This window comes from Alphaproteobacteria bacterium, assembly GCA_040218575.1.
In the GTDB taxonomy this organism is placed as follows: Bacteria; Pseudomonadota; Alphaproteobacteria; order JAVJRE01; family JAVJRE01; genus JAVJRE01.
Genome location: JAVJRE010000007.1, coordinates 171,734 through 286,794, shown reverse-complemented (window position 1 = coordinate 286,794; position 115,061 = coordinate 171,734). Strand labels below are relative to the sequence as shown.

The 115,061-nt window shown below is 64.5% G+C and carries 102 protein-coding genes and 1 tRNA gene (2 of these 103 running past the window's edge); 54 read left to right on the top strand and 49 right to left on the bottom strand.

Annotated features, from left to right (window positions below; genetic code table 11):
• The 15 genes from rpsB to lpxB all read left to right on the top strand — a co-directional run.
• On the top strand, positions 1-125 hold the end of the coding sequence (gene rpsB / locus RIE31_10765; protein ID MEQ8641067.1) for a 30S ribosomal protein S2. It extends 697 nt beyond the left edge of the window; 125 of the gene's 822 nt are visible here — the last part of the coding sequence; the start codon falls outside the window, past its left edge; the stop codon is at positions 123-125.
• Between the two features lie 55 nt (positions 126-180).
• Positions 181-1,101: a translation elongation factor Ts gene (gene tsf, locus RIE31_10760; protein ID MEQ8641066.1), complete on the top strand. Its 921-nt coding sequence runs from the start codon at positions 181-183 to the stop codon at positions 1,099-1,101.
• Between the two features lie 145 nt (positions 1,102-1,246).
• Complete coding sequence (gene pyrH, locus RIE31_10755) at positions 1,247-1,984, top strand: UMP kinase (GenBank protein MEQ8641065.1); 738 nt, start codon at positions 1,247-1,249, stop codon at positions 1,982-1,984.
• The gene (gene frr / locus RIE31_10750; GenBank protein MEQ8641064.1) at positions 1,977-2,549 is read left to right on the top strand and encodes a ribosome recycling factor; all 573 of its coding nucleotides are present in this window, start codon (positions 1,977-1,979) and stop codon (positions 2,547-2,549) included. Before pyrH ends, frr begins: the two co-directional genes overlap by 8 nt.
• Before the next feature lie 2 nt (positions 2,550-2,551).
• Positions 2,552-3,289 (top strand): isoprenyl transferase, encoded by a 738-nt coding sequence (locus RIE31_10745; protein ID MEQ8641063.1) that lies wholly within the window; start codon positions 2,552-2,554, stop codon positions 3,287-3,289.
• A 31-nt stretch (positions 3,290-3,320) separates the two neighbouring features.
• Positions 3,321-4,097, top strand: a complete 777-nt coding sequence (locus tag RIE31_10740) for a phosphatidate cytidylyltransferase (protein ID MEQ8641062.1) — start codon at positions 3,321-3,323, stop codon at positions 4,095-4,097.
• Complete coding sequence (gene dxr / locus RIE31_10735; protein ID MEQ8641061.1) at positions 4,094-5,326, top strand: 1-deoxy-D-xylulose-5-phosphate reductoisomerase; 1,233 nt, start codon at positions 4,094-4,096, stop codon at positions 5,324-5,326. The genes RIE31_10740 and dxr overlap by 4 nt, the downstream gene beginning before the upstream one ends.
• Before the next feature lie 13 nt (positions 5,327-5,339).
• Positions 5,340-6,458 carry an RIP metalloprotease RseP gene (gene rseP, locus RIE31_10730; GenBank protein ID MEQ8641060.1) on the top strand — a complete coding sequence of 373 codons (1,119 nt, stop codon included), beginning with the start codon at positions 5,340-5,342 and terminating at the stop codon, positions 6,456-6,458.
• 17 nt (positions 6,459-6,475) lie between these two features.
• Positions 6,476-8,785 carry an outer membrane protein assembly factor BamA gene (gene bamA / locus RIE31_10725; GenBank protein MEQ8641059.1) on the top strand — a complete coding sequence of 770 codons (2,310 nt, stop codon included), beginning with the start codon at positions 6,476-6,478 and terminating at the stop codon, positions 8,783-8,785.
• Positions 8,785-9,363, top strand: a complete 579-nt coding sequence (locus RIE31_10720; GenBank protein MEQ8641058.1) for an OmpH family outer membrane protein — start codon at positions 8,785-8,787, stop codon at positions 9,361-9,363. Before bamA ends, RIE31_10720 begins: the two co-directional genes overlap by 1 nt.
• A 46-nt stretch (positions 9,364-9,409) precedes the next feature.
• Positions 9,410-10,495 carry a UDP-3-O-(3-hydroxymyristoyl)glucosamine N-acyltransferase gene (lpxD, locus tag RIE31_10715; protein MEQ8641057.1) on the top strand — a complete coding sequence of 362 codons (1,086 nt, stop codon included), beginning with the start codon at positions 9,410-9,412 and terminating at the stop codon, positions 10,493-10,495.
• On the top strand, positions 10,488-10,961 hold the full coding sequence (fabZ, locus tag RIE31_10710; GenBank protein MEQ8641056.1) for a 3-hydroxyacyl-ACP dehydratase FabZ: 474 nt from the start codon (positions 10,488-10,490) through the stop codon (positions 10,959-10,961). Before lpxD ends, fabZ begins: the two co-directional genes overlap by 8 nt.
• A 2-nt stretch (positions 10,962-10,963) precedes the next feature.
• Complete coding sequence (gene lpxA / locus RIE31_10705) at positions 10,964-11,764, top strand: acyl-ACP--UDP-N-acetylglucosamine O-acyltransferase (protein MEQ8641055.1); 801 nt, start codon at positions 10,964-10,966, stop codon at positions 11,762-11,764.
• Positions 11,754-12,575, top strand: coding sequence for a UDP-2,3-diacylglucosamine diphosphatase LpxI (lpxI, locus tag RIE31_10700; protein ID MEQ8641054.1), 822 nt, complete (start codon positions 11,754-11,756; stop codon positions 12,573-12,575). Before lpxA ends, lpxI begins: the two co-directional genes overlap by 11 nt.
• Positions 12,572-13,789 (top strand): lipid-A-disaccharide synthase, encoded by a 1,218-nt coding sequence (gene lpxB / locus RIE31_10695; protein ID MEQ8641053.1) that lies wholly within the window; start codon positions 12,572-12,574, stop codon positions 13,787-13,789. The genes lpxI and lpxB overlap by 4 nt, the downstream gene beginning before the upstream one ends.
• Here the strand turns inward: lpxB and RIE31_10690 are convergent.
• Both RIE31_10690 and gltX read right to left on the bottom strand, forming a co-directional pair.
• Positions 13,786-15,123 (bottom strand): citrate synthase, encoded by a 1,338-nt coding sequence (locus tag RIE31_10690; protein MEQ8641052.1) that lies wholly within the window; start codon positions 15,121-15,123, stop codon positions 13,786-13,788. The genes lpxB and RIE31_10690 overlap by 4 nt on opposite strands.
• A 69-nt stretch (positions 15,124-15,192) precedes the next feature.
• Entirely contained in the window at positions 15,193-16,605 is a 1,413-nt protein-coding gene (gene gltX, locus RIE31_10685; protein ID MEQ8641051.1) for a glutamate--tRNA ligase, read from the bottom strand.
• Between the two features lie 119 nt (positions 16,606-16,724).
• Between gltX and RIE31_10680 the strand changes: the two genes are divergently transcribed.
• On the top strand, positions 16,725-18,908 hold the full coding sequence (locus RIE31_10680) for a ComEC/Rec2 family competence protein (protein MEQ8641050.1): 2,184 nt from the start codon (positions 16,725-16,727) through the stop codon (positions 18,906-18,908).
• Between the two features lie 9 nt (positions 18,909-18,917).
• On the opposite strand, the gene lexA is transcribed toward RIE31_10680, so the two are convergent.
• The 6 genes from lexA to RIE31_10650 all read right to left on the bottom strand — a co-directional run bounded on the left by lexA (position 18,918) and on the right by RIE31_10650 (position 24,108).
• Positions 18,918-19,658, bottom strand: coding sequence for a transcriptional repressor LexA (lexA, locus tag RIE31_10675; GenBank protein MEQ8641049.1), 741 nt, complete (start codon positions 19,656-19,658; stop codon positions 18,918-18,920).
• Between the two features lie 207 nt (positions 19,659-19,865).
• Complete coding sequence (locus RIE31_10670) at positions 19,866-21,095, bottom strand: molybdopterin molybdotransferase MoeA (protein MEQ8641048.1); 1,230 nt, start codon at positions 21,093-21,095, stop codon at positions 19,866-19,868.
• Positions 21,092-21,586, bottom strand: a complete 495-nt coding sequence (moaC, locus tag RIE31_10665) for a cyclic pyranopterin monophosphate synthase MoaC (GenBank protein MEQ8641047.1) — start codon at positions 21,584-21,586, stop codon at positions 21,092-21,094. The genes RIE31_10670 and moaC overlap by 4 nt, the downstream gene beginning before the upstream one ends.
• Positions 21,586-22,425 (bottom strand): indole-3-glycerol phosphate synthase TrpC, encoded by an 840-nt coding sequence (gene trpC, locus RIE31_10660; protein ID MEQ8641046.1) that lies wholly within the window; start codon positions 22,423-22,425, stop codon positions 21,586-21,588. The genes moaC and trpC overlap by 1 nt, the downstream gene beginning before the upstream one ends.
• Positions 22,426-22,444: 19 nt before the next feature.
• Positions 22,445-23,473, bottom strand: coding sequence for an anthranilate phosphoribosyltransferase (gene trpD / locus RIE31_10655; GenBank protein ID MEQ8641045.1), 1,029 nt, complete (start codon positions 23,471-23,473; stop codon positions 22,445-22,447).
• Positions 23,470-24,108, bottom strand: coding sequence for an aminodeoxychorismate/anthranilate synthase component II (locus RIE31_10650; protein ID MEQ8641044.1), 639 nt, complete (start codon positions 24,106-24,108; stop codon positions 23,470-23,472). Before RIE31_10650 ends, trpD begins: the two co-directional genes overlap by 4 nt.
• 209 nt (positions 24,109-24,317) lie before the next feature.
• Between RIE31_10650 and RIE31_10645 the strand changes: the two genes are divergently transcribed.
• The gene (locus tag RIE31_10645; protein MEQ8641043.1) at positions 24,318-25,343 is read left to right on the top strand and encodes a divergent polysaccharide deacetylase family protein; all 1,026 of its coding nucleotides are present in this window, start codon (positions 24,318-24,320) and stop codon (positions 25,341-25,343) included.
• On the opposite strand, the gene trpE is transcribed toward RIE31_10645, so the two are convergent.
• Together trpE and RIE31_10635 are read right to left on the bottom strand one after the other, a co-directional pair.
• Complete coding sequence (trpE, locus tag RIE31_10640; GenBank protein MEQ8641042.1) at positions 25,344-26,912, bottom strand: anthranilate synthase component I; 1,569 nt, start codon at positions 26,910-26,912, stop codon at positions 25,344-25,346. It lies immediately after the preceding gene.
• Positions 26,913-26,916: 4 nt separating this feature from the next.
• Positions 26,917-28,806, bottom strand: coding sequence for a peptidyl-prolyl cis-trans isomerase (locus RIE31_10635; protein ID MEQ8641041.1), 1,890 nt, complete (start codon positions 28,804-28,806; stop codon positions 26,917-26,919).
• Positions 28,807-29,068: 262 nt separating this feature from the next.
• On the opposite strand from RIE31_10635, the gene tpiA reads away from it, so the two are divergent.
• From tpiA to RIE31_10575, 12 genes are all read left to right on the top strand, one after another.
• Entirely contained in the window at positions 29,069-29,845 is a 777-nt protein-coding gene (gene tpiA, locus RIE31_10630; GenBank protein MEQ8641040.1) for a triose-phosphate isomerase, read from the top strand.
• A 148-nt stretch (positions 29,846-29,993) separates the two neighbouring features.
• The gene (secG, locus tag RIE31_10625) at positions 29,994-30,356 is read left to right on the top strand and encodes a preprotein translocase subunit SecG (GenBank protein MEQ8641039.1); all 363 of its coding nucleotides are present in this window, start codon (positions 29,994-29,996) and stop codon (positions 30,354-30,356) included.
• Between the two features lie 125 nt (positions 30,357-30,481).
• Positions 30,482-32,110 (top strand): CTP synthase, encoded by a 1,629-nt coding sequence (locus RIE31_10620; protein ID MEQ8641038.1) that lies wholly within the window; start codon positions 30,482-30,484, stop codon positions 32,108-32,110.
• On the top strand, positions 32,110-32,952 hold the full coding sequence (gene kdsA, locus RIE31_10615; protein ID MEQ8641037.1) for a 3-deoxy-8-phosphooctulonate synthase: 843 nt from the start codon (positions 32,110-32,112) through the stop codon (positions 32,950-32,952). The genes RIE31_10620 and kdsA overlap by 1 nt, the downstream gene beginning before the upstream one ends.
• A gap of 102 nt (positions 32,953-33,054) precedes the next feature.
• On the top strand, positions 33,055-34,335 hold the full coding sequence (gene eno, locus RIE31_10610) for a phosphopyruvate hydratase (GenBank protein ID MEQ8641036.1): 1,281 nt from the start codon (positions 33,055-33,057) through the stop codon (positions 34,333-34,335).
• Positions 34,336-34,492: 157 nt separating this feature from the next.
• Entirely contained in the window at positions 34,493-34,807 is a 315-nt protein-coding gene (locus RIE31_10605) for a septum formation initiator family protein (protein ID MEQ8641035.1), read from the top strand.
• Positions 34,808-35,043: 236 nt separating this feature from the next.
• Complete coding sequence (gene pdhA / locus RIE31_10600) at positions 35,044-36,126, top strand: pyruvate dehydrogenase (acetyl-transferring) E1 component subunit alpha (protein ID MEQ8641034.1); 1,083 nt, start codon at positions 35,044-35,046, stop codon at positions 36,124-36,126.
• A 3-nt stretch (positions 36,127-36,129) separates the two neighbouring features.
• The gene (locus RIE31_10595; protein ID MEQ8641033.1) at positions 36,130-37,614 is read left to right on the top strand and encodes a pyruvate dehydrogenase complex E1 component subunit beta; all 1,485 of its coding nucleotides are present in this window, start codon (positions 36,130-36,132) and stop codon (positions 37,612-37,614) included.
• Between the two features lie 3 nt (positions 37,615-37,617).
• The gene (locus tag RIE31_10590) at positions 37,618-39,012 is read left to right on the top strand and encodes a pyruvate dehydrogenase complex dihydrolipoamide acetyltransferase (GenBank protein MEQ8641032.1); all 1,395 of its coding nucleotides are present in this window, start codon (positions 37,618-37,620) and stop codon (positions 39,010-39,012) included.
• Positions 39,012-40,427: a dihydrolipoyl dehydrogenase gene (gene lpdA, locus RIE31_10585; GenBank protein MEQ8641031.1), complete on the top strand. Its 1,416-nt coding sequence runs from the start codon at positions 39,012-39,014 to the stop codon at positions 40,425-40,427. Before RIE31_10590 ends, lpdA begins: the two co-directional genes overlap by 1 nt.
• Positions 40,428-40,445: 18 nt before the next feature.
• Positions 40,446-41,360: a lipoyl synthase gene (lipA, locus tag RIE31_10580; GenBank protein MEQ8641030.1), complete on the top strand. Its 915-nt coding sequence runs from the start codon at positions 40,446-40,448 to the stop codon at positions 41,358-41,360.
• Between the two features lie 10 nt (positions 41,361-41,370).
• On the top strand, positions 41,371-41,880 hold the full coding sequence (locus RIE31_10575; protein ID MEQ8641029.1) for a type II toxin-antitoxin system RatA family toxin: 510 nt from the start codon (positions 41,371-41,373) through the stop codon (positions 41,878-41,880).
• Here the strand turns inward: RIE31_10575 and RIE31_10570 are convergent.
• The 3 genes from RIE31_10570 to ispD are packed head-to-tail and all read right to left on the bottom strand — an operon-like array spanning position 41,877 to position 44,152.
• Positions 41,877-42,371 (bottom strand): CinA family protein, encoded by a 495-nt coding sequence (locus RIE31_10570; protein MEQ8641028.1) that lies wholly within the window; start codon positions 42,369-42,371, stop codon positions 41,877-41,879. The genes RIE31_10575 and RIE31_10570 overlap by 4 nt on opposite strands.
• Positions 42,372-42,380: 9 nt before the next feature.
• Positions 42,381-42,920 (bottom strand): phosphatidylglycerophosphatase A, encoded by a 540-nt coding sequence (locus RIE31_10565; GenBank protein ID MEQ8641027.1) that lies wholly within the window; start codon positions 42,918-42,920, stop codon positions 42,381-42,383.
• Positions 42,917-44,152, bottom strand: a complete 1,236-nt coding sequence (gene ispD, locus RIE31_10560; protein ID MEQ8641026.1) for a 2-C-methyl-D-erythritol 4-phosphate cytidylyltransferase — start codon at positions 44,150-44,152, stop codon at positions 42,917-42,919. Before ispD ends, RIE31_10565 begins: the two co-directional genes overlap by 4 nt.
• A 168-nt stretch (positions 44,153-44,320) precedes the next feature.
• Here ispD and dusB point away from each other — a divergent pair, with 168 nt between their 5' ends.
• From dusB to RIE31_10485, 15 genes are all read left to right on the top strand, one after another.
• Positions 44,321-45,307 carry a tRNA dihydrouridine synthase DusB gene (dusB, locus tag RIE31_10555; protein MEQ8641025.1) on the top strand — a complete coding sequence of 329 codons (987 nt, stop codon included), beginning with the start codon at positions 44,321-44,323 and terminating at the stop codon, positions 45,305-45,307.
• Positions 45,276-46,457 carry an ATP-binding protein gene (locus RIE31_10550; protein ID MEQ8641024.1) on the top strand — a complete coding sequence of 394 codons (1,182 nt, stop codon included), beginning with the start codon at positions 45,276-45,278 and terminating at the stop codon, positions 46,455-46,457. Before dusB ends, RIE31_10550 begins: the two co-directional genes overlap by 32 nt.
• Entirely contained in the window at positions 46,454-47,908 is a 1,455-nt protein-coding gene (locus RIE31_10545) for a sigma-54 dependent transcriptional regulator (GenBank protein MEQ8641023.1), read from the top strand. The genes RIE31_10550 and RIE31_10545 overlap by 4 nt, the downstream gene beginning before the upstream one ends.
• Positions 47,909-47,978: 70 nt before the next feature.
• Positions 47,979-50,306 carry a PAS domain-containing sensor histidine kinase gene (locus RIE31_10540; protein MEQ8641022.1) on the top strand — a complete coding sequence of 776 codons (2,328 nt, stop codon included), beginning with the start codon at positions 47,979-47,981 and terminating at the stop codon, positions 50,304-50,306.
• Entirely contained in the window at positions 50,296-51,717 is a 1,422-nt protein-coding gene (locus tag RIE31_10535) for a sigma-54 dependent transcriptional regulator (GenBank protein ID MEQ8641021.1), read from the top strand. The genes RIE31_10540 and RIE31_10535 overlap by 11 nt, the downstream gene beginning before the upstream one ends.
• A 66-nt stretch (positions 51,718-51,783) precedes the next feature.
• Positions 51,784-53,160, top strand: a complete 1,377-nt coding sequence (gene trkA, locus RIE31_10530; protein ID MEQ8641020.1) for a Trk system potassium transporter TrkA — start codon at positions 51,784-51,786, stop codon at positions 53,158-53,160.
• 18 nt (positions 53,161-53,178) lie between these two features.
• A complete protein-coding gene (locus tag RIE31_10525) occupies positions 53,179-54,039 on the top strand; it encodes a D-amino-acid transaminase (GenBank protein MEQ8641019.1) in 861 nt (286 codons plus the stop codon).
• 4 nt (positions 54,040-54,043) lie between these two features.
• Positions 54,044-54,724 carry an HAD family hydrolase gene (locus RIE31_10520; protein MEQ8641018.1) on the top strand — a complete coding sequence of 227 codons (681 nt, stop codon included), beginning with the start codon at positions 54,044-54,046 and terminating at the stop codon, positions 54,722-54,724.
• A 103-nt stretch (positions 54,725-54,827) separates the two neighbouring features.
• The gene (hfq, locus tag RIE31_10515) at positions 54,828-55,088 is read left to right on the top strand and encodes an RNA chaperone Hfq (GenBank protein MEQ8641017.1); all 261 of its coding nucleotides are present in this window, start codon (positions 54,828-54,830) and stop codon (positions 55,086-55,088) included.
• Positions 55,089-55,209: 121 nt separating this feature from the next.
• A complete protein-coding gene (gene hflX / locus RIE31_10510) occupies positions 55,210-56,436 on the top strand; it encodes a GTPase HflX (protein MEQ8641016.1) in 1,227 nt (408 codons plus the stop codon).
• A 285-nt stretch (positions 56,437-56,721) separates the two neighbouring features.
• Entirely contained in the window at positions 56,722-57,009 is a 288-nt protein-coding gene (locus tag RIE31_10505) for a co-chaperone GroES (GenBank protein ID MEQ8641015.1), read from the top strand.
• A 12-nt stretch (positions 57,010-57,021) separates the two neighbouring features.
• A complete protein-coding gene (gene groL, locus RIE31_10500; GenBank protein ID MEQ8641014.1) occupies positions 57,022-58,686 on the top strand; it encodes a chaperonin GroEL in 1,665 nt (554 codons plus the stop codon).
• Positions 58,687-58,912: 226 nt separating this feature from the next.
• On the top strand, positions 58,913-59,710 hold the full coding sequence (locus tag RIE31_10495) for an inositol monophosphatase family protein (protein ID MEQ8641013.1): 798 nt from the start codon (positions 58,913-58,915) through the stop codon (positions 59,708-59,710).
• A 115-nt stretch (positions 59,711-59,825) separates the two neighbouring features.
• Positions 59,826-60,704 (top strand): NAD(P)-dependent oxidoreductase, encoded by an 879-nt coding sequence (locus RIE31_10490; protein ID MEQ8641012.1) that lies wholly within the window; start codon positions 59,826-59,828, stop codon positions 60,702-60,704.
• A gap of 36 nt (positions 60,705-60,740) precedes the next feature.
• Entirely contained in the window at positions 60,741-62,177 is a 1,437-nt protein-coding gene (locus RIE31_10485) for an amidohydrolase family protein (GenBank protein ID MEQ8641011.1), read from the top strand.
• 32 nt (positions 62,178-62,209) lie between these two features.
• Here the strand turns inward: RIE31_10485 and RIE31_10480 are convergent, their stop codons facing one another.
• The 12 genes from RIE31_10480 to RIE31_10425 form a co-directional block, all read right to left on the bottom strand.
• Positions 62,210-63,358, bottom strand: coding sequence for a mandelate racemase/muconate lactonizing enzyme family protein (locus RIE31_10480; GenBank protein MEQ8641010.1), 1,149 nt, complete (start codon positions 63,356-63,358; stop codon positions 62,210-62,212).
• Complete coding sequence (gene mazG / locus RIE31_10475) at positions 63,355-64,302, bottom strand: nucleoside triphosphate pyrophosphohydrolase (GenBank protein MEQ8641009.1); 948 nt, start codon at positions 64,300-64,302, stop codon at positions 63,355-63,357. The genes RIE31_10480 and mazG overlap by 4 nt, the downstream gene beginning before the upstream one ends.
• A 325-nt stretch (positions 64,303-64,627) precedes the next feature.
• The gene (locus RIE31_10470; GenBank protein MEQ8641008.1) at positions 64,628-65,422 is read right to left on the bottom strand and encodes an MBL fold metallo-hydrolase; all 795 of its coding nucleotides are present in this window, start codon (positions 65,420-65,422) and stop codon (positions 64,628-64,630) included.
• Complete coding sequence (locus RIE31_10465; GenBank protein MEQ8641007.1) at positions 65,419-66,210, bottom strand: TatD family hydrolase; 792 nt, start codon at positions 66,208-66,210, stop codon at positions 65,419-65,421. Before RIE31_10465 ends, RIE31_10470 begins: the two co-directional genes overlap by 4 nt.
• 1 nt (position 66,211) lies before the next feature.
• Entirely contained in the window at positions 66,212-67,768 is a 1,557-nt protein-coding gene (gene metG, locus RIE31_10460; GenBank protein MEQ8641006.1) for a methionine--tRNA ligase, read from the bottom strand.
• 49 nt (positions 67,769-67,817) lie between these two features.
• Complete coding sequence (locus tag RIE31_10455; protein ID MEQ8641005.1) at positions 67,818-68,888, bottom strand: DNA polymerase III subunit delta'; 1,071 nt, start codon at positions 68,886-68,888, stop codon at positions 67,818-67,820.
• Complete coding sequence (gene tmk, locus RIE31_10450; GenBank protein ID MEQ8641004.1) at positions 68,881-69,561, bottom strand: dTMP kinase; 681 nt, start codon at positions 69,559-69,561, stop codon at positions 68,881-68,883. Before tmk ends, RIE31_10455 begins: the two co-directional genes overlap by 8 nt.
• Before the next feature lie 16 nt (positions 69,562-69,577).
• Positions 69,578-70,723, bottom strand: coding sequence for a D-alanyl-D-alanine carboxypeptidase family protein (locus tag RIE31_10445; GenBank protein ID MEQ8641003.1), 1,146 nt, complete (start codon positions 70,721-70,723; stop codon positions 69,578-69,580).
• Positions 70,724-70,788: 65 nt separating this feature from the next.
• A complete protein-coding gene (locus tag RIE31_10440) occupies positions 70,789-71,778 on the bottom strand; it encodes a septal ring lytic transglycosylase RlpA family protein (GenBank protein ID MEQ8641002.1) in 990 nt (329 codons plus the stop codon).
• 51 nt (positions 71,779-71,829) lie between these two features.
• A complete protein-coding gene (locus RIE31_10435) occupies positions 71,830-72,855 on the bottom strand; it encodes a lytic murein transglycosylase (protein ID MEQ8641001.1) in 1,026 nt (341 codons plus the stop codon).
• Between the two features lie 221 nt (positions 72,856-73,076).
• Positions 73,077-73,823 (bottom strand): SDR family oxidoreductase, encoded by a 747-nt coding sequence (locus RIE31_10430; protein ID MEQ8641000.1) that lies wholly within the window; start codon positions 73,821-73,823, stop codon positions 73,077-73,079.
• On the bottom strand, positions 73,820-74,938 hold the full coding sequence (locus RIE31_10425) for a VCBS repeat-containing protein (GenBank protein MEQ8640999.1): 1,119 nt from the start codon (positions 74,936-74,938) through the stop codon (positions 73,820-73,822). The genes RIE31_10430 and RIE31_10425 overlap by 4 nt, the downstream gene beginning before the upstream one ends.
• 77 nt (positions 74,939-75,015) lie before the next feature.
• Here RIE31_10425 and RIE31_10420 point away from each other — a divergent pair, with 77 nt between their 5' ends.
• Complete coding sequence (locus tag RIE31_10420; GenBank protein ID MEQ8640998.1) at positions 75,016-75,435, top strand: VOC family protein; 420 nt, start codon at positions 75,016-75,018, stop codon at positions 75,433-75,435.
• Positions 75,436-75,450: 15 nt separating this feature from the next.
• On the opposite strand, the gene RIE31_10415 is transcribed toward RIE31_10420, so the two are convergent.
• Positions 75,451-76,179, bottom strand: a complete 729-nt coding sequence (locus RIE31_10415) for a hypothetical protein (protein ID MEQ8640997.1) — start codon at positions 76,177-76,179, stop codon at positions 75,451-75,453.
• Positions 76,180-76,195: 16 nt separating this feature from the next.
• Between RIE31_10415 and RIE31_10410 the strand changes: the two genes are divergently transcribed.
• Complete coding sequence (locus RIE31_10410) at positions 76,196-77,224, top strand: aromatic ring-hydroxylating dioxygenase subunit alpha (protein ID MEQ8640996.1); 1,029 nt, start codon at positions 76,196-76,198, stop codon at positions 77,222-77,224.
• Between the two features lie 54 nt (positions 77,225-77,278).
• Here RIE31_10410 and RIE31_10405 read toward each other — a convergent pair whose 3' ends face one another.
• Positions 77,279-78,427 carry an aromatic ring-hydroxylating dioxygenase subunit alpha gene (locus RIE31_10405; protein MEQ8640995.1) on the bottom strand — a complete coding sequence of 383 codons (1,149 nt, stop codon included), beginning with the start codon at positions 78,425-78,427 and terminating at the stop codon, positions 77,279-77,281.
• 158 nt (positions 78,428-78,585) lie between these two features.
• On the opposite strand from RIE31_10405, the gene RIE31_10400 reads away from it, so the two are divergent.
• Positions 78,586-78,675 (top strand) — tRNA-Ser (locus tag RIE31_10400).
• A 22-nt stretch (positions 78,676-78,697) separates the two neighbouring features.
• Complete coding sequence (locus RIE31_10395; protein MEQ8640994.1) at positions 78,698-79,318, top strand: hypothetical protein; 621 nt, start codon at positions 78,698-78,700, stop codon at positions 79,316-79,318.
• 472 nt (positions 79,319-79,790) lie between these two features.
• On the opposite strand, the gene RIE31_10390 is transcribed toward RIE31_10395, so the two are convergent.
• From RIE31_10390 to RIE31_10370, 5 genes are all read right to left on the bottom strand, one after another.
• Positions 79,791-80,348, bottom strand: a complete 558-nt coding sequence (locus RIE31_10390; GenBank protein MEQ8640993.1) for a glutathione peroxidase — start codon at positions 80,346-80,348, stop codon at positions 79,791-79,793.
• Positions 80,349-80,363: 15 nt separating this feature from the next.
• Positions 80,364-81,476 (bottom strand): aminomethyltransferase family protein, encoded by a 1,113-nt coding sequence (locus tag RIE31_10385; GenBank protein MEQ8640992.1) that lies wholly within the window; start codon positions 81,474-81,476, stop codon positions 80,364-80,366.
• Between the two features lie 57 nt (positions 81,477-81,533).
• Entirely contained in the window at positions 81,534-82,499 is a 966-nt protein-coding gene (locus RIE31_10380; protein MEQ8640991.1) for an electron transfer flavoprotein subunit alpha/FixB family protein, read from the bottom strand.
• 3 nt (positions 82,500-82,502) lie between these two features.
• A complete protein-coding gene (locus RIE31_10375; protein ID MEQ8640990.1) occupies positions 82,503-85,826 on the bottom strand; it encodes a heterodisulfide reductase-related iron-sulfur binding cluster in 3,324 nt (1,107 codons plus the stop codon).
• Between the two features lie 206 nt (positions 85,827-86,032).
• Complete coding sequence (locus RIE31_10370; GenBank protein ID MEQ8640989.1) at positions 86,033-88,213, bottom strand: FAD-dependent oxidoreductase; 2,181 nt, start codon at positions 88,211-88,213, stop codon at positions 86,033-86,035.
• Between the two features lie 583 nt (positions 88,214-88,796).
• Here RIE31_10370 and RIE31_10365 point away from each other — a divergent pair.
• From RIE31_10365 to RIE31_10355, 3 genes are all read left to right on the top strand, one after another.
• Complete coding sequence (locus tag RIE31_10365; protein ID MEQ8640988.1) at positions 88,797-90,083, top strand: ABC transporter substrate-binding protein; 1,287 nt, start codon at positions 88,797-88,799, stop codon at positions 90,081-90,083.
• Positions 90,084-90,342: 259 nt separating this feature from the next.
• Complete coding sequence (locus RIE31_10360; GenBank protein ID MEQ8640987.1) at positions 90,343-91,239, top strand: branched-chain amino acid ABC transporter permease; 897 nt, start codon at positions 90,343-90,345, stop codon at positions 91,237-91,239.
• Between the two features lie 4 nt (positions 91,240-91,243).
• Entirely contained in the window at positions 91,244-92,254 is a 1,011-nt protein-coding gene (locus tag RIE31_10355; protein ID MEQ8640986.1) for a branched-chain amino acid ABC transporter permease, read from the top strand.
• Between the two features lie 26 nt (positions 92,255-92,280).
• On the opposite strand, the gene RIE31_10350 is transcribed toward RIE31_10355, so the two are convergent.
• The 3 genes from RIE31_10350 to RIE31_10340 are packed head-to-tail and all read right to left on the bottom strand — an operon-like array spanning position 92,281 to position 94,496.
• Complete coding sequence (locus tag RIE31_10350) at positions 92,281-93,021, bottom strand: hypothetical protein (protein ID MEQ8640985.1); 741 nt, start codon at positions 93,019-93,021, stop codon at positions 92,281-92,283.
• 10 nt (positions 93,022-93,031) lie between these two features.
• Complete coding sequence (locus RIE31_10345) at positions 93,032-93,739, bottom strand: ABC transporter ATP-binding protein (protein ID MEQ8640984.1); 708 nt, start codon at positions 93,737-93,739, stop codon at positions 93,032-93,034.
• 1 nt (position 93,740) lies between these two features.
• Positions 93,741-94,496, bottom strand: a complete 756-nt coding sequence (locus RIE31_10340; protein ID MEQ8640983.1) for an ABC transporter ATP-binding protein — start codon at positions 94,494-94,496, stop codon at positions 93,741-93,743.
• Positions 94,497-94,780: 284 nt separating this feature from the next.
• On the opposite strand from RIE31_10340, the gene RIE31_10335 reads away from it, so the two are divergent.
• Positions 94,781-95,362 (top strand): hypothetical protein, encoded by a 582-nt coding sequence (locus RIE31_10335; protein MEQ8640982.1) that lies wholly within the window; start codon positions 94,781-94,783, stop codon positions 95,360-95,362.
• 111 nt (positions 95,363-95,473) lie between these two features.
• Here the strand turns inward: RIE31_10335 and RIE31_10330 are convergent, their stop codons facing one another.
• The 6 genes from RIE31_10330 to RIE31_10305 form a co-directional block, all read right to left on the bottom strand.
• A complete protein-coding gene (locus RIE31_10330; protein ID MEQ8640981.1) occupies positions 95,474-95,908 on the bottom strand; it encodes a hypothetical protein in 435 nt (144 codons plus the stop codon).
• 15 nt (positions 95,909-95,923) lie between these two features.
• Positions 95,924-97,303, bottom strand: a complete 1,380-nt coding sequence (locus RIE31_10325; GenBank protein MEQ8640980.1) for an FMN-binding glutamate synthase family protein — start codon at positions 97,301-97,303, stop codon at positions 95,924-95,926.
• A gap of 43 nt (positions 97,304-97,346) precedes the next feature.
• Positions 97,347-98,183, bottom strand: a complete 837-nt coding sequence (locus tag RIE31_10320; GenBank protein ID MEQ8640979.1) for a GXGXG motif-containing protein — start codon at positions 98,181-98,183, stop codon at positions 97,347-97,349.
• The gene (locus tag RIE31_10315) at positions 98,171-99,109 is read right to left on the bottom strand and encodes a glutamine amidotransferase (protein ID MEQ8640978.1); all 939 of its coding nucleotides are present in this window, start codon (positions 99,107-99,109) and stop codon (positions 98,171-98,173) included. Before RIE31_10315 ends, RIE31_10320 begins: the two co-directional genes overlap by 13 nt.
• A gap of 108 nt (positions 99,110-99,217) precedes the next feature.
• Positions 99,218-100,684, bottom strand: coding sequence for a glutamine synthetase family protein (locus tag RIE31_10310; protein MEQ8640977.1), 1,467 nt, complete (start codon positions 100,682-100,684; stop codon positions 99,218-99,220).
• A 228-nt stretch (positions 100,685-100,912) separates the two neighbouring features.
• Positions 100,913-102,259, bottom strand: a complete 1,347-nt coding sequence (locus RIE31_10305) for an FAD-binding oxidoreductase (protein MEQ8640976.1) — start codon at positions 102,257-102,259, stop codon at positions 100,913-100,915.
• A 211-nt stretch (positions 102,260-102,470) separates the two neighbouring features.
• On the opposite strand from RIE31_10305, the gene RIE31_10300 reads away from it, so the two are divergent.
• Both RIE31_10300 and folD read left to right on the top strand, forming a co-directional pair.
• Complete coding sequence (locus tag RIE31_10300) at positions 102,471-103,262, top strand: FadR/GntR family transcriptional regulator (GenBank protein ID MEQ8640975.1); 792 nt, start codon at positions 102,471-102,473, stop codon at positions 103,260-103,262.
• A 165-nt stretch (positions 103,263-103,427) separates the two neighbouring features.
• Positions 103,428-104,318 (top strand): bifunctional methylenetetrahydrofolate dehydrogenase/methenyltetrahydrofolate cyclohydrolase FolD, encoded by an 891-nt coding sequence (folD, locus tag RIE31_10295; GenBank protein MEQ8640974.1) that lies wholly within the window; start codon positions 103,428-103,430, stop codon positions 104,316-104,318.
• Between the two features lie 12 nt (positions 104,319-104,330).
• Here the strand turns inward: folD and RIE31_10290 are convergent, their stop codons facing one another.
• The 8 genes from RIE31_10290 to RIE31_10255 form a co-directional block, all read right to left on the bottom strand.
• Entirely contained in the window at positions 104,331-105,209 is an 879-nt protein-coding gene (locus tag RIE31_10290; protein ID MEQ8640973.1) for a pirin family protein, read from the bottom strand.
• A gap of 10 nt (positions 105,210-105,219) precedes the next feature.
• Positions 105,220-106,206, bottom strand: coding sequence for a homocysteine S-methyltransferase family protein (locus RIE31_10285; GenBank protein ID MEQ8640972.1), 987 nt, complete (start codon positions 106,204-106,206; stop codon positions 105,220-105,222).
• A 120-nt stretch (positions 106,207-106,326) separates the two neighbouring features.
• Entirely contained in the window at positions 106,327-109,146 is a 2,820-nt protein-coding gene (gene fdhF / locus RIE31_10280; GenBank protein MEQ8640971.1) for a formate dehydrogenase subunit alpha, read from the bottom strand.
• Positions 109,143-110,852 (bottom strand): NAD(P)H-dependent oxidoreductase subunit E, encoded by a 1,710-nt coding sequence (locus tag RIE31_10275; GenBank protein MEQ8640970.1) that lies wholly within the window; start codon positions 110,850-110,852, stop codon positions 109,143-109,145. Before RIE31_10275 ends, fdhF begins: the two co-directional genes overlap by 4 nt.
• A gap of 96 nt (positions 110,853-110,948) precedes the next feature.
• A complete protein-coding gene (gene folB, locus RIE31_10270) occupies positions 110,949-111,377 on the bottom strand; it encodes a dihydroneopterin aldolase (GenBank protein ID MEQ8640969.1) in 429 nt (142 codons plus the stop codon).
• Positions 111,378-111,451: 74 nt separating this feature from the next.
• On the bottom strand, positions 111,452-113,140 hold the full coding sequence (locus RIE31_10265) for a formate--tetrahydrofolate ligase (GenBank protein ID MEQ8640968.1): 1,689 nt from the start codon (positions 113,138-113,140) through the stop codon (positions 111,452-111,454).
• Positions 113,141-113,580: 440 nt separating this feature from the next.
• Positions 113,581-114,282, bottom strand: a complete 702-nt coding sequence (locus RIE31_10260) for a sarcosine oxidase (protein MEQ8640967.1) — start codon at positions 114,280-114,282, stop codon at positions 113,581-113,583.
• Between the two features lie 3 nt (positions 114,283-114,285).
• Positions 114,286-115,061, bottom strand: partial view of a 2Fe-2S iron-sulfur cluster-binding protein gene (locus RIE31_10255; protein ID MEQ8640966.1) — the 3' portion only. 2,140 nt of this gene lie beyond the right edge of the window; the window shows 776 of its 2,916 coding nt (coding positions 2,141-2,916); the start codon falls outside the window, past its right edge; it ends in the stop codon at positions 114,286-114,288.

Here is a 115,061-nt window from a genome sequence, read left to right as displayed (position 1 = left end):
GTGGCGTTGACACCGGTGCTGCTGCAACACCGCCGGCGGAAGTCGTGCCTGAGGCTGCGGAACCCGCCGCGGCCGCGGCGGACTCTGCGCCGGATGCCGCCACGACGAGTCCCGCCGCTACCTGATCCATACGCCCTGGCGTGTGCCATCTGCGATTGTGACAAGACAAGGATACCCGTCATGCCCGACATCACGGCTTCGATGGTAAAGGACCTGCGCGAAAAGACCGGCGCGGGGATGATGGACTGCAAGAAGGCGCTGATCGAAAGCGGCGGAGACATGGAAGTCTCAGTTGACTGGCTGCGCAAGAAGGGGCTTGCGGCCGCGGCGAAGAAGGCCGGCCGTGTGGCGGCCGAGGGGCTGGTCGCGGTGGCAACCGACGGCACGTCCGGGGCGGTTGTTGAACTCAACGCCGAGACTGACTTTGTCTCGCGCAATGGCGATTTTCAGGCCATGGCCGCGGCGCTCGCCGATATTGCCCTGAAGGAAAAGGGAGACCTGGACCGTGTGCGCGCAGCCACCATGGGCGGCAAGACCGTGGACGAGGCCCTGACGGATCTGATCGCCCGTATCGGCGAGAACATGGCCTTGCGGCGCACGGCGGCCCTGACCGTGGTCGATGGCATCGTGGCCAGCTATGTCCACAACAAGACAGCCGACGGTCTGGGCCGGATCGGTGTACTCATCGCCCTGGAGTCCACCGGCGACAAGGCGGCGCTGGGCGATCTCGGGCGGCAGTTTGCCATGCATGTGGCGGCTGCGCGGCCCGCGTCGGTGACTATCGACGGCGTTGATCCGGCGGCGGTCGCGCGGGAGCGTGATGTTCTGGCCGAACAGGCAAGGGCGTCGGGCCGGCCCGAAGAGGTCATCGAAAAGATGGTGGAGGGGCGTCTGCGCAAGTTCTATGAGGATACGGTCCTGATGGAGCAGGTCTTCGTGATCGATGGCAAAACCAGGGTGGCCGAAGTTCTGAAACAGGCCGAGGCGAGCGTCGGCGCGCCGGTCGCCATCAGCGGATTTGTCCGCTTTGAACTGGGCGAAGGCATTGAGCGGGAAGACAGCGATTTCGCCGCTGAAGTTGCTGCCGCCGCCGCTGGCTGAGCGCCTGGCCGTTTCTGCCGGGTGCCGGCGGCGGCTGGTCTGACGGCTGCGCCGACATAGCCCGCCCCGCCGCCATACGGTATAGTCCGCCCGCGTCGCCGGCCGGTGGCGCATAGGGATGGTTTTGTGCGGGGGGACCGGATCGATGGCGTCTAAACCGGTCTATGGGCGGGCCCTGCTGAAGCTGTCCGGCGAAGCCCTGATGGGTGATCGCGATTTCGGCCTCGATCCGGACGTCATCTCCGCCATTGCCCTGGAAATCAAGAGTGCGGTGGACAGCGGGGTTCAGCTCTGCCTGGTGGTTGGCGGGGGCAATATCGTCCGCGGCGGCGCGTTTGCGGCCATGGGCATGGACCGGGCCAATGCCGACTATATGGGTATGCTGGGAACGGTCATCAACGCCCTTGCCCTGCAGAACGCCCTTGAACAGATCGGCGTCGCCACCCGTGTCCAGTCGGCCATTCACATGGCAACAGTCTGTGAGCCCTATATCCGCCGCCGCGCCATCCGCCACATGGAGAAAGGGCGCGTCGTGATTTTCGCCGCCGGGCTGGGCAGTCCGTTCTTCACCACGGACACGCCGGCTGCGCTGCGTGCCTCGGAAATGGGCGCTGAAGTTCTGTTGAAGGGGACCCAGGTGGATGGCGTCTATTCGGCCGATCCCAAGACCAACCCGGAGGCCACGCGCTATGACCGTCTGTCCTACATGGACGTCCTGTCGCAGGAGCTCAAGGTTATGGATGCCTCGGCCATTTCGGTGGCCCGTGAAAGCGGCATTCCCATCATCGTCTTTTCCATTACCAAGGCCGGCGCCCTGCTGGACGTGCTGAGCGGGCGCGGGCGCTTTACCCTGATTGACGAAGTGGAGGCCAAGAATGGCTGAGGACACGACGGCGGCAGACCTGATCAAGGACGTAAAGCGCCGCATGGACAGCGCCGTGGAGGTGCTGCAGAAAGAGTTTGCGGGCCTGCGCACCGGCCGCGCCAGCGCCGCTCTGCTGGATCCGATTATGGTGGACGCCTATGGCGCGCGAATGCCGGTCGCCCAGGTCGCCACCGTCAACGTGCCGGAGCCGCGCATGATCTCCGTCCAGGTCTGGGACCGCGCCCTGGCAGGTGCGGTGGAGAAAGCCATCCGTGATTCCGGACTGGGCCTCAATCCACAGGCTGATGGTCAGTTGATCCGTGTGCCTCTGCCTGATTTGAGCGAGGAGCGGCGGGACGAAATCTCGCGGATTGCGCACAAATACGCTGAGCAGGCGCGGGTCGCCGTCCGCAATGTGCGCCGTGACGGGATGGACCGTCTCAAGCGAATGGAAAAAGACGGCGACCTGTCGGAAGACGCCCAACATGGCCATGCGGACGAGATCCAGAAACTGACTGATTCTCACGTCAAAAAAGTCGACGCATTGCTCGCCGCCAAGGACGAAGATATCCATCAGGTCTGATCATGCCGTCCATGCCGTCACCTCATGCGCGTATATCTGCTGTGCCGTCGCACGTAGCGATCATCATGGACGGCAACGGGCGCTGGGCCAGGGCTCGTGGATTGCCGCGCATTGAAGGGCACCGCCGCGGCGCGGACGCGGTGCGACGGATGTTGCGCGCGGCCGGTGAAGCGGGTGTTCGCTATGTGACGATTTTCAGCTTTTCGTCGGAGAACTGGCGCCGCTCCACGGCCGAAGTTGACGATCTCATGGGGCTTTTGCGGCTGTATCTGCGCAGCGAGATTGCCGAACTGCACCGCAGCGGTATCCGGGTCAGGGTGATCGGAGACCGCAAACCCTTGCCGCAGGACATTGTCGATCTGATCCATGGCGCAGAGGAGCGAACCCGGAACAATCAGGCTCTCGACCTCATAGTCGCTCTCAACTATGGCGCCCGTGGCGAAATCGTTGATGCGGCGCGACGACTGGCTGATGACGTTGTTGCCGGTCGCGTCGCTTTGAGTGAGATCGATGAAGATGCCTTTGCCGGCTATTTGTCGACCGCCGGAATCCCGGACCCGGACCTGCTGATCCGTACCAGCGGCGAACAGCGGTTGAGTAATTTTCTGCTGTGGCAGATGGCCTATGCGGAACTGGTCTTCATTGATGTTCTGTGGCCGGATTTTGACCGCGACCACTTCGACGCGGCAATGCTGGAATATGGCCGGCGTGAACGTCGCTACGGTGCGTCGGTTGGCTGACCGGCAAGCTTCGAGGCTGAGGGCGCGTGTTGTGTCCGGCGTTGTGCTGGTGCTCCTTGCCGCCGGTCTGACATGGCTGGGGTCCGGCTGGTTCGTCGCCCTGGTGGTCGCCGGCGCTGTGCTTATGTTTGTTGAGTGGGTGGCGCTCACCCGGTCTCTTGACGGCGATCATCGTGACTGGCGCACCCTGATATTTCTCTTTGCTCTTGCCACGGTTATCACGGTCGTCGCCTTCGACGCGCTGTGGCTTGGTCTGGCCTTGCTGGCGGGGTTGGTGGCCGTGGCCGTGGCCTGGCCGCCGGCACGGCGCAGGAGGGCCGGACTTTGGTGTGCCGCCGGCCTGGTCTATGTGGGGGTGCCAGCGTGTTTGTTGGTTTGGCTGCGTTTCAGGCCGGACGACGGACTGTGGGTTGCGCTGTGGCTGCTGGCGGTGGTGGTTGCGGTTGATACGGGCGGCTATGTCTTCGGGCGGCTGATCGGTGGTCCGCGGCTGGCTCCGAAAGTCAGTCCGGGAAAGACCTGGGCCGGGCTGGCTGGCGCCGTGCTGATGGCCGGACTTGCCAGCCTGTCCTTTCATCTGGCCTTGCCGGTGCCATCCCCCGCCGGCTTGCTTGTGGCCGGTGCCGGTCTGGCGATAGTGGCGCAAGCTGGTGATCTTCTTGAATCGGCCGTCAAACGACGGTTTGGCGTGAAGGACTCCGGAAACCTCATTCCCGGCCACGGCGGCGTACTGGATCGCTGCGATGGTCTGGTCGCTGTGGTCTTCGTGGTCGCTATGACCCTTGCCGGGCAGGAGGCCTGGTCATGAACGAGGCGGCGGTGTCCCGGGCTGCCCGTCCGGCCCATGAGCGCCGTCGCGTTTCGGTTCTTGGCGCCACCGGATCGGTTGGCCAGTCAACCCTCGACCTGCTGCGCCGCAACGGCGATCAGTTTGTGGTCGAGGCCCTGACGGCAGGGCGCAATGTCGCCGGGCTGATCGCCGCTTGCCATGAATTCCGGCCGGCGTTCGCCGCCATAGCCGATCCGGCCCTGCACACCGCCCTGCGTGACGGCGTGGCCGGGCTGGCCATGGCCACCGGGAGTGGCGATCCTGCCATCGCCGAGGCCGCTATGCGGCCGGTCGATTGCACGGTGGTGGCGATAACCGGCTTTGCCGCCCTGCAGCCAATAATGGCGGCTCTCGGACAGAGCCGGGTCCTGGCCCTGGCCAATAAGGAGAGCCTGGTCTGCGCCGGGCCGATGATTACCGCGCGGGCCACATCGCTAGGCACCAGCCTGGTGCCGGTCGACAGCGAGCACAGCGCCCTGTTCCAGCTCCTGGCGTGCCATGGACGCGACAGCGTGGAACGGCTGTATCTGACGGCCTCCGGCGGTCCGTTCCGCACCTGGTCGCTGGCTGACATGGCGCGTGCCACGCCGGCCCAGGCGGTGGCCCATCCGAACTGGGACATGGGCGCCAAGATATCCGTGGACTCGGCAACCATGATGAACAAGGGGCTGGAGCTGATCGAGGCCGACCGCTTGTTTGGCTTTCCGGTGGCGATGGTTGATGTTGTTGTCCATCCGGAATCGATCATTCACGGTATGGTGGCCTATGCGGACGGCGGCATATTCGCGCATCTGGCGCCGCCGGACATGCGGACCCTGATTGCCCATGCCCTGGCATGGCCGCGAACGCTGGCCACGCCGGTGGCGCGACTGGACTTCGCCCAGCTTGGCCAGTTGACCTTCGAAATCCCTGATTCCAGTCGTTTTCCCGCCCTTGGCCTGGCGCGCGACGCCTTGCGTGTGGGAGGGGCGGCCCCTACAGTCCTCAACGCCGCGAATGAGGCGGCGGTCGAGGCATTTTTGGCGGGCAGGGTCGGATTTCTGGACATTACACGTGTGGTTGAGGAATTGCTTTCCAGGGCGCCGAACGGGCGCCTGGCGGAGATCAACGACGTGCTCGCTATTGATCAGGACACTCGGCGTCAGGCTGCAGCCCTGATGGCAGCGGGACGACTGGTCTCCGCTCCGACGTCGCGCAGCCAGGGATAGTCGGGGTCAAGTCATGGACGTCTTTCTGTCATCCTGGTCCTTTGTGCTGCCGGCGCTGGCGATTTTCACAATCGTTGTCTTCATTCATGAGCTTGGTCACTACAGCGTGGCGCGCATGGTCGGCGTTCGTGTGGACGTCTTCTCGATCGGGTTTGGTCCGCAATTGGCCAGCGTGACTGATCGCGCCGGTACCCGCTGGAAATTCAGCCTCATACCGCTGGGTGGTTATGTTAAGTTTCACGGCGACGCCAACGCCGCCAGCACCGCGGCGGATCCGTCCGCGGCCGATGACGACGGCGCTTTCCACGGCAAGGCTTTGTGGCGCCGCGCGGCGATCGTTTCGGCCGGTCCGGCGGCGAACTTCATCCTGGCCATTGTTATTTTCGCCGGCTTGTTTATGACCGCCGGCGAAGTCGTGCGCCCGGCTGTCGTTGGTGCGGTGTCTCCGGACTCGCCGGCGGCGGCGGCGGGCTTCGCGCCCGGTGATCGCGTGGTGCAGGTCAATGACTGGCGGGTCAGTGATTTTCAGGATCTGGTGAGAATCGTCTCCCTTCGTCCTGAATCGCTGCTGGATATTGCGGTTATGCGAGACGGCCAGCGAATTGTCCTGGACGTGGTGCCGGAGCGGGTCTCGGTCACGGACGCCCTGGGCAATACATCCGACGTTGGTCGGCTTGGCATCAGCTCAAGCGATGTTGTGGAGGTTGTGCGGTTCGGTCCGGTGGACGCAACCGGCCGGGCGGTCGTGCGCACGTGGCAGCAGGTCAATACGATTCTTGTGTTTATCGGACAGATGATCACGGGCGACCGTTCGACCGAAGGCCTGGCCGGCCCGCTGGGTATCGCCAGAATGTCGGGGGAGGTGGCACAGTTCGGCCTGTTGGCATCGCTTGCCTTTACGGCGGCGCTGTCGATCAATCTTGGCCTGCTGAATCTGTTTCCGGTTCCTGTTCTCGATGGCGGGCATCTTCTGTACTACGCCATTGAATGGTTGCGTGGCCGCCCGCTGGGGCAGCGGGCGCAGGAAATAGGCGCCATGATCGGGTTGTCCATGGTTCTGCTGCTGCTGGTGCTTGGCACCTTCAATGATGTCATGCGCTTTTCCTTCGTCCGCAGTCTGGTCGGCCAGTGATGCGCCCGGCCCGGACCATGACCACCCGTCGCCACGGCCTTTCTGTTCGCTGGATCGGGGCGGCGTTTCTGGCCATGGGGCTGTGGTTTGCCGCGCCGGCCGGCGCTGTGGCCCAGGATGCCGGCAGCGGCGGCCTGGTGATCATCTCCGATATTCGCATTGAGGGGACACAGCGCGTCGACCCGGAGACCGTGCAGTCCTATCTGAGTCTGCAGGTCGGCGATGCGTTCGATCCGCAGAAGCTGGATGCGGCTTTCAAGGCGCTCTTCGACACGGGGTTGTTCGCTGATGTGACGTTCCGGCGGGATGGCGGCAGCCTGATCGTCACCGTCGTGGAGAACCCGGTCATTAACCGGATAGCCTTCGAAGGCAATCGAAAACTGGACGATGAGACCTTGACGGCGGAAGTCCAGCTACGACCGCGCACGGTCTATACCCGTACGCGCGTACAGACCGATGTGCGGCGCATTCTGGAGCTGTATCGGCAGTCCGGCAAGTTTGCGGCGCGTGTGGAGCCAAAGGTCATTCAACTGGATCAAAATCGCGTCGATCTGGTGTTTGAGATCGACGAGGGGGAAACCACCAAGATCCGCAAGATATCGTTCATCGGCAATGAGAACATCAGCGACGGATCTCTCCGCGAGGCGATTCGTACCAAGGAATCCCGGTTCTGGCGCCTGTTCTCCCAGGCCGACATCTATGATCCCGACCTTCTTACCGCCGATCGCGAACTGATCCGTCGCCACTATCTGGCCGAAGGTTATGCCGACATCCGGATTGTATCGGCCGTGGCGGAGCTGACGCCGGACGAGACCGGGTTCTTCGTCACCTTCACCGTTGAAGAAGGGCCGCGATATACAGTCGGTGCCCAGTCAATTGAGTCCTCCCTCAAGGATGTGCCGGTGGAGGAGCTTGGTGAACTGATCGAGCTCGAGACGGGCGACTGGTATGATGCTGACAAGGTGGAGGAAACGGTCCAAAGCATCGTCGACGCCGTGTCATCGCGTGGTTTTGCGTTTGTCGATGTCATTCCCGATATCACCAGAGACCGCCAGGCGCGGGTTATCGATATTGTCTTTCGTATTCAGGAAGGACCGCGTGTCTTTATCGAGCGGATTAATATTTCCAATAATTTCCGTACCCTCGACCACGTGATTCGCCGGGAATTCGATCTGTCCGAGGGCGATGCCTTCAATTCCGCAAAGTTGCGCGCCACGCGCCGGCGACTGCAGGCTCTTGGCTATTTCGAGTCCGTGACGGTTGCCAACGTGGCCGGCTCGGCGCCGGACCGAACCGTCGTCAATGTGGAGGTCGAAGAGCAATCCACGGGCTCGCTCAGCTTTGCCGCCGGTGTGTCCAGTGACGCCGGTGCATTGTTTGAAATTCGCCTGAAGGAAACCAATCTTCTGGGGCGTGGCCAGGAAGTGGAGGCGGTACTGCGTAACGCCGAGCGCAGCCAGGACATCCGGCTGTCGTTCACGGAGCCGTACTTCCGCGGACGGCCCCTTGCCATCGGCGGGGATGTGTTTGCCGACTCATCTGATTTCTCGGATTCCCGGTCTTTTTCCGAGCAGCGGATCGGTTTCAACTCCAGGGCGGGCTATCAACTGGCGCCGGATCTGCGTCATACGGTGACCTATACGCTGCGCGAGGTGGAGATCACCGACGTTGCCACCAGCGCTTCTATCTTCGTCAAAGCGGCGGCAGGTCGCTCTGTCGAATCGTCGGTCACCAATGGATTTGTTCTGACGCGTATAGAAGACCCCCTGAATCCTACCGAGGGCTATTCCTTCAACGTGCAGAACCAGATCGCCGGTCTGGGCGGCACCGTCAGCTATGTCAGCCAGACAGTGGCCGCTAACCGATATTTTCCCATCGGCGACGAATCGACAATTATGGTAGAAGGAACAATCGGAGCGTTGGTCGGTCTGGGTGAAGATGTGCGGATCAATGATCGCTTTTTCCGCGGAGGCAATTCGTTCCGTGGGTTCGATACGGCCGGCATTGGCGCTCGTGACCTTGCGACAGGCGATGCATTGGGTGGCCAACAGTTCGCCGTGGGTACGGTGCAGTTTATTGGCCCGATCGGCTTGCCGAACGAAGTTGGAATGAAAGGCAGCGTGTTCTCGGACTTCGGTACTCTGTTCAATGTGGACGATTCCGGCTCGACCATTGCCGATGATGCATCGCTGCGCATGTCGGTGGGTTTTGGCCTGCGTTGGACCTCTCCGTTCGGTCCGGTTAGCGTGGACTTCGGCTTTCCGGTCCTGAAAGAAAGTTATGATGTTACGCGTACGCTGACATTCAGCTTTGGGACGTCATTCTGATGGATGCAAAATTTCGCCGGGTCCTTGCCGCCTTCTTGCTGCTGGGGCTCTTGTGGTCCTTGCCGCATGGTTCGGCGCAGGCGCAGACCGAGCCTGCGGCGACCATAAAGGGCATCGCTGTTTTCCGGTTGCTTGATATTCTGAACGACTCGGTGGCCATGCAGGATTTCCGGGCCCGTCGGGACGCTGCGTGGGAGGCTTACCGGGCTTCAGTCAAGGCGGAAGAGGAGGCGCTGGTTGCCGCTGATGAGGACCTTGCCGCACAGCGTTCGCTGCTGACCCAGGAGGTCTTTGCACAGCGGCGACAGGAGTTGCTGGAGCGGGTTCGTGCTTTTCAGCAGAAGGAGCAGGAGGCCCGCAGCGCGCTGGACCGGGCACAGGGCCAGGCGCAGGAGGAAATCAGCCGCGCCATCCTTGAAGTGGTCTCGGCCTATGCCACGGAGAAAAAACTGGAGCTGGTTCTTGAACAGAGTCAGGTCTATCTGAACATCCGTGCCTTGGACATTACCAATGACATTCTGCAACGGCTTGATGGGGAGAAAGCACAGCTTGCCGTAACGATCCCGCCGATCAATTAGGTGGCGGCGGACCGCTTCGTCGCCCGCTGGTGCAGGACGATAAGCCATGCCTGACTCGCGGTTCTTTGATTTGCCTGGGCCAGTGACGGCAGGCGCGCTGGAACAAGTGACCGGTGCCACGCTGCACGAAGCCGGTCTCGCTGGCCGGATGATCACGGGCATTGCACCGTTGGAGTCGGCCGGGCCCGACCACCTCAGCTTTTTTGACAACCGGGCCTATCTGGCGGCGTTTGAGAACAGCGCGGCAGGCGCCTGTTTTGTTCGACCGGCCTTTGTTTCCCGGGCCCCTGCCGGAATGGCCTGCCTGATAACAGATGATCCGTACCGCGCTTATGCACTGGCCGCGTCGCATCTTTATCCCGAACCTGAGCCCGAGCCAGGGCGGCATGGGTCTGCGATTATCGACCCGTCTGCGAGACTGGGCGACGGGTGTCAGGTTGATGCGGGCGCGGTGATCGGAGCGCATGTGGAAATCGGCGCCCGGTCGTGGATCGGCGCCAATGCGGTCATCGGCGCTGGCGTTCAGTGTGGCGCGGCCCTTCGGCTTGGCGCCAATTGCACCATAAGCCACAGTGTTATCGGCGAGCGGGTCGCCATTCTTCCCGGTGCACGGATCGGTCAGCGGGGGTTTGGCTTTGCCATGAGCCCCCAGGGGCATCAGAGAGTGCCGCAGCTTGGCCGTGTGATCATCGAAGACGATGTGGAGATCGGCGCCAATGTGACGATTGATCGAGGGGCTGGACCGGATACCGTGATCGGCGCCGGCAGCGTCATCGATAATCTCGTGCAAATCGGGCACAATGTGCGTCTTGGGCGGGGCTGTGTCATCGTCGCCCAGGCGGGCATTTCCGGTTCAACCCGGCTGGGTAATTTCGTGGTCATGGCCGGGCAGGCCGGTCTGGCCGGTCACCTTTCGGTCGGCGACGGTGCGCAGGTCGGCGCCAAGGCGGGTGCCATGCGGGATATTGCGGCGGGCGAGCGCGTTCTGGGGTCGCCGGCGGTTCCGGCCCGGCAGTTTTTCCGGCAGATTTCTGCCTTGGAGCGATTGGCGGGTAGCCGGCCGGGCGTTGCTCGCACCGGTGCGGTGGGCACCTCCATGAAGCAGAAGGCACAGGACGAGGCGGATGACTGAGCAGACAGCGGACCCGCTAACCGGCGGTCGCAGGATCGATATCCCGCGGATCATGGCGATGATTCCGCATCGCTACCCGTTCCTGCTGGTGGACCGTGTTGTCGACCTGGTGGTCAATGAACGGGCTACTGGTCTCAAGAACGTCTCTATCAACGAGAATTTCTTTCAGGGCCACTTTCCGTCCAGTCCGGTGATGCCCGGTGTGCTGCTGATTGAGAGTATGGCCCAGACCGCGGCCATTCTGGTGGTGGAAACACTGGGCGGTGAGTCCGAAGGCCGCCTTGTCTATTTCATGAGCATTGAGAATGCACGCTTTCGTCGTCCGGTGGTTCCGGGTGATCAGTTGCACGTTCATGTGACGAAGCTGCGCAGTCGGGCCAATGTCTGGAAATTCAGTGGCGAAGCGCGGGTTGACGGCCAGGTGGTTGCGGAAGCCACCTATACAGCCATGATCATGGACCGGTAGGCGTGGTCTCCATTCACCCGACGGCCATTGTCGCAAGCGGGTCAACAATCGATGACGAGGCGAACATCGGGCCATACTGCGTCATCGGCGAGCATGTGACCATCGGTGCGCGGTGCCACCTTGTCAGCCATGTGGTGGTCGCCGGCCAGACCACGATCGGCGACGATACGGTTGTCTATCCCTTTGCATCCCTTGGCCAGCGCCCGCAGGATCTCAAGTATCATGGGGAAAACTCGCGCCTGATGATCGGCGCCCGCAACCAGATCCGCGAACAGGTCACGATGAATCCCGGAACCGAGGGCGGTGGCATGGCTACGGTCGTCGGGGATGACAATTTGTTCATGGTCGGCGCCCATGTTGCCCATGACTGCCATGTCGGCAGCCATGTTGTCATGGCCAACAACGCCACGCTCGCCGGCCATGTGACTGTAGAGGATTATGCTATCGTCGGCGGCCTTTCGGCGGTGCATCAGTTCGTGCGAATCGGCCGTCACGCCATTATCGGTGGCATGTCCGGCGTCGAGAATGATGTGATCCCCTATGGCTCGGTCAAGGGTGAGCGGGCGGCGCTCAACGGCCTCAACCTGGTCGGTTTGCGTCGGCGTGGCTTTGATCGCGACTCTATTGATCGTCTGCGGCAGGCTTACCGCACACTGTTCGGCAGTGAGGGAACATTGCAGGATCGGATAGACCGCATCGCTGTTGAGTTCGCGGGCGACGAGGCGGTGCAGCACATCATTGCTTTCCTGCGGTCGGATGCCAGCCGCGCGGTTCTGCAGCCCAAGTCGGGGGATGACGACTAGCCTCGGCATTATCGCCGGGGGCGGCCCGTTGCCGGCGCAGGTCGTCGCCGCGTGCCGGGCTCTGGACCGTCCGTGTTTCGTTCTGGCCCTGGAAGGCCAGTGTGACGCTGAAAGCATCGCGTCAGCTCCTCATGCCTGGGCCCGTCTGGGTGCCGTCGGTCGTATGCTCTCTGCTCTGCACGGCGCCGCTGTGGACGAGGTGGTCATGGTCGGCCCGGTTCGCCGTCCATCATTGGCCGAACTGAGGCCCGATGCACGGGCGCTGCGGGAACTGGCGCGGATCGGCGGTGCCCGTGGCGATGATCACCTGCTGTCGGCCATTACCACATTGTTGGAAAGAGAAGGATTTCGTGTCATTGGCGTGGACCAGGTGGTGCACGGGCTGACGGTGAAACCGGGCCTGCTGGGCCAGCGCCGGCCTGACCGTACGGCCAGACAGGATATCTCCCGAGGCATCATGGCGGCGCGTAGTCTGGGTGTCGCTGACATCGGCCAGGCCGTTGTTGTGCAGGACGGCATCGTACTGGCGGCTGAAGCGGCGGAAGGAACCACGGCCATGGTCAGGCGCGCCGGTGATCTGGCCCGCGCCGGTCGTGGCGGCGTACTGGTCAAGACGGTCAAACCGGGACAGAACCGGCGGGTCGATCTGCCGACCATCGGCCCCGAAACACTGGAGGCTGCCGCCACCGCCGGGCTGCGCGGGATCATGATCGAGGCCAATGGCGTCCTCGTTCTGGAGCGGGCGCGTTGTATCGCCATGGCCGATGATGCGGGTCTTTTTCTGCTCAGCGAGGCGGTGGGCCCGGCGTGAGCAGCCATGGCCCAGGCAACCATGGCCCGGGCAACCATGGCCCTGGGCAGGCTGATGGCCGGCCGCTGTTCTTTCTGATTGCCGGCGAACCGTCCGGCGACCGCCTTGGTGCGCGCCTTATGACCGCCCTACGGCAGGCTACGGGCGGTCGCGCGCGTTTTACGGGCGTTGGCGGCCCGCGCATGGCCGCCGCCGGGCTGCAATCCCTGTTTCCCTATGACCGGTTGTCGGTCATGGGCCTGGTTGAGGTTGTGCGTCATCTGCCAAGGCTGCTCGGCGATATCCATCGGGCGGCGCGAGCGGCGCGGGCGGCGCGGCCGGCGGCGGTCATTACCATAGATTCACCGGACTTTTCGTTTCGCGTGGCCCGCCGCTTGCAAGGGGCGGGCATTCCTCTGGTCCACTACGTGGCGCCCAGCGTCTGGGCCTGGCGTCCCGGCCGGGCGCGGAAAGTGGCAAAGCTGTATGACCTGCTGCTGTGCTTGCTGCCGTTTGAACCGCCGTGGTTTACGCCGCACGGCCTCGATGCCCGATTTGTCGGCCATTCCGTGGTTGAACCGGACGAGAACCAGGTCACTGGTGAGGCGGTGCCAAGGGCCCCGTGGCCGGCGGCGTCGGTCACAAGGCTGTGCCTGTTGCCCGGCAGCCGCACTGGCGAGGTGCGACGCCTGCTGCCGGTCTTCCGCCAGGCGGTTGACCTGCTGGCGCGCCGCCGGACGCTGGATGTGGTTGTGCCAACCGTGCCCACGGTCGCGGCTTTGGTCCGGCAAGGGACCGCCGACTGGTCGGTACCGGTCCGGGTCGTCGAAGACATAGCCGCGCACGGTCCGGCCATGGCCCAGTGTGACGTGGCCCTGGCCGCATCGGGGACGGTGACTCTGGAGCTGGCAAAACACGGCGTGCCCATGATCGTCGCCTACCGGACCCACCCGCTGACCGCTTTCATTGCCCGCCGCCTGCTGCGCGTATCCACCGTCACTCTGATCAACCTGGTGGAGGGCCGGCAGGTCATACCGGAATATATTCAGGCAGACTGTACGCCGGAGCGCCTGGCGGCGGCGGTTGGTGGGCTGCTCGACGATTCGCGGGCCGCCGCGGCGCAGACAAGCGCATCGCATCATGCGCTGGTCTCTCTTGGCATGCACGACGATGCCCCCTCCCGGCGCGGCGCGCTGGCTATCCTCGACTGTCTGGGGACGCCGCCGACAGGTTAGGTCCGGTCACCCAGCGGCTTGAATTCACGCGGGCCATATCCGGTATAAAGCTGGCGAGGCCGGCCGATCTTCTGGGTCGGATCATTGACCATTTCCAGCCAGTGGGCGACCCAGCCGACCGTGCGGGCGACGGCAAACAGCACGGTGAACATGCTGGTCGGGAAGCCCATGGCTTTGAGAATAATTCCGGAATAGAAATCCACATTGGGAAACAGCTTGCGCTTGACGAAATACTCGTCCTCCAGCGCGATCCGCTCCAGCTCCATGGCCAGGTCGAGCAGCGGCTCATCGCGGATGCCAAGATCTTCCAGCACCTCATAGCAAGAGTCGCGCAGAACCACGGCGCGCGGGTCGTAGTTCTTGTATACCCGGTGACCAAACCCCATGAGCCGGAAAGGGTCCTTGGGATCGCGCGCCTTCTCCAGATACTCCGGTATGCGGTCGCGATGGCCGATCTCTTCCAGCATGTTGAGCACCGCTTCGTTGGCGCCACCATGGGCCGGCCCCCACAGGCTGGCGATGCCCGACGAGATGCAGGCATAAGGATTGGCGCCGGAGGAACTGGCCAGTCGCACGGTGGAGGTGGAGGCGTTCTGCTCATGGTCCGCGTGCAGGATGAAGATCTTGTCCATGGCGCGGGCCAGGGACGGCTTCACCACATAGGTCTCCGCCGGAACGGCGAAGGTCATGTGCAGGAAATTCTCGGCATAGCCCAGATCGTTGCGCGGATAGACGAAAGGTTGACCCAGCACATACTTGTACGCCATGGCGGCGATCGTCGGCATCTTGGCGATCATGCGCATGGCCGCCTTGCTCTGATGCTCGGTGTCGGTCATGTCCATGTGATTGTGATAGAAAGCGGACAGGGCGCCGACGACGCCGATCATCAGCGCCATGGGGTGGGCGTCGCGGCGGAAACCGCGATAGACGTTGAGCAACTGCTCGTGGACCATGGTGTGATGGCGGATTTCCGACTCGAAGGCGGCTTTTTCCGCCGCATCGGGCAGTTCGCCGTTGGTCAGAAGGTAGGAAACCTCCATGAAATCGCAGTTGGCCGCCAGGTCTTCGATGGCGTGGCCGCGGTGCAGCAGCGTGCCCTTGTCCCCATCGATATAGGTGATCTGTGATTCGCAGGCAGCCGTGGAGGTGAAACCGGGGTCATAGGTGAACATCCCGGTCTCGCCGTAGAGCTTACGGATATCGATGACGCGCGGACCTTCGCTGCCGCCGAGGACGGGAAGCTCATAGGTCTTGCCGCTGGCATTGTCGGTCAGGGTAACTGTGCCATTGGCGGTTGCCGCCGGGATGGCCTTGGGGGTCGATGTCCTGCTCATGGATACCTCGCATGGGGCGACGTCTGGCCGCCTATCCTGCCTCCAGAATAGCTGCTGTCCTGTTAAAAGTCAGGTATGCGGGGCCAAAGCGTCATCAAGGCGGCCCAGGGTTTCGTCCGGCCCCAGAATCTCCATCACTTCGAAAATGGGCGGCGATGTGGTGCGACCGGTGACGGCGGCGCGCAACGGCTGGGCGAACAGGCCAAGCTTGTGGCCGCCGGACAGGGCCAGGTCGCGGACCAGCGCCTCGAGCTTATCCCGCTGCCAGAGGACGCCGTCCGCGGCCAGGGCCTGCCGCAGAACCCGCAGGTGTGCCCGGCCGTCGGCGGCCAGCAGAGGCCGCGCCTGGTCATCCACCGGCAGGGGCCTGTGCAGACAGTAGATTGCCGCTGCCTGGGCCAGGTCCACCAGAGTGCGGGCCCGCTGCTTCAGGCCGTCCATGCCTGCGGTCAGACGGCGCAGGTCGCTGTCATCCAACGGGCGGGACAGCGCCGCCTCCAGGCCGGGCCGGATCAGATCAACCAGCCGGGCGTCATCGCTTTGGCGGATATAGAGGCCGTTGAGATGGCCGAGCTTGGTGTAGTCGAAGCGGGCCGGTGAGCGGCCGATTCCGCTGCCGTCGAACCAGGCAATGGCGTCGGCCAGGCTGATCACTTCATCATCACCATGGCTCCAGCCCAGCCGCAGCAGATAGTTGCACAGCGCCTCCGGCAGATAGCCCATTTGGCGATACTCATCGACGCCGAGCGCTCCGTGGCGCTTGGATAGTTTGGCGCCATCCGCTCCGTGGATCAGCGGCACATGGCCGAAGACCGGCAGATCGTAGCCAAGGGCCTGGAAGATATGGATCTGGCGAAAGGCATTGGTCAGGTGATCGTCGCCACGCAGGACATGGGTAACGCCCATGTCATGGTCGTCCACCACGACGCTGAGCATATAGGTGGGCGAGCCGTCGCCGCGCAGCAGAACCAGATCGTCCATCTCGCTGTTGGCGACCCGGACTTCGCCCTGCACCATGTCGCTCAGGACAGTTTCACCCTCGCGCGGCGCCTTGAGTCGGATGGTCGGCGCAATGCCCGATGGTGCATCGGCCGGGTCCCGGTCACGCCATCGTCCGTCATAGCGTGGCGCCTGACCGGCGGCCCGGGCCGCCTGCCGCATCTGGTCCAGTTCCTCAGGCGTGCAATAACAGCGATAAGCCAGGCCCCGGGCCAGCAGGTCTTCTGCCGCCTGGCGATGGCGCTCCTGGCGGGTGGACTGGAAATTAACGTCGCCGTCCCAGGCGATACCCAGCCAACTCAGCCCTTCAACAATGGCCGTCTTCGCCTCTTCGGTTGACCTGGCCCGGTCTGTATCCTCAATGCGCAACACAAAACGGCCGCCAAAGTGGCGGGCATACAGCATGTTGAACAAGGCTGTACGGGCGCCGCCAATGTGCAGCATGCCGGTCGGGGAGGGGGCGAACCGGGTGACCACGGTCATAGGCAGGGATCCACACGTTTTGGGATTGGCCACGTCATGCGGCCGGCGGCCTGTCTAACACAGGGCGCCGCGCGGCCCAACTCCGGCCGCAGCCGTGGTCCGCTCCGCGGTCATTGGCTATGACCTACGTTCAGGGCAGCCGGCGACGCTCCGCCGTTCGGTTCTACTGGTGGCTGATGGCCGGCTTATGGCGCTCGGCTCGCTGGCTCGCTCAATCACTGGCGCACGACAGGCCGCGCTGGAGTCTGTGGCTGCCGGTGGCCCTCGGTGTGGGGATCATTGCTTATTTTTCGCTGCCGGTTGAGCCACCGCTTTGGCCCGGGCCGTTGCTGGCCGCCGGCGCTGGCAGTCTGGCCTGGGCGCTCCGGCGCCGGGCCGTGGTCTGGCTGCTGATCGCCATGGTGGCCTTCGCCATGGGCTTCTCTGCTGCGGCGTGGCGAACCCAGCAGGTGGCGGCGCCGGTTCTCGAGGCCCGGATTGGCCCGGTAATCGTTGAGGGCCGGGTTCTGGCGTCAGAGGCGCGCCCTGATGGCCGGCGTCTGCTCCTCGATCATCTGCGCATTGACCGGCTGGGCCCGGCGGGCACGCCGGAGCGGGTGCGCATCACCTTGCGCGGGCGTCTCGGCGACGGGCCCGTGGCCGGCGCATTGCCGGGGGCCCGTGTCAGTCTGCTCGCCACTCTGCTGCCGCCACCGCCGCCGGCGGCGCCTGATGCCTTCGATTTCCAGCGTATCGCCTGGTTTGATCGAATTGGCGGAGTCGGGTTTGCCCTGTCCGCGCCGACAGCCGCGGGTCCGGCCGATCCGGCCCGACCGGGACTGGTGAACCGCCTGCGGCTGGCTCTTGGTGGTCTGCGGCAGACCGTCCACGGCCGTGTTACTGCCGTCGTGCAGGGGTCGTCCGGCACCGTTGCCGCGGCCCTGATGATGGGTGAACGCGGCGCCATTCCGGAAACGGTGCTGGTCGATATGCGGCGCTCCGGCCTGGCTCACCTGCTGGCCATATCCGGGCTGCACATGGGCCTTGTCGCTGGTTTTGTTTTCCTCGTCGTGCGCGGCGGGCTGGCGCTGGCACCGTCCGTAGCGCTGCGCCGGCCGATCAAGAAATGGGCGGCTGTGATCGCTCTGCTGGCGTCTCTCGCCTATCTGGGCATTGCCGGCGCCCCGGTCCCGACCCAGCGCGCCTTCATCATGATCGCATTGGTGCTGCTGGCCGTCCTGGCCGACCGTCGGGCGCTGTCCATGCGGACAGTGGCGCTGGCGGCTGTGGTGGTCATGCTTGTGGCTCCTGAAAGCGTCCTTGGCCCCAGTTTTCAGATGTCTTTCGCGGCAGTTGTCGCGTTGATCGCTGGCTATGAGGCGCTGCGCGGGCGAGGGCTTCTGTTTCGGGCCCGCGGTGGCGTCGGCCGGAGCGTGGCGCTGTATATGGGTGGGGTGGCATTGACCAGCGTCATAGCGGTGATCGCCACAGCGCCCTTTGCGGTGGCTAATTTCAATCAGCTGGCGGTCTACGGCCTGCTGGCCAACATGATCGGCGTGCCGTTGACCGCATTGTGGATCATGCCGCTCGGGGTCATGGCCTTCCTGCTGATGCCGGTTGGCCTGGAGTCCTGGGCGTTGATCCCCATGGGCTGGGGTATCGAGGCCTTGCTGGCCACCGCGGCGATGATCGCCGATCTGCCAGGGGCCGTTGTGCCGTTGATGGCGCCGCCGCCCTGGGGTTTGGGCCTGCTGGTGCTGGGGGCGTTGTGGCTGTGCCTGTGGCGTCACTCATGGCGGTGGTTGGGACTGCCGGCGGTGGTTGTGGGCGCCGCCACGGTCTTCATGGTGACACCGCCCGACCTTCTGGTGACCGGCGATGGCCGGTTGTTGGGGGTCTACGGGTCCGACGGCCGACTGGCGGTATCCAGCCTGCGGCGCGAACGCTTCGCTGCCGGCATCTGGGCCGAACGATCCGCTGCCCGGGCCACGCTTGCCTTTCCGCCACCCGGTCACCCGTCGGCCGGTCCGGACGGGCTGCGGTGCGACGCTACGGCATGCCTGGTCCGGCCTCATGGCCGGCTGGTAGCGCTGGTCAGTCACCCGGCGGCCCTGGCCGAGGATTGCGCGACGGCGGATGTGGTGGTGAGCCTGGTACCGGTCCGCGGCCGGTGCAGCGGGCCGCACACGATCATCGACCGTTTCGATCTGTGGCGCGGCGGGGCCCATGCCCTATGGCTGAGCGACGAGCGGATACGGCTCCGCAGTGATCGGGATGCCCGCGGCTGGCGGCCCTGGGTATTGCTGCCGCCGGCCGCTCGCTAGCCGCCGCGGTCAGGACGGGTAGCGGCGATAGAGCCCGGCAAGCTGGCCCTGTACGCGCACCTGATCGGGTCCGAAGATCCGCGTTTCATAGGCCGCATTGGCCGGTTCCAGGGCAATGGACTGGCCCCTGCGCCGCAGGCGCTTCAGCGTCGCTTCGCTATCGTCCACCAGGGCCACCACAATGGAGCCGTTGTCGGCTGTGTCGCAACGGCGGATGATCACCAGATCGCCATCGCTGATTCCTGCATCGATCATGGAATCGCCGGCCACTTCGAGGATGTAATGTTCCCCCTTGCCCAGCAGGGCCGCCGGCATGTCCAGGTGGCCGGATACTTCACTGATGGCTTCGATGGGTGTGCCGGCAGCGATCCGGCCATAGACGGGCAGGCCGATCATCTGGCCGGCCGAGACCGGTGGCGGTGCGGCGTCAGGCGCCGGCCGCACCCGCGAATGGAAGCGCGGCCGGATGATCTTGTCGTCGGCCGCGGCGGTGTCATGGTCGGCGCCGATCAGACGATCCGGCGTTGCCGGGCTGCCATCGGCCAGACGCAGAACCTCCAGCGCCCGTGCCCGGTGCGGCAGCCGTCTGAGGAACCCTCGCTCCTCCAGCGCCGTGATCAGGCGGTGGATTCCGGACTTGGATTTAAGGCCGAGGGCGTCCTTCATCTCGTCAAAGGACGGTGAAACGCCGTCGGTGTGGATGCGCGCGGCGATCAGGTTCAGCAGTTCCGACTGTTTACGGGTCAGCATCGGCTGTCCTCCGGCAATGTGGTGTGGGTCAGCAACCGCGCCCAGCAACGGCGCAAAGAGGCGCTTGCCCGGCATGTGGCTCGTTTCCACGCTCCCGTTTCAAACCGCTACGGGAACAAACCAAAAACATTCTGCGAGTGTTCTACTTTAGTTCCGCCGCCGGGTCAATCGAAAGAGCTTGAAACCGCAGGGTCCGCGGCCGGCCGGTCAGAGCGGCAATGGTCCGCCGGCAAACCGGATGACCGGCGCCCTGTCGCCGGCCTGCAGGGCCGGCGCGCCTGGTGGCCGCACCAGCAATCCGTCTGCATCGGCCAGGCGGTTGAGCATGGCACTGTCCTGACGCTCGAACGGGGTGGCCAGCCAGTCGCCGCTGGCATCGCTCTCAAGCCGCGTACGGAGATAGTCCTGACGCTGGTCATTGGCGGCCAGATCACGGGCCACTCTGGCCATGACCGTGGCCGGTTCGCCGGCCGCCAAGCCGGCCAGCCGGTCAATGGCCGGGGCCAGAAACACCTGGGCGCAGACCAGGGTGGAAACCGGATTTCCCGGCAACCCCAGCACCGGCAGGTCGCCCAGCCGCCCGAACAGCAGCGGCTTGCCCGGTCGCATGGCTATCTGCCAGAAGTCGAGCGTCATGCCCTCCTGGCCCAGAGTGCTTCGGATCAGGTCATGCTTGCCGACCGAGGCGCCACCGCTCGTCACCAGCAGGTCGCAACCCCTGGCCGCCGCCGCCATGGCGGCAAGGGCATCGGCCTGGTCCGGGGCATTGCCCAACAGCACCGCCTCCGCACCATGGGCCGTGACAAACGCAGCCAGCGCCAGGCTGTTGGAGCTGACGATCTGGCCCGGCGCCAGAGGCTCACCGGGCATGACGATTTCGTTGCCGGTGGAGAGAATGGCGATCCGTGGCCGGCGATGAACCATCAGCCAAGGCACGTTCATCGCCGCCGCCAGCCCGACGTCACGCACCGTCATCCGGCGGCCGGCGGTGATCCCGGTCTTGCCGGCTCTGAAGTCGAGGCCGGCGGGGCGGACGTAGCGTCCGCTGTCGGCGCTCTCGGTGATCGTCACCTGGTCCGCGTCGCCGCCGGTTCCGTCGCGGCTGGTGTTCTCCTGAATAATGATCGTATCGGCCCCGGCCGGCAGGGCGGCGCCGGTGAAGATGCGGGCGGCTTCACCGGCTTCGATGGGCCGCTCCGGCAGGCGACCGGCGGCGATCTCCATAACCACGCGCAAGTTGGCCGGAACCGACGCCACATCGACGGCGCGTACGGCATAGCCGTCCATGGCCGAGACATCGTGGGACGGCTGGGTCAGACGCGCCACCACATCGCCTGCCAGAACCCGGCCGAGGCCGGCCGCCACGGAAACCTGCTCTGCCGGCAGCGCGGTCAGGCCAGCCAGAATACGCGCCCGCGCCTCTTCAACGCTGATCATGGATCCGCATCGTCCGGCGCCGTCCAGGCGCCGGAGCGCCCCCCTTCCTTGCGCAGTAGGCGGACATCGCCGAGGCGCATGCCGCGATCCATCGCCTTGCACATGTCATAGACCGTCAGGCCGGCGATGGTCACGGCGGTCAGCGCTTCCATCTCCACACCGGTCCGCCCGGTGGTCCGCACCGTGGCGGTGATCTCGACACTATGGCTCGCCTCCTGGCACACCAGGTCCAGATCCACTCCACTGATTGGCAAGGGGTGGCACAGCGGGATCAGATCGCCTGTGCGCTTGGTGGCCATGATGCCGGCCAGCCGCGCCACCGCCAGCACGTCGCCCTTGCTGACCTTGCCGGCCATGATGCGACGCAGGGTTTCCGGCGCCATGGTCACCCGACCGGCCGCGGTGGCCACCCGCAGGGTTTCCGCCTTGTCGGAGACATCCACCATGCGGGCGCGCCCGGCAGCGTCAAAGTGGCTCAGCGGATCAGACATCAGGTGGCTCCGCCGGCAATCTGTGTGGCTGGCGCCAGCAAGGCTTTGGTCGCCGACTCCACATCGCTCTGCCGCATCAGGCTTTCGCCTACCAGAAAGCAGTGGGCGCCAGCCGCCCGCAGACGGGCGATGTCGGCCGGCGTGGCGATGCCGCTCTCGGCGACCGCCAGGCGGTCGCCCGGTATGCGCGGCGCCAGGCCTTCCGCTGTCGCCAGATCCACTTGCAGAGTCTTGAGGTTGCGGTTGTTGATGCCGATCAGCCCGACATTGAGGGCGAGGGCGCGGTCCAGTTCAGCCGCGTCATGCACCTCGACCAGAACATCCATGCCCAGCGCCGCCGCGCTCGCCGCCAGATCGTGCGCCAGCGCGTCATCCACCGCCGCCATGATAATCAGGATGCAGTCGGCGCCGATGGCGCGAGCCTCCGCCACCTGCCAGATATCCACCATGAAGTCCTTACGCAGGACCGGCAGGGAGACCGCCGCGCTGGCCGCCATCAGATAGGAATCTTCCCCCTGAAACCACGGCTTGTCTGTGAGAACGGAGAGGCAGGTGGCACCACCGGCGGCATAGGATCGGGCCAGCGACGCCGGATCAAAGTCTGCGCGGATCAGGCCCCGTGAGGGCGATGCTTTCTTGATCTCGGCGATCAGGCCGACGGTGCCGGCCTCGACCTGACGGCGCAACGCAGCGGCAAAGCCGCGTGGCGGCGATGCGGCGCGGGCCCGCGTTTCCATCTGCGCCAATGACACGCGCGCCTTGCGCCGCGCCACTTCGGCTCGGGTATCGTCGCAGATGCGGGACAGCACATCGCCTGCCTGGCGAGTGTTTGCGGCCATGGCCTGTGGCGCCGCCATATCAGGCTTCGCCACTGGTGATGGCGCAGAGCCTGGTCAGCACGGTGCGGGCCTTGCGTTCATCAATGGCCACGGCGGCCAGCCCAACGCCGGATTTCAGATCATTGACCTTGCCGGCTACCACAAGGGCGGCGGCAGCGGCCAGCAGCACCGCGTCGCGGTAGGGACCGGTCGCCCCATCCAGCAGCGCCGACAAGGCGGCGGCGTTCTCATCCGGGGTGCCGCCCCGCAGGTCTTCCGGCTTGGCGGTGGTCAGGCCAGCGTCCGCCGGCCGCACGGAAAACTCACGCACCACCCCGTCGCGCCATTCCGCCACATAGGTGGGCCCGGTGGTGGTCAGTTCATCCAGCCCGTCGCTTCCATGGACAACCCATGCCCGCTCGGCCCCCAGATTGCCCAGTACCGTGGCCAGCGGGACAATCCACTGGCGTGCGAAAACGCCAACCACCTGCCGGCGCACACCGGCCGGATTGGCCAGCGGCCCCAGCAGGTTGAAGATGGTTCTGATTCCCATTTCCACCCGCACCGGCCCCACATGGCGCATGGCCGCATGGTGCAGCGGCGCCATCATGAAGGCGAGGCCAGTCTCGTTCAGCGCCCGCTCCATGGTGGCGGTATCGGCTTCGATATTGACACCCAGCGCCCGCAGCACATCGGCCGACCCGCTGCGCGACGACAGGGCGCGGTTGCCGTGCTTGGCCACAGGCACACCGGCGGCGGCGACGACGATGGCGGCGGCCGTGGAAATATTGAGGGTCGCGGCGCCGTCGCCACCGGTGCCACAGGTATCTATGGCATTGGCCGGCGCCTTCAGCGGCAGCGCCTTGGCCCGCATGATGCGCGCGGCGCCGGTGATTTCCTCAACCGTTTCGCCGCGCTGGCGCAGGCCCATCAGAAAGGCGCCGATCTGCGCCGGTGTGGCGCCGCCGCTCATGATCACCTCAAAGGCCGCCGCGGATTCGTCTTCGCCAAGCGTGGCGCCGTCGGCCAGGCGGGCAAGAAACGGCTGCAGGGCGTCCATTCCGTTCATGCTGTGGCGAACAGACTGGCCGGCAGACCGTCGCTGAGGTCGCGGGTCTCTGCGGCAGGCCGCCGGCCGGTGGCCAGGCCAATCATGTTGGCCAGCAGGGCATGACCCTGCTGGGTGGCGATGCTCTCCGGATGGAACTGCACCCCCCACACCGGATGTGCCTTGTGGGCCAGCCCCATGATCACGCCATCATCGGTCCATGCGGTCACTTCCAGGCAATCGGGCAGGCTGTCCGGCGCCACCGTCAAAGAGTGATAGCGGGTGACCCGCAGCGGGTTGGCCAGACCGTCAAACAAGCCGTTGCCGTTGTGGCGGACGGCGCTCAGTTTGCCGTGCATCGGCAGCGGCGCACGCACCACCTTGCCGCCGAACGCCTGGCCGATGGCCTGGTGGCCAAGACATACCCCCATCAGCGGCACCGTGCCGGCCGCCGCACCAATCAGGTCCAGGCAAATCCCTGCCCGGTCAGGGTCACACGGTCCCGGCGACAGGATGATGGCCTCTGGCTTCAGGTCCAGCGCATCGCGGACCGAAAGGGTGTCGTTGCGGCGCACGACGACCTTGACGCCCAGCTCACCCAGAAAATGAACCAGATTGAACGTAAAGCTGTCGTAATTGTCGATCAGAAGAAACATTTCAAGATGTTATCCGGCGAAGCTGATAGCGTGTATAGACCGGGACGCGGCCTTTTCGCGCGTGGTGCGGCAGCATATCAAGGGCAGGGGGCGGCGCAAGGCGACATTGCGTTGCGTGCTGCCAAAGAACTGGCCGGGGGACTGGCCGGGAACAATTGGCTGCCCGGAGATGGTCTCATTTCTCGCTGTTTCGGGCTGGAGATCGGCTTATGACGTCATTCGGCACACGTGGCGTGATCCTTTTCTGGACCGTCATCATCCTGTTTGCCGTAGCGGCGCTGGCCGCCTGGATCACAACGTTTTCCGGGTCCCGCCCACAGGCCGGGGCAGGAATCGGCGGCAATGGCGCCGTGGTCAGCCTGCCGCCGGCGGTGTCCGGGTCGGCGGATGCCACCAGCCAGGTGGCGGACGCGGCGGCACCGGCGTCAACCATACCGGCCGGCATACCGGCCGGCGATCCCGCTTCGTTGCTGCAACCGCCGGCGGCAGCGGTGCCCTTGTGGCAGCAACGCAGCGTTGCCGTGGCGGAACCGGCCGGCCGGCCGATGATTGCCGTGGTGATCGATGACCTGGGGCTGGACCGCGTCGGCACAGCTCGGGCCGTGGCTCTGCCGGGCCCGCTGACCATGGCCTGGCTGGCCTATGCCGATGATCTGCAAACACAGACCGCGGCGGCCATCGCCGCCGGGCATGAGATGCTGCTGCACCTGCCGATGGAGCCCGTCGACCCTGACAATGACCCCGGCCCGGACGCGCTGCGGGTTGGCATGGCCAGCAGTGAAATTCGTCGCATCGTGCGCCAGGGCCTGGAGCGCGTTCCCGGCGTCGTCGGCGTCAACAACCACATGGGCAGCCGTTTCACCGCAGACCGCGCTGGCATGGTGGTGGTTCTGGCGACCATCAGAGAGGCGGAGCTTGCCTTCGTGGACTCGCGGACCACCGGCCAGTCGGTCGCCGCACCATTGGCCGCTCAGTTTGGTGTTGCCTTTGCCAGTCGCGATGTCTTTATCGATGATGACCGTGACCCGGCGGTTGTCGCTGAGCGTCTGGCCGATGTCGAACGCATCGCGCGCGAACAGGGCCACGCCATCGCCATAGGCCACCCGGTGGAGGTGACTCTCGACGCCTTGGAATCCTGGCTGCCGGGCCTGACGGAGCGCGGCTTTGTTCTGGTCCCGGTATCGGCCGTGATCCGGGCCGGTCAGGCTCCGCCGGCGGTGGCCACGGCGCCCTGATTATCTGCCGTCGGCGAAGCGGGCGGCTGCCTCGGCGGCGCGGAACAGGGCTCGCGCCTTGCTCTGCGTCTCTTCATATTCCGTTGCCGGGTCGCTGTCATAGACGATGCCGCCGCCGGCCTGGACGTGCATGACGCCGTCCTTGATAACCGCCGTGCGCAGGGCGATGCAGTTGTCCATGTCGCCATTGGCGGCAAAATAGCCTAGGCAGCCGGCATAGACGCCGCGCCGGCTTGGCTCCAGTTCCTCAATGATCTCCATGGCCCGCACTTTTGGCGCGCCCGATACGGTGCCGGCGGGAAAGCCGGCGACCAGCGCGTCGATGGCGTCATGTCCGGCGGCCAGCTTGCCTTCCACGTTCGACACCATGTGCATGACGTGGGAGTAGTATTCCACCGACATCCTGGCGGTGACATTGACCGAACCGATTTCCGCAACCCGCCCCACGTCGTTGCGGCCCAGGTCCAGCAGCATCAAATGCTCGGCCAGCTCCTTGGGATCAGACAGCATGTCGGCGGCAAGCTCTTCGTCGGTCGCTGGCCCTTCGTTGGGCAAGGCGCCAGCCATGGCGGCGCGACCGCGCGGGCGTGTGCCGGCAATCGGCCGGATGGTCACTGTATTGTCACGCAGCCGGACCAGAAGCTCGGGGCTGGAGGTGACGATCGCAAAGTCGCCGGCATCCAGATAGACCAGAAAAGGCGAGGGGTTGATCCGCCTGAGAGCGCGGTATAGCGCGAAGGGTGGCAGAGTGAAGGGTCGTGAGAATCGCTGCGACAGCACCACCTGGAAGACATCACCGGCGGCCACATAGGCCCGGCCGGCCTCCACCATGCGAACATAGTCGTCATAGGACATGTTCGATGCAGGCTCGTTCGACGGGCCCTCATCCGATGCAGGCTGCATCTGGCCGGCATCACGGGCATCGGGGATTTCCCGCTTGGTCGGCAGGGCGCGATCAAAGTCGGCCACCACGTCGGCCAGGCGTTCACAAGCCTGGGCGTGGGCGGCCCGTGCCGACAGACCGCCATCCGGCCAGACCGGCGTGACGATGGTCAGGGAGTCTTCGATATTGTCAAACACCGCGACCACCGTCGGCCGCATGAATAACCCGTCCGGAACCCCCAGCTCATCCTTCGTCCCGTCCGGGATGCGCTCCATCTCGCGCACCATGTCGTAACCCATATAGCCGACCAGTCCGGCCGACATGGGCGGAATGCCTGGCGGCATGGCGATACGGCTTTCGGCCAGTATCTGACGAAGGCTGTCCAGGGGCGCGCTGTCCAGTGGCGTAAAGGCATCCGGTTCATAGCGGGCGCGGCGGTTGATCTCGGCCTGGCCACGGCGGCAGCGCCAGATCAGGTCCGGCTTGAAGCCAAGCAGGGAATAGCGCCCGCGCACCGCGCCGCCTTCGACCGACTCCAGAAGAAAGCTGTTGGGCTGGCCGCCCGCCAGCTTGAGCATGGCGGAGACCGGGGTATCCACATCCGCCACCAGCCGGGTCCAGACAACCTGTGGCCGCCCGGACTCGTAGGCGGCGGCAAACGTCGCCGGATCGGGCGCGTAATCCATGGCGTCAGAATCCGTGTCCCGTGGCCGGCGCAAGGGCCTCGCGGTCCAGGGCCTGGCGATTGACCTCCACCGCAAAGCGCTGGCGCAGGCCCTCCATGTACTGGCTGAGCAGATCATTGCCCATGGTCCGGTTTACCTGCTGGCGGAACTGGGCGAAGAGGTCCGGGCTGGCGGCCGACGATCCGGGCTGGCGGCCGTTGGCGACCACCACGGCGAATCCGCCGGCGACCGGCGCCAGAACCGCCTCGCCGACGGGGGCGTCAAATGCCGCGACCAGCAGCGGGCCGGGAATGTCGGAGTCGGTGGTGGCACGGGTCACACCATTGACCTGGGCCAGGGACAGGCCGTGTTCAAGCGCCAGGGTGCTGAGCGACCGTCCGCCCGCCGCCGCCGCGACGATGGTGTCGGCTAAATCGCTTGCTGCGGCCAGCCGTTGGCGCTGGCGCCAGGCATCGGCGACAGCGGTCCGCACATCGGCCAGGGGGCGGGTGGTGGCCGGCGTTTCGCTGCCCACTCTGAACACAAGAAAGCCGCCGTCCGCGGTGTCCAGTGCGGCGCTGGTTTCGCCGGGCTGCTCGGCGAATACCTCGGCGACAAACTCACGCACCGGCGGCACGTCCAGAGGGTTGCCGTCGCCGTCACGGCCATCGGGGTCTATGGCGGCGAGGCCGTCAGTGGCGAGGCCGATATCGGTGGCAACCTGTTCAAGTGAAGCGCCGCCGGCCAGCGCGTCCTCCACCTGCTCGATCATGGTGATGGCCTGCTCGACAGCGCGGTCGTGGGCCAGGATGCGGCCGATCTCCGCCTGGGCCTCTTCGAACGGCGTAATCCGGCCCGGCTCAACGTCGTTGACCTGAATGACATGCCAGCCGAATGCGCTTTCAACCGGTCCGGCAACGGACCCCGCATCGCCGGCGAATGCGGCATCAGACAGTTCCGTGGGCAAATCGCCGCGGCCAACCCAGCCAAGATCCGCCGGCGCCGCAGAATCCGGTGCCGCGTCGGCCAAGCTGACGCCCGCCGCCACGCGGGCGGCAACTTCACGGGCTGTGGCCTCGTCGCTCAGAACGATCTGACTGAGCCGCCGCTGCTCCGGCTGGATGTAGCGGCCGCTCGCGGCTTCATACGCCGCCCTGATCTCATCCGGCGGAATGATGATGCGATCCGCCAGGACATTGGGGTCAATATGCAGCCAGGTGACCTGGCGGGTCACGGGCCGGGCATAGCGGGCGCTGTTGTTCTGATAGAACGCTTCCAGATCGCCCGGTGATGGCGATCCCGGGTCCGGCATGGCGGCGGTGGCGACGGTCAGCCAGTCGAGGCTGCGCGCCTCGAAGCGGTGGGCGAAGAGCTTTTCGGCCAGGTCCGCCGGCGGTCGCCCGCCGGAAGCGATGGCGGACTCAACATAGCTGCGGGCCAGGTCGGCGCGCAGTTCCTCGACAAAGGCGTCCTCGCTCATTCCCAGGCTGAACTGCAGGAACTGCTGGAACAACACAGGGTCAAAGACCTCGCCGCGGGCAAAAGTGGGGTCGCTGCGGATGCGGCCGGCGACCACGCTGTCGCTAACCGCGATACCCAGGTCGGCAGTGGTCTGGTCGAGCAGCGCCCGGTTGATCAGCCGGTTCAGCGCAACATCCTGCAACCCGAAGTCCCGCGCCTCCTGGCGGCTGATGGCCTGGCCGGTCAATTGCTGGAACCGGCGCATGTCGAAACCCAGTTCGCGATCCAGCATCACCCGGGATATTTCCACCTCTCCCACGGTCGCTACCGCGCTATCGGCCGCCACCCGGCCGGCAAAGTCGTTCAGCCCGAAGGCGCCGAAGCTCAGGATCAGCAGAAGGAACAGGATCCGAAGAATCCAGCTCGACGATTTCTGTCGCAGTTTGAGGAGCATGGCTGGCTGGCGGGTCCGCGGGTCTCTATGCCGGCCGCTATGGCCGCATTGGCGGCGACTATTCTAAGGGCGCGGTGCTGCCGGTTGAACCGCTGTCGCCCTGCCAATCAGTGAGCGCGCCATCCGCCAGTATGGCCGATATGGCCTAGGGGCGGCGGGTCGTGCTGCCCGGGCGTGGCGGGTCGGGCGGCGGGCGCCGCTGTGGCCGGCGGCGGCGACGGGCTATGGTCGCGCCTATACGCCCGCAGCGGATGAGGGAGCCATGGCTCGATCACGTGTGCCTCTGGTGGTCGCCAACTGGAAGATGAACGGACTACAGGCCGATGGTGCTGACCTGGCGCGGCGCATCGTCGCTGGCCTGCCCGGTGGTGCGCCGGAGACGGTTCTCTGTCCGCCGGCCACGCTGCTCGCTGCTGTGGCCCGGGTGCTGAACGGGTCAGCCATCGCCCTAGGTGGCCAGGACTGTCACGCCGCTGCCAGCGGCCCCCATACCGGCGACATTGCGGCGGTGATGCTGGCTGACCTCGGTTGCCGCTATGTGATTGTCGGCCATTCGGAGCGTCGCTCCGGCGATGGCGGCCATGGAGAGAGCGACGGCAACGTCCTGGCCAAGGCGGCCGCGGCACAGGCGGCGGGTCTTACGGCGATTGTATGCATCGGCGAGAGCGCGGCGGAGAACACCCGGGGTGAGACGCTGGAGGTTCTGTCGCGCCAGGTGGCGCAGTCCGTGCCGCCGGACAGTGGCGCGTCCAGCCTGGTGGTTGCCTATGAGCCTGTATGGGCTATCGGCAGCGGCCGTACACCGGACAGGGTAGATGTTGAGCGGGCGCACGGCGCCATCCGCCGATCTCTGCACCAGCGGATCGGTGCGGCGGCGGCCGATGTGCGGCTGCTCTATGGCGGTTCGGTCAAACCGGGCAATACCACCTCCTTTGTGACCCTGCCGGAGGTGGACGGGGTTCTGGTCGGCGGCGCCAGCCTGGTGGCCGAGGATTTCATCGCCATCTGCCGTGCGGCGGGCGGTCAGTCGGCGGGCTGAATCACAGGGTAGAGGCGGGCGCCCCGCCGGGCGTCGGGCCGGATCGTCTCCGGCACCAGGATCGCCACTGGCCAAGCGGCGGGCAGGCGGCTAAAACTCGGCTCAGACCGCACACGGTTGCGCGCCGCAGACTGTTTTCGAAGGCTCCATGATCCAGATTCTCCTTGTCGTCCAGATTATTGTCGCTCTGGCTTTGATATCGGTCGTTCTGCTGCAGCGCAGCGAAGGCGGCGGTCTGGGCATCGGCGGTGGCAGCGGTGGTGGCATGGGCGGTTTCATGAGCGGTCGCGCTACGGCCAATCTGTTGACCCGGGTGACCGCCATCCTGGCCGCCATTTTCATGGCCATGAGCGTCTTGCTGGCAATTCTCGCCGGCAATGCCGGTACGCCGCGATCAATTCTCGACCAACCGGCCATAGCACCGGCGGTGTCGGGTCAGGATGAGACCGGCGGCGATGCGGCGACCGGTGCCACGGGCGACGTACAGCCCACCGTTCCCCTCGCTAACTGAATGCGGCGCATGGTGTCATCGCGGCGGTTGCGGGTCCGGACACCCCGCCCGCCGCTGGCGCTTCCGCCTGCTCGTGGCCATTACGCCCCGGCGAGCGCAGTGAACGCCGTCAGGGCAGCATGGCCATGACGCGCTTCATCTTCGTGACCGGCGGTGTCGCCTCGTCCCTGGGCAAGGGGTTGGCCACCGCATCGCTTGGCGCGTTGCTGCAGGCCCGCGGCTACCGGGTTCGCCTGCGCAAGCTCGATCCCTATCTCAATGTGGACCCGGGCACCATGAGCCCGGTGCAGCATGGAGAGGTCTATGTCACCGATGATGGGGCAGAGACGGATCTTGATCTCGGTCACTACGAGCGCTTCACCGGCGTCGCCTCGCGGCAGAGTGACAACATCACCTCCGGCCGGGTCTATCAGACGGTCATCGCCCGCGAGCGTCATGGCGACTATCTCGGCGCCACCATCCAGGTCATCCCGCACGTCACGGACGAGATCAAAGCCTTTATTCAGGCCGATCTGGACGACACCGACTTCGCCCTGATCGAAATCGGCGGCACGGTCGGCGATATCGAGAGCCTGCCGTTTCTCGAAGCCATCCGGCAGCTGCGTAATGAACTGGGGATCGAGCAAACCCTGTTCATCCATCTGACGCTGGTGCCATTCATTCCCTCGGCCGGTGAGCTTAAGACCAAGCCTACCCAGCACTCGGTCAAGGAACTGCTCAATGTGGGCATTCAGGCGGACATGCTGCTTTGCCGGTGCGACCGGCCGATCCCCGAAGGGGAACGCCGGAAAATCGCCTTGTTCTGCAACGTTCCGGCAAATCGCGTGATCCCGGCGCTGGACGTCTCGTGCATCTACGAGGTGCCCATCACCTACCATCGCGAGGGGTTTGACGAGCGCGTCCTCTCCTTCTTTGGCTTGCCGACCGAGCCGGCCCCGGATCTGGGTGTCTGGCACGGCATTGTTGATCGGGTGCAGAAGCCGGAAGGCAAGGTCAATATCGCCGTAGTCGGTAAATACACGAAAGTGCGCGATGCCTATAAATCGCTGACAGACGCTCTGATGCATGGCGGCATCGCCAATCGTCAGCAGGTCAATCTGACGTGGATCGACTCTGAGATATTCGAATCTGACGACGCGATGGACCATTTGTCCGGCGTTGACGGAATTCTTGTGCCCGGCGGCTTTGGCGAACGTGGCGCGGAGGGCAAGGTGGCCGCCGCGCGCTTTGCCCGTGAACATGGCATCCCTTTCTTCGGGATATGCTTTGGCATGCAGATGGCGGTGATCGAGGCGGCGCGCAACATGGCGGGCATTGCCGGAGCCGGCTCAACCGAGTTCGGCAAGACAGGCGAACCGGTGGTCGGTCTGATGACCGAATGGACGCGCGGCAATCAAAGGGAGATCCGCGGCGAGAACGACGATATGGGCGGCACTATGCGGCTCGGCGCTTATCCCTGCGATCTGGCGGCCGGTTCGCGTGTTCGCGATGTTTACGGGGTCGCCGCCATCAGCGAACGCCACCGCCATCGCTACGAGGTCAATATCAACTATCGCGCGCAACTGGAGGCGGTAGGCCTGCACTTTTCAGGAATGTCGCCGTCCGGCGACCTGCCGGAAATTGTCGAGCTGAGCGACCATCCCTGGTACGTCGGCGTCCAGTTTCATCCCGAGCTCAAATCAAAGCCGTTCGACCCCCATCCGTTGTTCACCTCCTTCATTGCGGCGGCGGTTCATCAGTCGAGGCTGGTCTGATCGTGACACCGCGTCATGTGGCAATCGGCGGTCTGACAGTGGGCAACGACCTGCCGCTGGTCTTTATCCTGGGACCGTGCCTCCTTGAATCACGCAATCATGCGCTGGACATGAGCGGTGCATTGGCGGCGATAGCCAAATCGCTTGGCGTCGGGGTCGTCTACAAGACCTCCTTCGACAAGGCCAATCGCACCGCGCTGGGCGGCGCACGTGGCCTTGGCCTGGACGAGAGTCTGGCCATCTTCGAAGAAGTCCGTGCCACCACCGGGATGCCGGTACTGACCGACGTGCATGAGCCGGAACAGTGCGGGCGGGTGGCCGCCGCCGTGGACGTTCTGCAGATCCCGGCGTTTCTCTGCCGCCAGACCAATCTGCTGGTGGCTGCGGCGCGCACAGGAAAGGTGGTCAATATCAAGAAGGGTCAGTTTCTGGCGCCGTGGGATATGGCCAATGTGGCGGCCAAGGTGGCCGACTCCGGCAATGATCGTATTTTGCTGACGGAACGCGGCGCCACCTTCGGCTACAACACCCTGGTGTCGGACATGCGGGCCCTGCCGATCATGGCGCGCACCGGCTATCCGGTGGTTTTCGATGCCACTCACTCGGTGCAGCAGCCTGGCGGTCTCGGCAGCGCCTCCGGCGGACAGCGGGAATTCGCCCCGCTGCTGGCGCGGTCCGCGGTCGCCGCCGGTGTGGCGGCGGTCTTTATGGAAACCCACCAGGATCCGGACAAGGCCCCCAGCGACGGGCCGAACATGATCCCGCTGGACCGCCTGGCCGAAGTCATGGAAACCCTGATGGCCTTTGACGCCGTGGCCAAAGCGCGGCCCTTCGCGCCCTGAACCAAAGCGCGGCCTTTCGCGCCCGGGCCTGCCTCGCGTATAACCCGCGGTCTGTCGTATTGCCCGATCCGCAGCGGTCGGGCCTGTCTGGAGAGCCTGTCCATGTCCGCCATTATCGATATTGCCGCCCGGGAAATCCTCGATAGCCGGGGCAATCCCACGGTTGAGGTGGAGGTAATGCTGGAAAGCGGCATCGCCGGTCGGGCGGCGGTGCCGTCCGGCGCGTCCACCGGTCGGCACGAAGCCCATGAACTGCGCGACGGGGATTCGGCGCGTTTTGGCGGCAAGGGTGTCGACCGTGCCGTGCAATCGGTGGAAGGCGAGATATTTGAAACCCTGTCCGGCCTCGACAGTGAGGAACAGGAAGCCATTGATGCCGCCATGGTGGCCCTGGACGGCACCGCCAACCTGTCGCGGCTGGGGGCTAACGCCATTCTCGGCGTCAGCCTGGCGCTCGCCCGCGCGACAGCGGCGGAAACGGAATTGCCACTTTATCGCTATATTGGCGGCACGGCGGCCCGTGTACTGCCAGTGCCACTGATGAACGTCATCAATGGCGGGGCCCACGCCGACAATGGTCTGGATGTCCAGGAGTTCATGATCCTACCGGTGGGGGCGGACAGCTTCGCCCAGGCGCTGCGCTGGGGAGCGGAGATCTTTCAGGCCCTCAAGAAGCGCCTGAGCGACGGCGGCCACGCCACCAATGTGGGTGACGAGGGCGGCTTTGCGCCGGCGTTCGGCCGCTCGGAAGAGGCGCTGGATGCCATCACCGCGGCCATTGAGGCGGCCGGCCGACGGCCCGGCGACGATGTGGTCATCGGCCTCGACGCAGCGGCGACGGAACTTCATGCCGACGGCCGCTACCACCTGGCCGGCATCGGCAAGGATCTCGACAGCGAGCAGATGATCGCCATGTATGAGGGGCTGGTCGGGCGCTATGCCATTGCCTCCATAGAGGATGGATTGGCCGAGGATGACTGGGCTGGCTGGCAGGCCATGACCGCCCGTCTCGGCGGTAAGGTGCAGATCGTCGGCGATGACATCTTCGTCACCAGCCAGGCCCGTGTGCAGGACGGCGTGGCGAAAAAGGCGGCGAACGCGGTCCTGATCAAGCTCAATCAGGTGGGCACCCTTAGCCATACCCTGGCGGCCATCGATGCGACTCATCGCGCCGGCTGGCGCGCCGTCATTTCCCATCGCTCCGGCGAAACCGAAGATACCACCATCGCCGATCTGGCGGTGGCGACCAACGCCGGCCAGATCAAGGCAGGCGCTCCGTCGCGCACGGACCGGGTGGCGAAATACAACCAGTTGCTGCGGATCGAGGGGCAGCTTGGGGCAAGCGCCCGTTATGCCGGCCGGCAGGCCCTGGCTGCCAGCTAGGCTGCAAGCCTTCGCTCAAGGCGGTAATCCCGCCTATCACCGACTCCGCAGACTGTTGCATGGCGACTCTGGACTCGGATTCGAGAAACGACGCCTAAGAGACAGAGACTCAAGGTTTTTCTTGACGGCAGGAATCCGGCTGTGATTCGCTGCCCCGATGCCGATTGTCCATGAACTGCGCCATCGGGCGCGCCATATTATTCCACAGGTCATTGGCGCCTGCGTCTTCGCCTATCTGGTTTTCCACACCTTCCAGGGCGACCGTGGCCTGGCCAACTGGCTGCGCCTGTCGCAGGAGGTGGAAAACACGCGGGCGACCGCCATAGCCCTGGCCAGCGAGCGCCAGATTCTGGCCCGCCGGGTCCGCCTGCTGCGGCCGGACAGCCTGGACCCGGACCTTCTGGAGGAGCGGGCCAAGATCATGGCCGGCCAGGTGCGGCCCGATGAAGTGGTCATTCTTCTGACTGAATAGGCTTCTGACCGAATAGGCACCTGACCGAACAGGCGGCCACTGGCTGTTCCGTGCCGTGCGCCGCGCTCCCTGCGGCTTCGTAGCTTGTTAATCGTCCATGTGTTAACCACATTCTGACAGGGAAACCGTGGCTGACAGGGGAGCCATGGCCGGCCGGGCAAAAGGGGGCGGATCGCGCCGCCGGCGGCCCGGTACCCCGTGGCGGTCGGATGTTGGTGTTAGGCAAAAGGCGGAACATGGCCAAATCATCCAGCGGATCGCGTAAAAAGGCTGCCGGCGCGCCTGCGCCGACTGAGGACCGCTCTTTGGAGTCTGCCTGGCCCGCGCCGCGACACCGTGCGGTCGCCGAACGGATCGATCCGGACGAGTTGCAGTCCCTCTACCGCCAGATGCTGCTGATCCGCCGCTTTGAGGAGCGCGCCGGCCAGCTTTATGGCATGGGCCTGATCGGTGGTTTCTGCCACCTCTATATCGGCCAGGAAGCTGTGGTAGTGGGCGTCCAGTCGGAGCTGGAGCCCGACGACACGGTGATTACCGCCTATCGCGACCATGGCCACATGCTGGCGTGCGGCATGGATCCGAAAGGCGTCATGGCGGAATTGACCGGACGTGCCGACGGCTACTCCCGTGGCAAGGGTGGCTCCATGCACATGTTCAGCAAGGACAAGAACTTCTATGGCGGTCACGGCATCGTCGGCGCCGATGTGCCGCTCGGCACCGGCATCGCTTTTGCCCACAAATACCGCGACAGCAAGGCCATTTCGGTGACCTATCTGGGGGATGGCGCGGTCAACCAGGGTCAGGTCTACGAATCCTTCAACATGGCGGCGTTGTGGAAGCTGCCGGTGCTCTACGTCATCGAGAACAACAAATACGCCATGGGAACGTCGGTCGAACGCTCCTCCGCTCGCACCGACCTGCATAACCGTGGTCAGGCCTATGGCATACCCGGCGAGCTGGTGGACGGCATGGACATCGGCGAGGTCAAGGACGCGGCGGCCCGCGCCATTGCCTATGTACGAAGCGGCAAGGGCCCGTTCATCCTGGAAATGCAGACCTATCGCTATCGTGGCCATTCCATGAGCGATCCGGCCAAATACCGGTCCAAGGAAGAGGTTGACGCGGTGCGCCAGGAGCGGGATCCGATTCTGCATGTGCGCGATGCCCTGTTATCGGCAAAGGCGGCCAGCGAGGACCAGCTCAAGGCCCTGGACAAGGAGATCAAGGACATCGTCCAGGCGGCGGCTGATTTTGCTCAGGACAGTCCGGAGCCGGACCCGGCGGAGTTGTATACCGACGTCGTGCGGGAGGTGGCCTGAGCCATGCCGGTCACCGTGACTATGCCCGCTTTGTCGCCGACCATGACCGAGGGTACGCTAGCCCGCTGGTTGAAGAAGGAAGGCGACAGCGTCACGTCCGGCGACGTTCTGGCCGAGATCGAGACCGACAAGGCGACCATGGAGCTTGAAGCTGCAGATGATGGCGTTCTGGGCCGGATTCTGGTGGGTGAAGGCACGGAGAATGTGGCGGTCAATGCACCGATTGCCATGATCCTGGAGGATGGTGAAGACCCTTCGGTTCTTGACGCAGCGGATGCGAAGAAGGCGCCTGCCGGATCGTCGGGCCAGGCCAGCCGCGCGAAGCCCAAGTCCCGGACGGCGGCGGAACAGGATTCTGGCGACAGGGATGCCGATGGCGAGTCCGCAAACGGAAAATCGCCGGCGTCCCACTCGCGCGGCGCAAAAAAGTCGTCAGATTCAGACAAGGACCAGCCACAGAGCCGGGAGGCTTCGACCGAAGACGCCTTTGACGGCGCGACCAGCGAAATCACCATGCGTGAGGCGTTGCGTGACGCTATGGCCGAGGAAATGCGTAGCGACGGGGATGTCTTCCTGATGGGCGAGGAAGTTGCCGAGTATCAGGGCGCCTACAAGGTGAGCCAGGGCCTGCTGGAAGAGTTTGGCGACAAGCGGGTTGTGGATACGCCGATTACCGAACATGGCTTCGCGGGCCTTGGTGTAGGCGCGGCCTTTGCCGGGCTCAAGCCCATTGTGGAGTTTATGACCTTCAACTTCGCCATGCAGGCGATTGATCAGATCATCAATTCGGCCGCCAAGACCCTGTACATGTCCGGCGGCCAGATGGGCGCGCCCATCGTCTTTCGCGGGCCCAACGGCGCGGCCTCGCGCGTCGGCGCCCAGCACTCGCAATGCTATGCCAGTTGGTACGCTCATTGCCCGGGGCTGAAGGTGGTGGCGCCGGCCACTCCCGCCGATGCCAAGGGGCTCCTCAAATCGGCGATCCGCGATCCGAACCCGGTCATTGTTCTGGAAAACGAGCTGCTCTACGGCATGAAGGGTGAGGTGCCTGACAGCGACGAATTTGTCGTCCCGATCGGCAAGGCGCGGCTTGCCCGTAAAGGCAGTGATGTCACCATCGTTGCCTTCTCGCGCATGGTGTCGGTGGCGCTGGAGGCGGCCGATACACTGGCGGCGGACGGTATAGAGGCCGATGTGATTGATCTGCGCTCCATTCGCCCCATGGATCACGGCGCGATCATGGCCTCTTTGCGTCGCACCAACCGCATTGTGACGGTGGAGGAAGGCTGGCCCACCGCCGGCATCGGTGCCGAGATCGCCGCGCTGGTCATGGAGCAGGCCTTCGACTGGCTGGATGCGCCGGTGGTCCGTGTCACGGGCGCCGATGTGCCTATGCCCTATGCCGCCAATCTGGAGGCACTGGCACTGCCGCAGGCCGGCTCCGTGGTGCAGGCGGTCCGTTCGGTTCTCTACCTGGATAAGGACTGAACCATGGCGGTCCGCATCCTGATGCCCGCTTTGTCGCCGACCATGACCGAAGGCACTCTTGCCCGCTGGCTGAAGAAAACCGGCGATTCCGTGGTCTCAGGCGATGTCATCGCCGAAATTGAGACTGACAAGGCGACCATGGAACTGGAAGTCGCAGATGACGGAACCCTGGCCCGCATACTGGTGGAGGAGGGCAGCGAGGGTATTCCGGTCAATCAGGTAATTGCCGTCCTTAGCGAGTCCGGCGACGACGATGCGGCCGTGGACGATGCGGCGGCCGAAAAAGCCGCCGTCGCGGCCGCCGGCTCTGGCAAGACATCGTCCGGGCGTGGTGAGGCGAAACCGCAGGGTGAAGACGCCGGAGAGGAGGGCAAAAAGGCCTCCGGTCCCGGCAAGACGCCGGCCGGCGCCGAGCGGGCGGGTAAAACGGACGACACGGGCAGGGCAGATGCCACGGGCGCGGCTGGCAACGGCCGCCAACGGGTCTTCGCCTCGCCACTGGCCCGTCGCATGGCGGAGCAGGAGAGTCTTGATCTGAACGCCCTGTCCGGCTCCGGTCCGCGCGGCCGCATCGTCAAGGCCGATATCGAGGCGGCGCTGCAGTCCGGCGCTGGCCGGTCTCCCGGCGCCGGCCGGTTGGCCGGCGGCCCGGCGAGTGCCATGGCGGTCACGCCCGACTTCGACCTGCTGCCGCCCCATGAGGCGCTGCGTCATACCGCCATGCGGCGCGTCATCGCCGAGCGGATGAGTCTGTCGAAACAGACTGCGCCCCATTTCGAGCTGACGGTGGATTGCCAGATTGACCGGCTGCTGGCCATCCGCAAGGAGCTCAATGACAAGGCGAAAGCCGACAAGGAAGCCGGCCGTGAGGCGACTCCCTTGTCGGTCAATGATTTCGTCATCCGCGCGGCGGGCCTGGCCCTGAAGCAGGTGCCGGAAGCGAATGCCATGTGGACCCCTGATGCTTTGCTCCGCTTCCAGCGTGCCGATATCAGCGTTGCGGTGGCGGTCGAGGGCGGGTTGGTGACGCCGGTAGTGCGCGGTGTCGAAAGTCGCGGCCTGGGCGAGATTTCCCGCGAAGTGCGGACCCTGGCAAAGAAGGCGCGCGACGGCAAACTGGCGCCGGAAGAGTATCAGGGCGGTACGTTCAGCGTGTCGAATCTGGGCATGTATGGCGTTCGCCAGTTCAATGCGGTCATCAACCCGCCACAGGGTGCGATCCTTGCGGTTGGCGCGGGCGAGCCGCGACCGGTGGTGCGCGATGGCGCGCTCGCCGTAGCCACCGTCATGACCTGCACCTTGTCGGTGGATCATCGCGCCATGGACGGCGTCATCGGCGCGCAGTTCCTCGCCGCCTTCCGGGCGTTGATCGAAAACCCTCTGACCATGCTGTTGTAATGGCCGGCGATCGCGATCAGGCCCGGACTTACGATGTCGTGGTGATCGGCGGCGGTCCCGGCGGTTATGTGGCGGCCGTGCGCGCCGCACAGCTTGGTCTCAGCACCGCTGTGGTGGAGGCCGAGGCGCTCGGTGGTATCTGCCTCAATTGGGGGTGCATCCCCACCAAGGCACTGTTGCGGGCGGCAGAGCTGCGCCACCAGGTGGGGGCACTGGATTCCTTCGGCATTTCGGTTGGCGAGGTGAAAATCGACCTGGCCAGGCTGGTCGCCCGCAGCCGTGAGGTGGCCGCCCGCCTCAGCAAGGGCGTCGCCTTCCTGATGAAAAAGAACAAGATTGAGGTGGTCTCCGGCCACGGCCGTCTCGACGGGCCGGGCCGGGTGCGCGTGACGCTGGCTGACGGCGGCGATATGACCCTGCAGGCCGGCCATATCATCCTCGCCACCGGCGCCCGGGCCCGCCAGTTGCCGGACCTGCAAACAGACGGCGACAAGGTCTGGTCCTATCGTGAGGCGATGGTGCCGGAGGCGCTGCCGCGCTCATTGCTGGTCATTGGCTCCGGGGCAATCGGCATGGAGTTTGCAAGTTTCTACAATGATTTAGGTGTCGACGTTCATGTTGTAGAAGTACTTGATCGGGTGCTGCCGGTAGAAGACCCGGAGGTCTCAGCCCTGGTCGCCAAGAGCTTTGCGCGGCGCGGCGTGGAGATCATCACCGGCGCCTCCGTCGCCCATCTGAACACCGCCGGCTCAGGCGTGACGGCGACAATCGAGCAGGATGGCGACTCCCGCGAACTGACGGTTGAGCGCGCGCTGTTGTCCATCGGCATTACCGGCAATGTGGAGGAGCTAGGCCTGGAGGGCACGGCCGTGCAGGTCGAAAGGGGCCATGTGGTGGTTGATGAGTGGCTGCGCACCGCTGAGCCTGACATATCCGCCATTGGCGATCTTGTGGGGCCGCCCTGGCTGGCCCACAAGGCCATGCATGAGGGCGTATTGTGCGTCGAGCGGATCGCCGGGGTGGAGGGGCTTCACCCGCTGAGTCCGGGCGACGTGCCGGGTTGCACCTATTGCCGGCCGCAGGTGGCCAGCGTCGGCCTGACCGAGGCGGCGGCGACGGAAGCGGGCCACGACGTGCGCGTCGGTCGCTTTCCGCTGCAGGCCAATGGCAAGGCCATTGCGCTGGGTGACGAGGAAGGCTTCGTAAAGACCGTCTTTGATGGCGCCACCGGCGCCCTGTTGGGCGCACACATGGTGGGGCCGGAAGTGACGGAGATGATCCAGGGCTATGCCATTGCCCGCACTCTGGAGACCACCGAAGCGGAGTTGATCCGCACCATTTTCCCCCATCCGACGGTCAGCGAGTCCATGCACGAGGCGGTGCTGGATGCGTTTGACCGGGCGCTCCATATCTAGGCCACATCCGGGGCGATGATGTCGGACAGCACCTTAACCTCGCGGCGGCCACCTAAGCCCGCCTGGATTCGGGCCAGGGCGCCGACCTCTGCCGGCTATCAGCAGACCCGCGCCCTGATGCGTCGGCTGTCTCTCAATACCGTGTGCGAAGAGGCGGCCTGTCCCAATATCGGCGAGTGCTGGTCGCTGGGCCACGCCACGGTGATGATCCTGGGCGATACCTGCACGCGGGCCTGTGCCTTCTGCAATATCAAGACCGGGCGGCCCAATCCGGTTGACCCCCTGGAGCCGGAGCACGTGGCCAGCGCGGTTGGCGAACTGGGCCTCAATCATGTGGTGATCACCAGCGTTGATCGCGACGATCTGGATGATGGCGGGGCCGGTCAGTTTGCCGCCGTGATCCGTCGCATTCGTCAGGCCGCACCAGCCACCACCATCGAAGTTCTGACGCCTGACTTTCTGCGTAAGGATGGCGCGCTTGAGGTGGTGGTTGAGGCCGGGCCCCACGTGTTCAACCACAATCTGGAGACCGTGCCGCGTCTCTATCCGACCATCCGGCCCGGTGCGCGCTATTATCACAGCCTCAATCTGCTGGACCGTGCCCGTCGCCTGGCGCCCGGCATCTTCACCAAGTCCGGCATCATGGTGGGGCTCGGGGAAAGCCGCGAAGAAGTTTACCAGGTGATGGACGATCTGCGCTCTGCGGAGGTCGACTTCCTCACCATCGGCCAGTATCTCCAGCCGACGCCGGCGCATGCGCCGGTGGATCGCTATGTCACGCCGGAGGAGTTCGCCGACTATGCGCGCATGGCCCGCGGCAAGGGTTTTCTCATGGTCTCGGCTTCGCCTATGACACGTTCGTCCTACCACGCAGGTGACGACTTCTCACGGATGCAGGCGGCGCGCCAGGCGGCATACGCCGCCGCTGGCTGACGCCGTTCCGATGCATCGTCACGAGGAACAGCGGTTTCTGCCCTACGCCCCCGACCGCATGTTCGACCTGGTCGCCGACATAGAGCGCTACCCGGAGTTTCTGCCCTGGTGCCGTGGCGCTCGCATCCTCGAGCGCAGCGACCGCCTTGTTCTGGCCGATTTGATCATCGGTTTTCGGGTCTTTCGCGAGACCTTCACCTCGCGTGTCCGGCTTGATCGCCCCAACATGCGCATAGACGTGGACTATGAGCGCGGGCCGTTGAAGCAACTGACCAACCGCTGGTTATTTCTGCCGGCGGATAGTGCCGGCGCACCGCTGCCAGAGACCGGTGGCGCTCTGGCGCCCGGCTGCATCGTCGATTTCCTGGTTGATTTCAGCTTCCGCTCACGCCTGCTGGAAGCGGCTATGCATGTGCTGTTCGGCGAGGCGGTGACCCGCATGGTTGGCGCGTTTGAGACAAGGGCGGCGGATATCTATGGACACGCCGCCGTTGTGCCCGGGCCAGCCGGGGATCGCTAGTCCCCTCGCAGAGCGGCCAGCAGCAGACCGAGAGCCATCGCAACGCTGGCCTGGCGCACCGCCGTGCGATCACCGGCGAAGATCTGCTGACTATGGCGCACGGCGCCGTCGCGCACTGCCGTGGCGAAGTGGACCAGACCAACCGGCTTGGTGGCGCTGCCGCCGTCAGGCCCGGCAATACCCGTCACGGCCACGGCGACTGCGGCGGCGGAGTGGCTGAGCCCGCCCTCCGCCATGGCCCGCGCCACCGCCTCGCTTACCGCGCCATGGTGGTGAATCAGATCGGGTGGCACACCGACCAGCTCGCTCTTCGCACCGTTGGTGTATGTGACGAAGCCGCGTTCAAGGGCATGGGAGGCGCCGGCCACTTCGCTCAGCGCGCCGGCGACAAGGCCGCCCGTGCAGGACTCCACGGTGCAGACCATGACCTTCCGGCGGCGGCATTCGGCGACCACCTGTTCCGCCAGAGAGATGATCTCTCGGTTGAACATGGCCGCCGCTCAGAACCGGCCGAGAAGCCAGACCAGCGCGGCCATCACCGCCGCGCCGTAAACGCCGGCCGCCACATCGTCCAGCATGATGCCTTTCCAGCCGCTCTGGGTGCGTTCAAACCAACGGCCGGGCCATGGCTTGGTGATGTCGAACAACCGAAAGACGAGAAGGGCGGCGACCAGCAGACGCGGTTCCGCCGCTACGGCGCCGGTGACGGGCAACAGGGTCAGCCACTGCCCGGCCACCTCGTCAATGACCACCGGGCTGGGATCGGGGTCCTGGCTGTTGCGGGCATAGAGTTGGGCTGCCCAACTGCCGGCGATAATGGCGACCGCCGTGGCCAGGGCCAGCCACATGAAGCCGGCGTGGGCCAGCCACCAGCCGGGCAGCAGGGCTGCGGCCGACGTCCATGTAGCCGGTGTCACCGGCAGGCGGCCGAGGCCGAAGACCGTCGCCAGCAGGATGGCTGGGTGCAGACGGTGCAGGGGGCGCGCCAATGGCGGCGGCGGTGGTGCCTTGCGGCGCGCGCGAAACGCAGCGGTGCTCATATAGGCCAGCGTATCATGGCCACCGCCTGGGCCAGCACGCCTTCGCCGCGGCCGGCAAAGCCAAGCCCTTCCGTGGTTGTTGCCTTGACGCTCACCCGGCTCGCCGCGACGCCGGCAATGGCCGCGATGCGGTCGGCCATGACTACGCGGTGGGGCGCAATGCGTGGCGATTCGCAGACCAGCGTGACATCCAGATTGATGATGGTGCCGCCGCCTTGTCGCACCAGGCCTGCGGCGTAGGCGAGGAACTGGTCGGAACTGGCGCCCCGCCAGCGGCCATCGGTCGGCGGAAAATGCTGGCCGATATCGCCGGCACCGATGGCGCCAAGAACCGCGTCGGTCAGGGCGTGCAAGCCGGCATCGGCATCGGAATGGCCGATCAGCGGCCGGTCGTGGGGCAGGGCCACCCCACACAGCCAGATCCGGGTGCCGCCCTCCACCGCCGGGCCGAACCGGTGAACGTCCAGGCCCTGGCCGATGCGGCTGTCGCCGCCGGCGGCCAGGCTCTGCCGAACGCGGATCAGGTCGTCCGCTACGGTGATCTTGATATTGTCCGGTTCGCCGGCCACCAGCCGCACAGCCAGACCGGCCGCCTCGGCCACCGCCGCGTCGTCCGTCGCCTCATGGCCGCCCGCCTCTTGCGTATCGAGGCGATCATAGGCCTCTACAAGGGCGGCAAAGCGAAATCCCTGCGGCGTCTGGGCCCGCCACAGCCCGTCGCGCGGTACGGTGGCGCCAATCCGCGAAGCCGCCGCATCCTGTCCGCCGCCGCCCGCGCCGACCGCTCGTTTGATGGTGTCGGTGATCGGTAGGGCCGGTACCGCTCCATGCAGCGTCGCATCGTCCAGCGCGCTGACGACCCGGCCGATGACCTCCGCCGTCACCTGTGGTCGCGCCCCATCATGAATCAGAACCACGTCCGGCGGACCGTCCGGCAGGCTGGCCAGGGCCTGCAGCCCAAGGCGTACCGACCGGGCGCGGGTCGCCCCGCCGATCACCGGCGGCCGAAGCTTTGCCGGGTGGCCACAGGCTTTTGCAACCGCGGCATAGTCTCCGCTGTCGGCCGCCCGTATCACGGCCTGCACGGTGGTGATGGCGGTGTCAGTCAGGAACGGCGCCATGGCGCGGGCCAGGACCGGACGCCCGGCAAGGTCCGCATAGACCTTCGGCCTGGCGCTGCCAAAGCGGGCACCGTGCCCGGCGGCGACAATGAGGGCGGCATAGCGGGGCATGGCGGTGTCCGGTCCGTGTGGTCCTATGGGCCTGGGCGAAGGGTAGTCGGGGCGGGCGGCCACTCCAATTGCCAGCGCCGCCGCGCCGAGCGCCGGATTCGTTGCGAATCAAAGCGCCAGGGATTAGTTTGCCTGCGTTTTAATCAGCCACTGCAGTCTGCTGCGAAAATGAGCATTCAGATCGGCCCCCTCAGCCTGGAGCACAATGTGCTGCTGGCTCCCATGTCGGGGGTCAGCGACCAGCCGTTCCGCCGTCTGGCGCGGCGCTGCGGTGCCGCGCTGGTGATGTCGGAAATGATCGCCAGCCAGGCGCTGATCCGTGAATCGCGCAAGTCCATGCTCATGGCGGCGCGGGCTGCGGACGAAGAGCCTGTGGCTGTCCAGATTGCCGGCAATGAGCCTGAGGTCATGGCCGATGCCGCGCGGCTCAATGAGGATCGTGGCGCACGCCTTATCGACATCAATTTCGGCTGCCCGGCCAAGAAAGTGGTCAACGGCTATGCCGGTTCGGCTCTGATGCGCGAGGAAGGACTGGCCGCGCGCATCCTGCATGCGGTGGTCCGCGCGGTCTCTGTGCCGGTTACCCTCAAGATGCGGCTTGGTTGGGACGATCAAACGCGCAATGCCCCGGTCATGGCGCGCATCGCCGAAGACTCCGGCATCCGCATGATTAGCGTCCATGGCCGCACCCGCTGTCAGTTCTATAAGGGCGATGCGGACTGGGCCTTCATCCGCCACGTCAAGGAGTCGGTGTCCTTGCCGGTGATCGCCAATGGCGACATCACCACGCCGCAAGCCGCCCGCCAGGCCCTGGACCTGTCCGGTGCCGATGGACTCATGATCGGCCGCGGCGCCTACGGCCGGCCCTGGTTCGTTGGCCAGATCGCCGCTTTCCTGCGCTCTGGCGTTATGCCGGATGATCCGCCGATTGACCAGCAGTTTGCCATGGTGCTGGAACATTTCGATGCCATGCTGACGCACTATGGCCGCGACGCGGGCGTCCGCATCGCACGCAAGCATCTTGGCTGGTACAGCCGTGGCCTGGCCGGTGCGGCGGAGTTTCGTGCCGCCATCAATCATGAGCCGGACCCGGACCGGGCGCGTGCCCTCCTTGAGGCCTTCTATGTCCCGCTTGTTGAGCGTCACGCCGCCTGACACCGCGGTGCATGGCGCCGCCAGAACGGACGATGGTGGACTGGTCCGCCACGATGCCTTGCTGGATGCGCTGGCCGATGCCGTTCTGGTGGTCGATTCCGGGCAGCGCATCCGCTATGCGAACGCGGCGGCGCAAGAGCTGTTTTCCGCCGGCCGGAGCAGTCTGAACAGCGCTCCTTTGGCTGATTTCATTCCGGCGGACTCGCCGATTACGGCCATCATCACCCAGGCGGCGCGCAGCGGCGGTCAGGTTGCCGGCCACGACCTCTCGCTCGACACGCCGCGGACCGGCCCGCATGATCTGTCGGTGGCCGTGACACCACTGAACGCGGGGCCATCATCCGGTGAAGTCCTGGTGGTTCAGCTTCGCGAATCCGGCCTTGGCCGGGAACTTGACCGGCACACCTTGCGGCGCGGCGCGTCACGCAGTGTCGCTGGCTTTTTCGAGCTGTTGGCCCATGAGGTGCGTAACCCTCTGGCTGGTATGCGCGGCGCCGCGCAATTGCTGGCACAGCGTCTCGATGGCGGCGTGATGCAGGGTAACGAGGTGGATCTGGCGCATCTGATTCGTGACGAAGTTGACCGGGTGACGGCGCTGGTGGATCGCATGGCGGCGTTCACCGATGACACCATTGCCGAGCGCCAGCCGGTCAATGTCCATGAGGTGCTGGATCATGTGCTGCGCCTGGTGGCAGTCACGGCGGCGCCAGGTGTGCGCCTGGAAACCCACTACGATCCGTCATTGCCGCTGGTCCATGGCCGGCGCGACCAGCTTGTCCAGGCCGTCCTCAATCTGGTGAAGAATGCGCTTGAGGCGCTGCCTGCGTCGGGCGGGCGGGTTCGGCTGAGCACGGCCTTTCGGACCGGTGTGCGAATGGTCCGCCCGGACGGTGGATCCGACACTCTGCCCATATGCATAGCGGTTGAGGATGATGGGCCCGGTGTGCCGGCGGATCTGCAGTCCCATCTGTTTGAGCCTTTTGTCTCCGCCCGTGCGGGCGGCAGCGGGCTGGGCCTGGCTCTGGTTGCCAAGGTGGTTGATGACCATGGCGGTCAGGTCCGGTTCACCAGCCGGCCCCGTCACACGGTGTTCGAGATGTTTCTGCCGGCCACACCGTCGGCGGCGTCCCGGCACGGGGCCATACAGTGACCGGCGATGTCATCCTTCTGGCGGATGATGACCGGGCGGTTCGCACGGTTGTCGGAGAGGCGCTCTCGGGTCAGGGCTATGACGTCCGCGCCACCGGTTCGGCGGCGGTTCTGTGGCAGTGGGTTGCCGCCGGCGAGGGCGATCTGGTCATCACTGATGTGGTGATGCCCGACGGTGACGGCCTCGACTTGATTCCGCGCCTGCGCCGCCGCCGGCCGGAGTTGCCGGTCATCGCCATGAGTGCGCGCAGCACCCTGTCGACCGCGGTGCGGGCGGCGCAGCGTGGCGCCTTTGATTATCTGGCCAAGCCCTTTGATCTGGATACCCTTGTCAGGCTGGCGGCCCGCGCCCTGTCGCGCGATGCGGGCGCCGCCGGGGTCGCCCCCCCTGTGGCGTTGGATGGTCCTGGGCTGGTTGGTCGCTCGCCGGCCATGCAGGAGGTGTATCGCGTCATGGCGCGATTATCGGGTGGCGAGCACACGGTGCTGCTTAGTGGTGAATCCGGGGTCGGCAAGTCCCTGGTGGCGTGGACGCTGCATGACCAGAGCCGCCGTCGTCTGGGCCCTTTCGTTGCCTTGCCCCTGGCCGGCATGACGGACGGCCAGGTGGACGAGGCCTTGTCGCCTTCGCCGGTAAGCGGCGCCAGGCTCTCAACGCGGCGCCGGGTGGGTCGCGTGGCCGAGGCGCGTGGTGGCACGTTGTATCTGCCCGACGTGGCGGAAGCGGCGCCGTCAATACAAGCCAGACTCGCCCGGTTTTTGGGAGAGATAGCCGGCGCCTCCGCCGGTCACCCGGCGTCCCCTGACGTGCGGGTCATCGCCGCGACTACCGGTGATCTGCGCCATGCGGTTGCCAATGGGCGGTTTCGCGAAGATCTGTTCTACCGGTTGAACGTAGTGCCCTTGCAGATTCCGCCGCTGCGCCAACGCCGCCAGGACATACCGGACCTGGTGCATCTGTTTTTGAGCCAGGCAGCGGCCGACAAGCGCAATCCCAAGACCATGGGGGCGGCGGCGCTGGCCTGCCTGTCGCGCCATGACTGGCCTGGCAATGTGCGGGAGTTGCGCAACACAGTGCTGCGCCTTGCCGCTCTGGAGCCTGCCAGTGACATTAGCGCCGCCGCTGTGGCGCAGGCGCTCGACCCTGGACCTGACGGCACGGCCGCCGGGATGCGGTCGGAAGCGACGGTGGAGCAGGGCCCCGCCAGCGGGCTTGCTGCGTCAGTCTCGCGCCACCTTGCGGCCTATTTCGAGACCCATAACGGCGAGCTGCCGAATGCGGGACTCTATGATCGTATCGTGCGTGAGGTTGAACGTCCGCTCATTGCACGGTGTCTGGAGGCGACCCGCGGCAATCAATTGAAGGCGGCTGAGCTGCTCGGGCTCAACCGCAACACGCTGCGCAAGAAGATTCGCATGTTGGACATACCGGTTGTGCGGCGGCTAAAGTGAGCGCACTCCTGATAACGCGCCCATGCGCCGGCCATTCGGCCGGCGGCACGGCCCGCCCGCAGGTCAGACCATGACCTCACTTCAGTCGGCGACCGATCCGGCCGCATCCACACCGGTATCACCCGGGCCACCATTGATGCGCCGGATTTATCAGTGGGGGCTGCGCCATCGCCTTGGCTCGAAGCTTGTCTTTGCTTTGTCCATCGCCACTTTGGTATCGGTCGTTGCCACCTATCTGGCCATAACCGGCCAGATCGGCGCGGCCACCACCCGACCCGACCAGGAACTGGGGCTGGCCCTTCTGGTTCTCGATCTGGTCTTGCTGCTGCTGCTGGCAACCAGCGTGGTATGGCAGATCGTCGGCGTATGGTCGGAACGCCGCCGTGGGGCCGCCGGCGCCCGTCTGCACGTTCGCCTGGCGATGCTGTTCAGCCTTGTGGCCGTAGCGCCGGCGATCCTTGTGGCGGTGCTGTCCGGGCTGTTCTTCAATTTCGAGATGAAGAACTGGTTCAGTGATCGGGTGCGCGCCATCGTCACCGATTCCTATACCGTGTCGGAAGCCTATCTCAACGAACACCGCCAGGTCATAGCTTCGGAAGTCCTGGCCATGGCGACGGACATCAATCGCCAGGCGCCGCGCCTGTCCGGCTCCACATTCGGCTTTTCCGAACTGGTTCAGACCCAGGCTCTGCTGCGTGGACTGGCGGAGACGGTGGTTTTCGACAGCAGCGGACGCATCGTCGCGGATTCCGGTTTCCTGATCCGCGAAGACCTGCCGTCCCCGGCCCAGATTGAGCGGGCCAGGGAGGGCGAGGTCATCCTGCTGCCGGCGCGCGAAGACCGGGTCAGGGCGCTGGTGCAACTGGACGGGTTTGTTGACCTGTTCCTCTATGCGTCGCGGTTCGTTGACCCTGGCGTTCTGGCCTATGTTCAGCGCAACCGCAGTGCGGTTGACGAGTTCCGCCGGATGGAGGATCGCCGGCAAGGCATCCAGATCACCTTTGCGATGATCTTCGTGGTCATTGCCCTGATGCTTTTGCTGGCTGCGGTCGGCGTCGGACTGAGCCTGGCGACCCGGCTGGCGCGGCCGGTCAGTGACCTGATCTCGGCGTCGCAGCGGGTGCGGGGCGGTGATCTCTCCGCACGGGTGGACGAGGGCGCACGCGACAATGAGTTTGGCCGCCTGACGCGGGCTTTCAACCGCATGACCCGCCAGCTCGAGTCGCAGCAGCTCGAGGTGCTGGAAGCCAATGCCCAGCTTGATATCCGGCGGCGCTTTACGGAGGCGGTTCTGGCTGGCGTTTCGGCTGGTGTTCTTGGCCTCGACGACCAGGGGCGGATCAATTTGCCCAATCGCTCGGCGGCGGAATTGCTGGACCTGCCGCCGGACCGGATGGTCGGCCAGTTGCTGGAGGAGGCGGTGCCGGAAATGGCGCTGCTGATCCGCTCGGCAAGGCGCTATCCCGACCGGTTGATCGAGTCGGAGATCACCCTTGGCCGGGATGGCCGCAGCCGCACCCTGTTGTGCCGCGTGTCTGTAGAGCGCGCCGGCGAAGGCGGTGACATCAAAGGGTTTGTGGTCACCTTCGACGATGTGACGGAGCTTCTGCAGGCCCAGCGAAAGGCCGCATGGTCCGATGTGGCGCGGCGGATTGCCCACGAGATCAAAAATCCACTGACGCCGATCCAGCTTTCGGCGGAACGACTGCGGCGGCGCTATCTGCCGCAGATCACGGATGATCCTGAAACCTTTGTCGTTTGCACCGACACCATTGTCCGGCAGGTTGGTGCGATTGGTCGCATGGTGGATGAGTTCTCCTCTTTTGCCCGGATGCCGGCGCCGGCCATGGCCATGGAGGATATGCGGGCGCTGGTTGACCAGTCGGTCTTTCTGCAAAGCTCGGCCCACCCGTCCATCGAGTATGTGGTCACTGGCGATGCCGGCCCGATCATGGTCTATTGTGACGGACGGCAGATCGGCCAGGCATTGATCAATGTTCTGCAAAATGCCGCGGACGCAATCGCCGCGCTGGACTCCGCTGAAACGGACCGCTCCGGTCTGGGTCATGAGTCGGACGGGCGGATTGAATTAGATTTGGCAACGTCACAGAATGGTATTGTGGTTTCGATTGCCGATACCGGATGCGGTTTGCCGGACATGGATCCCCATCGCCTGACCGAGCCCTATGTGACGCGGCGCGATAAGGGAACAGGTCTGGGCCTCGCCATCGTTAAGAAGATCATGGAGGATCATGATGGTGAGATCATGCTGCGGGGACGACCATCCGGCCGGGGTGCCGTGGTCGATTTGATTTTCCATCAGCGCAACCCGGATACGGACCGGCTGCATACGGCGCGGGTCATAACGGCGGACCGGAGTCACGATGATGGCTCATGACATCCTTATCGTTGACGACGAGGACGATATCCGGACGCTGATGGCGGGAATCCTTTCCGACGAAGGGTATGAGACCCGCGACGCCCGTGATTCCGATTCTGCGCTGGAAGAGCTTGGACGACGCCTTCCGTCACTGTTGGCTCTGGATGTCTGGCTCGAAGGCAGCCGCCTGGACGGAATGCAGATTCTGGAGCGTGTAAGGACGGAGTATCCGGAACTGCCGGTGGTCATGATCAGCGGCCACAGCACAATAGAGATGGCCGTCTCCGCCATTCGCAAGGGGGCCTATGACTTCATCGAAAAGCCGTTCAAGTCTGATCGTCTGCTGCTGGTTGCCCAGCGCGCCATAGAGGCAGAGCGATTGCGACGGGAAAATGCGGAATTGCGTCTGCGCGCCGGGCCGACGGACAGCCTGATTGGCGACTCTCCCGCTATGGCCGGCATCGTTCGCGTCGTCAAGAGAGTGGCGCCCACCGGCTCGCGGGTCATGATTACCGGCCCGGCCGGGGCCGGCAAGGAAGTGGTTGCGCATCTCATTCACAACCAGTCGCGGCGAGAACACGGCCCCTTTGTGGCGATCAATTGCGCGACCATCACGCCGGAGCGGATGGAAGAGGAACTGTTTGGCACGGAGGCGGCCGGCAACGGGGAGGGGCGCCGGGTCGGCGTCTTTGAGCGGGCCCATGGCGGCACGCTTCTGCTTGATGAAGTGGCTGATATGCCCCTGGAAACACAGGGAAAAATCGTTCGTGTTCTGCAGGACCTGACGTTTCAGCGGGTCGGTGGATCGAGTCGGGTGGAGGTGGATGTCCGGGTAATCGCCGCCAGCAATCGCGATCTGGAGGCGGAAATCGCCGCCGGTCACTTCCGTGAAGACCTCTACTACCGTCTGGCGGTTGTGCCCATTGCGGTTCCGCCGCTGCGGGCGCGACGTGAGGATATTCCGGCCCTGGCTGAGCATTTTCTTGAGCGTGCCGCCGCGGTCAGCGGTCTGTCTCGCCGGGCCATCGGCGCGGATGCCATGGCCGCCCTGCAAGCCTATGACTGGCCAGGAAATGTGCGTCAGCTTCGCAACGTGATCGACTGGTTGCTGATCATGGCGCCGGAAAGCGGCAAGGATGTCATTTCGGCCGACATGCTGCCGCCGGAAATCGGTGCGATCACGCCGCCGGCTCTGTCGGCCAATGGCAGCGGGGAATTGATGGGTCTGCCACTGCGTGATGCCCGTGAAGTCTTTGAACGGCAATATCTCGAAGCGCAGATGGCCCGGTTTAGTGGCAATATTTCCCGCACCGCCACATTTATTGGCATGGAGCGCTCGGCTCTGCACCGCAAGCTGAAGTCTCTGGGCCTGACCATGGGCGATCATCGCCGCGAGGCGGAAGTTGCCAGCGAATCGACGGTCGGCTGACCCGGTCATGACAGGTTGCCGAACGGACTGCACCGTGTGCGGTGCACTCTGGCGTGGAGCTGGACAATGAAGGTCGTCGTGTGTGGCGCCGGTGTGGTTGGCAGCAATATCGCGGCCCGTTTGGCGTCGGAGAACATAGACGTGGTGGTTGTCGACCAGTCGGCCGATCTGGTGCGCCGGGTTACCGACCAGCACGATGTTCAGGGAATCACTGGTCACGCATCCCACCCCGATGTGCTGGAGCAGGCCGGCGCTGGCGATGCCGACATGCTGATCGCCGTGACGCAGATTGATGAAGTCAACATGATCGCCTGCCAGGTCGCTCATTCCCTGTTCAATGTGCCGATGAAGATCGCCCGGGTGCGAGAGCAAAGCTACCAGCGACCGGAGTGGTCGGCCCTGTTCAGTCGCGAACATATGCCGATTGACATCATCATCTCGCCTGAGACCGAAGTGGCCAACGCCGTTGCCCGCCGCCTGCATGTGCCGGGGGCATTTGACACCGTCTCCCTGGCTGAGGATCGGGTGCGGCTGGTTGGCGTGCGGTGCAGCGAGGACTGCCCCATAGTGCAGACGCCGCTGCGCCAGCTCACCTCACTCTTTCCCGATCTCAATATCCGGATCGTCGCCATTCAGCGTAGCGAAACGGTTATTGTGCCCCACGCGGACGATCACATGGAGGTTGGCGACGGTGTCTATTTTGTCGTCGACACCGACCATATTGTCCGCGCCATGGCGGCCTTTGGCCATGAAGAGCCTGAGGCGCACCGCATCGTTATCATCGGCGGCGGCAATATCGGCCTTGGCGTGGCGCGTCAGATAGAGCGTGACGACCCGTTATCCTCCGTCCGCCTTATCGAGCGCGACCGCGAGCGGGCGGTGAGCGTCGCCGCCCAGGTGGAGCGGACCATGGTGATTCACGGCGACGCGCTGGATACCGAGATTCTGGAAGAGGCAAGGGTTTCGGCGGCGGAAACCATCGTTGCCGTCACCGCCGACGATGAAGTGAATATTCTGAGTTCGCTCCTGGCAAAGCGGGCCGGCGCGCGGCGCTGTATCACACTGATTAACAAGACCACCTATGGTCCGCTGGTGGGGCCACTGGGAATCGATGTGGTGGTCAGTCCGCGGGCCCTGACCGTTTCCACCATTCTTCAGCACGTCCGGCGTGGCCGTATCCGGATGCTGTACTCGATTCTCGACGGCGCGGGTGAAATCATCGAAGCCGATGCGTTGGAAACCTCGCGCATGGTCGGTGTGCCTCTGCGCGATGCGCGTCTGCCGTCCGGCGTTATCATCGGGGCCCTGATCCGGGCCGGTGATGTTATTATCCCGCGCGGTGATACGATCATCCGCGTGCATGATCGGGTGGTGCTCTTTGCCATCGCCGCGTCGGTCAAGAAGGTTGAGCGGGTCTTCTCGGTCCGCCTGGATTTCTTCTAGAAACGGGAGTCACGGGGCATGAGTCGGATCGCCTTCGTCAACGGGCGCTATGTGCCGCAGGCGGAAGCCGCGGTTCATATAGAGGATCGTGGCTACCAGTTTGCCGATGGTGTCTATGAGGTGGTCACCGTTTGGCGCGGCCGTATGGTGGATGAAGCAGGCCATCTCGATCGTCTGGACCGGTCGCTGGCGGAGTTGCGTATTGCCGAGCCCATGACTCGCCCCTCACTGCAGTTTGTTATGCGGCAGATTGTCCGGCGCAACCGCATTCGCAATGGCATGGTCTATATGCAGGTGACGCGCGGCGTGGCGCGGCGCGATCATCCGTTTCCCAAGGGGGTCGCGCCCTCCATTGTGGTTTCCGCCAAGCGGGTTCCGCCGCAGAAAGCCTCGCTTGTTGAAGAGGGCGCCAGGGTAATCTCCATCCCCGATATTCGCTGGTCGCGGCGTGACATCAAGTCCATTTCGCTATTGCCGAATGTGCTGGGTAAACAGGCGGCCATCGAGGCGGGCGCGGTCGAAGCCTGGCAGGTGACGCCGGATGGCTTTGTTACTGAAGGCACCGCAACCAACGCCTGGATTGTTGACCGCGATGGACGATTGATCACGCACCCGACCACCCATGACATTCTGGGCGGCATCACCCGCGCCTCGCTGCTGGCAGTGGCGCGGGCGCATGGCATGGAGGTGGAAGAGCGCCGCTTTACGCTGGAAGAGGCGCGCGGCGCCCGCGAAGCCTTTCTGACCAGCGCCACCAACTACGTGCTGCCTATTGTCCAGATCGATGATGCGGTGGTCGGCAACGGTCGCCCCGGGACGATCGCGCTGCGGTTGCGCTCGCTGTATATGGACTTCATGGATCGTGCGCCGGCGGCCTGACATCGTGTCAGACCAACCGCCGGAGCCCTCGTTTGCGCCAGGCCGTCCGCGGGCTATCGTTTTCGACTGGGACAATACCCTGGTCGACTCATGGCCGCTGATTCACGAGGCCTATGCCGCGACTCATAGGGCGCTGGACCTGCCGGAGGTATCGCTTGCGGAACTCCAGGCGACGGCCCACGAATCGCTGCGCGACCGCTTTCCCCGTATCTATGGTGAGCGCTGGCAGGAAGCGCGAAGCATCTACTTGCAGACTTTCCTGGAGCGCCATCTCGACCGGCTGACGCCGTTGGCCGGTACGGCGGCGGCGCTGGCCCGCCTGCATGGGGCCGGCATCTACATGTGCCTGGTGTCCAACAAGGTCGGGGCGACCTTGCGGGCGGAGGTGGCGAAGCTGGGCTGGGAGCACTTTTTCGGCGCCATGATCGGGTCCGGCGATGCGCCCGCCGACAAGCCGGACATCGCCCCCGTCCTCATGGCCCTTGCGCCGGGCCATATGGCCCCGGGGAGCGATGTCTGGTTTGTCGGTGATTCAATCATTGACCTGGAATGCGCCCACCGGTCCGGCTGTCTGCCGGTGCTGGTGGCGGAAAACAGCCATTCCAACGCACAGACAGGGGCTTTTCCTCCGCGCCTTCGCCTGACCGCCACCCATGAACTGGTTTCCCATGTGGGTCTGGCCTAGGTAAGCTTGGTCAACGCCTGAAGTCGCATCATAGCGACGGGCGCAAACGGGGGGCGCCGGGCAATCGGGATCAAATCATCCTGTGGGCCGGCGGACGGGAAAAATGGCAAGTGATCGGTCGCAGAACCTGCAGGACACGTTTCTAAATCATGTGCGCAAGGCAAAGACTCCGGTGACGGTGTTTCTGGTGAATGGCGTGAAATTGCAGGGTGTCATCACATGGTTCGACAATTTCTCGATCCTGCTCCGGCGGGAAGGGCATTCTCAACTGGTCTACAAGCACGCCATCTCCACGGTCATGCCGGGTGTGCCGATTCAGTTGTTCGACGGGGACCGGGAGGATTCAGACGAGCAACCTGACTGAGCCGGACCTGACCGGAACCATTGGCGCCGGCGAACCGTCGGAGGTCCGCGCCCTTGTCCTGCATCCGGTCGTGCGTTCAGCCGGCCGCGGCAGGTCCAGGCATGACCAGGCCGCGAATGTGGTGGCCCGCGAGCCGGAGGCCCGTCTGGCCGAGGCGGTCGGTCTGGCCGAGGCCATCGGTGTCCGGGTTGTCCGCGCCGAATGCCATCGCCTCGATCAGGTGCGCCCGGCCACCTTCCTTGGTCGTGGCGTGGTGGAGCGTCTGGCCGAAGAGATCGCCGCCCAGAATATCGCCCTGGTCATCATGGATGCCCGTATCAGCCCGGTGCAGCAGCGCAATCTGGAGCAGGCGCTGGCCGTCAAGGTGATTGACCGAACCGCATTGATTCTGGAGATTTTTGGTGACCGCGCCCGCACCCATGAAGGGCGCCTGCAGGTGGAGCTGGCGGCGCTCACCTGGCAGCGCAGCCGCCTGGTCCGGACCTGGACCCATCTGGAGCGCCAGCGCGGCGGCTTCGGCTTCCTTGGCGGGCCCGGTGAAAGTCAGCTCGAAATCGACCGTCGGCTGATCGATGAACGCATTGAGCGCATCAAGCGTGACCTTGCCGGCGTTGTGCGGACGCGGAGCCTTCACCGCCGCGCCCGTCAGCGTGGTCAGGTCGCGGTGGTGGCGCTGGTTGGCTATACCAATGCCGGGAAATCGACGCTCTTCAATGCGTTGACCAAGGCCCATGTGGACGCCAAGGACATGCTGTTTGCCACCCTCGACCCGACCATGCGCCGGCTCGACCTGCCGTCGGGCCGGACCATCGTTCTGTCGGACACCGTTGGGTTCATTTCCCGGCTGCCGACCGAGCTGATCGCTGCTTTCCGGGCGACCCTGGAGGAAGTGCGTTCGGCCGACCTGCTTTTGCATGTGCGCGACATCGCCCATAGCGAAAGCGCGGCGCAGAAGGCCGACGTGCTGCAGGTTCTGGAGGATCTCGTCGGCGGAGCGGGGGACGGCGCTGACGGATCACAGATGCCGCCGGTGATCGAAGTGGCCAACAAGATGGATCTGTTGCCGGAGGGGGTGTCGGCCGGCGACGGCGCGATTCCGGTATCGGCTGTTTCAGGCCGCGGGCTGGACCGTTTGCTGGCGGTGATTGATGAAGCTTTGGCCGGCGACCGTCGCGTGCTGGATATCCGCCTGGCCAATGATGACGGGGCGACTCTCGCCTGGCTGTACCGGCGCGGGCGTATCCTGTCGCGTCATGACGAGGGCGCTCAGGGTATGCGGCTGCGGGTCAGCCTGGCTCAGTCTGATGCGGCCAGACTTCAGTCAACGCATAAAGAATCAATACTATAACATTAATATATAACGGTTAAACCTCCTAGGTCCTGCCGAATCATATTGGAAGGGCACGTTGGAAGCTCGCGACGGTTGACGCCATGCGAAGGCCGCCTCGGGCGTATTGACAGTGGGTTTTCAATCCCTATATTGCCGATTGTTAGCACTGTCGAAGAGTGAGTGCTAAATCACCATGGCAATGGCGCGCCGGCAGGCGGGCAGGTGTACGCAGAGGCTGGATTTCCGGCCTGTCGTCGGCCTGAGTCGCCAGCACCGGCAGCCAAGGATTGAAGGGAAGCGTCAATGAAGTTTCGTCCACTGCATGACCGGGTGATGATTCGCGCTATCGAGGCCGAAGAGCGTACGGCCGGCGGCATCATCATTCCCGACACGGCTCAGGAAAAGCCAATGGAAGGCGAGGTTCTCGCCGTTGGTCCGGGGTCTCGCGGGGAAGACGGCAAGATTACGCCGCTCGACGTCAAGAAGGGAGATCGGGTGCTCTACGGCAAATGGTCGGGCACCGAGGTCAAGATCGACGGCAAGAACGTGCTGATCATGCGCGAATCCGACATCATGGGCGTGATCGCCTAAGGAGCAAGGACTATGGCATCCAAAGATATCAAGTTTTCGACCGACGCGCGGAACAGAATGCTCCGCGGCGTCAACATCCTTGCCGACGCGGTCAAGGTGACGCTTGGCCCGAAGGGCCGCAATGTGGTTCTCGACAAGTCGTTCGGTGCGCCGCGCATCACCAAAGACGGTGTGACGGTGGCCAAGGATATCGAACTGTCTGACAAGTTCGAGAATATGGGCGCCCAGATGGTGCGCGAAGTCGCCAGCAAGACCAATGACCAGGCGGGTGACGGCACCACCACCGCGACGGTTCTGGCCCAGGCCATTGTGCGCGAAGGCGTCAAGGCCGTGGCCGCCGGCATGAACCCGATGGACGTCAAGCGCGGCATCGACAAGGCCGTCGAGGCCGCTGTCGCTGAGGTGAAGAAGCGCTCGCGCAAGGTTCGCACCAGCGAAGAGATCGCCCAGGTTGGCACCATCTCGGCCAATGGTGAGCGGGAAATCGGCGAGATGATCGCCCGCGCCATGGACAAGGTCGGCAATGAAGGCGTCATCACGGTTGAAGAGGCCAAGAGCCTGGAGACCGAACTGGAAGTGGTCGAGGGCATGGAGTTTGATCGCGGCTATCTGTCGCCGTACTTCATCACCAACGCCGAAAAGATGACGTGCGAGATGGAGAATCCATACATTCTCCTGCACGAAAAGAAGCTCAGCAATCTGCAGTCCATGCTGCCGCTGCTGGAATCGGTTGTGCAGTCCAGCCGTCCGCTTGTCATCATCGCGGAAGACGTCGAAGGCGAAGCCCTGGCTACCCTGGTGGTCAACAAGCTGCGCGGCGGCCTGAAAGTCGCCGCCGTCAAGGCGCCGGGCTTTGGTGATCGCCGCAAGGCTATGCTCGAAGACATCGCCATCCTGACCGGTGGTCAGGTGGTCAGCGAGGATCTGGGCATCAAGCTGGAAAGCGTCGACCTCAAGATGCTCGGCACCGCCAAGCGCATGGTCATCACCAAGGAAGAGACCACGGTGGTTGACGGCGCTGGCAAGAAGTCGGAGATCGAGGGGCGCTGCAATCAGATCCGTTCCCAGATCGAAGAGACCAGCTCCGACTATGACCGCGAGAAGCTGCAAGAGCGTCTGGCCAAACTGGCCGGCGGTGTCGCTATCCTGCGTATTGGCGGCGGCAGCGAAATCGAGGTCAAAGAGCGCAAGGACCGTGTCGAGGACGCCATGAATGCGACCCGCGCCGCGGTGCAGGAAGGCATTGTCACAGGCGGCGGTGTCGCCCTGCTGAATGCCTCCAAGGTGCTGGCGAAGCTCGAAGTCGACAATGACGAACAGCGCGTCGGTGTGGACATCGTACGCCGCGCGTTGCAGTCACCGATCCGGCAGATCGTCGCCAACGCCGGTGGCGATCCGTCCATCGTCGTCGGCAAGATCTTCGAATCGAAGGATCCGGCGTTCGGCTATGACGCGCAGAACGACAAGTTCGGCGACATGGTCAAGGCCGGCATCATTGATCCGACCAAGGTCGTGCGTATCGCGCTGCAGGACGCGGCCTCCGTCGCCGGTCTGCTTATCACCACCGAAGCCATGGTGGCCGACAAGCCGGAAGACAAGGACGACGCGGGCGCCGCTGCCGCCATGGGCGGTATGGGTGGCATGGGTGGCATGGGCGGTATGGGAATGGGCATGTAGGCCTGATTGCCGGACCGTCCTCGCCAGAGGATGCCTCGCAAGAGGCACCTCGCACGTGAGGAATGGGAAAGGGTCGCGCCTGGCGCGGCCCTTTTCCTTTGGGCCAGGGCTGGTCTTTGGCCGTGCTATGGTCGGCCTACTCTGACCGCCGGACACATACGCTTCCCGCCGCTGGCAGCCGGTGCTCCGCCGGCGCCAAGGAATGGAGACGAGAGACGTGACAGTGATGCCCGATCCGCAACGCGTGGCCGATCTTCTCCGGCAAGTGGCCGCGGAAGAGATCATGCCGCGGTTTCAACGCCTTGCGGCCCACGAAATACGGGAGAAAACCGGCCCACACGACCTCGTCACCATTGCCGATGAGGCGTCGGAGCGGTTTCTGGAACAACATCTGCGCGCTCTTCTGCCCGGTTCGGTTGTGGTCGGCGAAGAGGCCACGGCGGCCAATCCTGGCCTGCTCGACCGGCTGGCTGACGCGGCGCCCGCCTGGATTATTGATCCGGTGGACGGCACCCGCAGCTTCGCGCGAGGCAAGCCCGGCTTCACGGTGATCGTCGCGCTCGCGGTGGCCGGCCGGACGCGCGCCGGCTGGATCTATGACCCGGTCGCCGATGAGCTGGCCATGGGCCAGGCCGGACAGGGGAGCACGGTCAACGGCGCGCCAGCCACGCTGTCGGCCGGTGGCGAAGCGAGCGATTTGCGGGGCTCGCTCGGTCTTGGTTATTTTCCACCGGCCGAGCGCAAGGCGCTGGAGCGGCGGGCGGCGGACCTGCCGGGTTTGCGCCCGTTGCGCATGGCGGGCCGGGAATATCTCGACCTGCTGACCGGCCGTATGGATTTCATACTCTATCGCCGTCTTATGCCGTGGGATCATGCGGCCGGGGTCTTGCTGCACGCCGAGGCCGGCGGCGAGGGACGTCTGGTGGACGGCGACGACTATCGGCCGACCTTGCGTGAGGGGCCCATCCTGCTGGCGCCCGACGCGCCGTCATGGCACGCCGTTCGCGCGGTTCTTTTTGATTGATCGGGCGGTTCGATTGGTGGGTCTGTTCGCCTGACGGGCCGTTCAGGTGCGGCCGATTGAGCCGCGCGCAAGCGGCTGGCTATAGTCGGGCAGAGACAATTCACGGAGGCGGGATATGGCGGAACGGCGCAGGGTCGCGTTCATCGGAATGGGGGTCATGGGTTATCCCATGGCCGGCCACCTTGCAGCGGCGGGCCATGATGTGACGGTCTATAACCGGACTTCCGCCAAGGCCCGGAAGTGGGCGGCGGAGCACGGTGGCACGGTCGCCGCGACGCCGGCGGCGGCGGCTGGTGGTGCGGAGTTCGTCATGGCCTGCGTTGGCAATGACGATGATCTGCGCAGCGTGGTGCTGGGTGATGACGGTGTTTTTGCCGGCATGGCGGCGGGCGCGGTCTTCGTGGACCACACCACGGTGTCGGCCGATATTGCGCGCGAGCTGGCGGCCATCGGTCAGGATCGCGGCATCGGTGTGCTCGACGCACCGGTCTCCGGTGGTCAGGCCGGAGCCGAGAACGGCGTTCTTACCATTATGGTCGGCGGCGGCGACGAAGCCTTCGCCAGGGCCGCCCCGGTGATGCAGGCTTATGGCCGCTCGGTCACCCATCTTGGCGCCGCCGGCAACGGCCAGCTCGCTAAGATGGTCAACCAGATCTGCATTGCCGGCCTGGTCCAGGGCCTGTCCGAGGCGATCAATTTCGGGCAGCGCGCGGGACTGGACATGGCCCGCGTCATAGAGGTTATCAGCAAGGGCGCGGCCCAGTCCTGGCAGATGGAAAATCGCGCCACGACCATGATTGCCGACAAGTATGATTTCGGCTTTGCGGTGGATTGGATGCGCAAGGATCTGGGCATTGTCCTGGAAGAGGCCGGCCGCAACGGCGCGCGCCTTCCGGTGACCGCCCTGGTTGACCAGTTCTATGCCCAGGTCCAGGCGCGCGGCGGTTCGCGCTGGGATACCTCCAGCTTGATCCACCTTCTGCGCCACGACTAGCCGCTTTATGCCGTCAACACCCGCCCACCAGCCGCCATGACCGACCTGTCCATCAGCAATGCCACGGTCATCACCATGGACGCCGGCCGTCGGGTGCTGCATGACGCCGGTGTGCGTATTGCCAACGGCGTGATCGAAGCGGTTGCGCCCATGGCCGATTTCGGCGTCGACGGGCTCAACGCCGCGACCATGCTCGATGGCCGCAACCGGGTCGTGTTGCCTGGCCTGATCGATGCCCACAACCATGCCGGCCACAATCTGGTGCGGACGCTGGCCATGCATGCGGGCCAGGCATGGAACGATGTGCTGGAAGAAATCTATGCGCGGGGCTCGACGGTCGGCTTCTGGCAGGCTGATGCCCGATTGTCCCTGCTGGAACGTCTCAAGGCGGGGGTTACCACGGCAGTCAGCCTGCTGGGTGGGGCAACCGACGTGATGCGCACGGACGAGGCCGCCTATGGCGACGCCCACCTGGATGCGGTGGAGGAATCAGGCCTGCGCACCATTGTCGCGGTGGGACCGGGCAGGGCGCCCTTTCCCAAGGCGTTCAGGCGTCTCGCCACCGGCAATGGCGGCACGGTCGACCACGACCTGGTGGTGAGCTTTGCCGGGCAGATGGCGGTGGCCGAGGATCTGATGCGCCGCCGCCACGATCCGCTGGGCCGGGGCACGGGCATTGCGCTGTTCCTGCCGGTTTATCGCGCGGCCGATCTGGCCGATGCCAGCGGCGCAGCAGAGATCAAGGCGATGGTCGCTCGCGCCGCGGCGGTGCGGGCGGAGCACCAGGTGATGTTTGTCCAGGATGGCCACAAGACAGGTGACCCGGAGCGTATGCGGGACTATGGCCTGCTTGGCCCCCACGCCCTGCTGTCACACGCCATTGACCTGAGTGAGGCGGACATTACGGCGGTTCGCGACAGCGGGTCGGCTATCGTCCATAACCCCAATGCCATCGCCGCGATTCATGGCCGCTGTCCGGTGCCGGAACTGCTCGCCATGGGTGTGCGTGTGGCCATTGGTTCGGATGCCGCCGCACCGGATCGTGGCGTCGATATGTTCCGCCACATGACCCAGTGCCTGCACTATCACCGCCGCCACTTTCGCGACCCTGACATATTGTCGGCCGGTCAGGCCCTGGCCATGACCACCATTGGTGCTGCGGCGGCGCTGGGCCTGGACCAGCACATCGGCAGTATCGAGACGGGCAAGGTCGCGGACATCATTCTTCTGGACGTGGCCCGACCGCACCTTACGCCCTTTGTCATGCCAGTGGCCCAGACAGTCCACTTTGCCAATGCCGCGGACGTGGATACGGTCATCGCCGGCGGTCGCCTGTTGATGCACGGTCGTCAGCCTCTGGCGGTCGTGGAGTCTGCGATTCTGGCCGCTGCTGAAACGGAGGCGGCGGCCGCCGTAGGTCGCGCCGGGGCAGGGCGCTGGCTTGAAGAAACGCCTGCGGTCTGGGGCGGTTGACCGTTTGAGGCTCACTCACCGGCCGGGCGTGGTTAGGCCCGCCCGCTCTCTGGGTGGTGGGCCTCTGCGTGGTAAAGCGCCTCCGCCTCCACCAGGGCTTCCTCATCCAGCGTGAAGCCAAGACCCGGCGCCTCCGGCAGGGTCAGCCAGCCCTCGTGCGGACGGAGGTCCGGCGTCGCTACCAGGTCATTCCGCAGGAGCTGCCACATGATCTGATTACCGTCGTCCAGGTTGGGAATGGCGCGGGCGATATGATGCTCGGCACAGGTGGTGATGCCCGAGGTGAAGGAGCTGTGAATACAGATCTTGAGACCCGCCGCCTCGGCCACGGCCGCGGCCTTCATCATGGGCTGGATGCCGCCGATCTCGCGCGGACCGATGCAGATCATGTCGGCCGCCCGCAGGCGACAGATTTCATAGACATCGAACAGGGTAAAGGCCGCCTGATCGGCGACGATGGGAATGCCGACCGCGCTACGCACATGGGCCATGGCCTCGATGCTCTGGGCCGCGGTCGGTTGCTCGATGAAGTCGATATCGAAGCGCTCCAGCTTGCGGCACATGGTGATGGCGGTCTGCGGGTCCCACGCCTCATTGGCGTCCAGGCGCAGCCGGGCATCGCCGATTTCCCGGCGGACCGCCGCCGTCGTCGCCAGGTCCAGCGCCTCGCCGCGGCCGGCCTTCAGATAGAACACCCGTTCTCCCTGGCCGGCGCCGTGCGCGGCATCGGCTGCCAGTTCTTCCGGCGTATCGCCCTGCAGAAAGTAGAAATAGCCAATCCGCTCGTGATGTGAGCCGCCGAACAGGTCATGCACCGGGCGGCCCGAGAGGCGGCCCTGCAGGTCCCACATGGCCATGTCGAGACCGGAGAAGACCTGATTGGCCGCGCGTAACACGCTGGCGCCGTGCCCGGCATAATCGGCGCTGAAAGCACGGCGGATCAGCGCCGCCACATCATAGGGAGAAGCGCCGATGAAGTGCCGCTTGAGCCGCTCCAGGATCAGTTTCAACGCCGCCTGATCCGGCGCCACCGTGCATTCGCCATAGCCACGGGTTCCGTCATCGGCCACCGCCTCCACCAGGTTGACCGCGAAGTGGGTCTTGGTGCCGAAGGCCCAGTGGTAGGGCTGACGCAGCGGCAGCAGGAGAGGGCGGATATTGATCTGGCCAATACGGGTCATGGGCGTTCCCGGCGTTTCGGTTCTGGTTCGACAGGGCTCGGTGAATGTCGTTTTTTGGCCGCCTGCCAGCAGGCCTCCAGCTCGGCCAGGTCCACATCCTCCGGCTTCAGTCCGCGCCCGGCCAGCATCTCCTCAATGGCCTGAAAGCGCCGGGTAAACTTGCTGTTGGCGTCGCGCAAGGCGGATTCGCTGTCAAGGCCCAGATGGCGCAGCACATTGACCGCGGCGAACAGAACATCACCCGCTTCTTCGGCCAGACGGGCGTCAGGCGCCGCCTCAGAGCCACCTTCCCGGTGGTCGGCCGGCCTGTTCCGCCGGGTGTTGCCGAGACGCGCCACCTCGGCCTCCAGCTCGCCAACTTCCTCGTGCAGCTTGGCCACCACTGGCTTCAGGTCGGGCCAGTCAAAGCCCACCCGGGCGGCCCGCCGCTGCAGCTTTTCCGCCCGGGCCAGGGCGGGCAGGGCAAGCGGCACGTCGTCCAGCACCCCCGGCCGCATACCGGCGGCGGCGGCACGGGCGGCCCGTTCGGCGGCTTTCTGCGCCTCCCACGGCCGCTCGCCGCCGCCGCTGGCTTCACTATCATCGCCGGAAGCGCCGGGCCCGGCCATCTGGCCGGTAGTTGTCGCGCCCGGCTGGCCGAACACATGGGGGTGGCGGCGGACCAGCTTGTCACCGATGGCGGTGGCAACGGCGTCGAAATCGAAAGCGCCGGCTTCTTCCGCCATGCGCGCATGAAAGACCACCTGCAGCAGAAGGTCGCCCAGCTCGTCACGGAGGTCCGCCATGGTGCCGCGCGCCACCGCGTCGGCCACTTCATAGGCTTCCTCGATGGTGTAGGGGGCGATGGTGGCAAAGGTCTGGCGGACGTCCCACGGGCAGCCGGTCACCGGGTCGCGCAGGCGGGCCATGATCTGGCGCAGCCGCTGCAACGGCGAGCCGGCCATATCACCGTCGCTCGGGCCGGCGCTCGAGCGGGAGCTAAGGCTGGTCTGGTCGGTCATGGCGCCCACCGGTCAGGGCCGGCCACAGGCGCCGGGCACGGCTGTATTCCGAAGCGCCGCAGGCCTGATCCATCCGGGTGTGGCGGGCGAGCGGGTGGGTTTTCTGTCGGAAAACGTCTTTCGACATCTCCGCAATAAATCGCATAATGTATATTATGGAAAATGTAACTATGCATCATAACCTATTCTCCTTAAACCCTAATTTCCCGTTAACGGCGGGAAAATCTTCGCGCCTTGCTGAAACATTTCGAAATATTGCGGCAACACTCTACTCCACCATCATCTCCAGCCCGTCATGGCCGGGAACCACCCCCGGCGGACAAAGCGCGGCAATCACTGCATAGTCAGTGGCGTGGCTCATATGGGTCAGCCAGGCCTGGCGCGGCCCCACTCTGGCAATCCACTCCAGGCTGCGGGCCAGATGGGAATGGGTCGGGTGCGGCTCCTGGCGCAGGCAGTCGACAATCCACAGATCAAGGCCATCAAGAGCCGCGAATGCCGTCTCCTCCAGCTCAACCACATCGGTTGAGTAGGCAAACCGGCCAATTCGGTAGCCGGTGGTCTCTCCGGCCGGCCCGTGACTCTGGCGGAACGGCAGGATATCCAGACCGGCGGCCGAAAAACGCTGACCATAGGCTATGGTCTGGCCTATCAATGCCGGTCCCAGCCGGCCAGTTCCATTATCTTTATCTATATCAAATACATAAGAGAAACGGCTGGATAATGACTCGAGGGTCTCAGCGGTGCCATAGGCCGGGATCGGCGCCCGGCTGGTGAAGTTGAAGGCGCGAAGGTCATCTATTCCGTGGGTGTGATCGGCGTGGCCATGGGTATAGAGCACCGCATCCACCCGGCGGAGCCCGGCGGCGGCGGCCTGCACACGGAAATCCGGCGACGTATCGATCACAAGGGTGCGGCCGTCCCCGGCCTCGACCAGGACCGATGGCCGGGTTCGTTGATTACGTGGATTGGCCGGGTCGCAGGCACCCCACTCCCCGTTGGACAGCGGAACCCCGCCGGAAGACCCGCATCCCAGCAGACGGATTTTCAGTCGGCCGTTCATGCGGCCAGCTGTCGCCGCACCTTATGGAACAGGCGGAAGAAATTGGCTGAGGTGGCGTCGGCCAGCGCTGCGGGTGACAGGCCTTTCAGTACCGCCAGACGTTCGGCCGTGTGGACCACCAGCGCCGGTTCATTGGTCTTGCCGCGATGGGGCATCGGCGCCAGAAACGGCGCATCGGTCTCCACCAGCAGGCGGTCCAGCGGCACATCGGCCAGGGTCTGGCGTATGGCCTCGGCGTTGCGGAATGTGACGATGCCGGAGACCGAAATCGAGAAGCCCATGGCCAGGGCCCGGCGGGCCAGCTCCGGGCCGGCAGTAAAGCAATGGATCAGGCCCGGGAAAGCCCCCTTTGTCTGCTCATCCTCCAGGATCCGCATGGTCTCGTCGTCCGCATCGCGGGTGTGTACCACAATCGGCAGGCCGCTGACCCGGGCCGCCGCGCAATGGGCCCGGAAGCTGATTTCCTGCCGCTGCCGGTCGCTGTGATCATAGTAGTAATCCAGCCCCGTCTCGCCGATGGCGACCACCTTCGCATGGGCGGTGGCGGCAATCAGCGGCGCCGGGTCATCCAGCCCCTCTCTGTCCGCCTCGTGCGGGTGGACGCCGACCGAGCAGAACACGCTGTCATGGGCTTCGGCGATGGCGCGGACTGCCGGAAAGGTGCTGAGGCGGGTGGAGATGGTCACCATGCAGCCCACGCCAGCGGCCGTGGCCCGGTCGATCATGGCCGAGCGTTCGCCATCATCCTTGGCCGCCATATCCAGATGACAGTGGCTGTCGACCAGCATGTCAGGCGTCCTCCGCCGCCTCGTCCACCAGCCGCGGGAACAGCGGGGCCGGCGCCGGCAGCGGTGCCCCGGGGGTCAGGCGCTGCCCTGCCAAAGCGGCAAAGTCGCGTATTTCCGGCGCCACGCCCAACTGGTCCAGCAACCGGCCCGCCGACTCCGGCATGACTGGCTGGACCATGATCGCCAGGTGGCGCAGGACCTCCGCCAGCGTATACAGCACCGTCGCCATGCGCTCAGGATCGCTTTTGCGCAGGGCCCATGGCGCCATTTCGTCCACATAGCGGTTGGCCGCGCCGACCACCTCCCAGATGGTTTCCAGGGCGCGGTGGATGGCCAGCCGGTCAAAGGCCTCGCGCACCCGCTCAGGCAGCGATCCCGCCGCCGCCAACAGAGCCGTATCGGCGCTGTGCAGGTCGCCCGTGGCCGGCACCCTGGCGTTGCAGTTGCGATGAATCTGGGTCAGCACCCGCTGCGCCAGGTTGCCCAGATCATTGGCCAGATCGGCGTTGATGCGCTGCACGGCGCCTTCATGACTGATCACGCCGTCCTGGCCGAAACTGATTTCCCGCAGCAGGTAATAGCGTAGAGGATCAAGGCCATAGCGGGCCACCAGCTCGTCCGGCCCGATGACATTGCCGACCGACTTGGACATTTTCTCGCCGGCGTTCAGGAGGAAGCCGTGGGCGAAGATGCGGTGCGGCACGGCCAGCCCCGCGGCCATCAGAAAGGCCGGCCAGTAGACCGCATGGAAGCGGGAGATATCCTTACCCATCACATGAAGATGTGCTGGCCAATACCTTTTATATGAAGAGCTTTCCGTGTCCGGATAGCCAAGTGCCGTGAGGTAGTTGGTCAGTGCGTCCAGCCAGACATAAACCACATGCTCCGGATCGTCCGGCACCGCTACGCCCCAACGGAATGTGGTGCGGCTGACCGACAGATCGCGCAGTCCCTGACGGACAAAGCTGATGATCTCGTTGCGCCGGCTGTCCGGGCCGACAAAGTCGGGATTGTCTTCATACAGCTTGAGGAGCGGTTCCTGCCACTGGCTGAGGCGGAAGAAATAGCTGGGTTCCTCCACCCACTCCGCTTCCGCCCCCGACGGCGCCCGGCGTATACCGTCGGGACCGAGGGTCAATTCGTCCTCGCCGTAATAGGCCTCGTCGCGCACGGCGTACCAGCCGGAATACTTGTCCAGATAGATCTGATCGCGGGCCACCAGCTCGCGCCAGATGGCCTGGACCGCCGTGTGGTGACGCGGCTCTGTCGTGCGAATGGTGACATCGTTGGACAGATTCAGGGTCTGGCCCATGGCCTGAAACAGGCCGGATATGTGGTCGGCAAAGGTGATCGGCTCCTGCCCGGCGGCTTGCGCCGTTTTCTCCACCTTCTGCCCGTGTTCGTCGGTGCCGGTCAGGAACAGGACGTCATACCCGTCAAGACGTTTGAAGCGGGCGATGGTGTCGGTGGCGATTGCCGTATAGGCGTGGCCGATATGCGGCGGCCCGTTGACGTAAAAAATCGGCGTGGTGATGTAGAACGGCGGTTTTCCGGCCATATTTTTGGCGCCCTCGCTTGCGCCGCTGGCCGCCGCTGCTGACGCCGGCTCAGTTCCGCGCCACGGTTTCGGCTATACCGCCGAACACCGAGATAACGGCTTGTTTTCGCTCCAAATTCAGAGGCTGGACCGGCCCCAGAGAGTGTCGGGTCTTGTCCCATACCGCCAGCCAGTCCGCAAGGTCCGCGCCGCCGCAGCCCCTTGTCGCCCGGGCCCGCGCGCGCTCCGCCACCGCGTTGAGCAGGGCATCGCTGAAAGCATCGAAAGCGGCCTCCTGGCCTGGCCGCGACAGGCGGTCGCCCAGCGCATGCACGGCCGCCCAGTCGAGATTCGGCAGGCCATCCAGCAGGGTGGTGATGGCCGAATGGACCTCCAGACCACCCGCCGCCAAAAGGCCCAGCGCCCGGCCCGGACTGCCGCCGGCCAGAGCGGCAAGGCCCCTCACCTGGCTATCGTCCAGATCCGGCCGTTCATGGCGCAACAGGCCCTGTACCGCGCTGTCGGTAAGCGGCGCCAGAGTCAGCCGGCGGCAACGCGAGCGGATCGTCGCCAGCAGCCGGCCGGGCGCATGGCCGACCAGCAGTATGAGGGCACGTTCCGGTGGCTCTTCAAGAATCTTAAGCAACGCATTGGCCGCATTGCGGTTCATCGATTCAACGCCGTCCACAATCACAACCCGCCAGCCGCCCATGGCCGGTGTCAGGCGAAGAAACCGGCCGATCTGGCGGACCTGGTCCACGGGAATGAGACCGCTTCCCTCCTCGCCGGCCAATACCAGCAGGTCGGGATGGGCGCCATTGGCCGTCTGGCGGAAGACCGGATGGGCCGGGTCGAGGGCCAGAGAGCCAGCCTCCGGCGGCCGCGCCGCCGGCAGATCGGTTGCGTCAAACAGGCCGTCGCCGGTCGCCGCCGCAACCGGCGCTCCCTGCGCCAGGACGAAGCGGGCAAAGCGGTGGGCCAGGGTAGCCTTGCCAATGCCGGCAGGCCCGACCATCAGCCAGGCATGTGGTAGACGATTGCTGTCCCACGCCTGACGCAACAGGGTTTCGGCCGTCTCATGGCCCACCAGGTCGGCTCGCTCACGGGGGGCCGTCGCCTCGCTTTCAGAGGCATCACTCATCGGCGCTTGCCGCATCCGGCGGCGCCATGCGACGCACCACCGTTTCCTGAATTATTCTGGCGATGGCTTCCGCAGACTCGGTTGCGTCCACCAGGACGCAACGCCTTGGGTTGGCGGCGGCGATCGCGCGGAAGGCCTGGTTCAGCTTGCGGTGAAAATCTTCACCCAGGCGCTCGTAGCGGTCATCCCCGCCGCGGTCACGGGCGCGTTGCAGACCCATTTCAAAGGGCAGATCCAGGATAAAAGTCAGATCCGGAGCAAATCCGCCGACCACCAGATCACGCAGGGTCTCAACCGCCGAATGGCCAAGCCCCTGGGCCACCCCCTGATAGGCCAGAGTAGAATCCGTAAAGCGATCACAAATGACGATGTTGCCGGCCTCCAGTGCCGGCCAGATGGTCCGCTCCAGATGGTCACGCCGGGCGGCAAAGTGGAGCAGCGCTTCGCTCATGGCGCTCCATCGGGTGGCTTCGCCACTCACCAGCAGCTTGCGGATTTCCTCGCTGCCTGGGGATCCGCCGGGCTCACGGGTCACCGTCATTGAACGGCCCGTGGTGGCGGCGAGCGCTTTGGCCAGGGCCTGAACCTGGGTGGACTTACCGGCCCCCTCGCCGCCTTCGAAGGTGATGAACCAGCCTTTGGCCGGGCTTTGTGCTGCGCGGGTCTCTGTCATGGTCGCCAGCCGTCCGTCAGGAGAAGGCCGCACCCCAGACAAGGTGGCGCAGCGCTGCGACCAGCCGGCCAAACATGCCAAGGCGCGCTCGTGATTCGCCGGCAAGCAATGGATAAGTCAAAGGCTCCATGTTTGGTGCGCTGATCACCAGGCGGGCGATGGGTGTGCCGGCCGCAAGCGGTGTGGCGATGGGGCCGTCATAGACCACCCGCACTTCCATCTCGCGACGCGCGGCCCGTGGCAGGGTAACCACCAGATCATCAGCAAGGACCAGCGGCACCGTGGCCTCCTGGCCCAGCCACAACTCCGCCTCGGACACGGTCTCATTGGCGGAGAACATCTTGTAGTTGCCGAACTCGCGGAACCCGAAATTGAACAACCGGGTCGACTCATCGGCCCGGGCCTGAACACTGTCGAGTCCATTGACCACGAGAATCAGACGCCGGCCGTCGCGTTCAGCCGATGCGGCCAGCCCATAACCGGCTTCTTCCGTGTGCCCGGTCTTGAGGCCGTCGGCGCCGATATTGCGGTAGAGCAGCGGGTTGCGATTGCCCTGGGTAATGTCGGAATAGGTAAACTCGGTCTCGCTGTAGTAGCGGTAATATTCGGGGAAGTTCTTAATCGTCAGCATGGCCAGACGGGCGAGGTCATGGGCGGTGGTGTGATGGCCGTCCGCCGGCCAGCCCGTGGCGTTCATAAAGAGCGTATCGGTCAGCCCCAGCTCGCGACCGCGTTCGGTCATGCGGTCCGCGAAGGCCTCTTCACTGCCGGCCAGGCCTTCGGCCACAACGATGGACGCATCATTGCCGGAATGGACGATGATGCCGCGAATCAGATCCTCGACCCGAATCTGGTCGCCGACTTCCACGAACATTTTCGAGCCGCCCATACGCCAGGCCTTCTCGCTCACCAGGAAGGTATCCTCGAGGGACAGGCTGCTGTTGGCCAGTTGCTCGAACAACATGTAAAGCGTCATGATTTTGGTCATCGACGCTGGCGGCATGGGAGTTTCGGCGTTCTTGTCCAGAAGGACGGTACCGGTCGCCATTTCGATCAGAACAGCTTCGCGGGCGCTGGACTCGATGGCCTGGGCATTAGCCGTTGCGGGCAGGACAAGGGCAAAGACCAGAAGCACCATGGCCGGAATGCGGCATGCAAACATGAACGACTCCCTGAACGACGGCACGGCAGGCTGAGGCGATAGACACGCCACCCAGAGCATCGCCTCTAGTCGACGATGACCTTGGCTTCCGGATAGCCGGCTTTGATGACCTCTTCTAGCATAGCGTCGGCCAATTCAATGCTTGTGATGGGGCCGAGGCGGACACGGTAGAAATATGCGCCGTTGCGGTCAAAGGCCGTAATCGTCACATCGCCAATGGCGGCCAGCCGCCGCTGCACATTGTAAGCATTGTCGTAAACGGTAAAGGCGCCGGCCTGAATGAACAGCCGCGTATTGCCCACGGCAACCACCGCATAGTCCGGATTGACCGTCACGGCTGGCGCCGCACCGGGGCTGATGACCGCCGGTGCCTCGCTCAGGGCAGCGGTGGCCGGAGCGGCCTCATCGCTCGCCGCCGCGGTGTCCTCGCTGCCGCCTTCGACTGGCTCCAGGCTGGATGAAGCGACCTGGGTCACCGGCACGGCGTCGACCGGCTGCACCGGTTGGATGCCGCTGCCGCCGCTGGCCAGCCGCAGACCCAGGCTTTCCTCCACCAGGATTTCGACCTTGACCCGCGCGGTGCCTCTGTTCTCAAAGCCCAGGAGCTGCGCCGCCCGCCGCGACACATCAATGATGCGGCCATGGGCAAAGGGACCACGGTCATTGACCACCAGATTGAGGGCGCGGCCGTTCTCCAGATTGGTCACCCGAACCGCACTGGGCATGGGCAATGTGCGGTGCGCGGCAGTCAGGGCGTTCTGATCGTAGCGGGCGCCGTTTGCCGTGGCCTTGCCGTGGAAGCCTGGTCCGTACCACGAGGCGATTCCGGTCTCCGCATAGCCGAAATCTTCCGCCGGATAGTACCACACACCACCGATTTCGTATGCGTTGCCCACCTTGTAGGGACCAAAATCCCCGGTGGACGGGCTGTCGCCGCCATTGACCTGCTTGACCGTGTGGGCGAGAAGCTGGGTTTCCGCGCAGGCCGTCAGAATCAGCCCGAGGAGCGTCAGGGCAACCGCCCGGCCGATTCGCCGCTCAGCGTGTATCGTCAATATGTTGTGCAACAGCAGAGTCCCGACCCAACCGGTGGAGGCTGCCGCACTCTACTGATCGACCTGCTGATCGGCAATGGCGTCGGCAAGTAAGCCAATGGAGGTGCCAAACGGGTGGGAGCGGTTCCAGCGCAGAATGACCCGATAGTTGTGCCGCACCAGATAGGCATGGCCGCCCGGACCGTCCGGCAGGACCAGCGATGCGTCCAGGCTGCCGTCCCCGGCCAGCGCCTGGCCATCCAGCCGGGTGATGCCCAGGACCGCCCACGCGCTGCGTGTCTTAATGATGTCGAGATCGGCCAGCGCCGCATCGAAGCCGGCCGGCAGACGCACCTCCTCGCCCCATTCGCCGCCCGCCTGCCAACCGAGATTGGCCAGGAAATTGGCGGCAGAGGCAAAGACGTCTGCCTGGCTGGTCCACAGGTCGCGACGACCGTCGCCATCATGGTCAACGGCATAAGCCAGGAAGTTGGACGGCAGGAACTGCACCTGACCGACAGCACCGGCCCATGACCCGCGGAAGTCCGCCTGGGCGATATAGCCCTCGTCCAGCACTTCCAGCGCGGCCAGCAGTTCCCGTCGGAAAAAGCGGGCACGGCGCGGATCGAAGGCCAGTGTCACCAGGGCGTCGATGACCGGAATCTCGCCGGTGAAGCGCCCGAAGGCACTTTCCATACCCCACAGGGCGACGATGTATTTGGCCTGCACCCCATAGGTCGTCTCTACATCGTCCAGCAGCGCGCGGTGTTCGGCCATACGCTCGCGGGCCAGGCGGATGCGCACTTCATCTACCCGTCGGGCAATGTAGCCGGCGTGGGTCTCGACGGTTTCCGGCTGGTTGCGGTCGGCCGATATGACCCGCTCCAGAGGGGTCACGCCGGCCAGGGCCTGGTCGAAGGTGGCGCCGGCAATACCGGCCGCAAGGGCCTCGACCCGCAGCTCCGCCAGCCAGGCCTGATACGCCGCCACGTCATAGTGGCTGGTGGCTTGCACCGGTGTGGCGGCTACCGCCATGACGGCGCCCACCGCCAGCAGGTGCAACAACGGTCGGGCAAGGCGGCGGAATGGTGATGGCACGGCGGGGGCTCCGTTGGCTGGTGTGGGTTCAGGACCGGCAGCGGCCCGGCGTCTCTGGCAACAGCATAGGGTCGCCATGCCGGAGCAGTTATCGCACGCCAGATACGCCAAACCCTGCCGGCTCCGTCAACAGGGAATGTGGCGCCGGTTTCCTCAGTAAATTGTGACAGGGGCCGGACGCAGTTTCCCGCCGGCTCGTCCGCAAACGCCATACGACCGCGTCAAAGGGCCATGCCGCCATCGATAATAAAGGCCTGGCCGGTCACAAAGGCCGCCTCGTCGCTGGCCAGATAGACCGCCATTGCGGCGATTTCCTCCGCGGTGCCAAGCCGTCCCACCGGCTGGCGGGCGATGAAGGCACTCCGGTTGTGCGCCTCGTCGCCGCCGAGGGCGCGGATGCGCTCGCCCAGCGACGGCGTGTCCACTGTGCCCGGGGCGATGGCGTTGCACCGGACCCCTTTGGCCACCGTGTCGGCGGCCACCGCTTTGGTCAGGCCGATCACCGCTGCTTTTGTCGCGCCATAGGCCACCCGGCTGGGCACGCCCTTCAGGCTGGAGACCACAGAGGCCATGTTGATGATTGAACCTCGACCAGCCGCCATCATGGCCGGCAGGAAGGCCCTGATCGTGCGGTACATGGATTTAACATTCAGATCGAAAGAAAGGTCCCAATTGTCTTCACTACAATCGAGAATCGTTCCCTGATGCACAAAGCCGGCGCAATTGAACAGGATGTCCGGCGCGCCATGGGCCGCCGCCGCCGCGCTGACGGCGGCGCTATCGCGCACATCAAGGCGCATCGTCGAAATCCCACGGGCCTCTCGCTCAAGGGCGGCCAGCGCCTGGCCGTTGATGTCGCTGGCCACCACCCGCGCGCCTTCGCTGGCAAAGGCCAGGGCGGTGGCCCGGCCAATGCCCTGGCCGGCGGCGGTAATGAAGGCAGTCTTGCCCTGTAGGCGTCCTGTCATGGCGCGAAGCCCCCCGAATGCATGACCACCACCAGCCGTCCGTCCGCCAGGCCGTAGGCGACCACCGGCACGGCTTGTCCATCGGGCCGCATGATCCGGCCTGATACCGTATTGGTGCTGACTGCGGCGCCATGGTCAATCCGCCCCGTTTCCCGCAATTGCCCGTTGTGCAGGACCATGATTCGCATGGCCCGCTGATTGGCTGCAGGGACGATGACTTCCGGCCGGCCGTCGTTATCGAGGTCGCCGATGGTGGCGAGAGACTGCTCTTCGCTGCCGAAGGCGTGGTTTGAGAAGCCGTCTGCCGCGGCTACCGGCTCCAGCCGGTCGGCCTGCCGTCGATAGATCGTCAGTGTGCCGCCGATATGCGGGGTCACGACGGCGGCCAGCTCAACCCGGCCATCGCCGTCCAGATCTGCCGCGCCAATCGGGTTGAGCCAGCGGTTCGACTGGCCGATGGCTGGCCCACGGGCGGTGATGGCCACCTGGCCGTCCGCTCGCGAAACAAAAACCAGTGCCGCACCCCTGCCCGCTGCCGACAGCACCGACACCACACCGGCGCCCCCATCGGGCCCGAGATCCACAATCAGCGGCCGGCGATCTTCGAACACCAGCGGCGGCTCAAGGACCAGCTCGTCCGCTGCGCCATCGGCAAATCGGACCATCAGCCCGGCCGCTTCCTGCTCGATGCCAAAGACGCCATGGCGGTAGCGGGCCGTGGGACGGGTCAGCCACGCCTGACGCACCGCCCCATCGCCCACCGCCGGCCGCGACCCGGCCAGCGCGCCGGCGGGCTCAGTGCCGGCCGGCCAGTCCAGAGAATGTGCCGCCGCCACCGCCACCAGTCGCACCGCATGGCTGTCGCCGTCCCCGCTCAGCGCTACCCGCCACCAGGCGCCGGCCCGATCCTGCATGAATACGCCGTCTCCCGTCGCCAGCCGCGCCACCCCGTCGATCGGCTGCATGGTCAGGCTGCGCGATCCGCCGGCCTCGCTTTGCGCTTCTGCTGCGCCGGCCAGGGCGCCGCCGGTCACGGCAAGGACCAGCAGCGCGGCGCCAAGACGGCGGGCAGTCGGGCGTATAAAGCGGATGTGTGGTTGCGTCCGCTGCGTCATGGGGTCAGCCTGCAGCCTGACGCTGACTCGGTCGCCTGCCGCACCGGTCAGCAGCCACCATCACGCCGGGGATAATCATGAAGTACCTGCACACCATGGTCCGCATCCGTGACGTTGAGGCGTCGCTGGATTTCTACTGCAACAAGCTCGGTCTGAAAGAGCTTAGCCGGTCCGACAGCGAAAAAGGCCGCTATACCCTGATCTTTCTGGCGGCGCCAGGCGACCACTCGGCCCAGGTGGAACTGACCTACAACTGGGACCCGGAGAGCTACAACGAAGGACGCAATTTCGGCCATCTGGCCTATGAGGTGGACGACATCTACGCCCTGTGCCAGCGCTTGCTCGACGGCGGCGTCACCATCAACCGGCCGCCGCGTGACGGACGCATGGCGTTTGTCCGCTCGCCCGACGCTATTTCCATTGAGTTGCTGCAAAAGGGCGACGCCCTTCCCGCGGCCGAACCCTGGGCTTCCATGCCCAATACCGGGCACTGGTAGGCGCTTCTCCGGGCCCTATGGCGGGGCACTCAGTCCCTGACGCAGCTCCGCCGCCCGTTCGGCGGCACCCGGCACAAAGGGATGCAGCGCCAGCATACGGTCCAGCGCGGCAAGCGCCTCCTGCGGCCGGTTAAGGTCGATATTGATCGCCGCCAGCAGGCCCCAGGCGCCAAAATGGCGCGGCTCCAGCTTCAGGGTGTGGTTGATGTCGGCCAGCGCGCCGCCCAGATCGCGTTGCCAGAACTTGGCGTGCGCCCGCTTGTTCCAGCCTTCCGCAAAGCCCGGCAAGGCCAGCGTCGTGTCTGTGAAGCGGTCGCGGGCGCGCATGAAGTTGCTTTGATTCATGTCCTCCATGGCCCGCCAATAGAGCTGGTTGACCGCCGCGTCGCCACTGTCGGACCAGATGCGCCATATCTCCGCCTCCACGTCCATCGCCTCGGCCGCGCTGGCGGCCGTCCGCAGGGATTCGAACAGGGCCGGCAGGCGGTCGTCGGTCTGGTCGGCGCTGGCCGGCGATGGGCTCACCAGCAACGCCGCCGCCAGCAACGTCGCGACCAGCCTGACTATGCGTATCCGGGTTGCAGCCGATTCGCGCCGGGCCAGCCGCCGCCCGGTGGCGCGGCCGGCGCCCTGTGCTCTGGCCGCCTCGCCCGGCCGGCCCGCGCCGCCCGCGCCGCGTGCCCCGGTTGCGGCGGCCCTGCGCCCGGTGTCAGTCTGCGCTGCGGGAAAGATCGGCGGTAGCAAGGGGGCCTCATTCAGCATGTTCGTGCACAACGCATGGTATCCGGCGGCATGGGATCACGAAATCGGCCGCCACCTGTTCAGCCGTATGATCCTTGGCCAGCCGGTGGTGTTCTACCGCACCGAGGACGGCCGGCCGGTGGCAATGGAGGACCGTTGTCCCCACCGCCAGCTTCCCCTGTCCATGGGTGAGCTGCAGGGCGACCGGGTGCAGTGCGGCTATCACGGTCTGGTGTTCGGCACCGACGGCGCCTGCGTTCACGTGCCGGGCCACAAGGGCGCGCCGCGCCAGGCCCGCGCCCGCATCTGGCCGCTGGTCGAACGCTATGGCCTGATATGGATCTGGCCGGGTGATCCCGATCTGGCCGATGCCGCCGGAATCATTGACATTCCGGGCTTTGACGCCGCCGGCTGGGCGGTCAATCGCGGGCCGCTCATGCGGGTCGGCGCGCACTATCAATTAATGATGGACAATCTGGTGGACCCGGCCCACGTCAGCTTTGTCCACAAGACGACGCTGGCCAGCGATGGCGGCGCCGACGTGCCGGTGCGGGTGGAAAATGGCCAGAACCATGTGGCCGTGAGCCGCTGGATACTGGACAAGCCGCCCGCCCCCTTCTTCGCCCGCATTGCGGACTTTCCGGCCAACGTGGACCGCTGGCAGGTCTATACCTACCGGCCGCCGTCCACCGCGGTGATCGATCTTGGCAGTGCACCGGTGGGCAGTGGCGCGCCGGATGGCGACCGCAGCCAGGCGGTGGAGATGAAGTCCTACAACTTCGTCACCCCGGAAACGGAACGGAGCTCATTCTATTTCTGGTTTCAGGTCAGGAACTTCAAGGCCGAAGATAAGGCACTGTCTGAAAGGATAACCGAGCAGTTCACCACCGCCTTCAACGAGGACACGGTGGTCCTGGAAGCGATCCAGCGGGCGCTCGACATCGACCCCAGCGAGCCCAGGGTTCATCTGCCCATGGACGCGGCCAGCAGTCAGTCGCGTCGTCTTGTGGCGCGGATGCTGGAGCAGGAACGCAATGGCGCAAATTGAGCCGGGTACCCGCCCGCACCCGGCGTCCGGAAGCGCCGCTGCGAAGCGCCGGGGCTACTCCGCCGCCTGCGCCCGCTCTGCGAAGGCAGGCGCCAGGCGCCGCGCCAGATACTGGGTGAAATCCCAGATCGGCCCTTCATAGGCGGCCGGCGCCAGCGGCCCGGTGGCGTGGTGGCGGGCGCCCAGGCCGTGCATCATGGCCACCAGGACGTCCTTGTCCTCGGCCATGGTCTCCTGAAACAGAGCGATGGCGCGATCCACCACCGTCTGTGGCCAGTCCTCGCCCTGAAAGATCAGCCCCATCTTGACCCGCACGGAATCCGCCGCCTGCGGCTCCAGACACAGGAATGAGCTGTAGTCACCGGCGCCACCGATGGCGAAGCCCGGTGGCAGGCCGACCATGACACAGGTCCGCGCCTCCTCCTCGCTGAGGTCCGCATGGCCCTGCGCGCCGCCCGGAATGTGCGCGGCGAATCCCACCTGATAACCGAAATAGCCCTCGCCCGGCGGGAAGTGGCGGCACAGCTTGGTCGGATTGACCTTGTGCAGGGTGCGGCGATGGAGCGGCGACAGGTGATAGCCCTCCATGAAGTTCTCCATCAGGCTCTTCCAGTTGGTCGCCCAGGTTTCCGTCGCCAGATAGCGCAGGCGCATGGACTCCAGATGATAGTTGGCGATCATTGGCGCCAGCCCGGCCACCTGCGGGGCAAAGGGCGCGGCATCCGGCGTCAGGTTGACCATGATGAAGCCCTGCCAGATTTCGCACGACAGCGCCGGCAGGCGGCACGTCTTGCGGTCGAAGTCCGGCCGCTCGGCGATATAGGGCGCGCCGATCAGTTGGCCGGTCGTGTCGTAGGTCCAGGCGTGATAGGGACAGGCGAAGCGGTCGGCGTGGCCGCTGCCCCGGGCCACAACCATGCCGCGATGGCGGCACACATTGGACAGCGCCCGGATGCGGCCATCGGCGCCATGCACCACCAGCACCGGTTCGCCGGCGATTGTGTAGGAAAACCAGTCGCCCGGCTGGCTCACTTCCTCGGCCCGGCCGGCGCACACCCATTCCCGCGCGAACAGCCAGTCGCGCTCCACATCCACCATTTCCGGTGCGGTATAGAAGGCGCCGGGCATGGACCGCGCCGCCTCATGCGGCTTGTCCCGATAGGCGGCCAGGGTGTGGCCGATCATTGCCAGTGCGTCGGACATGGCGGCCCTTCCCCCAAAAAGAACTCCGCTGGCAGGCCTACCCTGTCAGCCGCCGCCAGTGTGGTAAAAGGACGCCGCCGGTGCAACCGCCATGACCTCGGTCCGTGGCACAAATGCATGCCAGGATGGCGGAGATGGCCGGGGGCGGTCGGCGAAACGGATGGGTGGCCGAGTGGTTGAAGGCACCGGTCTTGAAAACCGGCAGGGGTTTAGGCTCCTCGTGGGTTCGAATCCCACCCCATCCGCCACTATACCAACATAGGAGATCGAATGGCTGATCCGTTTACAGTATCGATTTCAGTTTTCGCATTGTTTGTCTCGGCGGCGACTGCATGGCTGACTCTACTGCGCCGTGGCACAGTAAAGATGACTCGGCCTACTATAATTTTCTTTGGCCCAGACTCCCCTCGTTCTCATGAAGAAAAACCTCTTCCGAAAATCTACTTACGTACATTGTTGTTTGCCACGTCGAAACGCGGACGCATCATTGAGAGTATGCATGTATCATTGACACGCAATGAGTCTCACCAGAACTTTAGCTTCTGGGTTTACGGTCGCGACAAATTGGAGCGAGGAAGTGGATTGTTTGTTGGCGAAACAGGCATCGCCGCCAATCATCATTTCCTCACGCCTAATGACGGAAACAGTTTTGAGTTTCTACCAGGTACGTACTATCTAAAAGTTCACGCTCGTTTACTCGGTGATTCTAAGCAGTTGCTCCTATTCAGTCAGGCGCTGGACGTGTCTTCTGAGGTTGCTGAGGCAATCAAGGAACCTCATACCGGCCTATATTTTGATTGGAGCCCGAATTCATCTTGCTACCTGCAACATGTAGACAAGCATCCGAGACTTCCAAAAACTGAGCATTTCTACAATCTCTTGCCTTCCTGAACCGGTCGGGAGACGAAGTGAGAAAAAGATAGCGCTGTGTGGCGTGTCAGTATCATTAGCCTTGCCAGGCTATCCCATATTCACAGGATTTGGTATCCGACGCTAGGCCAGAGCTTTGTTGTAGTTCTGTGGAGCGGAACGAATGTCTAAAGTATCAACGACAACCACCTTCTGCGAAGTCGAAGGGGACTACGGTTATGTCGATGGTGTTGAACTAACATGTGATAAGTGTGGGCACTATGAAGAAAGCGCAGGGACATCTGAGTCGTCATTGAATCGTTGTGCCCATCTGCTACGAGAGAATTGCCCACGCCATGAGAACAACTACTACGTAGTAAGGGCGTAGGTGATAGTGCTTCATGTTCATAGTGAGTGAATGCCATTTCGGCACACTGTCTATTTGCGGCCCCTCCACCGCCACGTGCAGCACCCTTCCGGCCGGAAGGCGGCGAAGGCAGAAGCGAAGGTGACATCATAGGCCGCCGACCGACCTCTCGATCGCTTCTGTCAGGTCGGTTGAGTCCGGCGTCACTTTGGATTCGAACACTTCGGCGACCTCGCCATCCGGCCCGATGAGAATCTTGTGGAAATTCCACTGGGGCGATGCCGCGGCGCCGATATCCCTGGCAATGGCCTTGTAGAACGGATGGGCCTGCTCACCCTTGACCGCGACTTTGGCGGTCAGGGGAAAATCCACCCCATAGTTGGTTTCGCAAAAGGTCTGGACCTCGGCTTCGCTGCCGGGCTCCTGGCCGCCGAAGTCGTTCGACGGCACCCCCAGCACCACCAGGCCCTGTTCACGGTATTTCCGCCACAGAGCCTGGAGGCCAGCATATTGCGGTGTATAGCCGCAGGCCGACGCGGTGTTGACCACCAGGACCGCCTTGCCGGCATAGTCGCCGAGTTTGATTTCTCCGCCGTCTATGGCGGTGAAGCTGAAATCATGGGCGTTCATTGGTGCAACCTCCACATTGAAGTGCTTGTGATACGACAACGGCCCGGCGTTGCCGCCGGACCGCGCCGTGTTCATGCCCGTGCGCCAGGCTCAGCCGACCGCCGTCCGCTTGGCCTTGGTCGGATCGTAGAACGGCAGGGTGTGAGTCTTCGCCGTGTAGGTCTTGTCGGCACCACGGACGCTCAACTCCACCCCTTCCCTGGCCAGATCGGGCCGCAACTGGACCATGGCCATGGACTGTTTCATGACCGTGGAATACAGCGGCGCGGTGACCTTGCCGACCACTTCATTGCCGTGCAGAACTTCGGCATCGGCTGGTACCGCCTCGTCGCCCTCGACGACAATGCCGAAGGTGTTGATTTTGTCCTTGCCGATGAGGTCCATGACCGCTTTCTTGCCGCGGAAGTCGGCCTGCTTCTTTTTGGCGACGGCGAATCCCAGCCCCACTTCCCAGGGCGAGTTCTCTTCCGTCATATCGTAGGGATAGAACAGGAGCGCGGCCTCCACACGAATCATGTCTATGCAGTTGAAGGAACAGGGAATGATCCCCTCGGACTTGCCCTGCTCCAGGATGGCGTCCCAGATCGGTCCGATATGCTCAGCTCCGGCGAAGATTTCATAGCCTCGCTCGCCGGAATAACCGGTGCGGGAGATCATGCACGGCCGGTCGAACAGGGTCGTCGAGACCTGATTGAAATACCGCAGGCTTCGCATGTCGGCGGGCGAATGCTGATCAAGGAAGCCGACCGCCTTGGGGCCCTGCAGCGATATGTCATGCAGATCATCGTCGAACTTCAGAACCACGTCCTTGCCCTTGGCCGATTCCTCCAGCCGCGCCATGCCGGTGCCCCCGCCGTGGACCATCATCAGGTCGTTGGGCGCAATGTGGAACATGATGCAGTCGTCGGTGATGCGGCCTTCCTCATTGAGAATTACCGCATAGGCCGAGCGGCCCGGCGGAATCTTGGTCATATCGCGGGTGCATACATGGTTGGCCACCGCCAGGGCGTCGGGGCCGGTAATGTGCACCTTCTTCAGACCGGAAACATCGAACAACCCGGCCGCGTTCCGTACGGCCTGATGCTCCAGATTGGGGTCCTGTTTATAGGACCAGGGCACATCCATGCCGTTCCAGTCGCCGAGATCGGAGCCGAGCGCGCGATGGCGGTCAGCCAGGGCTGATTGTCTTGGGCTAGCCATTATTGTCGTCCCTCCTGTTCATCTGTCCCAGATGTGTAGTGCTGCGACGTTCCGCCGTCGCTAGTTGAACTGTCGCTCGAGCGCGTCCGCCAGCTCGAACAAATCCACAGTGGCGCCGTACTTGGCGACGCTGAAGATGGGGGCGTCGGCGTCGGTGTTGACGGCGATGACCGTATCGATGTGCTTCATGCCGAACAGATGCTGCACCGCGCCGGAAATGCCCAGCGCCACATACAGCTTGCAGTTGGATGCCACCTTGCCGGACTGGCCTACCTGGTGGGGCTTGGGCAACCAGCCGGAATCCGCCACCGGCCGCGAACAGCCAAGCGTCGCCCCCAGCTTGTCGGCCAGCGCCTGAAAACGGGGCACGGCCTTCTCGTCGCCGATGCCGCGGCCGATGGACAGGATGAACTCGGCCTTTTCGATATCCACATTGGCCGGCGGCGCTTCGGTATAGTCCACATGCTCGATCATGCCGGCGACCTGGGACAGGTCCACCGCCGCGGCGCTGACCGTGGCCTGGCCCGCCCCTTCCGGCGCGATAAAAGTGGCGCCGCGCAGGGTCAGCGTCACCACCGGCCGGCCGGGAAAAGCCAGATCCATATTCACCTTGGCGCCATAGCCGGAGCGTGTGGCGACAATGGCGCCCTCCTCCACGGCCAGACTGATGCAGTCACTGGCGAAGCCGCTGCCGAGGCGCGCCGCTACCGCCGCCGCATAGGCCATGCCGTTGACGGTGTTGCCGGCCAGAATCAGCCGCGGCTGCATGGTCATGGCGATCTGGCATACGGCCTCTTCGGTGATGGCCGGGTCGAAATGTTCGCCCGGGGTTTCCACCGTCACGATCTCATCGACCCCCGGCAGATTCAGTGCCGCGGTGAAATCGCCTGGCGACCTGGCGATGACGACGACGGTCAGCGGACCGCCGATGCCATCCTTGACCAGCGCCGCCGCGCCCACCATTTCGGCCGAAATATCCGCCAGCTTGCCATTGGCGTGATCGGCCACCAGGAGAATTCCGGACATGACCTAGGCTCCCTTGAAGTTGCGGATGACCTCGGCCAGCTTGGCCGCCACGTCTTCGGCCGACCCGGAGATCATCTCCGCACCCTTGCCCTTGGGCGGCGTGTACATGCGGCGGACTTCAAAGCCGCCGGTGGCGCCTACCGCGGCGGACCCGTCCACGACTTCCAGGGGCTTCTGGCGTGCCTGTTTGATCATGCGCAGCGTGGCATAGCGCGGGGTGATGCCGGTCTGGATCGAGACCAGGGCCGGCGTCGGCATGGTCACCGTGTGGCGCAAGCCGCCTTCCAACTCGCGGGTGACCTTGGCCGGGCCACTGCCGGACCATTCGATTTCCACCGCGATGGCCAGGTGCGGCAGCCCCAGAATACGGGCCAGCGCCGTGCCGGTGGCGCCATGGGCGTGCTCGCCGGACTGGGCGCCGGTCAGAATCAGGTCCGGCTGCTCATGCTGAACGACACCGGCCAGGATACGGGCGATGGTCACGGGATCGGCGGTGTCCAGCCCGTCGGCCCAGACGCGGACGCCGCGGTGGGCGCCCTTGGCCAGAATGCGGCGGAGGCTTTCCTCCGCCCCGTCCGCGCCGATGGTCACCGCCACCACTTCGCCCGAACCGGCGGCCTCAACCAGGCGTAGCGCGTGTTCCAACGCCGCATCGTCCCATTCATTCAGGACGAAATCGAAATAGTCCGACTGGACATCACGGCTGTCCTCACGGAAAGCGAACTCGTCGCCCAACTGCGCCACATGCTTGACCGCCACCATGATGCGCGGGCCGTCCTTGGCCGGCACCTCATAGGACGGCAGGTCAATGGCCGTCAGGGGTTCCGCTTTCCACGGAATGTCGTCAATCGGCGTCAGTGCGGTTGCCGCCGAAGTCGCCCCGGTGCTTGCGGATGGCGTGGATTCCGCCGGGACGGCTGTCTGTTCCGCCGTCTGCGCCGCCGGGGTTTCGGTGGCAACGGGAGATTCCGCAGACGCCGCGACGGCAGGATCGGTCGTTTCGACAGGATCGGCCGCCACGGCAGCGGCCGCAGCCGGCGGTTTCGCAGTGGCGGGTGGGGCCATTGCCGCCGCCGGCGGTGTGCTCACCGCGGCTGGTGCGACGCCGGCCATATGGCCGGCCATGGTCGCCGCTGTCGCGGCGGCGGCGCCCGCGGCAATCGAGGGCATGCGCTCTTCCAGCTTGGCGGCGAAGCGCTCCACCGCCCGCTCGGCAATCTGCTCGGCTGCCGCCTCGACAATCTGGTCCACCAGCCTTGGCGCGTCCTTGACGTTCAGCTTGTCCAGCTGGATCGCCTGCGCCACAAGTTCTGCAAGGTCAGCCACCACCAAATCTCCCTCGTGCCCGCTGGTCTTGCGGGCGTCTTCAAACATCGTCAGATCCTTGGGACAGCACACAACGAACGTGTCCACGTTCAGGGCGGCTGCTTCATGCATCCGGTTCTCGGACGGCTTTTCTACCCCAGGCTTGTCCGGTATCCAAATGCGCCCGCCGCCGGCCCCGCAACAGAAGGAATTGTCGCCATGACGCGGCATTTCCACAAGCTCACATCCTATCATTGCCAGGACATCGCGCGGCGGCGCGGTCTGGCCGTTAAAGCGGCCCAGATGGCATGGATCATGGAGGGTGACCCGCAGCCCCAGCGGCTTGGTGACCTTCAGCCTGCCATCGCGCAGAAGTTGCGCCAGCACTTGTGAATAGTGACGGATCTCCTTGACCGGAGCGAAGTCGGGATACTCGTTGCGGATGGTGTTGTAGCTGTGCGGATCGGTGGTGATGATGGAGCCGAAACTGGCGTCGGCCATTTGCCCGGTATTGTGCTCCACCAGGGATTCAAACAGCCCCTCTTCGCCGACCCGCCGCACGTCATTGCCGGCCGTGCGTTCGGAATCGTAGAGGATGCCATAATCCACATCGGCCAGCCGTAGCAGCTTGGCCACGGTCTGGCTGACCTGCTGATTGCGCGGGTCGAAAGAAGCATAGTCACCGACGAACCACAGGTGCTCCGCCGCCTCCTGGCGAATGTCCTTGACCGGAAAGTCCAGGGCCTGCGTCCAGCCGCCGCGCCGGCGAGAGTTCTCGCCAAAGCTGTTGCCGGTGTTGGAGATGGTCGCCAGAGTCGTGCGGAGCAGCGGGTCCATGCGGTCCTGATCGACCAGGGCCCGGCGCATCTCGACGATGATCGGCATGTGTTCGATGCCGACCGGGCAGATTTCCACACAGGCATTGCATGTGCGGCAGGCCCACAGGGTCTCCTCATCGATAATATCGCCGACCAGGTCCACCGCCTCGAGATCCCGGCCCTGCGCCCGGTCATTGGCCAGACGCAGATCCAGGATCAGATCGCGCGGGCTCAGGGGATAGCCGACGGTGCGGGCCGGACAAGCGTCATGGCAACGCCCGCATTTGGTGCAGGCGTCGAAGTTCAGCATGTCCTTCCATGAGAAGCCGGACAGGGCGCGGATGCCGACCTCTTCGGTCTCCTCGGGGATGCGCGCCAACCGCTTGCCGGCCAGGCGGTCGCGACTGGCCAGGGACCCCATGACCGAAATGATATGCTTGGCCTTGTTCCAGGGAATGGCGCCGATGAAAGCCAGGGCCAGCAGTCCGTGGAACCACCAGCTTGCGGCGCGGATATCCGCCGCCACGGCCTTGGTCATACCGAACAGCTCGAACAGGTTGGCCAACTGCCAGCCGACCACCGACCACACCTCGAACGGCGGGCGATCCATGACGATGCGTACGCCTTCCAGCAGGAAGCCGGTGATGGCGATGATCAGCAGGACCCAGAGAAACAACCAGTCCTCGTTGATCCAGGCACGGGCTGAGGGCCGGGCTTCGCTCTCACCGCGGTAAGAGCGGACATAGACCAGTTTCGGCAGGCGGAAGGCGCCGCGCCGGATCATCATCAGCACGACGCCGACGATCAGCCCGACTCCGGCGACATCCATCACCAGGCTGAAGCCTTTGTAGAACCAGCCCTGCCAGAAGCTGACGCCGGTAAGCGGTTCGATGATGTCGTAATCAAGCGTGATGGTGGACGTGCCGATGAACAGCAGCACGAAACCGTAGAAGATAATGCTGTGGGTGTGGCCGGCGAAACTGTCGCGACGGGCGATGGTGCGCTGGGAGAACACGTCGGACAGCATGTGCCGCACGCCATCGCTGAGGCGCACCGGTATGCGGGCCGGCCCGCCGCGACGGTACTTCACCACATGGCGGACGAAGCCCCACGCGAATAGAGCCATGGCCGGGATGGCGAAGCCGTAGAACAGCAGGACGCCAGGGCCGCCGATATTCCAGAAGAGTTCGCGAGTCTCGACCATGCGTTCCGGTCAGTCGTCCCAGTTGCTTGAAAGTGGGCTGCTCGAAAGCGTATCACCCGAATGTGGCACACCCTTGTTGGGGGCCTTCCTTGCCGGGCCCATGCAACGCACGGCGCCGGAAAAGCGCTACGCCCCGGCCCAATGAAGGACCGGGGCGCAACAGACGTCAGTTTCGCCTTGCGAAACCCTGAAGCCGGAGGCGCCGGCTACGGGTGGGGATCGCCCAGCTTGGGGAAGGTCTCATGGCCCCACACCTGACGCTCGCGAATGAACGGCAGGGGATATTGCGGGTTCGGCGACTCGAACTCACGGGCCAGCCGATGGCCGTCAAAGACACAGTCGGCAATCAGACGCGGCGCATAGCAGTCGCCGATATGATAGATCGCCTGAATGCCTTCCTTCTCCCACTCGCTGCGGCGGGACTTCAGCTCGGTGAACAGCCCGCTGTTAGAGCGACGACCCGTGACCAGGATGACCGAATCGGCCTGCAAGGTTTCGAAGTGGTTGCTCTTGCGGCGGGGCAATTCGCCGGTCTTCGGCTCGGTCGTCCGCTGAAAGCCGTCAGCGTACATGTTGTAGACCTGCACCTCACCCTTCTTGACCTGGTTGACCCATGTCCCGGTCATGCTCTTGATCCCCTTCTCGTGCATCATGCGATGCAGATTGGGGGCTTCCAGCGTGAACTCGGTATAAGGGGCCACCGCACCAAGCGGCGTGACGATGGTCACGTCCTTGCCTTGATCGACCATCATTTCGGCCATGCAGATGCCGGTGAAATAGCCGTCACCGTCCAGAATGACCACCTTGTCGCCCACGGCCTTGCCATCCATCACCTGTTCCGGTGTCAGGATGTGCGGCTGGGCGGCATCGGCGCCTTCCAGGGGCGCCATGACGGCGGCGCAGAAGCCGTCGGTGTTCCAGTGGGAACCGACCGCCACGACGACCTTGTCGGCACCGTATTTCAGCACATCGTCGGCGCTCATCTGACCGACGCCGGTGTGGACTTCCACGTTGCGCATCTTGTTGAGCTGGATCTGGCGATAGGTGATCACCCGGCCCCACTCGGACAGGCCTGGATAGCGCTGAACATTCTTGACCGAGCCGCCGATCTCGTCGCTGGCCTCGGCCAGATGGACGTCGTAGCCGCGCTCGCCCAGAACGCGGGCGCATTCCATGCCGGACGGGCCCGCGCCGACCACCAGGACGGCGCACGGGTCTTTCGCCTTCTCGAACTTCTCCGGGTGCCAGCCGCGGCGATACTCTTCCATCGCCGTGGCGTTCTGGGTGCAGATCATCGGCGGGCCGCCGATTTCCCAGCGCGAGATGCAGACGTTACAGCCAATGCACTCACGAATGTCTTCCGGCCGGCCTTCCTCGATCTTCTTCGGCAGGAACGGGTCGGCGATTGACGGGCGGGCCGCGCCGATAATGTCGATGTCGCCCGACCGGATGATGTTGACCATGTCGTCGGGGCTGGTGATGCGGCCAACGCCCAGAACCGGAACCTTGGCGATGCTCTTCACTTCGCGACGCCACGGGGCCTGGTGATTGGCCTTGTAGAAGCGCGACGGACCGGCGTCCTCACCCCATTCGGCGATGTCGCCGATGTTGATGTCCCACAGGTCCACCAGGCCTTCCTTGGTGATGTGCTCGATGAACTTGAGGCCGTCCTCGCCCACCTGAACGCCGTCCGGGCCATAGAGGGTGTCGATGGCGAAACGGGTGGCGATGGCGCACTTGTCGCCAACCGCCTTACGCACGGCGGCCAGGGTTTCGGTCCAGAAACGGGCCCGGTTCTCAAAGCTGCCGCCATATTTGTCGGTGCGCTTGTTGTAGAACGGCGAGAGGAACTGAAGCGGCAGATAGCTGTGTGCGCCATAGACATAGACGATGTCAAAGCCGGCCCGTTCGGCCCGCTTGGCCGCCTTCACATACATGTCGATCAGATCATGAATGTCGTCTTCGTCCGCCTCGCGGCAGTAGGTCAGATGCTCGAACTCCGACGCCGACTGAGAGGGACCACGCGGCACCGCGCGGCTTTCCAGACCCGGTGCGTGGGCGCCGCCGTACCACATCTCGATGCCGGCCAACGCGCCGTACTTGTGCAGCTCGTCGCACATGTGGCCCAGATTGATGACATCGCCCTCGTCCCAGATACGGGCCGACACGCGGTGAACATCGTCTGACTCCGGATGGATGGAGCAATATTCCGTGCAGATACCGCCCCAGCCGCCTTCAGCCTTCGTGGCGCGATTGGCGGCCTGGCCGCCCGGCTTCTCCGATCCGGCGCCGATACAGTGCGGCACCTGGTAGAAGCGGTTCTTCAGGGTTTTCGGACCGATCTGAATCGGCTCGAAGAGAATATCGTACTTCGGATCACGTGCCATTGAAGGCCCTCCCTGCGTCGCGGCGGGCAGCGGATGCGCCTGCTGCGAATGATGACTGCTTCTGCTCCGGCGCCCGGATGTTGTGCACAAACACAGCCGGCGCAGTTTCTGCCCCGTCTGTCCTTGTCTGGGCGAACAATTCCATAAGCGGTCGCGCCGTTGCAACCCTTGGCGGCGGCGCCGGGGCCCCCGTTCCGGGTCGCGGCCCGCGGCTTCCGCGGCGACCGGTCGCAGAGCCAGCGAAATCCTGCCGGTTCACGGCTGCGCGACGGGCCCGGCGGCGTCGCGTCCCGGCTGCAACCAGGCTGCGGACCGTGACAGTTCCTTGACTCCAGGCCGGCTCCGACGCTTACTCTCGACCCGGTGAACGGGCCAGATCCGGGGTGGCGGGGATTTTCGCTGCGCCGGGGCAATGCCCGGCCGGCCTGGCCCGGATGTCCCCCGGATATCCGGTGTGTCCGATGGTAAATCCGGCCCGAGGATCCATCGCCCCTGTCGGGTTCCGTTCAACGCCTTTCAGTCCAACGTTCAAGCCCGAGTTTCAATTCCGACACTACAGACGCTACCAGAAGGGGACATGTCCATGACGGCACTGACACGCCGAAGGTTGCTTCAGTCCAGCGCCGCCGGCGCTGCGGGTCTCACGATCGCCGGCGCCAGCCTGCCTCGCCCAGCAGCGGCGGCGGATAAGGTGCTCAAGATCGGCTTCCTGGCGCCCCTGACGGGCGAAGTGGCGGCCTGGGGCCTGCCGGGCCTCAACGGCTGCAACATCTGGGCCGACGAGGTTAACGCCGCTGGCGGTATCGAAATCGGCGGCGACACCTACACCGTCGAGTTTGTTCCCTATGACAACGAATACTCGCCGGACCGCGCTCTGGCCGGCGCCCGCAAGCTGGTGCTTGAGGATGAGGTCAAGTTCATCATGATGCTGGGTGGCGACACCTGGCCGGCGGTGCAGCCCTTCGCCAATGCCAATGGCATGTTGGTGTCGACCCTGCTGCCGAGCGATTTGTCGCCTGATACGCCGAGCCTGATTGCGCCGACTGAAGTGCACCCGATCTACAATGTGACGGGTGTCCAGTGGCTGGCCGAGAACTTCCCCGACGCCAAGCGGGTCGCCATCTGCGCCCAGGAAGATTCGCTGGGTCGGCCGTCGGTCGCCACCTACCAGGCGGCCTTCAAGGTCCATGGCATGGAGATGGTGGACGAGATCTTCTTCGATCCCGCCACCACCGATTTCGCCCCCATCATGACCCGCATGCTGGCCTCCAATCCGGATGTGCTGTGCCTAGATACGGCCTATGCGGATTTCGTCAACCTGTTGATGGAACAGGCCTTTTTGCAGGGCTTTGGCGGCAAGATCATCTCCTGCACCTTCGACAACTATCCGCAGGTGATCGAGAAGACGAGCGTCGAGTTCGTCGAGGGCACCATCTTCCAGTTCCCCGACTTCGACGATCCGGCGCTGGAAGGCCGCGTCACGTTCACCGACTCCCAGAAGTTCTGGAACACCTATCAGGAGCGTTTCCCGAACACCTGGTCGGCGGTGTCGTGGGAGTATGCCTCGATCATGTCGCTGTGGGTGGACGCGGCAAAGGCCGCCGGCTCGGTGGAGCCCGGTCCGGTCCTGCAGGCCATGAAGGCTTCGCCCACGGGTCAGCATGCCTTCGGCCCGGCCGTGTGGTGGGGCGAAGAGCTGTTCGGTATCAACAACGCGCTGGTCGGAGACTGGCCGGTGGTGGTGATGAACAGCGAAGGCCGCGCCCGGATTGCCGAGTTCAAGAGCATTCCGGCCTGGTGGGACGCCCACAAGGAGACCTTCATCGAGACCTATCGCGCCTATGGCGAGATGTGGGATCAGCGGGCCTAGGGCCGCGAGGGTTCCGCCCGATCTGCCGAACTGCCGTCACGATGTGGTCCGGCATTGGTTCAGGGGCCCGCATTGGTTCAGGGAGCGTCACCGGTGGTGGCGCTCCCTGTTTTTTTGTCGCCATATAGTGCCGGGGATAAGCCCGCGGACCGGGTTCCTGCTGCCCGCGTGAGGCGGTAGAACAAAGCGCAGTTGTGCCACGCCGCCCGGGCGCCGTGACCGAGGGTCGTGCCCGGCTATCATGGGGAGTGGGGTCAGGGTGTTTGGCGTCGAAATCACTGCCGATCTGCTGATGCAGACGACCATCAACGCCTTGTGGGCGGCCAGTTTCGCCGCCCTGCTGGCAGTTGGCCTGGTTCTTATCTTTGGCGTCATGGGGGTCATCAACTTCGCTCATGGCGAGCTGTATATGCTGGGCGCCTATGTGGTCTGGTACCTTTATGGAGAGAATGGCTGGGCCTTCCCCATCGCTGTTCTGATTGCCATCCTGGCCATTGCCGGATTCGGCATGGTCATGGAGCGAACTCTGTTCCGACCCATGCGGGGCAATCCCCTGGGCGGCCTCATCATCAGTGTCGGCCTGCTGTTCGTGCTGCAGGTGGTCGCCGTGGAATGGGGCGGAGTCGGCCTGATGAAGCACGTCCCCTCGCCCTATCAGGGCGCGATCACCCTGTTTGGCAACGAGGCGGTGAGTGTCTCGGCCCAGCGGTTGCTGGTGGTTGTCGCGGCCATTGTCCTGTTGGGGGCGTTGTGGCTGTTCCTCTATCGCACCCGGATCGGCTGGGCCATGCGGGCGGTGGCCCAGGACATGGAGGCGGCGTCGCTGCAGGGCATCGGCATAAACCGCTTCTCCCTTCTCGCCATGGCCATCGGCGCCGGCCTGGCCGGCGCCGCCGGTGCGTTCATGTCGCCGCTGGTGCGGGTCGATCCCAACATGGGCGGCCAGGCCATCATTACGGCCTTCATTGTCATCATCGTTGGCGGTATCGGCAGCCTGGAGGGCGCCGTGCTGGCCGCCGTCCTGTTCAGCTTTTTCCACACCTTCGTCACGACGCTCTATGACGGAACGCTGGCGACGATTTTGGGGCTGGTCATCATGATGGTCGTCCTGGTGATCAAGCCGACCGGTATCATGGGCACCGTGGAGAAGGTCTGAGGTCATGGCTCTGCGCCACCTGCCCCTGTCCCTGGCGATTGCCGTGGCCGTGCTGCTCGCTCCCTATGGGGCGCAGCTCATCGGCGGCGATTCCATGGTCGGTACGCTGGTGACCATGATGATCTTCGCCATTGTCGTGGTCAGCTACCGGTTGCTGGCCATGACCGGAGAGTTCTCCCTCGCCCACGTGGTCATCATGGGGGTCGGCGCCTATGCCAGCGCCCTGGCCGCCAAGCAGCTTGGCATTCCCCTGTGGCTGTCAATTCCTCTGGGCGGACTGGTGGCGGCGCTTGTCGCCTTGATCCTCGCCTTCCCGCTGTTCCGCATGAAGGGCTTTTATTTCCTGATCGGCAGCTTTGCCGCCGGTGAGGCCATCCGCCTGTCGTGGATCCGCTTTCGTGATCCCTTTGGTGGCACTCGCGGCATTTCCCTCATTCCCGGCTTCGATCTCACTCTGCCGGGGCTCGGCCGCCTTGATTTCTTCGACCCGATCAATGCCTATTTCATGATCACGGCTGTGACCGCCGTTGCCCTGTTCCTCATGTATCGCATTGAGAGGTCGCGCATCGGCCTGACCCTCAACGCCATTCACTGGAAGGATCTGCTGGCCGAGTCGGTTGGCGTCAATCTGTGGCGCTATCGCACCCTGGCGCTGGTTCTGGCATCCTTCTTCGCGGGCATCGCCGGCGCCCTCTTCGCCCACAATCTGAGCACGATCAATCCCAGAATCTTCAGCATCCATGCCATGTTGCTGGTGCTGGTGTGGGTCATTGTGGGCGGTACGCGCACGTTCTGGGGGCCCATCATCGGCTTGATTGCTCTGACCGTGGTTGATCAGGTGCTGCGTCTTTATATCGATCTGCCGCCGGAGTGGCGGCCGGCCATTTTCGGTATCATCCTGATCCTTGCGGTGATGTTCCTGCCACAGGGGCTGGAAAGCCTGCCCGGCAAGATCCGTGGCTGGCTGGGGTCACGGCGTCCGCCGCCGGGGATGGACGTCCGCACGGCGGAATAATCCGCTCCGGCGACCCCTCCGCCCGGTCACCGCCAGTCGCGGACAGGGGCCAGGGTGACCGCCGCTTCCAGGTGACGCTCGCTACCGGTAAAGCGGCTGGCGACGGCTTGCCAGCGCCCCGTACCCATGGTCAGCGCATCTTTATCTATCTTCTCAGCCATGGAAATCAACTCATTGATTTCCTGTCTGTTTTTCTCACTATCCAGAGTGCCCGCCAGGTTGCGTGCCAGGACCGCCACGCCACCTTCTCGCCAGCCGCCCCAGCCTCGTCGCAGGTCGAGCGCCTGCCGCAGCAGGCCTTCGGCCGCGCTGCGGTCGCCGGCACGGGCCAGGAAAAGGGCCTGTAGATTGAGGGTCGCGGCCCGGCCGCCACCCACCGCGCGGCCATGGCGCAATTGCTCCTGGCCGGCAAAGGCGTCGGGGGTCTTGGTCCGCAGGCGCAAGTGAAACAGCGAGCTGCGGGCGGTGATGCGGCTGGTGATGCGGCCGGCCCATCCATCCGCCGCGTCCCATGCCGCGATGGCCTGGTCCAGAGTGTCCCGCGTCTGATCGTCATTGCCGCTGCTGCCCCGACCATGGGCGGCCAGGGCATGGGCCAGGCCGCTCAGGGCCGTGGCCCGGCGCGGATCGCCCTCATCCTGGGATTCGCACAAGCCAAGCGCGGCGCGCCATAGATGCTCGCTGTCCTCGCCGGCCCGCCATGCGTCATGGGCCGCACTAGCGGCTGCCTCCCAGGGATCGCCGCCGGCCGGTTGTTCAGGTGTCACGATAGGCCGTCTAGCCGCCGAGATAGGCTGCCCGCACATGGTCGTGCGCCCGCAACATAGCTGTCTCGCCTTCAAGGGTCACCCGACCGGTCTCCAGCACATAGCCATAGTTGGCCAGGCGTAGCGCCATTTCGGCGTTCTGCTCCACCAGGATGACCGGTACGCCGCGGCTGTTGATCTCCTGCACGATACGGCCGATTTCCTGCATCATCACCGGCGACAGGCCAAGCGACGGTTCGTCCAGCAGCAGCAGCTTCGGGTCGCTCATCAGGGCGCGGCCAATGGCCAGCATCTGTTGCTCGCCGCCGGACAGGGTCTTGCCCTTCTGGCTCTGCCGCTCCTGCAGGCGCGGAAAATAACCGAACACCGCTTGCAGGTCCTCTGCCACCTTGCGTTTGTCGCGCCGCAGAAAAGCGCCCGTCTGCAGGTTCTCCAGAACGCTGAGGCTGGGGAAGATGCGGCGGCCTTCCGGCACATGGGCGATGCCCAGCCCGACAATCTTCTCCGGCGCCATATTGGCGATGCTGTGGCCGTCGAAGCGGATGTCGCCGGCAGCCGCTTTCACCAGGCCGGAGATGGACCGTAGAGTGGTGCTCTTGCCGGCCCCGTTGGCGCCGATCAGGGTGATGATCTGGCCCGCCGCCAGCTTGAGCGATATGCCCTTTACCGCCGGCACCTTGCCGTAATTGACGATCAGATCTTCGACCTCGAACAGCATGTCAGGCCGCACTCCCCAGATAGGCTTCGATGACCTGGGGGTGGTTGCGGATGGCGTCTGGTTTGCCTTCGGTCAGAAGGCGGCCGAAATTGAGCACCGTGATCAGATCACACAAGCCCATCACCGCCTGCATATCGTGCTCGACCAGCAGCATGGTGACGCCGCCGTCGCGCACTTTGCGGACCAGCCCCATCATGACCTGGGTTTCCTCCGGGTTCATTCCGGCAAAGGGTTCGTCCAGCAGCAGGAGCTTGGGCCTGGCGGCAAGGGCCACAGCCATGCCCAGAGCTTTCTGCAGGCCATGCGGCAGATTGGCGGCCAGCTCCGTTTCGCGCTCGGCCAGACCGATGAATTCCAGAACCTCCAGGGCCTCGTCGCGCGCCCGCTTCTGCCGCGCATGGTCCAGCCCAAGGACGGCGCTCAGCACATTGCTGCGGGCGGCGATGTGGCGGCCCACCAGAATGTTGTCGAGAACGGTCATCTCCTGGAACACGGTGGTCGCCTGAAAGGTGCGGACCAGCCCCAGCTCGGCGATACGGCTGGACTTCATTCCCGCCACATCACGGCCGTCATAGACGATGCGGCCGGCGGTCGGCGAATAGAACCCGCTCAGCACATTGAAGGTTGTGGTCTTGCCGGCCCCGTTGGGTCCGATCAGGCCACGGATTTCGCCGGCTTCGACGCTGAACGACAAATCATCTATGGCGGTCAGACCGCCAAACCGCTTGCTCAGATGGGAGACTTCAAGGATCGCCATGGGGGAAGTCTCCTGCCGGGGTCTGGCCCCGGGTCATATCCGCAATGGCGGCCTGCATTGGCGCAAGGGCATGGAAAGCCGCGCAGAAACACTGGAAATTAGACCATGCCCCGGCCCCCGGACAAGCCGTCCCGCGCCGCCAACGCTGTCCGGTGCGCCGGCAGCCCCGCCCCGCGTCCGGCGACCGCCGGCCGGTGGACAATCCGTCACCTTGTCCCGGCCATGTCACCGGCCTAGCTTGGCCGGATCAATACCCGCATGTGTTGTTGCTGCTACGAGGCCCCATGAGCCAGGATAATATCGTTCAGATGGAACCCGCCGCGACGGCGCTGCGGGCGCGCTTTCTCGCATGGCAGTGCAAGCTGCGGCAGATCGCCATGCGCCAGGATGGCGGCCGCCCGTCCCCCGGCATGGTGCCGCGCCTGGAGGTAGCCGGTTCGGACCAGGCGCTGGACCGCATCACTGTTCTGGTCAACCCCGAGGAACCGGACGAGAGCGTCATTCAGTTGCAGTTTTTTGCCCGCCAGACGGCGGATCCGGAGAAACGCTACAACAAGGCCGTGCAGTATCTTTCGGCTGAGTATTATCAGCGGCCGGAGACCTTTTCCGACACCCTGACGGCCCTGTTCGGCGATGCTTCGCCGACCGCTCATGCCCTGGCCACCGCCGGCCGCTGTGTCCTGACCTTTGAGCAGTTCAGCCAGCGCTTCCGCATTCCCTGCCGCACCCGCCGGCTGGGCCGTAGCGAGCCTCTGTTCCAACTGACCCACTGGCACAATGTGCTGTTCAACCCGCGCCTGCCTAAGGGCGTGCAGGTGGTCGCCTTCCAGCCGGAGTGGAGCCGCAGCCAGGCCGAGGCGTCCTGACCGCCTGCTGAGTAATTCCGCCGCGCAAAAAGCGAAACGGGCGGCCCTTGCGGGTCGCCCGTTCGTTATTCCGGCGGTGCGGGCAGCCCGCACCCGGATGGTCTGACCGGTCTAGTCGAACTTGGCGTAGGCCTTGCGCAGATCAACCATCGGATGACGCTTGGACATCTGGAACTTGATCAACAGCTCACGTGCGATCATGTCGCGGTCCTGCTGATTGTTCGGCAGCTCCATGTCTTCGGGGACCGTCACCCAGCCGTTGATGTTGCGATCAAAGACCGCGGCCCGGTGTTCCTCATAGCCCATGTGCACGTCTTCGAGCCAGTTGAGGTCGTCCCAGCCCATGGTTTCCATGTAGGTCTTGAGGAACGGCGTCAGCCGGTCATAGTCAGGCACCAGGTTCACATCGTAGCGATAGCCGATGTGCTGGCCGATTTCCTTCTCGCGATTGGAATCGAGGCCTTCCGTTTTCAGGAAGTGATCGATGTCTTCGCTTTCGCCGCCGGCCTTGTTGGCCGTCTTGGCGGTGACTTTGTTGAGAGCCATGTGTCTCCCCTTCCCCTAAAAGCGCTTCATGTCGGGACGGCCGACCGTGTGCTGCGAGCCGGCCAGCGGCACCATGGCCATGGCCGAAGCCTCCATGGTGAGAGCCGCCAGATCTTCCGGCTCCAGGCTGTGGACGTTGGTCTTGCCGCAGGCGCGGGCCATCATCTGGCATTCGATGGTCAGCGTGTGCAGGAAGTTGTACACCCGCTCCGCCGCTGCGTCCGGGTCAAGCCGGGCGCGCAGCGCCGGGTCCTGCGTCGCCACGCCGACCGGGCAACGGCCCGTATGGCAGTGGTAGCAGTAGCCGGGCTCCACACCGATTTCCTTCTGGAAATCGGCTTCCGGAATAGCCTTGTTGCAGTTGAGGGCCATCATCACCGAATGGCCGATGGCCACCGCGTCGGCACCCAGTGCAATGGCCTTGGCCACGTCGCCGCCGTTGCGGATACCGCCGGCATAGACCAGCGAAATCTCACCCGACTTGCCGACATCTTCAAGCGCGCGCCGGGCCTGACGAATGGCCGCGATGCCCGGCACACCGGTCTCCTCAGTGGCCAGGTGCGGACCGGCGCCGGTGCCGCCTTCCATGCCGTCGATATAGATCGAGTCCGGGCCGGTCTTGGCGGCCATGCGAACATCGTCATAGACGCGGGCCGAACCCAGCTTGAGCTGGATCGGAATCTCGCCATTGGTTGCTTCGCGGATTTCTTCGATCTTCAGAGCCAGATCGTCCGGTCCCAGCCAGTCCGGATGACGGGCCGGCGAACGCTGGTCAATGCCGGCTGGCAGAGAGCGCATTTCGGCGACCTGGTCGGTCACCTTCTGGCCCATCAGATGGCCGCCGAGGCCGACCTTACAGCCCTGGCCGATGAAGAACTCGACCGCGTCGGCCAACCGCAGGTGATGCGGATTAAAGCCATAGCGTGACTGGATGCACTGGTACAGCCACTTGGAGGAATACCGCCGCTCGTCGGGGATCATGCCGCCCTCGCCGGAGCAGGTCGCCGTGCCGGCCATGGTGGCGCCACGCGCGAGGGCCGTCTTGGCCTCGAACGAGAGGGCGCCGAAGCTCATGCCCGTCACATAGACCGGGACATCCAGGACCAGCGGCCGCTTGGCCTTCGGGCCGATGACCGTCTTGGTTTCGCACTTCTCGCGATAGCCCTCGATCACGAAGCGGGTCAGTGTGCCTGGCAGGAATGTCAGGTCGTCCCACGTCGGGATTTTTTTGAACAGAGAGAACCCGCGCATGCGGTAACGACCGAGTTCCGACTTGATATGAATATCGTCGATGACCTCGGGCGGAAACATGAAGCTCTGGCCGAGAAGGCTGGTGTTGCGCTTCGGCTGGTTGCTCCCGGCGCCTGACGGCACCTGATCTTCTGCAATGCTCATGATCTCGCCTTCCTGGCCGGCGCTGCCGGCCCTCTTGCTACAGTTAGAGAACCAGCTTCTTTTCGGTCGGCTCCAGATTGTCGTAGTTCCAGAGCTGCTTGCCGGCGACGATTTTCTGCATCTTGCCGACGCCATTGGGCGTCTTCAGACCGTACTGGCTGAGCTTGCGATCAAGCCATGCCTTGTCCAGGTCGGTCATCTCCGCCGGCACCGCGTCCACGCCCAGATCGGCGATTTTGCCGCCCACATAGATGGTGCCGTCATACATGGAGTCGCCGAGGTTGATGCCCGCATCGCCCAGAATCACCATGCGACCGCGCTGCATCATGAAGCCGCAGAACGCGCCGGCCCGGCCACCGATGATCAGGGTGCCGCCCTTCATGTCGATGCCGGCGCGCGCGCCAACATCGCCCTTGCACACCAGATCGCCGCCGCGCATGGCGGCGCCGAAGGTGGAGCCGGCATTCTTTTCGATGACCACCGTACCGGCCATCATGTTCTCGGCGCAGGACCACCCCACACGGCCGGAAATGCGGATGTTCGGACCATCCACCAGGCCACAGCCAAAATAGCCGAGGCTGCCTTCGACGATCAGGTTCAGCTTGTTGAGAATACCCACCGCCACACCGTGACGCGCCCGCGGGTTCTTCAGGACGATGGTGCCGTGGCCGGACTTCATCAGGTCGCGGAGCTTGAGATTGATCTCCGTCGCCGACATGTCGGAGGCGTCGAGCTCCGCCCGCTTGTTGAAGTTGACCTCATAGGCCCATGGATAGGTGAAGTTCTCGTCCTCAATAGGCGAGAAGAAGGTCTGCTGAGTCCGCCCACGGAGCTGCTCCGTGTGCATTCCCATTTCTTGTGAATGCTCTAGCTGCGCCATACGCGAACCTCCCCTTCGTACGGATCGAAGGTATCGATCTCATTGCTGAAGATGCTGCGGATGGCGACTTCTTCAGACGCCAGAGCGATGATGTCATCGCTCTCGTGCAGCACCATGGGCTTGGCGGCCATGGTGTCCTTGGCCATGCCAAGCATGTTTTCCGTGGCGACCAGATAGGTGAACACGCCATCCAGTTCGCTGATTGAGCGATGCATGGCGTCTTCCAGGTCTTCGCCCTCCTCCATGCGATCAGCCAGGTAAACGGCAATCAGCTCAGAGTCGCAGTTGGAGTGGAACTTGTGGCCTTTGCGCTCCAGTCCCCGACGGCCGCCCCAGTAATTGGTCAGCTGGCCATTATGGACCACCGACACGTCACGGAACGGAAAGGCCCAATACGGGTGGGCGGAGCGGATGTCCACGTCCGACTCGGTCGCCATCCGGGTATGTCCGATGGCGTGGGTGCCCTGGAAGCCCTTGAGGCCATACTGCTGCGACACGGTGGTGGCGTCGCCCAGGTCCTTGATCAACTCCAGGCCGCGGCCGAGGGAGAGGATCTCCACCTGATCAATGTCCTCAATATACTTGGCCAGGTTGCTCAGGTCGCCGCCATAGTTCAGCTCATAGCGCTTGGCGTACTCGGTCGGCTGGTCGGACGAAATAATCTCCGCCTTGAGCTCGTTGAGACGCGCATCAACCTTGGCCCAGCGATCCACGACATCATCGTGGATCTTGAAGCCTGACTTGAGGTCGGCCGCTTCCGCGACTTTGATCCGCATGACCATGCGGTTGCCCGACGGCTTGCCATAGAGAGCAACACCCGTCGAATCAGGCCCGCGATGCTTCAGGGCCTGGAGCATCTTGGTCATTTCGCCACCGATGTCGGACGTCTTGCCGCCACGGTGAATGATACCGGCGATTCCGCACATGCAATTCCACTCCTTACGATGCCTCGCCAACTTTGCTGAGACCCATCCGGCGGGCATACGCCGGACGGGTCCGATCAACTGATGGAGTGTCTGCCGAAGGCCGCAGCCTCAGGGCAGGCAGTCCAGATACATGTCCATATCCCAGTCGGTGACGGTGGCCATGAACTTCTCCCACTCGTCCCGCTTGTAGTGGTTGAAGACGCGGTACATGTCACCGGGCATGGCTGACTTGATGACGTTGTCCTTGGCCAGAGCCTCCAGCGCGTCATGCAGGTTCATGGGCAGGCGCTTGACCTGCTTACCTTCTTCCATGGCCTGATAGATATTGCGCTGCTCCGCCTCGCCCGGGTCCAGATTGCGCCGGATACCGTCATCGAAGGCCTTCAGGATGGCCCCCGCCATGAGGTAGGGGTTCACCATGGAGTCGACGGCGCGGTACTCGAAGCGGCCGGGGGCGGAAACCCGCAGGCCGGTGGTGCGGTTCTGGTAGCCCCAGTCGGCGAAGACCGGCGCCCAGAAACCCGTATCCCACAGCCGGCGATAGGAGTTCACCGTCGAACAGCCGATGGCGGTGAGCGCGCTCAGGTGATTGACGATGCCGGCGATTCCGTTGAGGCCGATCGGGCCCGGCTTCTTCTGGCCGGGCAGCGGCATGAACGTGTTTTCGCCACCCTTGCGGTAGGTGAACACGTCCTTCATACCCGCCATGGGGTTCTGGTGCAGTTCGTTGATGGTGTCTTCGCCGCCGCGCCACAGTGACACGTTGTGGTGACAGCCGGAGGCGGAAACGCCCATGAAGGGCTTGGTCATGAAGCAGGCGATGATGTCGAATTCACGGGCCACCTGGGCGCAGATCTGGCGATAGGTGGTCAGCCGGTCGGCCGTCCGCATACAGTCGTCATACATGAAGTTCAGCTCGAGCTGACCCGGCGCGTCCTCGTGGTCGCCCTGAATCATGTCCAGGCCCATGGCCTCGGAATACTCGATCACCCGCATGAACACCGGCCGCAGGCTTTCAAACTGGTCGATGTGATAGCAGTAAGGGTTGGAATAGCCGCCATCCGGCTTACCGTCGGCGCCCTTCTTCAGCCACATCATTTCAGGCTCGGTGCCGTGTCGCAGATGCAACCCGTCATGGTCGGCCTGGAATTGCTCATGAATGCGGCGCAGGTTGCCGCGGCAGTCGGCGGTCAGGAAGCCGCCGGGCTCGGTGTCTTCCTCGCGGTTGCGGAACAGGGTGCAGAACACCCGCGCCACGCGCTTGTCCCAGGGCAACTGGACGAAGGTATCGGGATCGGGAATGCCCACCAGCTCCGAGGCTTCCGGGCCATAGCCGATATAGTCGCCGTGCCGGTCCATGAACAGGTTGGCCGTGGAGCCGTAAACCAGCTGGAAACCACGTTCGGCGATCTGCTCCCAGTGGTCGGCCGGAATGCCCTTGCCGACGATGCGGCCGGTCACCGACACGAACTGGTAGTAGATGTAGCTGACGCCAAGCTCATTGATCTTGTGTCGCACCTGGCGGACAAGCTCGGCCCGTCCGTCACGCTTCACATAGTTTTCCAAGTCGGTCATGTCTCAGGTCCCCTCCCTGCTGGGTCCGTCATTGCCGCTGGCATCTGAAATGCCTGTGCGGCGCCCGATTGCACTGTGAATTCCCTTATGACAAGGCCGGCTGATCCGGCCATGCCTCGTTCTGGTGCTGCGTTCTGATCCCGCACTGACGGAATGCGTCGCACCGCTTGCTATTGCCGAGGGCCGCGCCGCCGCTCTGGCTGCGCCGCCCTCGGGTCTTTCCTGCCCCTAGCTCCAGGGGAACGGGCTGTGTGACGTCGGATGCAGCTTGCCTTCGCCGTAGCGGGAATAGCGGAATGGCTTGAGCAGCTCGGACTTCTTGCCGCGCACCAGTTCCTGCGCCACCAGCTGGCCGACACCGATCATCTTGAAACCGTGGTTGGAGTCAGCGATGAAGTAAACGTTCTCGTTGAAGTTGTCGAAGACCGGGAAGCTGTCGGGTGTGAAGCAGCCGATGCCGCCGGACGGCTCCTTCTTGTAGACGCCGATCTTGCCCTCGAAGCGGCTCTGGCAGAAGGCCAGCGCGCTGGTCCACATGTGAGAGAAATCGTCGCCGACGATAAAGTCCGGTGATTCCGGGCCATAGGGGTCGACCGCCACCTGATCGGGCGGCGTCTCAACCCGGAACGGCATGGCGCCACCCTGGACGCCGCCGAAGTTGAAGTCGGGCTTGTAGTAGATTCCCCACAGCTTGTCGGTAATCAGCGAGCCATCCACATCCGAATGCAGCGGCACGTCCGTATCCACATGGATCACCGGCGGCATCTTGCCTTCGTTGGTTTTCAGGAAGTTGGGATCAACGCCCAAAGTGCCTTCCTGCAGGCTCCAGAACGTCCACATCTGAACGTCCTTCATCATCTGCCCCTGCGGACCCTTGATGTCCACGGTCTCCGGCAGGTCCAGCATGTCCCATATCTGCTTGACCCAGGGGCCGACGCCAACCACAACATGATCGCATTCAATGCGCCCCTGGTCGGTGACCACGGCCTTGACCGCCTTGCCGCCGCTCTGGGTCTCAAAACCGGTCACCTTGATGCCGCCCATGATGCGCACACCCAGCGCCTCGGCTTTGTTGGCGATGCCGCGCATGGCCGCCTTGTTATTGGCATAGCCGCCGCGCTTCTCATGCAGGACCGATGTGATGCCCTGGGCGCGCCAGTCATCGAACATGCCCTTCATGTATTTGGCGCAGTCCTTCTCGCCTTCGATGAACACCGACTCGTAGCCGATCGCCTTCTGCTGCTCATAGATGGACGCTACGTCCTCATGCATCACTTCCGGGCTGATCTGCATGTAGCCGACCTTGTTGAAGCTGTAGGCTTCCGGATCGGCTTCCCACACGGATGCACTGTGCGCCATCAGCTCACGCATGGCCGGCTGGTAGTAGTTGTTGCGGCAGACGCCACAGGCAATTCCCGAGGCGCCGGCAGCGATGCCCGACTTATCGATAATCAGCACATCCTTGCCACTGCCCTTGCCGGAAGCCTTCAGCTCCTCAGCCAGATGCCAGCCGGTCGAAAGACCGTGCACACCGGCGCCGATGATCAGATATTTGACGTGGCTGGGAAGGGCCATGGATTGCTGTCTCCTCGCTCGGGGCACTCGTCAACAGAGGCGGGATCCTGTGGCCAGCGGCGCGTAGGCCGACCGGCCGCGAGATGCTTTGGCGACCGCCTGACGAAGCTCTCCGTTGATCAATGATTAGCACTTCGTAATTCTGCTGTATACAAGCTTTGGTTAGAATTGGTACAAATGTGGTGCCTAATTGGTTCATATGAGAGGCGCCATGAAAAATCATACGGATGAAGCGCCGGCCGGCGCCGGCCGGACGCCCGTTGCAAACACCAGCGGAGTCGGGGCGGAGGGCGCCAGCGGCCGTCTGGCGACCGGCCGCACCGGCCCTTCTGAGGCGCGGCCGCGCGGCGTCGCGGCGCGTCTCGCCAGTACGCTGCGGCAAGCTGTCGCTGATGGTGTCTACAGCCCCGGGGATCGGCTTCCGGCAGAGCGTCAGCTCGCCCAGGATCTGCACGGATCACGCGGCACCGTACGCAAGGCACTCGACCTTCTGGAGCAGGACGGCATCATCGAGCGGCGTGTCGGCAGTGGCACTTTCGTCCTGACCGGGCCGCGGATCGCGGACGAGGACATTGCGGAGAATGTCAGCCCGATCGAGTTGATTCAGGCAAGAAATGCGCTGGAACCTGCCATTTTGATGCTGGCCATCCGCAACGCCACCCAGCGCGACATCGCCGCTATCGGCGAGGCCCTGGGCCAGCTTGACCGGGCCGGTGCCGACCGCGAAGTCTTCACCTTCTGGGACCAGCGGTTTCATCTGCGCATCGCCGAGGCCAGCCATAACCCGCTGATGGTGTTGCTCTATCGCCAGATCAACCACGTCCGCGGCCACCGCCAGTGGCGGGTCGTCAAGGACAAGGTTCTGACCAGCCAGCGGATTGCCGATTACAACCGTCAGCATCGCGCCATCTATGACGCAATCCGTACCCGCAACCAGGCCGCCATAGAGCGCCTGCTGAAGGACCATCTGGCGGCGGCCGAACAGGATCTGCTGCACGTCTGAGCCGTGCCGCAGCGGCCGCCCGGGCGGCCCGCCGGACGCTCGGTCGCACCCGCCCTGGCTGGCGTTGTGGTCCAATTTGGTCTAGTGGTGGTCTGGCTCATTTCCGGGCTGCCCGCACGCCGCGCCGACGCCCCTCACCTCACCTCTGCAGTGGGAGCCTGACCGATGGCCGATACCAAACTGATCGACGGCAAAGCCTTTGCCGCGGCCCTTCGTGGCCGCCTGGGTACGGCGGTCAGCCGTCTCAAGGCTGACCACCGGCTGACCCCCGGCCTGGCCGTGGTGCTGGTCGGTGAAGACCCGGCCAGCCAGATCTATGTCCGCAACAAGGGCAAGCAGACCGTGGAAGCCGGCATGAACTCGTGGGAACACCGGATGCCGGCGACGGCCAGCCACGACCAGGTTCTGGCCAAGGTGAAGGAGCTCAACGCCGACCCGGCGGTGCACGGCATTCTGGTGCAGCTTCCCCTGCCCGACCAGGTGGACGAGGACGCCATCATCACCGAGATCGACCCGGCCAAGGATGTGGACGGCTTTCACGTCATCAATGTGGGCCGCCTGTCCACCGGTCAGGACAGTCTGGTGCCGTGTACGCCGCAGGGTTGCATCCTGCTGCTGAAGGACCTGTTGGGGGACCTCTCCGGCGCCAATGCTCTGGTGGTTGGGCGCTCCAACATCGTTGGCAAGCCGGTGGCGCAACTGCTGCTGGCGGAGAACTGCACGGTGACCGTTGCCCATTCCCGCACACGTGATCTGCCGGCCGTCTGCCGTGCCGCCGACATTGTCATTGCCGCCGTCGGCCGGCCGGAAATGGTCAAGGGAGACTGGCTCAAGGATGGCGCCACGGTGATCGACGTTGGCATCAACCGGGTCGCCGGCGACGGCGGCAAAAGCCGCATTGTTGGCGATGTGGCCTTTGCTGAGGCCATGGGCCGGGCCGGCGCCATTACGCCGGTGCCGGGCGGTGTCGGCCCCATGACCATCGCCTGCCTGCTGCGTAATACGGTGATCGCCGCCTGCCGTCAGGCGGGTGTGCCCGTGCCAGGAGACGTTTAAGCGTCGCCGTCCCTAAAAACGGCCGGCCTGATAGTCGGCAAAGGCCTGGCGGATTTCATCGGCCGTATTCATGACGAAGGGGCCGTAACGGGCGACCGGTTCCCCTAAAGGGCGACCGGCGATCAGCAGACAGCGACCGCCGTTGGCGGACGACATCTGCACACCGCCATGGCCATCCAGCACCGCCAGGGTGCCGGCCTCCACGACCGGCTCGTCATCGGCGAACGTCACGGCTCCCTCGAAGACATAGGCGAAGGCCGCATGGCCTGCCTCGACGGGCTGGTGGAAGATGTCGCCGCCAGCCAGTGAAATATCGAGATAGAGCGGTCGGACGGCGATTTCGCCCACCGGCCCGCTGATTGTACGTCCATCGGCTGAAGTGGCGGTGCCGGCAATCGCCGTGACACGCCCGCCCGCCGGCAGGGCAAGGTGCGGCAGCGCCGCAGCGGCGTATTCCTGGTAGCGCGGCGGCCCCATCTTGTGGGCGGCCGGCAGATTGACCCACAACTGAAAGCCGCGCATGAGGCCTTCGCTCTGTTCCGGCATTTCCGAATGAACAATGCCCCGCGCGGCGCTCATCCACTGGACGTCGCCAGGACCGATTACCCCTGAGTGCCCGGCATTGTCCGCATGGCGCATGCGCCCGGCCAGCATATAGGTGACCGTCTCCATCCCGCGGTGCGGGTGATCCGGAAAGCCGGCGATATAGTCGTCCGGTCGGTCGGAGCCGAATTCATCCAGCAGGAGAAACGGGTCCAGAGACTCAAGCGTCGCTGCGCCGATCACCCGGCTCAGGCGCACCCCTGCCCCGTCCGATGTGGCCTGGCCGACAACCCGCCGCGCCACGCGCCGAAACGCGTGTGGCCCGCTGGACTGCCCGGCCAGGCTCATCGCATGGCCGCTATTTGCGACCGGGAATGCGCGCCGGCAGAGCCTTGCGCAGAGGCTCAATATACTCCGGCCCGAAGCCACAGCAGGTGCCGACGATCTGTACGCCCGACTTGACCCAGTCCTGAGCCTGCTTGACGAACTGCTTGACCGAGGTCGGGTTGCGGAAGCTGGAATCTTCCCGCGGCGATACATAGTCATGGCGGCTGGCGTCCGGATAGACGCCGATCGCCCCTTTCCATTTCTTTTTGACAATGGGGATCGACGCGGTCGTCGCCTCGACCGGAGAGTGGAAAACGTTGATGACGTCGCCGCCCAGCGGAATGATTTCGTCGAGCGCCTTGCTGAAATTGGCGTTCTCCAGGTAGCCGCTTTTCACGGTCTTGCCGTCGAGCCGCGTCTTGTAGCCGACCCACACCGGCAGGCCGGTGGCGAGACAGGCTTCCGTCACCCATTTGCGGTTGAGGATCGAGCCGGTCGATTCAGCCAGAAGAAAGTCCACCCCGGCTTCCGCCAGATAGCGCGCCTGGTTGTGCAGGTTTTCCTGTGCCTGCTCCGCCGTGTAGCTTGGCCAGATATCGCGAGGGCTGCGGCCCGGACCTTCGGTTCTCTCGTTCCGTTCGGAGCCGGCGACGATACCGTAGTTGGAGACTGCGCCGCCGATATAGATCGGTCGTGCCTTGCCGTGCTTGTCGCGTGCGGTCTGCGCCAGATGAACGGCGCGCATGTTCAGTTCCCGTGTGCTGTCGCCAAGGCCCATGGGCTCAAAGCAATGGCGCGCGGCCGAATAGGTGTTGGTGGTCAGGATATCTACGCCCGCCTTCACATACTGTTCGTGCATGTGCAGAACCGTATCAGGGTGGGTGTGCAGCGCAGCGCCTGCCCACGATGTCATGGCGATGGGAACGCCGAGATGCTGAAGGTGCGTACCGACCGCGCCGTCGTGGATGATGACGTCACCCTGGTCGAGGCGCTTCTTGAGTGTCTTGTAGTCGCTCATGTCTCCCCTCCTCCGTGGAGCGGTTGTGCCGACGACCGGAGATGGCGCCGAAGCCCGCCTGGAGCAGACGCTATCAGCCTGTCTGCCCGGTCGTCGAGGGGAGCTTTCGTCTTTGGCGGCCTATTCGGCCGCTGCCGCCATGGCCGCCGGGGCCACCCGCACGGCGCAGAACTTGAACTCCGGAATCTTGCCGAAGGGGTCCAGCTTGGGGTTGGTCAGCATATTGGCCGCCGCCTCGGCGTAGCAGAACGGTATGAAAACCATGCCCTCTGGCACGTCGCCATCCACCCGCACCTTGATTTCGACGGCGCCACGGCGGCTTTCCACTGTCACCGAGTCGCCGCCCTGCAGGTTCATGCGCCATACGTCACGCGGATTGAGATAGGCCACCGCTTCCGGCTCCAGGGCGTCCAGCACGCTGGCCCGCCGGGTCATGGCGCCCGTATGCCAGTGCTCAAGCTGCCGGCCGGTGGTCAGAATCATCGGATAGTCGCTGTCCGGCCGCTCGTCCGGCGGGATAATGGCCGCCGGCACAAACTTGCCGCGGCCGCTGGCGGTCGGATAGCCCGCGCCAAAGAGGACCTCCTGTCCCGGCTGGTCATCGCCGGCACAGGGATAGGTGACGCTGCTCTCCCGTTCCAGCCGACGCCAGCTAATACCGGCGAGGGAGGGCATGACCCGACCCATTTCGCCGAACACGTCCGACGGATGGGCATAATTCCAGTCCAGGCCCATGCGCTGTGCGATGTCCTGAATGACTGCCCAGTCTTCGCGCGCCTCGCCCGGCAGCGGCAGGGCCTTGCGGCCAAGCTGCACCTGTCGGTCGGTATTGGTGAAGGTGCCGTCCTTTTCCGGAAAGGCGGATGCGGGAAGCACCACATCGGCGTGCCAGGCGGTCTCCGTCAGGAAGATATCCTGAACCACAAGGTGGTCGAGCTTGGCCAGGGCCTTGCGGGCGTGGGTCGTATCCGGGTCCGACATGGCCGGATTCTCGCCCATGATGTACATGCCGCGGATCTTGCCTGCCAGAATCTCATGAACGATCTCGACCACGGTCAGACCGGGCTTGTCATCAACCGTAGCGCCCCACACCTCCTCAAAGCGGCTGCGCAGGGCGTTATCGCCGACTTTCTTGTAGTCCGGCAGGAACATGGGAATAAGACCGGCGTCTGACGCACCCTGCACATTGTTCTGGCCGCGCAAGGGGTGCAGCCCGCTGCCGGGCTTGCCGACATTGCCGGTGGCCATGGCCAGCGCGATCAGGCAACGGGCATTGTCGGTCCCATGGATATGCTGGCTGATGCCCATGCCCCAGAAGATCATGCAGCCCTTGGCCGTGGCGATGGTGCGGGCGACCTCGCGCACGACCTCAGGGGCGATCCCGGTGATCGGCGCCATCTCTTCCGGCGTGAAATCGCGGACGTTGGCTTTCAGCTCCGCATAGCCTTCGGTGAAACGCTCGATATAGTCGCTGTCCACCAGATTTTCGGCGACGATGACGTTGAGCATGGAGTTGAGCAACGCCACGTCGCTGCCGGCCTTGAACTGCATCATGGTTGACGCATGACGGGACAGGGCCTGGCCACGCGGGTCGGCCACAATGAGCTTGGCGCCCCGTTTGCGGGCGTTTTTCATGAAGGTTGCAGCGACCGGATGATTGACCGTCGGATTGGCGCCGATGACCAGCATGACATCGGAATTGCGGCATTCGCGCACCGGCGCCGTTACCGCACCGGAACCGATACCCTCCATCAGGGCCGCGACCGACGAGGCATGACAAAGCCTTGTGCAGTGATCCACATTGTTGGTCTGGAAACCCACCCGCACCAGCTTCTGAAACAGATAGGCTTCTTCGTTCGACCCCTTGGCCGAGCCGAACCCCGCCAACGCGTTGCCCCCGTCACTATCGCGGATAGACACCAGTCCGCCGGCGGCGCGCTCCAGCGCCTCTTCCCAGCTTGCTTCGCGGAAATGGGTCAGCGGATTGGCCGGATCAATTTCCACGTCCCAGCCCTTCGGCGCATCGTCACGGCGGATCAGCGGCTTGGTCAGCCGCTGCGGGCTGTGCACATAGTCAAAGCCGAAGCGGCCCTTGACGCACAAACGCTGGTGATTGGCCGGACCGTCGCGGCCGGTCACATGCAGCAGCTTATTGTCCTTGATGTGATAGGTGAGCTGACATCCCACGCCGCAATAGGGGCAAAGCGACTCAACCGTGCGGTCGGCGCGGTGCGCCAGAACCTCATGCGCGTCCAGCAGGCTGGCCGGCATCAGGGCGCCGGTGGGACACGCCTGAACGCACTCGCCACAGCCGACGCAGGTGCTGTCGCCCATGGGGTCATCGAAATCAAAGACGATCTTCTCATGGTGGCCGCGGCCGGCCATGCCGATGACGTCATTGACCTGCACTTCGCGGCAGGCCCGCACACACAGGTTGCAGTGAATGCAGGCGTCCAGATTGACCCGCATGGCCGGGTGGCTGGGGTCGGCGTGGGGGATGATGGCGTGGTCGCGGGCCGGCAGGCGGCTGTCGCTGATGTCCAGACGATCGGCCCAGGTCCAGAACTTGGACTCCGGGTCGTGGGCGGTTGCGCGCGCCGGCTGGTCGGCCAGCAGCAGCTCCATCACCATGCGCCGGGCGCTATGCGAGCGTTCGTTCTGGCTGTGGACTTTCATGCCTTCGGTCGGTTGCCGGTTGCATGAGGCGGCCAGCACGCGCTCGCCTTCGATCTCCACCATGCAGGCACGGCAGTTGCCGTCAGCCCGATAGCCTGGGTCCGGGCTGTAGCACAGGTGCGGGATATCGGTGCCGAGGCGCTTGGCCACTTGCCAGATGGTTTCGCCTGGCCGGGCTTCGACCGCCTTGCCGTCCAGCTCAAAGGCAACCGGCGGCCGGGTGTCGGCTGCGTTGTCCGGCCTGTCGAGCACCGTGTCGGTCATGATGTCACGTCCTCACGAAAATACTTGAGAACCGCATTGAGCGGATTGGCTGCCGCCTGACCCAGGCCACAGATTGACGCGTCGGTCATGGTTCTCGCCAGTTCGTCCATCAACGGTTGGTCCCATTTCGGCTGGCTCATCAGCTTCACCATCTTCTCCGTGCCGACGCGGCACGGCGTACACTGACCACAGCTTTCGTCCTCAAAGAACTTCATGAGGTTGAGCGCCACCGCCTTGATATCGTCCTTGTGGGACAGGACCACAACCGCATGGCTGCCGACGAAGCAGCCGTGCTTCTCCAACATGCCGAAATCAAGCGGAATATTCGCCATGCTGGCCGGCAGGATACCGCCAGAGGCGCCGCCCGGCAGATAGCCCTTGAAGCTGTGACCCTCGGCCATGCCGCCGCAATACTCGTCCAGAAGCTCCTGCATGGTAATGCCGGCCGGGGCCAGCTTGACGCCGGGCCGGGCTACCCGGCCGGAGACGGAAAAGCTGCGCAGGCCCGTGCGGTCATGGCGGCCCTGGCCGGTGAACCACGCCGCGCCTTTCTCCACAATGTCGCGGATCCAGAAAACGGTTTCCACGTTCTGCACCAGGGTCGGTCGGCCGAAAAGCCCGACCTGGGCGACGAATGGCGGCTTGTGGCGCGGCAATCCGCGCTTGCCCTCGATGCTTTCGATCATCGCCGACTCTTCGCCGCAGATATAGGCGCCCGCGCCGCGTCTGAGGTGCATCTCCATGCCGCCGTGCAGGCCGGCCGCCTTCACCGCCGCCATCTCACGCAGAAGGATTTCGCGGGCGGCCGGATACTCGTCGCGCAAATAGATGTAGACGGCCTTGGCCTCGACCGCGCGGCCGGCGATCAACACACCTTCCAGGAAGCGGTGCGGATCGCTCTCCAGATAGTGCCGATCCTTGAAGGTGCCCACCTCGCCTTCATCCGCATTGACGCAGAAATAGCGTGGACCGGGCTCGGCCTGGACGAACTGCCACTTGCGGGCCGTCGGGAATCCGGCACCACCAAGGCCGCGCAGGCTGGCTTTGCCGAGAGCGTCCTGGATGTCAGCGATGCTGGTTTCCTTGCGGTCCAGCGCCTCCACCAGGCCATAGCCGCCATCGGCCCGGTAGGCGTCAAAGCCTACATAGTCGGGCACATGGGCATGGGTGTCCTTGCGGCGGATCAGGTCATTGACTGCGTCGACCGTGGCATGGTCGGCGAAATTGTGCCCCACCTCCGCCACCGGGGCCGTATCACAGTGCCCCATGCAGGGCGCCCGCACGATACGGACGTTCGCGCCGTGCGCCTTCTGCAGGTTGGCCAGAAGGTCATCGCCGCCATAGAGCGAGCAGGTCAGGCTGTCGCACACCCTGACCGTAATTTCCGGCAGCGGCTCATCTTGTTCGTCCACCACGTCGAAGTGCGCATAAAAGGTGGCCACCTCATACACTTCGGTCAGCGATAGCCGCATTTCATGGGCCAGCGCCGCCAGCCGTGACGCCGGCAGACAGTGGTAATGGTCCTGCAGACGGTGGAGATACTCAATCAACAGATCGCGGCGGCGTGGCCCATCGCCGAGCAGGCCGCGCACTTCGTCCTGCGCGCGCGGGTCAACCTGGCGGCCGCGCGGCACCGGGCGCGTATGCCGCCGTCCGGATCCGGGATGGCGATGCTTGCGTATCTTCTGCTTCTCGTCTTCGGCCATCCGGACCGTTCCCCTTGCCTGTAGTGCGTGAAGCCGGCTGGCTTCAGGTTGATCCGCCCGGGCGAAGGCTGGACGCCTGGCGGACTCCAGGTTGATCTAGTGTTGACGCAGCCGTGTGATGGCGACTCCGACGCTGGCCGCCTCCGCTATGGCGTCTGGTTTCTCCACCTGAACCGTGACCCGCAGAACCCTGTCCTGGGACAGGCAAAAAGCGGCGATTCGTTCGGCCAGCGTTTCGACCAGTTCTGTATGCCCCTCACCGGTGATTGCGCGGACAGCGTCTACTACAATGTCATAGTCCAGAACCTGACCAAGCACATCGCCAGCCGGCCCCGCCGGGCTGTCCACCTCAATATCGAGGTTGAAGATAACCGGCTGGAGGCGTCCCTTCTCTTCCCGCTTGACCCCGATCGGGCAGTCCAGACGCAGGTCGCGGACAATGATGCGCGATGCGCCGCCCGCTCTATGGTCACTCGAAGCCGAACGAGGTGCGGGCTTGATGGGAAACACCATGGCTTTGCTCATCACCACGTCAGATCGCCTCTGGCCGGCCCTGAGTCAAGGCGTTGATCCCACCACTCCCGCCTGGCGCGAACTCCCTAGAACAAGCCGGCGATCTGCCCTTCATCATCCAGCTTGATGGAATTGGCCGATGGTACGCGAGGCAGGCCCGGCATGGTCATGATGTCGCCACAGACCACCACCAGGAACTCAGCGCCACCGGCGAGGCGAACCTCGCGCACCGGCACCACGTGGTTGCTCGGCGCTCCTTTCAGATTCGGGTCGGTGGAAAAAGAGTACTGGGTCTTGGCGATGCACACCGGGTATCGCCCATAGCCCAGGTCTTCCAGCTCCTTGAAGCGGTTGCGCACTGGCTGATCGGCGATGATCCCCTGGGCGCCGTAAATGCGCTGGGCCACGGTCCGGACCTTTTCCCACAGGGGCATGTCGTCGGGATACAGGGGACGAAAGCGGGACGCGCCGGAATCGGCGATCTTGACCACTTCGCGCGCAAGATCGGTGGCGCCGCGGCCGCCATCGGCCCAATGCGAGCACAGGAAGGCCTCTGCCCCCAGCTCGCTGCAGGTCTGGCGCACCTGTTCCAGCTCCGCATCGCTGTCGCCGCTGAACTGATTGATGGCGACGACCACCGGCACACCAAAGCTCTTCACATTCTCGATGTGACGGGCAAGATTGGCGCCGCCTTCGCGCACGGCCTTGACGTCTTCCTTGGCCAGATCGGCCCGGGCAACGCCGCCATGCATCTTCAGCGCCCGCACCGTGGCCACAACCACGGCGACGGCGGGCTTCAGCCCGGCCTTGCGGCACTTGATGTCAAAGAACTTCTCCGCCCCCAGATCGGCGCCAAAGCCCGCTTCCGTCACCACATAATCGGCCAGCTTGAGGGCCAGGCGGGTTGCCGCAACGGAATTACAACCGTGGGCAATATTGGCGAAGGGGCCGCCATGAACAAAGGCCGGATTGTTTTCCAGCGTCTGCACCAGATTGGGCTTCATCGCATCCTTGAGCAGGACGGTCATGGCGCCGTCGGCGTTCAGCTCGCGGGCGAACACCGGTTCGCGATTGCGATTCTGAGCGACAACGATGTTGCCCAGTCGTTGCTGCAGGTCTTCCAGGTCCTGGGCCAGGCACAGGATGGCCATGACCTCAGAGGCGACCGTGATGTCAAAGCCGTCCGTGCGGGGGAAGCCGTTGGCGACGCCGCCCAGGCTGTTGGTGATCTGACGCAGGGCGCGGTCGTTCATATCCACCACGCGCTTCCACGACACCCGGCGCACGTCGATATCGAGCTGATTGCCCCAGTAGATGTGGTTATCCAGCATGGCCGACAGCAAATTGTGCGCCGCGCCGATGGCGTGGAAATCACCGGTAAAGTGAAGGTTGATGTCCTCCATGGGGATGACCTGGGCATAGCCGCCACCGGCGGCGCCCCCCTTCATGCCAAAGCACGGGCCGAGGCTCGGTTCGCGCAGGCAGATCATGGCCTTCTTGCCGATGTGGTTGAGCGCGTCGCCCAGCCCCACGGTGGTGGTGGTCTTGCCTTCGCCGGCCGGGGTCGGGGTAATGGCCGTCACCAGGATGAGCTTGCCGTCCTTCTGTCGCTTGCGGCTCTCATAGGCATCCAACGAAACCTTGGCCTTGTTGTGGCCGTAGGGTTCCAGATGCGCCGGCGGTATGCCAAGCTTGTCGGCAATCTCGAAGACGGACTTCCACTTGGCCGCGCGGGCAATCGCGATGTCCGACTTGACCGCGCCGCCGGCAGCCATCCGCGTCATGCGGCCCTTGGCGGCGGTTTTCTTTGTTGCCGCCTTCTTAGCCACTGCCTTCTTAGCCACTGCCTTCTTGGCCGTCACTTTCTTCGCTGTCGCCGGTTTGGCGGCGACCTTCTTCCGCGTCGCCGCCTTGCGGCGGGATGGCTTCGAAGCGCGGGCCGCAAGGGCCGGCCGCGACGGTCTCGTAGAGCGCGTCATGTGTCGGTTCCGTGGTTCAAGAGCAGAAAGGACTGGCAGATGGCTTTAGTGGTTTTGGCCCCGGCTTTCCAGCCGGAATTGCCGCCGGGCCAAAGCGGCCCCTGTCTAGCACCACTGGCCTGGCTTCGCCAGTAGTGCCGGGTGCAGTCATCGGCCTGCCTCCCGCCGGCCAGTATCGGACACCTGCCGGATTGCCGCGGGGCGATCCGGCCAGCCCGCATTTCAGTGTCTGTTCTTCAGTGTCCCTGCAGTCGTCGCAGGGCCGTCAGCCCTACGTGCCGCCCGCCGAACTCCTCCATGGCGTCCAGGATCGAGCGCCACATATAGCCGGCCGCCGACCAGTCGCTCAGCACGTGATAGGCCGGGGTTTCGCCGATGTCGGCGCGGATGATGATGGAGTTCTGGCGCGCCACAGAGGTCTGGGCGATGGCCAGATCGGGAAAGTGCTTGGGCCGGAGATCAATGGCGCACAATTTCGACCACATTGTCGGCGCGTGCTGGCCCGATACCACAAACCAGAAGTTGGTGGACGGCCGCGGGATCGGATAAGTGCCGATGCCGTCAACCAGCGTGTATTCGCCGATCAGGCGCTGACTGATGCCCGCGCCGCCCAGGGTTCCCAGAATCAGCGCTTCACCCCAGGCCAGCGCCGCGATCAGCGACCCGTCGCTCTGACGGAACGCCACATTGGTTTCCTCGCCCACGCTGCAGCCGTGGTCGCGCAGCCAGGCCATGGTGTTCCAGCCCTTCAGGCCCCAGCGAGGCAGCGCGCAGGCGTCGGCAATCGCCATGTTGCGGGCCTGGATCGCCTCTCCGTCGGGATCGCCATAATCCATGGCGCAGGCCTGATCGTCGATGGCTTCAAAATTGGCGCCAAGCGATTGAAGGTGCCGGTAGATGGGGCTGCGGCGCGGCAGGGACTGCGGGTCAAGACTCATGGCTCACAGCTCCTGACGCTTGTTCTCGGGGTCGTAGAATTGCGGCTTGCGCACTTGCGCATCAACCATGGAGTGGCCGACGCGGATCTGGATGATCGTGCCGTCGGCCGCCTGCTCCGGCGCCACATAGGCCAGGCCAATGACCTGATCCAGGATCGGCGCGTAGTAGCATGAGGTGACGCGCCCGGTAATCTGGCCGTTGTGAATTACCAGATGGCACTCTTCCGGAACCGGCGCGTGCTTGCTGGTCAGGACAAAGCCGACCAGTTGGCGGGTCAGTGGCTTCTTCTCCAGAATTTCCAGCGACCGCCCGCCAATGAACATGGGCTTGCGCTTGGAAACCGCCCAGCCCATGCCGGCCTCATAGGGGTGGGTCAGGCCATCGGTGTCCTGGCTGATGATGATGTGGCCCTTCTGCAGACGCAGCAGGCGCTGGGCCTCGACCCCGAACGGCTTGATGCCGAACGGTTCGCCGGTTTCCATCAGGGCATCCCACATGGTCTCGCCCATCTCGGCCGGGCAGTGGATTTCCCAGCCCGGTTCGCCGACGAAGCCGATACGCATGACGCGCGACTCGATGCCCGCCACCTTGCAGACGCGGGCGTCCATATAGGGCCAGCCCTCGATGGACAGGTCCTCGTCGGGGCACAGAATCTCCATGACCTTGCGCGCCTTGGGTCCGGCGATATTGATTCCCGCATAGCTGGTGGTGACGTTGGTCACATTGACCCGGAGCCGCCACTGGGCGTTCCAGAACAGCATGTTCTGATAGACCGCGC

What these genes read in the sequence shown, in the direction of transcription:
- tsf (MEQ8641066.1), top strand. Translation starts at nt 181, where the DNA reads ATGCCCGACATCACGGCTTCGATGGTAAAGGACCTGCGCGAAAAGACC.
- pyrH (MEQ8641065.1), top strand. Translation starts at nt 1,247, where the DNA reads ATGGCGTCTAAACCGGTCTATGGGCGGGCCCTGCTGAAGCTGTCCGGC.
- frr (MEQ8641064.1), top strand. Translation starts at nt 1,977, where the DNA reads ATGGCTGAGGACACGACGGCGGCAGACCTGATCAAGGACGTAAAGCGC.
- RIE31_10745 (MEQ8641063.1), top strand. Translation starts at nt 2,552, where the DNA reads ATGCCGTCCATGCCGTCACCTCATGCGCGTATATCTGCTGTGCCGTCG.
- dxr (MEQ8641061.1), top strand. Translation starts at nt 4,094, where the DNA reads ATGAACGAGGCGGCGGTGTCCCGGGCTGCCCGTCCGGCCCATGAGCGC.
- rseP (MEQ8641060.1), top strand. Translation starts at nt 5,340, where the DNA reads ATGGACGTCTTTCTGTCATCCTGGTCCTTTGTGCTGCCGGCGCTGGCG.
- bamA (MEQ8641059.1), top strand. Translation starts at nt 6,476, where the DNA reads ATGACCACCCGTCGCCACGGCCTTTCTGTTCGCTGGATCGGGGCGGCG.
- RIE31_10720 (MEQ8641058.1), top strand. Translation starts at nt 8,785, where the DNA reads ATGGATGCAAAATTTCGCCGGGTCCTTGCCGCCTTCTTGCTGCTGGGG.
- lpxD (MEQ8641057.1), top strand. Translation starts at nt 9,410, where the DNA reads ATGCCTGACTCGCGGTTCTTTGATTTGCCTGGGCCAGTGACGGCAGGC.
- fabZ (MEQ8641056.1), top strand. Translation starts at nt 10,488, where the DNA reads ATGACTGAGCAGACAGCGGACCCGCTAACCGGCGGTCGCAGGATCGAT.
- lpxI (MEQ8641054.1), top strand. Translation starts at nt 11,754, where the DNA reads ATGACGACTAGCCTCGGCATTATCGCCGGGGGCGGCCCGTTGCCGGCG.
- RIE31_10690 (MEQ8641052.1), bottom strand. Translation starts at nt 15,123, where the DNA reads ATGAGCAGGACATCGACCCCCAAGGCCATCCCGGCGGCAACCGCCAAT.
- gltX (MEQ8641051.1), bottom strand. Translation starts at nt 16,605, where the DNA reads ATGACCGTGGTCACCCGGTTCGCCCCCTCCCCGACCGGCATGCTGCAC.
- RIE31_10680 (MEQ8641050.1), top strand. Translation starts at nt 16,725, where the DNA reads ATGACCTACGTTCAGGGCAGCCGGCGACGCTCCGCCGTTCGGTTCTAC.
- lexA (MEQ8641049.1), bottom strand. Translation starts at nt 19,658, where the DNA reads ATGCTGACCCGTAAACAGTCGGAACTGCTGAACCTGATCGCCGCGCGC.
- RIE31_10670 (MEQ8641048.1), bottom strand. Translation starts at nt 21,095, where the DNA reads ATGATCAGCGTTGAAGAGGCGCGGGCGCGTATTCTGGCTGGCCTGACC.
- moaC (MEQ8641047.1), bottom strand. Translation starts at nt 21,586, where the DNA reads ATGTCTGATCCGCTGAGCCACTTTGACGCTGCCGGGCGCGCCCGCATG.
- trpC (MEQ8641046.1), bottom strand. Translation starts at nt 22,425, where the DNA reads ATGGCCGCAAACACTCGCCAGGCAGGCGATGTGCTGTCCCGCATCTGC.
- trpD (MEQ8641045.1), bottom strand. Translation starts at nt 23,473, where the DNA reads ATGAACGGAATGGACGCCCTGCAGCCGTTTCTTGCCCGCCTGGCCGAC.
- RIE31_10650 (MEQ8641044.1), bottom strand. Translation starts at nt 24,108, where the DNA reads ATGTTTCTTCTGATCGACAATTACGACAGCTTTACGTTCAATCTGGTT.
- RIE31_10645 (MEQ8641043.1), top strand. Translation starts at nt 24,318, where the DNA reads ATGACGTCATTCGGCACACGTGGCGTGATCCTTTTCTGGACCGTCATC.
- trpE (MEQ8641042.1), bottom strand. Translation starts at nt 26,912, where the DNA reads ATGGATTACGCGCCCGATCCGGCGACGTTTGCCGCCGCCTACGAGTCC.
- RIE31_10635 (MEQ8641041.1), bottom strand. Translation starts at nt 28,806, where the DNA reads ATGCTCCTCAAACTGCGACAGAAATCGTCGAGCTGGATTCTTCGGATC.
- tpiA (MEQ8641040.1), top strand. Translation starts at nt 29,069, where the DNA reads ATGGCTCGATCACGTGTGCCTCTGGTGGTCGCCAACTGGAAGATGAAC.
- secG (MEQ8641039.1), top strand. Translation starts at nt 29,994, where the DNA reads ATGATCCAGATTCTCCTTGTCGTCCAGATTATTGTCGCTCTGGCTTTG.
- RIE31_10620 (MEQ8641038.1), top strand. Translation starts at nt 30,482, where the DNA reads ATGACGCGCTTCATCTTCGTGACCGGCGGTGTCGCCTCGTCCCTGGGC.
- eno (MEQ8641036.1), top strand. Translation starts at nt 33,055, where the DNA reads ATGTCCGCCATTATCGATATTGCCGCCCGGGAAATCCTCGATAGCCGG.
- RIE31_10605 (MEQ8641035.1), top strand. Translation starts at nt 34,493, where the DNA reads ATGCCGATTGTCCATGAACTGCGCCATCGGGCGCGCCATATTATTCCA.
- pdhA (MEQ8641034.1), top strand. Translation starts at nt 35,044, where the DNA reads ATGGCCAAATCATCCAGCGGATCGCGTAAAAAGGCTGCCGGCGCGCCT.
- RIE31_10595 (MEQ8641033.1), top strand. Translation starts at nt 36,130, where the DNA reads ATGCCGGTCACCGTGACTATGCCCGCTTTGTCGCCGACCATGACCGAG.
- RIE31_10590 (MEQ8641032.1), top strand. Translation starts at nt 37,618, where the DNA reads ATGGCGGTCCGCATCCTGATGCCCGCTTTGTCGCCGACCATGACCGAA.
- lpdA (MEQ8641031.1), top strand. Translation starts at nt 39,012, where the DNA reads ATGGCCGGCGATCGCGATCAGGCCCGGACTTACGATGTCGTGGTGATC.
- lipA (MEQ8641030.1), top strand. Translation starts at nt 40,446, where the DNA reads ATGTCGGACAGCACCTTAACCTCGCGGCGGCCACCTAAGCCCGCCTGG.
- RIE31_10575 (MEQ8641029.1), top strand. Translation starts at nt 41,371, where the DNA reads ATGCATCGTCACGAGGAACAGCGGTTTCTGCCCTACGCCCCCGACCGC.
- RIE31_10570 (MEQ8641028.1), bottom strand. Translation starts at nt 42,371, where the DNA reads ATGTTCAACCGAGAGATCATCTCTCTGGCGGAACAGGTGGTCGCCGAA.
- RIE31_10565 (MEQ8641027.1), bottom strand. Translation starts at nt 42,920, where the DNA reads ATGAGCACCGCTGCGTTTCGCGCGCGCCGCAAGGCACCACCGCCGCCG.
- ispD (MEQ8641026.1), bottom strand. Translation starts at nt 44,152, where the DNA reads ATGCCCCGCTATGCCGCCCTCATTGTCGCCGCCGGGCACGGTGCCCGC.
- dusB (MEQ8641025.1), top strand. Translation starts at nt 44,321, where the DNA reads ATGAGCATTCAGATCGGCCCCCTCAGCCTGGAGCACAATGTGCTGCTG.
- RIE31_10550 (MEQ8641024.1), top strand. Translation starts at nt 45,276, where the DNA reads ATGTCCCGCTTGTTGAGCGTCACGCCGCCTGACACCGCGGTGCATGGC.
- RIE31_10540 (MEQ8641022.1), top strand. Translation starts at nt 47,979, where the DNA reads ATGACCTCACTTCAGTCGGCGACCGATCCGGCCGCATCCACACCGGTA.
- RIE31_10535 (MEQ8641021.1), top strand. Translation starts at nt 50,296, where the DNA reads ATGGCTCATGACATCCTTATCGTTGACGACGAGGACGATATCCGGACG.
- trkA (MEQ8641020.1), top strand. Translation starts at nt 51,784, where the DNA reads ATGAAGGTCGTCGTGTGTGGCGCCGGTGTGGTTGGCAGCAATATCGCG.
- RIE31_10525 (MEQ8641019.1), top strand. Translation starts at nt 53,179, where the DNA reads ATGAGTCGGATCGCCTTCGTCAACGGGCGCTATGTGCCGCAGGCGGAA.
- hfq (MEQ8641017.1), top strand. Translation starts at nt 54,828, where the DNA reads ATGGCAAGTGATCGGTCGCAGAACCTGCAGGACACGTTTCTAAATCAT.
- RIE31_10505 (MEQ8641015.1), top strand. Translation starts at nt 56,722, where the DNA reads ATGAAGTTTCGTCCACTGCATGACCGGGTGATGATTCGCGCTATCGAG.
- groL (MEQ8641014.1), top strand. Translation starts at nt 57,022, where the DNA reads ATGGCATCCAAAGATATCAAGTTTTCGACCGACGCGCGGAACAGAATG.
- RIE31_10495 (MEQ8641013.1), top strand. Translation starts at nt 58,913, where the DNA reads ATGCCCGATCCGCAACGCGTGGCCGATCTTCTCCGGCAAGTGGCCGCG.
- RIE31_10490 (MEQ8641012.1), top strand. Translation starts at nt 59,826, where the DNA reads ATGGCGGAACGGCGCAGGGTCGCGTTCATCGGAATGGGGGTCATGGGT.
- RIE31_10485 (MEQ8641011.1), top strand. Translation starts at nt 60,741, where the DNA reads ATGACCGACCTGTCCATCAGCAATGCCACGGTCATCACCATGGACGCC.
- RIE31_10480 (MEQ8641010.1), bottom strand. Translation starts at nt 63,358, where the DNA reads ATGACCCGTATTGGCCAGATCAATATCCGCCCTCTCCTGCTGCCGCTG.
- mazG (MEQ8641009.1), bottom strand. Translation starts at nt 64,302, where the DNA reads ATGGCCGGCTCGCCGTTGCAGCGGCTGCGCCAGATCATGGCCCGCCTG.
- RIE31_10470 (MEQ8641008.1), bottom strand. Translation starts at nt 65,422, where the DNA reads ATGAACGGCCGACTGAAAATCCGTCTGCTGGGATGCGGGTCTTCCGGC.
- RIE31_10465 (MEQ8641007.1), bottom strand. Translation starts at nt 66,210, where the DNA reads ATGCTGGTCGACAGCCACTGTCATCTGGATATGGCGGCCAAGGATGAT.
- metG (MEQ8641006.1), bottom strand. Translation starts at nt 67,768, where the DNA reads ATGGCCGGAAAACCGCCGTTCTACATCACCACGCCGATTTTTTACGTC.
- RIE31_10455 (MEQ8641005.1), bottom strand. Translation starts at nt 68,888, where the DNA reads ATGAGTGATGCCTCTGAAAGCGAGGCGACGGCCCCCCGTGAGCGAGCC.
- tmk (MEQ8641004.1), bottom strand. Translation starts at nt 69,561, where the DNA reads ATGACAGAGACCCGCGCAGCACAAAGCCCGGCCAAAGGCTGGTTCATC.
- RIE31_10445 (MEQ8641003.1), bottom strand. Translation starts at nt 70,723, where the DNA reads ATGTTTGCATGCCGCATTCCGGCCATGGTGCTTCTGGTCTTTGCCCTT.
- RIE31_10430 (MEQ8641000.1), bottom strand. Translation starts at nt 73,823, where the DNA reads ATGACAGGACGCCTACAGGGCAAGACTGCCTTCATTACCGCCGCCGGC.
- RIE31_10425 (MEQ8640999.1), bottom strand. Translation starts at nt 74,938, where the DNA reads ATGACGCAGCGGACGCAACCACACATCCGCTTTATACGCCCGACTGCC.
- RIE31_10420 (MEQ8640998.1), top strand. Translation starts at nt 75,016, where the DNA reads ATGAAGTACCTGCACACCATGGTCCGCATCCGTGACGTTGAGGCGTCG.
- RIE31_10410 (MEQ8640996.1), top strand. Translation starts at nt 76,196, where the DNA reads ATGTTCGTGCACAACGCATGGTATCCGGCGGCATGGGATCACGAAATC.
- RIE31_10405 (MEQ8640995.1), bottom strand. Translation starts at nt 78,427, where the DNA reads ATGTCCGACGCACTGGCAATGATCGGCCACACCCTGGCCGCCTATCGG.
- RIE31_10395 (MEQ8640994.1), top strand. Translation starts at nt 78,698, where the DNA reads ATGGCTGATCCGTTTACAGTATCGATTTCAGTTTTCGCATTGTTTGTC.
- RIE31_10390 (MEQ8640993.1), bottom strand. Translation starts at nt 80,348, where the DNA reads ATGAACACGGCGCGGTCCGGCGGCAACGCCGGGCCGTTGTCGTATCAC.
- RIE31_10380 (MEQ8640991.1), bottom strand. Translation starts at nt 82,499, where the DNA reads ATGTCCGGAATTCTCCTGGTGGCCGATCACGCCAATGGCAAGCTGGCG.
- RIE31_10375 (MEQ8640990.1), bottom strand. Translation starts at nt 85,826, where the DNA reads ATGGTCGAGACTCGCGAACTCTTCTGGAATATCGGCGGCCCTGGCGTC.
- RIE31_10370 (MEQ8640989.1), bottom strand. Translation starts at nt 88,213, where the DNA reads ATGGCACGTGATCCGAAGTACGATATTCTCTTCGAGCCGATTCAGATC.
- RIE31_10365 (MEQ8640988.1), top strand. Translation starts at nt 88,797, where the DNA reads ATGACGGCACTGACACGCCGAAGGTTGCTTCAGTCCAGCGCCGCCGGC.
- RIE31_10355 (MEQ8640986.1), top strand. Translation starts at nt 91,244, where the DNA reads ATGGCTCTGCGCCACCTGCCCCTGTCCCTGGCGATTGCCGTGGCCGTG.
- RIE31_10345 (MEQ8640984.1), bottom strand. Translation starts at nt 93,739, where the DNA reads ATGCTGTTCGAGGTCGAAGATCTGATCGTCAATTACGGCAAGGTGCCG.
- RIE31_10340 (MEQ8640983.1), bottom strand. Translation starts at nt 94,496, where the DNA reads ATGGCGATCCTTGAAGTCTCCCATCTGAGCAAGCGGTTTGGCGGTCTG.
- RIE31_10335 (MEQ8640982.1), top strand. Translation starts at nt 94,781, where the DNA reads ATGAGCCAGGATAATATCGTTCAGATGGAACCCGCCGCGACGGCGCTG.
- RIE31_10330 (MEQ8640981.1), bottom strand. Translation starts at nt 95,908, where the DNA reads ATGGCTCTCAACAAAGTCACCGCCAAGACGGCCAACAAGGCCGGCGGC.
- RIE31_10325 (MEQ8640980.1), bottom strand. Translation starts at nt 97,303, where the DNA reads ATGAGCATTGCAGAAGATCAGGTGCCGTCAGGCGCCGGGAGCAACCAG.
- RIE31_10320 (MEQ8640979.1), bottom strand. Translation starts at nt 98,183, where the DNA reads ATGGCGCAGCTAGAGCATTCACAAGAAATGGGAATGCACACGGAGCAG.
- RIE31_10315 (MEQ8640978.1), bottom strand. Translation starts at nt 99,109, where the DNA reads ATGTGCGGAATCGCCGGTATCATTCACCGTGGCGGCAAGACGTCCGAC.
- RIE31_10310 (MEQ8640977.1), bottom strand. Translation starts at nt 100,684, where the DNA reads ATGACCGACTTGGAAAACTATGTGAAGCGTGACGGACGGGCCGAGCTT.
- RIE31_10305 (MEQ8640976.1), bottom strand. Translation starts at nt 102,259, where the DNA reads ATGGCCCTTCCCAGCCACGTCAAATATCTGATCATCGGCGCCGGTGTG.
- RIE31_10300 (MEQ8640975.1), top strand. Translation starts at nt 102,471, where the DNA reads ATGAAAAATCATACGGATGAAGCGCCGGCCGGCGCCGGCCGGACGCCC.
- folD (MEQ8640974.1), top strand. Translation starts at nt 103,428, where the DNA reads ATGGCCGATACCAAACTGATCGACGGCAAAGCCTTTGCCGCGGCCCTT.
- RIE31_10290 (MEQ8640973.1), bottom strand. Translation starts at nt 105,209, where the DNA reads ATGAGCCTGGCCGGGCAGTCCAGCGGGCCACACGCGTTTCGGCGCGTG.
- RIE31_10285 (MEQ8640972.1), bottom strand. Translation starts at nt 106,206, where the DNA reads ATGAGCGACTACAAGACACTCAAGAAGCGCCTCGACCAGGGTGACGTC.
- fdhF (MEQ8640971.1), bottom strand. Translation starts at nt 109,146, where the DNA reads ATGACCGACACGGTGCTCGACAGGCCGGACAACGCAGCCGACACCCGG.
- RIE31_10275 (MEQ8640970.1), bottom strand. Translation starts at nt 110,852, where the DNA reads ATGGCCGAAGACGAGAAGCAGAAGATACGCAAGCATCGCCATCCCGGA.
- folB (MEQ8640969.1), bottom strand. Translation starts at nt 111,377, where the DNA reads ATGAGCAAAGCCATGGTGTTTCCCATCAAGCCCGCACCTCGTTCGGCT.
- RIE31_10265 (MEQ8640968.1), bottom strand. Translation starts at nt 113,140, where the DNA reads ATGGCTGCCGGCGGCGCGGTCAAGTCGGACATCGCGATTGCCCGCGCG.
- RIE31_10260 (MEQ8640967.1), bottom strand. Translation starts at nt 114,282, where the DNA reads ATGAGTCTTGACCCGCAGTCCCTGCCGCGCCGCAGCCCCATCTACCGG.